Annotated in this window: 126 protein-coding genes and 2 pseudogenes (2 of these 128 cut by a window edge); 83 read left to right on the forward strand and 45 right to left on the reverse strand. The window is 40.4% G+C overall.

Going from position 1 to position 115343, the window contains the following annotated elements:
- The 3 genes in view from nagE to ACIQXR_RS14485 are tightly spaced (at most 53 nt apart) and all read right to left on the reverse strand, a layout consistent with a single transcriptional unit that may run on beyond the window.
- A protein-coding gene (gene nagE / locus ACIQXR_RS14475; protein WP_403080226.1) for an N-acetylglucosamine-specific PTS transporter subunit IIBC crosses the window boundary here: on the reverse strand, positions 1-654 show its 5' portion. The gene continues 795 nt to the left of window position 1, outside the view; 654 of the gene's 1449 nt are visible here — the first part of the coding sequence; its start codon is at positions 652-654; its stop codon lies beyond the left edge, outside the window.
- A gap of 53 nt (positions 655-707) precedes the next feature.
- Positions 708-1547 (reverse strand): PRD domain-containing protein, encoded by an 840-nt coding sequence (locus ACIQXR_RS14480; protein ID WP_403080228.1) that lies wholly within the window; start codon positions 1545-1547, stop codon positions 708-710.
- Positions 1548-1585: 38 nt separating this feature from the next.
- Positions 1586-2083, reverse strand: coding sequence for a PTS sugar transporter subunit IIA (locus tag ACIQXR_RS14485; protein WP_403080229.1), 498 nt, complete (start codon positions 2081-2083; stop codon positions 1586-1588).
- Between the two features lie 769 nt (positions 2084-2852).
- Here ACIQXR_RS14485 and ACIQXR_RS14490 point away from each other — a divergent pair.
- From ACIQXR_RS14490 to ACIQXR_RS14540, 11 genes and pseudogenes are all read left to right on the forward strand, one after another.
- Positions 2853-4271, forward strand: coding sequence for a radical SAM protein (locus ACIQXR_RS14490; RefSeq protein WP_402986937.1), 1419 nt, complete (start codon positions 2853-2855; stop codon positions 4269-4271).
- A complete protein-coding gene (locus tag ACIQXR_RS14495; RefSeq protein WP_402957578.1) occupies positions 4250-5098 on the forward strand; it encodes an LpxL/LpxP family acyltransferase in 849 nt (282 codons plus the stop codon). Before ACIQXR_RS14490 ends, ACIQXR_RS14495 begins: the two co-directional genes overlap by 22 nt.
- A 46-nt stretch (positions 5099-5144) precedes the next feature.
- Positions 5145-6386: an MFS transporter gene (locus ACIQXR_RS14500; RefSeq protein WP_402957580.1), complete on the forward strand. Its 1242-nt coding sequence runs from the start codon at positions 5145-5147 to the stop codon at positions 6384-6386.
- A gap of 220 nt (positions 6387-6606) precedes the next feature.
- Positions 6607-6783, forward strand: coding sequence for a hypothetical protein (locus tag ACIQXR_RS14505; RefSeq protein ID WP_402873492.1), 177 nt, complete (start codon positions 6607-6609; stop codon positions 6781-6783).
- Between the two features lie 72 nt (positions 6784-6855).
- Positions 6856-7359, forward strand: coding sequence for a hypothetical protein (locus ACIQXR_RS14510; RefSeq protein ID WP_403080230.1), 504 nt, complete (start codon positions 6856-6858; stop codon positions 7357-7359).
- A 113-nt stretch (positions 7360-7472) separates the two neighbouring features.
- Complete coding sequence (locus ACIQXR_RS14515; protein ID WP_403080231.1) at positions 7473-7898, forward strand: GNAT family N-acetyltransferase; 426 nt, start codon at positions 7473-7475, stop codon at positions 7896-7898.
- 427 nt (positions 7899-8325) lie between these two features.
- A pseudogene (locus ACIQXR_RS14520) lies at positions 8326-9435 on the forward strand (MFS transporter); the annotation flags it as partial.
- Between the two features lie 137 nt (positions 9436-9572).
- Positions 9573-9914: a metal-sensitive transcriptional regulator gene (locus ACIQXR_RS14525; RefSeq protein ID WP_403080232.1), complete on the forward strand. Its 342-nt coding sequence runs from the start codon at positions 9573-9575 to the stop codon at positions 9912-9914.
- A gap of 12 nt (positions 9915-9926) precedes the next feature.
- On the forward strand, positions 9927-10133 hold the full coding sequence (gene copZ, locus ACIQXR_RS14530) for a copper chaperone CopZ (protein ID WP_402873508.1): 207 nt from the start codon (positions 9927-9929) through the stop codon (positions 10131-10133).
- A 98-nt stretch (positions 10134-10231) separates the two neighbouring features.
- Positions 10232-12667 carry a heavy metal translocating P-type ATPase gene (locus tag ACIQXR_RS14535; RefSeq protein WP_403080234.1) on the forward strand — a complete coding sequence of 812 codons (2436 nt, stop codon included), beginning with the start codon at positions 10232-10234 and terminating at the stop codon, positions 12665-12667.
- A gap of 161 nt (positions 12668-12828) precedes the next feature.
- Positions 12829-13803 carry a C39 family peptidase gene (locus tag ACIQXR_RS14540; protein WP_403080236.1) on the forward strand — a complete coding sequence of 325 codons (975 nt, stop codon included), beginning with the start codon at positions 12829-12831 and terminating at the stop codon, positions 13801-13803.
- 1002 nt (positions 13804-14805) lie between these two features.
- Here ACIQXR_RS14540 and ACIQXR_RS14545 read toward each other — a convergent pair.
- The 3 genes from ACIQXR_RS14545 to ACIQXR_RS14555 form a co-directional block, all read right to left on the reverse strand.
- On the reverse strand, positions 14806-15276 hold the full coding sequence (locus tag ACIQXR_RS14545; RefSeq protein ID WP_403080237.1) for a DMT family transporter: 471 nt from the start codon (positions 15274-15276) through the stop codon (positions 14806-14808).
- Positions 15277-15289: 13 nt separating this feature from the next.
- Positions 15290-15718 carry a DMT family transporter gene (locus tag ACIQXR_RS14550; protein ID WP_403080239.1) on the reverse strand — a complete coding sequence of 143 codons (429 nt, stop codon included), beginning with the start codon at positions 15716-15718 and terminating at the stop codon, positions 15290-15292.
- Between the two features lie 79 nt (positions 15719-15797).
- A complete protein-coding gene (locus ACIQXR_RS14555; RefSeq protein WP_403080241.1) occupies positions 15798-16112 on the reverse strand; it encodes an ArsR/SmtB family transcription factor in 315 nt (104 codons plus the stop codon).
- 312 nt (positions 16113-16424) lie between these two features.
- Here ACIQXR_RS14555 and ACIQXR_RS14560 point away from each other — a divergent pair, with 312 nt between their 5' ends.
- The 9 genes from ACIQXR_RS14560 (at position 16425) to ACIQXR_RS14600 (ending at position 24123) form a co-directional block, all read left to right on the forward strand.
- Positions 16425-18491, forward strand: a complete 2067-nt coding sequence (locus tag ACIQXR_RS14560) for a BglG family transcription antiterminator (RefSeq protein WP_403080243.1) — start codon at positions 16425-16427, stop codon at positions 18489-18491.
- Positions 18488-18754 (forward strand): PTS sugar transporter subunit IIB, encoded by a 267-nt coding sequence (locus ACIQXR_RS14565; RefSeq protein WP_402957611.1) that lies wholly within the window; start codon positions 18488-18490, stop codon positions 18752-18754. The genes ACIQXR_RS14560 and ACIQXR_RS14565 overlap by 4 nt, the downstream gene beginning before the upstream one ends.
- Positions 18755-18782: 28 nt before the next feature.
- On the forward strand, positions 18783-20051 hold the full coding sequence (locus ACIQXR_RS14570) for a PTS ascorbate transporter subunit IIC (RefSeq protein ID WP_403080244.1): 1269 nt from the start codon (positions 18783-18785) through the stop codon (positions 20049-20051).
- A gap of 99 nt (positions 20052-20150) precedes the next feature.
- Complete coding sequence (locus ACIQXR_RS14575) at positions 20151-21011, forward strand: HAD family hydrolase (RefSeq protein ID WP_403080246.1); 861 nt, start codon at positions 20151-20153, stop codon at positions 21009-21011.
- A gap of 194 nt (positions 21012-21205) precedes the next feature.
- Entirely contained in the window at positions 21206-21385 is a 180-nt protein-coding gene (locus tag ACIQXR_RS14580) for a DUF4083 domain-containing protein (protein WP_402873540.1), read from the forward strand.
- A 149-nt stretch (positions 21386-21534) separates the two neighbouring features.
- The gene (locus tag ACIQXR_RS14585) at positions 21535-21780 is read left to right on the forward strand and encodes a hypothetical protein (protein WP_402873921.1); all 246 of its coding nucleotides are present in this window, start codon (positions 21535-21537) and stop codon (positions 21778-21780) included.
- A 171-nt stretch (positions 21781-21951) separates the two neighbouring features.
- A complete protein-coding gene (locus tag ACIQXR_RS14590) occupies positions 21952-22389 on the forward strand; it encodes a GNAT family N-acetyltransferase (protein ID WP_403080247.1) in 438 nt (145 codons plus the stop codon).
- Between the two features lie 63 nt (positions 22390-22452).
- Positions 22453-23277: a class I SAM-dependent methyltransferase gene (locus ACIQXR_RS14595; RefSeq protein WP_403080249.1), complete on the forward strand. Its 825-nt coding sequence runs from the start codon at positions 22453-22455 to the stop codon at positions 23275-23277.
- Positions 23278-23292: 15 nt separating this feature from the next.
- A complete protein-coding gene (locus ACIQXR_RS14600) occupies positions 23293-24123 on the forward strand; it encodes a DUF1835 domain-containing protein (protein WP_403080251.1) in 831 nt (276 codons plus the stop codon).
- Between the two features lie 106 nt (positions 24124-24229).
- Here ACIQXR_RS14600 and ACIQXR_RS14605 read toward each other — a convergent pair whose 3' ends face one another.
- Genes ACIQXR_RS14605 through ACIQXR_RS14620 form a run of 4 tightly spaced genes read right to left on the reverse strand, consistent with a single transcriptional unit; the run spans position 24230 to position 27158 of the window.
- The gene (locus ACIQXR_RS14605; protein WP_403080253.1) at positions 24230-24910 is read right to left on the reverse strand and encodes an N-acetylmannosamine-6-phosphate 2-epimerase; all 681 of its coding nucleotides are present in this window, start codon (positions 24908-24910) and stop codon (positions 24230-24232) included.
- A complete protein-coding gene (locus ACIQXR_RS14610; protein WP_403080256.1) occupies positions 24904-25788 on the reverse strand; it encodes an ROK family protein in 885 nt (294 codons plus the stop codon). Before ACIQXR_RS14610 ends, ACIQXR_RS14605 begins: the two co-directional genes overlap by 7 nt.
- Positions 25789-25798: 10 nt before the next feature.
- On the reverse strand, positions 25799-26470 hold the full coding sequence (locus ACIQXR_RS14615) for a FadR/GntR family transcriptional regulator (RefSeq protein ID WP_402873557.1): 672 nt from the start codon (positions 26468-26470) through the stop codon (positions 25799-25801).
- Complete coding sequence (locus ACIQXR_RS14620) at positions 26457-27158, reverse strand: FadR/GntR family transcriptional regulator (protein ID WP_402873560.1); 702 nt, start codon at positions 27156-27158, stop codon at positions 26457-26459. The genes ACIQXR_RS14615 and ACIQXR_RS14620 overlap by 14 nt, the downstream gene beginning before the upstream one ends.
- A 173-nt stretch (positions 27159-27331) precedes the next feature.
- On the opposite strand from ACIQXR_RS14620, the gene ACIQXR_RS14625 reads away from it, so the two are divergent.
- The 11 genes from ACIQXR_RS14625 to ACIQXR_RS14675 all read left to right on the forward strand — a co-directional run bounded on the left by ACIQXR_RS14625 (position 27332) and on the right by ACIQXR_RS14675 (position 37747).
- The gene (locus ACIQXR_RS14625) at positions 27332-28201 is read left to right on the forward strand and encodes an N-acetylneuraminate lyase (RefSeq protein WP_402873563.1); all 870 of its coding nucleotides are present in this window, start codon (positions 27332-27334) and stop codon (positions 28199-28201) included.
- 168 nt (positions 28202-28369) lie between these two features.
- The gene (locus ACIQXR_RS14630; protein WP_403080258.1) at positions 28370-29908 is read left to right on the forward strand and encodes a sodium:solute symporter family protein; all 1539 of its coding nucleotides are present in this window, start codon (positions 28370-28372) and stop codon (positions 29906-29908) included.
- Between the two features lie 153 nt (positions 29909-30061).
- On the forward strand, positions 30062-31255 hold the full coding sequence (gene nagA / locus ACIQXR_RS14635) for an N-acetylglucosamine-6-phosphate deacetylase (RefSeq protein ID WP_403080321.1): 1194 nt from the start codon (positions 30062-30064) through the stop codon (positions 31253-31255).
- 1 nt (position 31256) lies between these two features.
- Positions 31257-31994 carry a glucosamine-6-phosphate deaminase gene (gene nagB / locus ACIQXR_RS14640; protein ID WP_403080260.1) on the forward strand — a complete coding sequence of 246 codons (738 nt, stop codon included), beginning with the start codon at positions 31257-31259 and terminating at the stop codon, positions 31992-31994.
- 141 nt (positions 31995-32135) lie between these two features.
- The gene (locus ACIQXR_RS14645) at positions 32136-33533 is read left to right on the forward strand and encodes a right-handed parallel beta-helix repeat-containing protein (protein WP_403080262.1); all 1398 of its coding nucleotides are present in this window, start codon (positions 32136-32138) and stop codon (positions 33531-33533) included.
- A 141-nt stretch (positions 33534-33674) separates the two neighbouring features.
- Positions 33675-34448 carry a class D beta-lactamase gene (blaOXA, locus tag ACIQXR_RS14650; RefSeq protein ID WP_403080322.1) on the forward strand — a complete coding sequence of 258 codons (774 nt, stop codon included), beginning with the start codon at positions 33675-33677 and terminating at the stop codon, positions 34446-34448.
- A 423-nt stretch (positions 34449-34871) separates the two neighbouring features.
- Complete coding sequence (locus ACIQXR_RS14655) at positions 34872-35306, forward strand: DUF3997 domain-containing protein (protein WP_403080263.1); 435 nt, start codon at positions 34872-34874, stop codon at positions 35304-35306.
- A gap of 146 nt (positions 35307-35452) precedes the next feature.
- On the forward strand, positions 35453-36238 hold the full coding sequence (locus ACIQXR_RS14660) for an SDR family oxidoreductase (RefSeq protein WP_403080264.1): 786 nt from the start codon (positions 35453-35455) through the stop codon (positions 36236-36238).
- Between the two features lie 111 nt (positions 36239-36349).
- Positions 36350-36826: a hypothetical protein gene (locus ACIQXR_RS14665; RefSeq protein ID WP_403080266.1), complete on the forward strand. Its 477-nt coding sequence runs from the start codon at positions 36350-36352 to the stop codon at positions 36824-36826.
- A gap of 137 nt (positions 36827-36963) precedes the next feature.
- Positions 36964-37317 (forward strand): hypothetical protein, encoded by a 354-nt coding sequence (locus ACIQXR_RS14670; protein ID WP_403080268.1) that lies wholly within the window; start codon positions 36964-36966, stop codon positions 37315-37317.
- 229 nt (positions 37318-37546) lie between these two features.
- On the forward strand, positions 37547-37747 hold the full coding sequence (locus ACIQXR_RS14675; protein ID WP_402957647.1) for a YkvA family protein: 201 nt from the start codon (positions 37547-37549) through the stop codon (positions 37745-37747).
- Positions 37748-37836: 89 nt separating this feature from the next.
- Here the strand turns inward: ACIQXR_RS14675 and ACIQXR_RS14680 are convergent, their stop codons facing one another.
- Positions 37837-42162: a S8 family serine peptidase gene (locus ACIQXR_RS14680; RefSeq protein WP_403080269.1), complete on the reverse strand. Its 4326-nt coding sequence runs from the start codon at positions 42160-42162 to the stop codon at positions 37837-37839.
- 300 nt (positions 42163-42462) lie between these two features.
- Positions 42463-42936, reverse strand: coding sequence for a BclA C-terminal domain-containing protein (locus tag ACIQXR_RS14685; protein WP_402873595.1), 474 nt, complete (start codon positions 42934-42936; stop codon positions 42463-42465).
- 228 nt (positions 42937-43164) lie between these two features.
- Between ACIQXR_RS14685 and ACIQXR_RS14690 the strand changes: the two genes are divergently transcribed.
- Positions 43165-43890 carry a ZIP family metal transporter gene (locus tag ACIQXR_RS14690; RefSeq protein WP_402873598.1) on the forward strand — a complete coding sequence of 242 codons (726 nt, stop codon included), beginning with the start codon at positions 43165-43167 and terminating at the stop codon, positions 43888-43890.
- Between the two features lie 168 nt (positions 43891-44058).
- Here ACIQXR_RS14690 and ACIQXR_RS14695 read toward each other — a convergent pair whose 3' ends face one another.
- Both ACIQXR_RS14695 and ACIQXR_RS14700 read right to left on the reverse strand, forming a co-directional pair.
- Entirely contained in the window at positions 44059-44403 is a 345-nt protein-coding gene (locus tag ACIQXR_RS14695; RefSeq protein WP_402873601.1) for a DUF2178 domain-containing protein, read from the reverse strand.
- Complete coding sequence (locus tag ACIQXR_RS14700) at positions 44393-44656, reverse strand: helix-turn-helix transcriptional regulator (RefSeq protein ID WP_402873604.1); 264 nt, start codon at positions 44654-44656, stop codon at positions 44393-44395. Before ACIQXR_RS14700 ends, ACIQXR_RS14695 begins: the two co-directional genes overlap by 11 nt.
- 229 nt (positions 44657-44885) lie before the next feature.
- Between ACIQXR_RS14700 and ACIQXR_RS14705 the strand changes: the two genes are divergently transcribed.
- A complete protein-coding gene (locus ACIQXR_RS14705; RefSeq protein WP_403080271.1) occupies positions 44886-45299 on the forward strand; it encodes a DUF2500 domain-containing protein in 414 nt (137 codons plus the stop codon).
- A gap of 28 nt (positions 45300-45327) precedes the next feature.
- The gene (locus tag ACIQXR_RS14710) at positions 45328-45531 is read left to right on the forward strand and encodes a zinc ribbon domain-containing protein (RefSeq protein ID WP_402873610.1); all 204 of its coding nucleotides are present in this window, start codon (positions 45328-45330) and stop codon (positions 45529-45531) included.
- 162 nt (positions 45532-45693) lie between these two features.
- Here ACIQXR_RS14710 and ACIQXR_RS14715 read toward each other — a convergent pair whose 3' ends face one another.
- Complete coding sequence (locus tag ACIQXR_RS14715) at positions 45694-46305, reverse strand: TetR/AcrR family transcriptional regulator (protein WP_403080273.1); 612 nt, start codon at positions 46303-46305, stop codon at positions 45694-45696.
- A gap of 488 nt (positions 46306-46793) precedes the next feature.
- Here ACIQXR_RS14715 and ACIQXR_RS14720 point away from each other — a divergent pair, with 488 nt between their 5' ends.
- The 5 genes from ACIQXR_RS14720 to sfnG all read left to right on the forward strand — a co-directional run bounded on the left by ACIQXR_RS14720 (position 46794) and on the right by sfnG (position 52366).
- On the forward strand, positions 46794-48236 hold the full coding sequence (locus ACIQXR_RS14720) for a 4-hydroxyphenylacetate 3-hydroxylase family protein (RefSeq protein ID WP_402873616.1): 1443 nt from the start codon (positions 46794-46796) through the stop codon (positions 48234-48236).
- Positions 48237-48321: 85 nt separating this feature from the next.
- A complete protein-coding gene (locus tag ACIQXR_RS14725) occupies positions 48322-48672 on the forward strand; it encodes a hypothetical protein (protein ID WP_402873619.1) in 351 nt (116 codons plus the stop codon).
- A 31-nt stretch (positions 48673-48703) separates the two neighbouring features.
- Entirely contained in the window at positions 48704-49891 is a 1188-nt protein-coding gene (locus ACIQXR_RS14730; protein WP_402873622.1) for an acyl-CoA dehydrogenase family protein, read from the forward strand.
- A gap of 111 nt (positions 49892-50002) precedes the next feature.
- Positions 50003-51130: an FMNH2-dependent alkanesulfonate monooxygenase gene (ssuD, locus tag ACIQXR_RS14735; RefSeq protein ID WP_403080275.1), complete on the forward strand. Its 1128-nt coding sequence runs from the start codon at positions 50003-50005 to the stop codon at positions 51128-51130.
- A gap of 171 nt (positions 51131-51301) precedes the next feature.
- Entirely contained in the window at positions 51302-52366 is a 1065-nt protein-coding gene (sfnG, locus tag ACIQXR_RS14740) for a dimethylsulfone monooxygenase SfnG (protein ID WP_402873627.1), read from the forward strand.
- 55 nt (positions 52367-52421) lie between these two features.
- Here sfnG and ACIQXR_RS14745 read toward each other — a convergent pair whose 3' ends face one another.
- Both ACIQXR_RS14745 and ACIQXR_RS14750 read right to left on the reverse strand, forming a co-directional pair.
- Complete coding sequence (locus ACIQXR_RS14745; protein ID WP_402873630.1) at positions 52422-52565, reverse strand: hypothetical protein; 144 nt, start codon at positions 52563-52565, stop codon at positions 52422-52424.
- 28 nt (positions 52566-52593) lie between these two features.
- Positions 52594-52971 (reverse strand): FAS1-like dehydratase domain-containing protein, encoded by a 378-nt coding sequence (locus ACIQXR_RS14750; RefSeq protein WP_402873633.1) that lies wholly within the window; start codon positions 52969-52971, stop codon positions 52594-52596.
- Between the two features lie 975 nt (positions 52972-53946).
- Here ACIQXR_RS14750 and ACIQXR_RS14755 point away from each other — a divergent pair.
- A complete protein-coding gene (locus ACIQXR_RS14755) occupies positions 53947-54621 on the forward strand; it encodes a nitroreductase (RefSeq protein WP_402873635.1) in 675 nt (224 codons plus the stop codon).
- A 104-nt stretch (positions 54622-54725) separates the two neighbouring features.
- Here the strand turns inward: ACIQXR_RS14755 and ACIQXR_RS14760 are convergent, their stop codons facing one another.
- A complete protein-coding gene (locus ACIQXR_RS14760) occupies positions 54726-55616 on the reverse strand; it encodes a LysR family transcriptional regulator (protein ID WP_402873640.1) in 891 nt (296 codons plus the stop codon).
- Positions 55617-55751: 135 nt separating this feature from the next.
- On the opposite strand from ACIQXR_RS14760, the gene ACIQXR_RS14765 reads away from it, so the two are divergent.
- The 12 genes and pseudogenes from ACIQXR_RS14765 to ACIQXR_RS14820 all read left to right on the forward strand — a co-directional run bounded on the left by ACIQXR_RS14765 (position 55752) and on the right by ACIQXR_RS14820 (position 66059).
- Entirely contained in the window at positions 55752-56453 is a 702-nt protein-coding gene (locus ACIQXR_RS14765; RefSeq protein WP_402873643.1) for a CoA transferase subunit A, read from the forward strand.
- Between the two features lie 27 nt (positions 56454-56480).
- Complete coding sequence (locus ACIQXR_RS14770; protein WP_402873646.1) at positions 56481-57134, forward strand: 3-oxoacid CoA-transferase subunit B; 654 nt, start codon at positions 56481-56483, stop codon at positions 57132-57134.
- 252 nt (positions 57135-57386) lie between these two features.
- Positions 57387-58370, forward strand: coding sequence for a ring-cleaving dioxygenase (locus tag ACIQXR_RS14775; RefSeq protein ID WP_402873649.1), 984 nt, complete (start codon positions 57387-57389; stop codon positions 58368-58370).
- Between the two features lie 132 nt (positions 58371-58502).
- Positions 58503-59447, forward strand: coding sequence for a ring-cleaving dioxygenase (locus ACIQXR_RS14780; RefSeq protein ID WP_402873652.1), 945 nt, complete (start codon positions 58503-58505; stop codon positions 59445-59447).
- A gap of 21 nt (positions 59448-59468) precedes the next feature.
- Entirely contained in the window at positions 59469-60074 is a 606-nt protein-coding gene (locus ACIQXR_RS14785; RefSeq protein ID WP_402873655.1) for an alpha/beta hydrolase, read from the forward strand.
- Between the two features lie 349 nt (positions 60075-60423).
- A complete protein-coding gene (locus ACIQXR_RS14790; RefSeq protein WP_402873658.1) occupies positions 60424-62055 on the forward strand; it encodes a ribonuclease YeeF family protein in 1632 nt (543 codons plus the stop codon).
- Positions 62052-62570: an SMI1/KNR4 family protein gene (locus ACIQXR_RS14795; protein WP_402873660.1), complete on the forward strand. Its 519-nt coding sequence runs from the start codon at positions 62052-62054 to the stop codon at positions 62568-62570. Before ACIQXR_RS14790 ends, ACIQXR_RS14795 begins: the two co-directional genes overlap by 4 nt.
- Positions 62571-62659: 89 nt before the next feature.
- Positions 62660-63068, forward strand: a pseudogene (locus tag ACIQXR_RS14800) (Imm50 family immunity protein).
- An 83-nt stretch (positions 63069-63151) separates the two neighbouring features.
- On the forward strand, positions 63152-63601 hold the full coding sequence (locus tag ACIQXR_RS14805; RefSeq protein WP_402873928.1) for a toxin-antitoxin system YwqK family antitoxin: 450 nt from the start codon (positions 63152-63154) through the stop codon (positions 63599-63601).
- Between the two features lie 876 nt (positions 63602-64477).
- The gene (locus ACIQXR_RS14810) at positions 64478-65146 is read left to right on the forward strand and encodes a hypothetical protein (RefSeq protein WP_402873663.1); all 669 of its coding nucleotides are present in this window, start codon (positions 64478-64480) and stop codon (positions 65144-65146) included.
- Position 65147: 1 nt separating this feature from the next.
- Positions 65148-65687 carry a DUF2247 family protein gene (locus ACIQXR_RS14815; protein ID WP_402958025.1) on the forward strand — a complete coding sequence of 180 codons (540 nt, stop codon included), beginning with the start codon at positions 65148-65150 and terminating at the stop codon, positions 65685-65687.
- A 117-nt stretch (positions 65688-65804) separates the two neighbouring features.
- A complete protein-coding gene (locus ACIQXR_RS14820) occupies positions 65805-66059 on the forward strand; it encodes a sigma-G-dependent sporulation-specific acid-soluble spore protein CsgA (RefSeq protein ID WP_402873669.1) in 255 nt (84 codons plus the stop codon).
- A gap of 49 nt (positions 66060-66108) precedes the next feature.
- Here the strand turns inward: ACIQXR_RS14820 and ACIQXR_RS14825 are convergent, their stop codons facing one another.
- Positions 66109-66783: a hypothetical protein gene (locus ACIQXR_RS14825; RefSeq protein WP_402873672.1), complete on the reverse strand. Its 675-nt coding sequence runs from the start codon at positions 66781-66783 to the stop codon at positions 66109-66111.
- Positions 66784-66918: 135 nt separating this feature from the next.
- Here ACIQXR_RS14825 and ACIQXR_RS14830 point away from each other — a divergent pair, with 135 nt between their 5' ends.
- The 4 genes from ACIQXR_RS14830 to ACIQXR_RS14845 all read left to right on the forward strand — a co-directional run bounded on the left by ACIQXR_RS14830 (position 66919) and on the right by ACIQXR_RS14845 (position 68777).
- Positions 66919-67422 (forward strand): hypothetical protein, encoded by a 504-nt coding sequence (locus ACIQXR_RS14830; RefSeq protein WP_402873675.1) that lies wholly within the window; start codon positions 66919-66921, stop codon positions 67420-67422.
- A 103-nt stretch (positions 67423-67525) separates the two neighbouring features.
- Complete coding sequence (locus tag ACIQXR_RS14835; protein WP_402873677.1) at positions 67526-68062, forward strand: PadR family transcriptional regulator; 537 nt, start codon at positions 67526-67528, stop codon at positions 68060-68062.
- 241 nt (positions 68063-68303) lie between these two features.
- Positions 68304-68522 carry a DUF1659 domain-containing protein gene (locus ACIQXR_RS14840; RefSeq protein ID WP_402873680.1) on the forward strand — a complete coding sequence of 73 codons (219 nt, stop codon included), beginning with the start codon at positions 68304-68306 and terminating at the stop codon, positions 68520-68522.
- A gap of 36 nt (positions 68523-68558) precedes the next feature.
- Complete coding sequence (locus tag ACIQXR_RS14845; protein ID WP_402873683.1) at positions 68559-68777, forward strand: DUF2922 domain-containing protein; 219 nt, start codon at positions 68559-68561, stop codon at positions 68775-68777.
- A 507-nt stretch (positions 68778-69284) separates the two neighbouring features.
- On the opposite strand, the gene ACIQXR_RS14850 is transcribed toward ACIQXR_RS14845, so the two are convergent.
- The 3 genes from ACIQXR_RS14850 to ACIQXR_RS14860 form a co-directional block, all read right to left on the reverse strand.
- Entirely contained in the window at positions 69285-70832 is a 1548-nt protein-coding gene (locus ACIQXR_RS14850; protein WP_402873686.1) for a polyamine aminopropyltransferase, read from the reverse strand.
- Positions 70833-70911: 79 nt separating this feature from the next.
- The gene (locus ACIQXR_RS14855) at positions 70912-71325 is read right to left on the reverse strand and encodes a DUF350 domain-containing protein (protein ID WP_402873689.1); all 414 of its coding nucleotides are present in this window, start codon (positions 71323-71325) and stop codon (positions 70912-70914) included.
- 17 nt (positions 71326-71342) lie between these two features.
- On the reverse strand, positions 71343-71993 hold the full coding sequence (locus ACIQXR_RS14860; RefSeq protein ID WP_402873692.1) for a DUF4247 domain-containing protein: 651 nt from the start codon (positions 71991-71993) through the stop codon (positions 71343-71345).
- Between the two features lie 206 nt (positions 71994-72199).
- Between ACIQXR_RS14860 and ACIQXR_RS14865 the strand changes: the two genes are divergently transcribed.
- Positions 72200-72706, forward strand: coding sequence for a hypothetical protein (locus tag ACIQXR_RS14865; protein ID WP_402986839.1), 507 nt, complete (start codon positions 72200-72202; stop codon positions 72704-72706).
- A 95-nt stretch (positions 72707-72801) separates the two neighbouring features.
- On the opposite strand, the gene ACIQXR_RS14870 is transcribed toward ACIQXR_RS14865, so the two are convergent.
- Positions 72802-73221: a hypothetical protein gene (locus tag ACIQXR_RS14870; RefSeq protein WP_402873698.1), complete on the reverse strand. Its 420-nt coding sequence runs from the start codon at positions 73219-73221 to the stop codon at positions 72802-72804.
- A 99-nt stretch (positions 73222-73320) separates the two neighbouring features.
- Positions 73321-73713, reverse strand: coding sequence for a thiol-disulfide oxidoreductase DCC family protein (locus ACIQXR_RS14875; protein ID WP_402873700.1), 393 nt, complete (start codon positions 73711-73713; stop codon positions 73321-73323).
- Positions 73714-73922: 209 nt separating this feature from the next.
- On the opposite strand from ACIQXR_RS14875, the gene ACIQXR_RS14880 reads away from it, so the two are divergent.
- The 9 genes from ACIQXR_RS14880 (at position 73923) to ACIQXR_RS14920 (ending at position 79129) form a co-directional block, all read left to right on the forward strand.
- A complete protein-coding gene (locus tag ACIQXR_RS14880; protein WP_402873680.1) occupies positions 73923-74141 on the forward strand; it encodes a DUF1659 domain-containing protein in 219 nt (72 codons plus the stop codon).
- Positions 74142-74177: 36 nt separating this feature from the next.
- The gene (locus tag ACIQXR_RS14885; RefSeq protein WP_402873702.1) at positions 74178-74396 is read left to right on the forward strand and encodes a DUF2922 domain-containing protein; all 219 of its coding nucleotides are present in this window, start codon (positions 74178-74180) and stop codon (positions 74394-74396) included.
- A 209-nt stretch (positions 74397-74605) separates the two neighbouring features.
- Positions 74606-74767 (forward strand): YvrJ family protein, encoded by a 162-nt coding sequence (locus tag ACIQXR_RS14890; RefSeq protein ID WP_402873704.1) that lies wholly within the window; start codon positions 74606-74608, stop codon positions 74765-74767.
- A gap of 146 nt (positions 74768-74913) precedes the next feature.
- A complete protein-coding gene (locus tag ACIQXR_RS14895) occupies positions 74914-75441 on the forward strand; it encodes a GNAT family N-acetyltransferase (protein WP_402873707.1) in 528 nt (175 codons plus the stop codon).
- 472 nt (positions 75442-75913) lie between these two features.
- Positions 75914-77557, forward strand: coding sequence for an AMP-binding protein (locus tag ACIQXR_RS14900; RefSeq protein WP_403080324.1), 1644 nt, complete (start codon positions 75914-75916; stop codon positions 77555-77557).
- A gap of 236 nt (positions 77558-77793) precedes the next feature.
- Positions 77794-78003, forward strand: coding sequence for a DUF4083 family protein (locus tag ACIQXR_RS14905; RefSeq protein ID WP_402873710.1), 210 nt, complete (start codon positions 77794-77796; stop codon positions 78001-78003).
- Between the two features lie 36 nt (positions 78004-78039).
- Positions 78040-78405, forward strand: coding sequence for a hypothetical protein (locus tag ACIQXR_RS14910; RefSeq protein WP_403080278.1), 366 nt, complete (start codon positions 78040-78042; stop codon positions 78403-78405).
- Positions 78406-78417: 12 nt separating this feature from the next.
- A complete protein-coding gene (locus ACIQXR_RS14915) occupies positions 78418-78705 on the forward strand; it encodes a hypothetical protein (protein ID WP_403080280.1) in 288 nt (95 codons plus the stop codon).
- Positions 78706-78940: 235 nt separating this feature from the next.
- Positions 78941-79129 carry an IDEAL domain-containing protein gene (locus ACIQXR_RS14920; protein ID WP_402873721.1) on the forward strand — a complete coding sequence of 63 codons (189 nt, stop codon included), beginning with the start codon at positions 78941-78943 and terminating at the stop codon, positions 79127-79129.
- Between the two features lie 1272 nt (positions 79130-80401).
- Here the strand turns inward: ACIQXR_RS14920 and ACIQXR_RS14925 are convergent.
- The 5 genes from ACIQXR_RS14925 to ACIQXR_RS14945 all read right to left on the reverse strand — a co-directional run bounded on the left by ACIQXR_RS14925 (position 80402) and on the right by ACIQXR_RS14945 (position 85505).
- Complete coding sequence (locus ACIQXR_RS14925; protein ID WP_403080282.1) at positions 80402-81211, reverse strand: hypothetical protein; 810 nt, start codon at positions 81209-81211, stop codon at positions 80402-80404.
- A 1645-nt stretch (positions 81212-82856) separates the two neighbouring features.
- Positions 82857-83192: a hypothetical protein gene (locus ACIQXR_RS14930; protein ID WP_402873727.1), complete on the reverse strand. Its 336-nt coding sequence runs from the start codon at positions 83190-83192 to the stop codon at positions 82857-82859.
- A 97-nt stretch (positions 83193-83289) separates the two neighbouring features.
- A complete protein-coding gene (locus ACIQXR_RS14935; RefSeq protein ID WP_403080283.1) occupies positions 83290-84822 on the reverse strand; it encodes a T7SS effector LXG polymorphic toxin in 1533 nt (510 codons plus the stop codon).
- 15 nt (positions 84823-84837) lie between these two features.
- Positions 84838-85116, reverse strand: a complete 279-nt coding sequence (locus tag ACIQXR_RS14940) for a DUF5344 family protein (protein ID WP_403080285.1) — start codon at positions 85114-85116, stop codon at positions 84838-84840.
- Between the two features lie 5 nt (positions 85117-85121).
- Positions 85122-85505: a YwqH-like family protein gene (locus ACIQXR_RS14945; protein WP_403080287.1), complete on the reverse strand. Its 384-nt coding sequence runs from the start codon at positions 85503-85505 to the stop codon at positions 85122-85124.
- A gap of 315 nt (positions 85506-85820) precedes the next feature.
- On the opposite strand from ACIQXR_RS14945, the gene ACIQXR_RS14950 reads away from it, so the two are divergent.
- A complete protein-coding gene (locus ACIQXR_RS14950) occupies positions 85821-86471 on the forward strand; it encodes a hypothetical protein (protein ID WP_403080289.1) in 651 nt (216 codons plus the stop codon).
- Between the two features lie 51 nt (positions 86472-86522).
- Here ACIQXR_RS14950 and ACIQXR_RS14955 read toward each other — a convergent pair whose 3' ends face one another.
- Both ACIQXR_RS14955 and ACIQXR_RS14960 read right to left on the reverse strand, forming a co-directional pair.
- Positions 86523-86729, reverse strand: coding sequence for a DUF5316 family protein (locus tag ACIQXR_RS14955; protein WP_403080292.1), 207 nt, complete (start codon positions 86727-86729; stop codon positions 86523-86525).
- A 199-nt stretch (positions 86730-86928) separates the two neighbouring features.
- Complete coding sequence (locus ACIQXR_RS14960) at positions 86929-87840, reverse strand: TetR/AcrR family transcriptional regulator (protein WP_403080293.1); 912 nt, start codon at positions 87838-87840, stop codon at positions 86929-86931.
- A gap of 256 nt (positions 87841-88096) precedes the next feature.
- On the opposite strand from ACIQXR_RS14960, the gene ACIQXR_RS14965 reads away from it, so the two are divergent.
- From ACIQXR_RS14965 to ACIQXR_RS14975, 3 genes are all read left to right on the forward strand, one after another.
- Entirely contained in the window at positions 88097-89545 is a 1449-nt protein-coding gene (locus ACIQXR_RS14965) for a DHA2 family efflux MFS transporter permease subunit (RefSeq protein ID WP_402873934.1), read from the forward strand.
- 151 nt (positions 89546-89696) lie between these two features.
- On the forward strand, positions 89697-90008 hold the full coding sequence (locus tag ACIQXR_RS14970) for a putative quinol monooxygenase (protein ID WP_402873747.1): 312 nt from the start codon (positions 89697-89699) through the stop codon (positions 90006-90008).
- A gap of 109 nt (positions 90009-90117) precedes the next feature.
- On the forward strand, positions 90118-90480 hold the full coding sequence (locus ACIQXR_RS14975) for a VOC family protein (RefSeq protein ID WP_402873749.1): 363 nt from the start codon (positions 90118-90120) through the stop codon (positions 90478-90480).
- Between the two features lie 185 nt (positions 90481-90665).
- Here the strand turns inward: ACIQXR_RS14975 and ACIQXR_RS14980 are convergent, their stop codons facing one another.
- From ACIQXR_RS14980 to ACIQXR_RS14990, 3 genes are all read right to left on the reverse strand, one after another.
- Entirely contained in the window at positions 90666-91121 is a 456-nt protein-coding gene (locus ACIQXR_RS14980; RefSeq protein ID WP_402873753.1) for a hypothetical protein, read from the reverse strand.
- Between the two features lie 184 nt (positions 91122-91305).
- Positions 91306-92097 (reverse strand): endonuclease/exonuclease/phosphatase family protein, encoded by a 792-nt coding sequence (locus ACIQXR_RS14985; RefSeq protein WP_402873756.1) that lies wholly within the window; start codon positions 92095-92097, stop codon positions 91306-91308.
- A gap of 201 nt (positions 92098-92298) precedes the next feature.
- Complete coding sequence (locus ACIQXR_RS14990; protein WP_402873759.1) at positions 92299-93126, reverse strand: endonuclease/exonuclease/phosphatase family protein; 828 nt, start codon at positions 93124-93126, stop codon at positions 92299-92301.
- Between the two features lie 144 nt (positions 93127-93270).
- On the opposite strand from ACIQXR_RS14990, the gene ACIQXR_RS14995 reads away from it, so the two are divergent.
- Together ACIQXR_RS14995 and ACIQXR_RS15000 are read left to right on the forward strand one after the other, a co-directional pair.
- Positions 93271-94692 carry a phospholipase D-like domain-containing protein gene (locus tag ACIQXR_RS14995; protein WP_402873762.1) on the forward strand — a complete coding sequence of 474 codons (1422 nt, stop codon included), beginning with the start codon at positions 93271-93273 and terminating at the stop codon, positions 94690-94692.
- A 134-nt stretch (positions 94693-94826) separates the two neighbouring features.
- A complete protein-coding gene (locus ACIQXR_RS15000) occupies positions 94827-96035 on the forward strand; it encodes a CynX/NimT family MFS transporter (protein WP_402873765.1) in 1209 nt (402 codons plus the stop codon).
- Positions 96036-96180: 145 nt separating this feature from the next.
- Here ACIQXR_RS15000 and ACIQXR_RS15005 read toward each other — a convergent pair whose 3' ends face one another.
- Complete coding sequence (locus ACIQXR_RS15005; protein ID WP_403080295.1) at positions 96181-96699, reverse strand: hypothetical protein; 519 nt, start codon at positions 96697-96699, stop codon at positions 96181-96183.
- A gap of 151 nt (positions 96700-96850) precedes the next feature.
- Complete coding sequence (locus ACIQXR_RS15010; protein ID WP_402873771.1) at positions 96851-97483, reverse strand: LysE family translocator; 633 nt, start codon at positions 97481-97483, stop codon at positions 96851-96853.
- Between the two features lie 178 nt (positions 97484-97661).
- Between ACIQXR_RS15010 and ACIQXR_RS15015 the strand changes: the two genes are divergently transcribed.
- Positions 97662-98513, forward strand: a complete 852-nt coding sequence (locus ACIQXR_RS15015; protein WP_402873774.1) for an MBL fold metallo-hydrolase — start codon at positions 97662-97664, stop codon at positions 98511-98513.
- Positions 98514-98566: 53 nt separating this feature from the next.
- Here the strand turns inward: ACIQXR_RS15015 and ACIQXR_RS15020 are convergent, their stop codons facing one another.
- Positions 98567-99727, reverse strand: a complete 1161-nt coding sequence (locus ACIQXR_RS15020; RefSeq protein ID WP_402873777.1) for an MFS transporter — start codon at positions 99725-99727, stop codon at positions 98567-98569.
- 201 nt (positions 99728-99928) lie between these two features.
- On the opposite strand from ACIQXR_RS15020, the gene ACIQXR_RS15025 reads away from it, so the two are divergent.
- Positions 99929-100156, forward strand: a complete 228-nt coding sequence (locus ACIQXR_RS15025) for a hypothetical protein (RefSeq protein WP_403080297.1) — start codon at positions 99929-99931, stop codon at positions 100154-100156.
- A gap of 176 nt (positions 100157-100332) precedes the next feature.
- Positions 100333-101007 (forward strand): phosphatase PAP2 family protein, encoded by a 675-nt coding sequence (locus tag ACIQXR_RS15030; protein WP_402873783.1) that lies wholly within the window; start codon positions 100333-100335, stop codon positions 101005-101007.
- A gap of 69 nt (positions 101008-101076) precedes the next feature.
- On the opposite strand, the gene yppF is transcribed toward ACIQXR_RS15030, so the two are convergent.
- The 5 genes from yppF to ACIQXR_RS15055 form a co-directional block, all read right to left on the reverse strand.
- Positions 101077-101271: a YppF family protein gene (gene yppF, locus ACIQXR_RS15035; RefSeq protein ID WP_402873786.1), complete on the reverse strand. Its 195-nt coding sequence runs from the start codon at positions 101269-101271 to the stop codon at positions 101077-101079.
- A 199-nt stretch (positions 101272-101470) separates the two neighbouring features.
- Positions 101471-101734, reverse strand: coding sequence for a hypothetical protein (locus ACIQXR_RS15040; protein WP_402873788.1), 264 nt, complete (start codon positions 101732-101734; stop codon positions 101471-101473).
- Between the two features lie 132 nt (positions 101735-101866).
- Positions 101867-103255 carry an L-cystine transporter gene (locus ACIQXR_RS15045; RefSeq protein WP_402873791.1) on the reverse strand — a complete coding sequence of 463 codons (1389 nt, stop codon included), beginning with the start codon at positions 103253-103255 and terminating at the stop codon, positions 101867-101869.
- 234 nt (positions 103256-103489) lie between these two features.
- Entirely contained in the window at positions 103490-103930 is a 441-nt protein-coding gene (locus ACIQXR_RS15050; RefSeq protein ID WP_402873793.1) for a DUF6376 family protein, read from the reverse strand.
- A gap of 22 nt (positions 103931-103952) precedes the next feature.
- The gene (locus tag ACIQXR_RS15055) at positions 103953-104567 is read right to left on the reverse strand and encodes a protein kinase domain-containing protein (RefSeq protein ID WP_402873795.1); all 615 of its coding nucleotides are present in this window, start codon (positions 104565-104567) and stop codon (positions 103953-103955) included.
- Between the two features lie 441 nt (positions 104568-105008).
- On the opposite strand from ACIQXR_RS15055, the gene ACIQXR_RS15060 reads away from it, so the two are divergent.
- Entirely contained in the window at positions 105009-106019 is a 1011-nt protein-coding gene (locus tag ACIQXR_RS15060) for a hypothetical protein (protein WP_402873798.1), read from the forward strand.
- Here ACIQXR_RS15060 and ACIQXR_RS15065 read toward each other — a convergent pair.
- Positions 106012-107430, reverse strand: coding sequence for a sigma-54 interaction domain-containing protein (locus ACIQXR_RS15065; RefSeq protein WP_402873799.1), 1419 nt, complete (start codon positions 107428-107430; stop codon positions 106012-106014). The two genes, ACIQXR_RS15060 and ACIQXR_RS15065, sit on opposite strands and share 8 nt — an antisense overlap.
- Positions 107431-107760: 330 nt before the next feature.
- On the opposite strand from ACIQXR_RS15065, the gene ACIQXR_RS15070 reads away from it, so the two are divergent.
- Entirely contained in the window at positions 107761-108954 is a 1194-nt protein-coding gene (locus ACIQXR_RS15070; RefSeq protein ID WP_402873802.1) for an ornithine--oxo-acid transaminase, read from the forward strand.
- 155 nt (positions 108955-109109) lie between these two features.
- A complete protein-coding gene (locus ACIQXR_RS15075; protein WP_402873805.1) occupies positions 109110-110714 on the forward strand; it encodes an amidohydrolase in 1605 nt (534 codons plus the stop codon).
- Between the two features lie 88 nt (positions 110715-110802).
- On the opposite strand, the gene ACIQXR_RS15080 is transcribed toward ACIQXR_RS15075, so the two are convergent.
- Positions 110803-111234 (reverse strand): NUDIX hydrolase, encoded by a 432-nt coding sequence (locus ACIQXR_RS15080; protein ID WP_402873808.1) that lies wholly within the window; start codon positions 111232-111234, stop codon positions 110803-110805.
- Between the two features lie 316 nt (positions 111235-111550).
- Here ACIQXR_RS15080 and ACIQXR_RS15085 point away from each other — a divergent pair, with 316 nt between their 5' ends.
- From ACIQXR_RS15085 to ACIQXR_RS15105, 5 genes are all read left to right on the forward strand, one after another.
- Complete coding sequence (locus ACIQXR_RS15085) at positions 111551-112219, forward strand: DUF975 family protein (protein ID WP_402873810.1); 669 nt, start codon at positions 111551-111553, stop codon at positions 112217-112219.
- A gap of 216 nt (positions 112220-112435) precedes the next feature.
- The gene (locus ACIQXR_RS15090) at positions 112436-113668 is read left to right on the forward strand and encodes a cytochrome P450 (RefSeq protein ID WP_402873937.1); all 1233 of its coding nucleotides are present in this window, start codon (positions 112436-112438) and stop codon (positions 113666-113668) included.
- A gap of 123 nt (positions 113669-113791) precedes the next feature.
- Positions 113792-113959 (forward strand): sporulation protein Cse60, encoded by a 168-nt coding sequence (locus tag ACIQXR_RS15095; RefSeq protein WP_402873812.1) that lies wholly within the window; start codon positions 113792-113794, stop codon positions 113957-113959.
- 27 nt (positions 113960-113986) lie between these two features.
- Complete coding sequence (locus ACIQXR_RS15100; protein WP_402873815.1) at positions 113987-114280, forward strand: transporter suffix domain-containing protein; 294 nt, start codon at positions 113987-113989, stop codon at positions 114278-114280.
- Positions 114192-114893, forward strand: coding sequence for an NUDIX hydrolase (locus ACIQXR_RS15105; protein ID WP_403080299.1), 702 nt, complete (start codon positions 114192-114194; stop codon positions 114891-114893). The genes ACIQXR_RS15100 and ACIQXR_RS15105 overlap by 89 nt, the downstream gene beginning before the upstream one ends.
- Before the next feature lie 160 nt (positions 114894-115053).
- On the opposite strand, the gene ACIQXR_RS15110 is transcribed toward ACIQXR_RS15105, so the two are convergent.
- Positions 115054-115343 carry the 3' portion of a methylated-DNA--[protein]-cysteine S-methyltransferase gene (locus tag ACIQXR_RS15110; RefSeq protein ID WP_402873819.1) on the reverse strand. It continues 223 nt past the right edge of the window, so 290 of the gene's 513 nt are visible here — the last part of the coding sequence; its start codon lies beyond the right edge, outside the window; it ends in the stop codon at positions 115054-115056.

Consider the following 115343-nt stretch of genomic DNA (forward strand, 5'->3'; position numbering starts at 1 on the left):
AAACACGGAGTTTAATGCATGATGCAGTCCTGTTGGAATTAAAAGTCTATTGAAGAATCCATATAATCCTGCACCCACAAAATCTAACTTACTAATCGCTGTACCGAAAGATACCAATCCTGTAAAGATGACTGGCCATGCAAAGAATAATATCACGGAAACCAGCAACATTGAAACCGCTGTCATGATTGGTACTAAACGTTTTCCACTAAAGAAGGATAAGGCAGCTGGCAATTGTACATGACTAAACCGATTGTACATGATCGAAGCTACGATTCCCGAGAGAATCCCAACAAATTGATTTTCTATTTTTTCAAAGGCTGGGTTTACATTATCTGCATCAATGCCTTGTAGCATAGCCACTGAATCTATCGAAAGCAAAGTTGTAACAACTAGGTAGGCGACTAACCCACTCAATGCAGCTGATCCGTCTTTGTGTTTAGACATACCTAGAGCTACTCCGACTGCAAATAAGATTGACATGTTATCAATAATGGAAGATCCAGCTTTAATGAAGAACGCAGCTATCGGATTATCAGCTCCCCAACCGGAAGGATCGATCCAATAACCGATTCCCATCAAAATGGCTGCAGCTGGTAATACTGCTACTGGTAACATCAATGAGCGACCAATTTTCTGTAGATATTTCATCATTTTAAATACCCCCTATCAATTTTTTAAATTGAATAATATGATGCTATCATTCTTTATATTTTCTCTGTTATACTCCAACGCTGCTTTAATCTCTCTATATGGAGAGTGATGTAGCCAAGTTCACATTCCGGAAGTTCCATTTCATAAGTGTTCATTAATACTTGAAATACTTCCTTAGAGCATTGATAGGAAATCGGAAACTTCTTTTTTATCATCTCTAGCATTTCCTCATCCATGGTATGAAGTTCAAAATGCTTTACTCTAGAGATGGAATGACGAAGATGTGTGATTAAACGTTGGTAAGAAATATCATCATGATTGATCGTAATATCCAAGAATTCAGTAATCGTCTGGATAAGGTCACTGATAATGGCTGTTTGTCTTACGGTTTCCTTCATATCTCCATTTTGTGGTTTAGCTGTATGGATATGAAGGGCAATATAGCCAGCTTCATCTATTGGCATTTCAATATGAAACCTCTTTGCAATGTGCTGAATAGCCCACATACCAATTTCAAATTCAGTTTTGTAGAGTACTTTAATTTCTTGAAGGAGCTTGTTCTGTAAATGGATTCCTTCTTGTTCTCTTTCAATCGCAAAGGATAAATGGTCTGTTAGGACAATATGGATATGGTCACTTAATTTCACACCTAACTTTTCTTCTGCATAGGAAATGATTTCTTCCGATATTTCGAAATGCTTTTCAGGGATTCTCAATATAAGCTGCTGGAACTTATCCGTTTCCTCTATAACAAAAAGCTTTTCAACTTCTTGTGTTTTGACAAGATCATTTCTTCGCTTGTTAAAGGCAATGCCTGTACCGATGGCTATTTTCTCGGTTTGCCCGTCTTCAACCACTACCGCGTTATTATTCAGGATTTTTTTTATTTTCACTCGAATATTCCTCCTCAAACATGTGGCATAGGAAATGTTTACGTATTTGTCACCTTAATCACGACCGTTTCACCCATTCTTGCAACTTTATCCAAAGACATTTCATATTTAGTTGTATTCGTTTGACTGTTTGTAATAACCATAATCAACATGTCGCTTTTTGCATGTTCTTTAATATGCTGTAAATGATAGGTCAGTAATAATTGCCCGACCGTTATGGAATCTCCAACGTTTACTTTTACATCAAATCCCTCACCTTTTAAAGCAACTGTTTCAAGACCAACATGAATCAATAGTTCCGTTCCATCATCAGCTAATACGCCAATTGCATGCTTTGTAGGAGCAATTTGTATAACTTTTCCAGACACTGGTGATGACACATTTCCATCAATCGGAACAATAGCTATTCCTTCCCCCATCATTTTTTGACTGAAAACTGGATCGGGTACTTCTTCTATGGAAAGAATCTCTCCATTTATGGGTGCATAAATAAGCTGCGGTGTTTTTGGGGTTTTCTTAAATAATTTTGAAAACATTTTAGATTCTCCTTGTACCTATTTTTAGATGATTTTCTAACATTTTACTTTAAGTGAACACAAAAAAAGGCACGGAAGTAACCAATTAAAAGAATCGAAATTCTCTCAACCGTACCACCCTGCCTGAACGAATCAGTAACATGTGATCAATATGGAATATTACTTATAAAATACCATTATTTATTCAATAACACAATATGTAAAGAAAGTATATTTGAATATTCAAAATAGTTAATGGCTACGGTTATCAAAGAATAATATGAATATCTAAATAGCGCTTTCTAGGGAATTAGGACCTTTCATGTTAGGAAGAGTGTGCCATTTTATTCGACCCACAAACTTAAAAATATAAGCCAGTACCATCAAATTTCCAGGTCGGAGGTTGCCTAAGTCCATATTGCTGGAGACTAAAATATCCTAACTGATTTAACTATACTAGCTCCAAATTGAATAGTTCAAGAGAGAGGTTTATTTGGATCTGTAAATATAAGGAGATTGATTCACTACTTTTCTACCAATATTAATTAGATAAGGAAATAGTGGTTTACAAGTATATATTTTGAATAGTATGATAATTCCAATAAATTGAAAAGGAGGTAATCGATTATGAAGAAGCACGACTCACTTATCGACGGAACTCTACCATCATTTAACAACTGCGGTTGTCAAAAGCCAACTGCACCAACGGGTAAATAACTTTGTAACTAACAAAGGATGATGGGCCTGTCGAAGGCCCGTCATCCCAATTTATTTGAAGGGGTTGGTGAAAATGTATATAGTTTTACATGATGATGTCATTTTAAGAAATGAACATGGTTATTTGGAATCTAATGCACGTTTTTTTTACACCGCTCGAACTAGGCATACAGAATTTATTTCAGCAGCTACCTTTGAACTACTCACCTATCTCACAACCTCTCGAACGATAGATGATGCCTGGAATTATTACCATGAGAAAGCAGTAGCATTGAATGAGTTGCCTGATCGTGTGGAATTTGACGAATTTATAAAGGAATTGATAGATGGGGGGACCCTTTTTTTAACAGATCAATATATTTCCTCTGAACGGCCTCTTAAACATCTCAGTATTTCACCTCCGAAAACTTCCAAATATACACCAATGACATTTCCAACAAAAGTTAACGTTACGAGTACAATGAGATGCAATTTGATGTGTACTCATTGTTTACGAGAATCTTCCCCTTTTTTTGATACCAGTGATAATTTAAATACAGAAGAAATGAAAAAACTATTTACAGACCTAGATAATTTGGGAATCATTGAATTGGCTTTTTCTGGAGGGGAAACCACTACCAGAAAGGATATATGTGAGTTAATTGATCACGCTGGCACGTTACGATGTTTTTTTGAGTTTTTTACAAATGGTCACCGAGTCACTCAAAAAGTTTATGATTCATTACTTAGATTAAAAGATAGAAAGGGAAGAGGGTTACAAATCCACCTATCTTTAGATGGGGATGAAATCTATCACGATAAAATACGTGGAAACGGCCAATTTCACAAAGTCATTAATACTTTAAAAAGATTCTCAAACGATAGTTTCTATGTGATTGTAGAGTCGGTTTTAGTTCCTGAAAGTGTTGAAAATGGAGTCGTAAGAAAAGTGATTGAAACATGTGCGGCCAATGGTGCTAATGGAATTAGTTTTCACCCCGCTTCTGTTTCGGGTCGAGCTGGTGGAAATCCAGAAAACTTTCTATTTACCCTTTCACAACTAGCGTATTTTGAAGAAGAAGTGTTAGAAGTGGCAAAAGAATTTCCAAATATAAAAATTGAATTTCAAGCGTATTATTATCCAGGTAAAAAGAACACAGATAATCTTTTCAGTTTACCTGCTAACGTAGGCCCTCAAGGTATGTTTTTACTAGCAATTGGTGCAGACGGAAGCGTTTATCCATGTACGGAATCTATTGGTGATCGATCTCAAATTATAGGGAATGTAAAGGAGACAGATTTAATTTCCATATGGAATAGTACAAAGTGGGATTTTTATAGAGGTGGATGGGAGATAGAGGAATTAAAAGCATGCCAGGGCTGTATTTTTAATGGTAATTGTAGGATGCAAACTTGCAGATGTTATGCAAAGAGAACTTTATTCGATGCTTACGGTGCTATGCCAGAATGCTATAAGGTAGGTGAAGAAATATGGGAAAAATCAAAAATTTAGGTTTTCAAGACTTAGCGGAAAATATAGATGAATTATTAACACTGAATAAAGAGGATCTTTTAGAATTTTGCTCCCGGCCGGAGGAGTGGAGTACTCCTAACTTGTTATCCTCTTTTGTTTCACAAGATGAAAGAAGAATTTATAACTTTAAGAAATTCCTTGCGGAAAGGCCCATGCATTGGGCAAATTTATTAAGTCTGTTGAGATCAAATGGTCTAGACGCCTCCTTTTTAACAATACCAGATGAATTAGAAGATGCTCTGAAAGCTCCGTGTATTTTAGCCATTCCGCATTTCGGAGTACATATGTTGGTTCCTACAATATTAAGTCAATTAATTGGTGATAGCTCATATATTTTAGCCACTGGAGGATCTGAAGGGCATGAAGTAGGAAAAAGCATAAAAAAAATTTTACCGAATGATAAGGTGAATTTCTTGCCTGTTCCTGATATATGGATACTTCGAAAATTAGTAAAAGGATTTAAAATCGGCAATTACCCTTTAATTTATCCGGAAATCAGTTCTTCGAATGATAAGGAATTATATAAATTGGAGTTATTAGGGGAAAAGGTTCATGTACCCCTGGGAGTTGAACATTTGAGTAGACTATGCAATGCGAATGTTCTGCCAGTTGCCATTCAATGCAATTCAAACAAATATGAATTAGTAATGGGACCTTTATTAACCTATTCCAATAAGGGCAGTATAATTGAACCTTTATTTAAATGGATAGAAGAGTTAGTTTATAATGACCCTACACAATGGTTCGGTTGGAAACTTATAGAAGATATGTTGGTCAAAGAAGAACATACTGTTACCAATCATTAACTTGAAAATCCAGATGATCCAATGACAAATCATAAGGAGAAAAAGAGTGAAGCGAAACATACACCTCATTATTGTGGCTCTTGGCATACAATCTTTACAATCCAGTATTGTCTTCCTCACGTTAGCTTGGTTCTTTATTAACATCACTCATTCGCCCTTGGTGTTTAGTTCATTAATGGCATTTCGTTATATACCCGGGATATTATTGGCAGCGGTAAGCGGCATACTCATTGATCGATTCAATAAAATATCCTTAGGGTTATGGGCTAGCGTTTGGCATTTATTCACGTTATGTGCATTATTCGCGATTGGACTAATGGAAGTAGTACCAAGTGGCTTCGGTTACTGGATTTATTGCCTGGTTCTTCTTTTCATGGGTGTGGCCTCCGCCATATTAACACCGCTTGAAAGAACGTTAATCCCATTGTTAACTCCGCCAGAAGAATTAAAATCGGTCAATAGTGTCATAACGGCCATCACCCAAATCGCAAACTTATTAGGTACGGCAATTGCTGGTGGTCTTTTGGTAATAGGGGGATTTACGGTGGCGATGCTAACGTCGATCATCCTGATTCTTCTATCTGTTGTTTGCTATGTGATTCTTAGGTACAGGGCGGTACTGAAAGATGCCAATAATCAAGATACCAATCGTATACAAACACCAATTAAGGTAACATTCTCGATTTTAAAAAGACAGAAGTGGATCTTTTCGGCTATCACGGCAGCGGTGTTTACGAATATGGCATTCGTTATGATCATGGATGTCTTACTCCCCACTTTATACTCGGAAATTAAGGTGAATGGTTCAGCGGCTTTGGGACTCTGCTTTACAGCCATTGGGATCGGGACTCTCCTGGGAGCAACCATTACGTATAAAATCAAACAAATGAATTTTGAAATGTCGATCGTATTGTATGTTTTATCTGGAGTCGTGGGCACGATTGCCGGTTTTGTAGTGGATTCCACTATCATGAGTATTGTGTTGTTTGGAGTATTCGGACTTTTAGCGGCTCCCGTCACAATAATCTTCCAAACTGAATTGCAGCAGGCTATTCCCCAAAACATCATGGGCAGTGCCATGGGTTTTCTGACAGCTGGAGCGACATTGGCACAACCCATAGGGGTTTTCATTGCTGGTGTATTTCTCTTAAAACTCAATGGAAGTTATGTTCTTGCTATTTCTTGCTCTATATCGATCATAGCTGTTGTGATGGGCTGGTATCGAATCAACAAGCAAAAGAAATTAATAAGCCAAGAAGTCATGATGACAAAACAAACATTAGGGTAGTGAAACGGAGCAATGAGGGAACTCCTCATTGCTTTTTACTATGTGTCGATTCGTGGTAGTTCAGTAGATGGCTAAGAAGATTGGCCAAGAAGGCTACTAAAATATTTACTAATCATACTGACAAACAGAATTCCTTTTATTAACTAATAAAGAAATTCGTCCAAATATATATGGTAAAATTAGTTAGGATCATTTATATAGAGGTAGGAGGATATGGAATATGAGTAATTGGTTATACATTCTTTATGCTGGAATTTTAGGCATAGTATCTTGGTTTACAGGGGAAATAGTAACCTTTGTGATGTTGGGGATTATTCTTATTGCTTTGAATAATATAAATACAACACTTAAAAAGATTTATCTTCAAAATGAAAGAAGTCATAAGGAAATAAGTTGATGTAAAACTCTAACGGGTGGATTTATTATGAAGAATCGAAATTTTACGTTCATCTTTTAGGAGGTCAAGCCTTTGCTTTCTTTCAAAAAAATCTCCGTAGGCCTTCTGTTTATAGGGAGTCTTGCTGCATGTGATAACGAACAAGACATGAAAAATGAAAAGGTGGATGTAGAGCAGAAAATAGAGGTACAAGATTCTACACAAAAAGAGGATATACCCTCGTACGAAGCGCCCAAGTTTCAGATATATGGCGGCTGGATGAACGATGAATCTTATATACTGATTAAAAGTGATGGTTACGATGGGAAGAATAGATCCAAATACATAGTAGAAAAATTCACTAAAACGGGGAAAGATAAGACGATAAAGCATTTCCAGTTAGCAAAATCTACTGAATCAAAACTGACCGGCATACTATTTAACAAGAAATCAAACAAGACATCTTTTCTGACACTCGAATTGAATAAAGATCATACCGAAATAACGGTCACGTTGCCGAATGAAAAACCCGATACCTATAAAAATGCAGATATAGAGCCGGAAGAATTTAATTCAGAGTATGAGTGGGAAGATTGACACCATAAAGAGAGTTGCTTTCGCAGCTCTTTTTTCTTATGAGCTAATGGGGCATGATAGTTCAATGAAGATGATGAATATACTATATAAATTTTTCTTAGGGAGTGAAGTAAGTGGGGATCAGAAGAGCAAATATACAAGATTGGAAGGCAATATCGGATTTGCTAGGCCAGTTGGATTATTTAAATACCGAGACCTTCATTAAAGATAAAATAGAAAGGCTTACCATACATCCTGATGAGGAATTACTGGTTTATGAGGATAATGAAAGAGTCATTGCTTTTATTTCCATGCATTATATACCCCAAATAGCGTTAATAGGGGATTTTGCTAGAATCAGTTATTTTGCAGTAGATTCAACAAATAGGGGTAAGGGAATTGGACAAGAGATTGAAGAGTTTTGTACTGAGTTAGCTAAGAAGCGAAACTGTGACAGACTTGAGGTTCATTGTCATTCAAGAAGAATCGATGCACATCGATTTTATTCCCGCCAAGGCTATTCTGAATCACCAAAATACTTTATTAAGATGATAAAGTAATTCTTTTTTTTCTTCAAACTTCTAAGGGGGCTTTACTCCAAAATAGAGAGTTGCTTTCGCATCTCTTTTTTCTTGTAGAACCTAGATTTTTCAACTTCTAAACAAGACATTTTCATGTTATATTCATACATATATTTCCACTATAGAAATGCAAACACCCCTCTCTTCCTTATTAGATTTCTTAGTATTTGACATTGATATAAATCCAAAGTGAAATGAAGTAGATCTAACCGGTTGCAAAGGAGTGAAACGCATGTAAATACCTCTTTATTCTCTTAGAAAAATGAATAAAGAGGGGTTGTTTGCATTGAAGAATAAATCATTTACTGTGTTGGTGGCAGGACAATCGTTAGCGAATGCTGGGGATGTTTTTTATATTGTTGCGCTGATAACAAGTGTTTAAGCTGTCACCCATTCGTTATTTTATGTTTCGTTGGTTCCTGTCATAAATATGCTTGGTGGGTTTGTAGGAGGTTTATTTGCACCACTGCTCATCGATCGATACCCGTTGAAAAAGCTTTTATTTCATTCCCAGTTCGTTAAAACATGTTTCTTACTTGTGCTAACCCTATATGTATCATCGCTTTTCTCGAAAGACTCAATGGAAGCGGTATATATCCTTATTTTCTTCATCATGTTTTTGGATGGGTTCGCTAATCCAGCGAGTAGTGCCTTGATCCCTCAGCTTGTTCCGGAAGAGTCCTTATTAAAAGCAAATAGCCTCATGTCTTCTATCCAGACATTCATTCAGATGGGAGGATGGGCTGCAGGTGGCATTTTGGCGGCACTTTTGCAGGCTCACGGGCTGTTATTGTTAACGTGCTGTTTGTATGGGCTATCCACTTGCTTGCTGGCATTCGTAAGAGTCAAGGAACAACAACAATCTGAACGTGAAGGGAAGGAAAGCAAAAGGGATTCCCTGTTTGAAGGGTGGAGGTTGATCGCAGGAGATAAGAGGCTGCGTGCTCTACACTTCACTCTGTTTTTTGGTTCGATCGCTAGCCCGGTCTGGGTATCCTCGATCCTTTATCCGTTTATAGATAAACGCCTGGGAGTAGGAACGGAGTGGTGGGGCTATATCAACGCCTCTTTATTATTAGGATTATTTCTGGCGGGCATACTTGCATATAGACGGTCCGCCTTCATTCATAAGAATATCCAGAAGGTGCTGTTGGGTGGAGGGTTCATGGTCTTTCTGCTGACCCTTTTATTTGGAGTGAATGTGAATCCCTTCCTTGCCCTTTTGTTCATTGGTTCTTATGGTCTATTCGAAGAACTACGGATGATTTCCATTCATACGATCATCCAAAGTGTAGTCAAGGAAAGGCTTTTGGCTAAGGTATATGCCGTCCAAAGTTCTCTCATCATGCTAACTTTTGCGATATCCACTCTCGTGATGGGCATGCTGGGCCAGCGATACAGCATCGTCGTTGTATTTATGGTCGCTTCGGTTTGCTTAGGTCTTTCGTTCATTTATCTTTTGACCTGTAGAAAGCAAGTAACGCTCCCTATCGATGGACCTAGCTTTGAAGAATAATGATGCTTGATTGATGAAAAGCCAACTTAGTTCCGTTGGCTTTTTTTCGTAAAATGTCATCCAACTTTACATAGGGTGGAGGGGTATGATATGGTTTTGATATAGGGTATAGGGGTATATGAGTGAGGGGGCGACAAATGGAATTCGACCTAAATAAAGAAACAGCAGATCAAGATACTTGTTGTTCAAGTACAAATGAACGGAAAAGCCATCATACCGAGGCAACAAAGAAAAATCTTGTTACAAGACTGAATCGGGTGGAAGGCCAAATTCGCGGCATAAAAGGGTTAATCGAAAAAGACACATACTGTGACGACGTGATTACTCAGATAGCTGCTGCGCAATCCGCCTTAAATGGTGTGGCCAAGCTGCTTCTTGAAACGCATATGAAAGAATGTGTGGTAGATCGTATTCAAGAAGGGGACTTGGAAGTACTCGATGAAGTCCTTGTGACGATCCAAAGACTAATGAAAAAATAAGGAGTAGATACTATGGAAAATGTAACCTTACAAGTAAGCGGGATGTCTTGCGGACATTGTGTAAAAGCAGTGGAAGGTAGTGTAGGCAAATTAGAAGGTGTCGATCAAGTAAAAGTTCAGCTAGAAGCTGGTCAAGTTACTGTTTCGTATGATAAGGAAAAGGTAACCCTAGATACCATCAAAGAAACCATTGATGATCAAGGCTACGAAGTAGAATGAATTTTGGGTACCATAATGAAAAGATGAAGAGTGCCGCCCTGGTACTCTAATTCTTTCGAAAGAATATACCCCTATTGGGTATAGTGGAGGTGAATGAGATGGCAACCGCATCTAAGGATAAAGCAGCAGCGAAAGAATCAAATCTTCAAATTTCAGGGATGACGTGTGCAGCGTGTGCGAACCGCATTGAAAAAGGGTTGAATAAAATGGACGGGGTCGAGCAAGCCTCCGTCAATTTAGCACTTGAAAAGTCCACGATTACATACGATCCTTCCAAACTGAGTGAAGAAGATTTTGAAAAGAAAATTGAAGCGCTTGGGTATGGTGTCGTGAAGCAAAAAAAGGAATTCGCCATCACGGGCATGACGTGTGCAGCGTGTGCGACGCGGATTGAAAAGGGCCTAAATAAAATGGATGGTGTATCATTTGCCAACGTCAACTTAGCGCTTGAAAAAACGACGGTAGAATTCAATCCATCTGAAGTTACGATTGCGGACATCATTGCAAAGGTAGAAAAGCTTGGGTATGGTGCCCATCAAAAGCAAGACGGAAAAGAACAAGTGGATTACCGTGAAAAGGCCATTAAAGAGCAGAAACTGAAATTCATCATTTCTGCCATTCTTTCCTTGCCTTTACTATGGACAATGTTTGGTCACTTTTCTTTTACATCCTTTCTATATGTACCGGATTTTTTAATGAATCCCTGGGTTCAAATGATCTTTGCAACGCCTGTCCAATTTATCATCGGTAAACAGTTTTATGTAGGTGCTTATAAATCACTTCGTAACGGTAGTGCCAATATGGATGTACTCGTGGTGATGGGGACTTCAGCGGCTTATTTTTACAGTGTATACCAAGCCCTTGTTACAATGGGCGCGCATCATGGTCCGCATCTATATTTTGAAACAAGTGCCGTGTTAATTACCCTTATCCTTTTAGGTAAATTATTCGAGGCAAAAGCAAAAGGCCGGTCATCCGAAGCCATCAAGAAATTAATGGGGCTTCAAGCGAAAACAGCCATGGTCATTCGAGAAGGTGTGGAAAAAGAAATCCCGCTAGAAGAAGTGATGATGGGTGATACCATCCCGGTGAAGCCGGGTGAAAAGATCCCGGTTGATGGAGAGGTAATGGAAGGAACGACGGCTGTCGATGAATCCATGCTGACGGGTGAAAGCCTGCCGGTGGATAAGGCTAGTGGTGATCTGCTATATGGCTCCACCCTCAACAAAAATGGCTTCATTAAAATGAAAACGACAAAAGTTGGCCGGGATACGGCATTAGCCCAAATCATTAAGGTAGTAGAAGATGCGCAAGGTACAAAAGCGCCAATCCAACGATTAGCAGATAAGATTTCAGGTGTGTTCGTACCGATTGTCATCGGGATTGCCATTCTTACGTTCTTAGCCTGGTTGATCCTGGTGAATCCGGGTAATTTCACGGCTGCACTTGAAGTGTTGATTGCCGTCCTTGTGATTGCCTGTCCATGTGCACTAGGATTAGCCACGCCAACTTCCATCATGGCAGGTTCAGGTCGTGCCGCTGAATTCGGCATTTTATTCAAAGGTGGCGAGCATTTAGAACAAACACAAGGCATCGATACGGTGGTTGTGGATAAAACAGGGACCGTCACACATGGTAAACCTGTATTAACGGATGTTCATGCGGCAACGGGTCAGGGTGAGAAGAAGTTCCTATCATTGATTGGGGCTGCCGAAAAGCAATCCGAACATCCCTTGGCAGAAGCAATCGTGCAAGGCATTCAGGATAAAGGCATCGAACTCGGCGATGTCCAGTTCTTTGAAGCGATACCGGGTCATGGGGTACAGGCAACGGTTTCAGGCCAAGGTGTCCTCGTTGGTACGCGGAAACTAATGAAACAATACGGTATCGATATTCAACCAATCCTTCCAACGATGGAGAAACTGGAGGCTGATGGAAAAACAGCGATGTTAGCGGCCATCAATGGACAGTATGCAGGCCTGGTAGCCGTGGCCGATACCATTAAAGAAACTTCCAAAGAAGCTATATCACGCTTACAAGGCATGGGTATCACAGTCATGATGATGACAGGCGATAACGAGCGCACCGCACAGGCGATTGGTAAAGAGGTAGGCGTTGACGCCGTCATAGCCGAAGTGCTCCCTGAAGGGAAAGCGGAAGAAGTGAAGAAGTTGCAGCAACAAGGGAAGAAGGTTGCCATGGTCGGGGATGGTATCAATGACGCACCCGCCCTTGCCATAGCGGATATTGGCATGGCAATAGGAACCGGTACGGATGTTGCCATGGAAGCCGCCGACATTACATTAATTCGGGGGGACTTGAACAGTATAGCGGATGCCATACTCATGAGTCGCAAAACGATGCGCAATATTAAACAGAATCTGTTCTGGGCATTCGCCTACAACGTGATTGGGATTCCGATTGCAGCATTGGGGCTTCTAGCACCGTGGGTCGCTGGCGCTGCTATGGCGTTCAGTTCCGTATCGGTTGTCTTGAACGCATTACGTCTCCAAAGGGTCAAACTAGAAAAGTAAGCTAATTAAATGACGAAAGTAAAAAAGAGCCTTGCTACCATAACGTGTAGCAAGGCTCTTGATTGTGTGAGAATTTAGTTAACTAGTAAACTCCTTGACGATGACAATTCCATCCACTATAATCAAATCCTGTGAAAAAAACAGGAAAAGGGTGGGGACACATGAAAAGAATTCTAACGGCAGCTTTAGCATCCTCCATGCTATTATTATCGGCGTGCTCAGAAGACACGGATTCAAAGGAAACAGAAGTTACGAAGGAAGTAGATACAAAAGTGTCAGCTGAAACGGATGCTACAGCGACCATCAAAGGGAAAGACTACGATGAAACGGGTGGAGCGGATGCCTATGCTTCTAAGGGAGACCATGCGGATTCTCGTTACTATAAAGCACCTGACTTCTATAATATGAAGTCAGATGATCGGTTAATTCTGATTGAAAACTATCAAACAATGCAACAAACGACGGAATGGTCTTGTGGACCTGCCACGGCTTTAATGGTCGCGAATCATTTTGGGTACACGGATCTAACAGAGATGGATATCGCGAAGCAAATGAAGTCGATGACGGACTTAGATGTTAAAGATGCGTTGCCAGGAACCGCGAATAATTTCCCGGAATATGGTTCGAATGTTTCCCAACTCTATGATTTCTTCAAGGACTTAGAAGGCTTTGAAGTCGTCGAATCAAGCTATCGCGAGGAATACAATGACGCAGACTTAATTCAAGCTAGTAAAGAAGTCACTGAGAATAATGTTGGCAACCTGCCAGCAACCTTCACGTGGAACAGCCTGTATGCTTCCGAAAACAGTGAAACGACAGAAGCGTTTGTAGAAGATGCGAAAGATAGCTATTTCGTGAAATGGCTGACGAATCATTTGAAGAACGATCGTCCAATCATGGTGGAATGGGGCGACTGGGATGGCCATTGGCAATCGATTATCGGATATGACAATAACGGCACACCGGGCATTGGCGATGATACACTGATCTTCGCTGACCCGTATGATACATCTGATCACGCGCAAGATGGCTATTACTTCTATCCATTAGAGCGTTGGTTTGGCCAATGGAATGACCGCAACATCGCACCAAAACCATTCCAATTACAACCTTATCTTGTCGTAGACAAGAAATAAGCAGATACGACCCAAGCGGCAAGATCCAGTTCAATGGATGTTGCCGCTTTTTTATTTATTCTATTTGTGAGTTTCCATTAGTCTTAGTGAAAGAAACGATTCATTGTTCTATTTTGGTAACTTCCCTACAAATGTCCATACTATTGTAGTATAATTATTTAGCGTAAAAATAAAATAAGCAATAAAAGGGGATCAAATGTATCAAAAGCTAGTAGACTTTCTTGAAAAATTGCCGAAAAACTTGCAAATTATTTCTGAAAAGATTGAAAGACTATCAAAGATTATTGACGAAGTCGGGATAAAGCTCATTACCTTTTCCTGTGGAATTTTAGGTATAATTATAACATTTCGTTGGTTATTCTAACTCCATCCTATCTTTTGGATACATATACAGCATGCTAAATACATAGAAAATGAGTTGAATGAGTTGGGAAAAAGTAAAAAAAAAGATTTTAGCATTATAAAGCTTATAAGTAGTATCATTTGGTCAATTTTTTGTATCATTGGTGCGATATTTATAGTGATTTTTTTTGTTAAAGAAATTTTCAATGCGGTTTTGTAGATCCACAGGCTGTCGACATAGGCAGCTTTTTTTGTACCAAGTTTAGCAGCAATTTAATGTTTCTAACTAGTAGATAGGATTCAAGGGTGAAGAAACCGTAAATTTTTATGGTTTCTTTTTTATATGTATGGAAGGTTGGATGAACGTCTTTGTATATGGTTTAGTTATCATGTATGGAATAGATAAATTTATTTAACCATCTAGATATTATAAAATAAGGGGTCACATCGCTACGGCAGTCCTTTTTCTTATAACTGGGTAGGCTACTTTCACAAGAATAAAAATAAAGAAAATCATTTGTTTTATTAATAAAAAACAAGTGATCTTCTTCATAGTACAAGTTAAAAACTTTTTTATTAGACGAGTTTTAGACCTATTGCAGCACCTAAACCATGCCTATAAACAATTTGACTGCTATCATTGCATTTACTGTATGACTATCAATAGGCTGTTTTTGATTCTTCTCTCGAGCGTTTATTCCCTTTATAGATAAAATAAAGGGAAATGACCATAAATAGTAATGCGAAGACACGTTTCATATCTAATTCTATGACTAAGCTATTGAACCATCCAAAATGATCAATGATTACACCAATTACAAGTTGACCGGTTATTCCGGCAATATTGGTTGCGATAACCCCAATTCTAGGAACGGCCATGACAGTCAGAAGTAAGTACATGGTGCCTAAAAATGCTGCACTCAACTGCCATTTCGGTGCTTCTAGAAGGCCAAGCACATTTCCCCTCCCAAAAAACATGATGAAAATCGTAAGAAACATGGTTCCAGTGAGAAAGGTCAAAAATGTTGTTTCAATGGTTCCAGCTTTTCGACTAAATGTGCCATTTATAGATGATTGAGCGCTTAATGTGATGCCGCCTAAAAATGTAAATAAAATCATGAATAACCCCATAATTGTGTACCTCCTAGTTGATTAATATAAGTGCAATAATCATTGAAACAACTGCCAGAATCTTTTCTTTATTTATTCTAGTTTTTGTACTGCCTAGCCACCCAAAATGTTCAATGACCATACTCATGACTAACTGTCCGATAATTACAGCTACCATTGTAATGCCAACACCGACGTATGGGACACTTATAACAATGGAGGTTAAATAAACAACACCCAGGACACCACCAAGTAATGACCATTTAGGTGCTTCAAATGTATAGGAAATCCGTCCTTTTCCAAAAAATAGCCACAATAGCCCCATGATAATGGAGCCCATAAAGAAGTTATAAAAGCTTGTTTCTATTTGTCCAATTGATTTTCCCAATTCAGCATAGATAGCCCCTTCAAAGCTAAGTGCTGCTCCAGCCAACAGAGCTAGTATATAAGATATAAAGCGCATTTAGAGTTTCTCCTTTTTAATATATTTGTATATCTAGAAAACTAGATATAAATAGGTGGAAAACAGAAATCAAGATGAATTAGATCTCCGTTCTAAAATAATTGGCTAATTGTTGAATAAATTCTTCATTGCGCCTATAGTATGTCCATTGTCCATGACGAATCGATTCAAGTAGCCCAGCTTTTTGCATCATGTTTAAGTAGCTAGAAACCGTAGATTGAGAAACTTTGGCTTTTTCTTGAATATCCCCAACACATACTCCACCTTTATAACTTACCCCCTTTGGTAGGTGAGCGCCTTGTTTGGGGAAGTGCTTCTCTGGTTCCTTTAACCACTTAAGGATGTGAAGCCTTGTTTCGTTAGATAACGCCTTGAATACATCAATAGGATTCATGGACGTAATTATATATCTAGATTTCTCGATATGTCAACTTGAGGAAATAAAGAGAGTACAGGTAATGAAGCGTACCTTCATTAACGAACAAGTGATATAGCGAAAATAGGAAACGAGCCTCATCCCTAAGGATCGAGGTTTTATTTTTGTTCATGAAATAGGGGCGAGATATGGTACACTGATTCAAAAACCAAGGTGCACATCATTTGTACAATATATTTTTGTGCAGACATGTGGACAACAATCGGACTGAGAAACCATATATATCAAATGAAAAGTAAGGTATCGTGGAATTAGGGAGAGGGAGAGCCGATGTTTTTAGATGAAAGAAGCGCAAACCTAATAAAAATATTACAGCATTCACCCATTTCAAAGATGAAAGATATTGAAGAACAAACCGGTCTGACGAGGAGACAAATTCAATATGCTTTTGGTAAAGTGAATGATTGGCTTCACGATCACGGGTATCCAGCCATTCTCTATCAAAAAGAATTAGGGTATTCCCTTCCTGACAAAGTTCAAGAGGAAGAATTGAACGTAAAACTAACCAAACGAAATTATGTATTTTCTGAGACAGATAGAGAGAAATTGTTCTATCTCATGATTTTGCTTAGTCCTGAAGCGTTATCTGTCTATCATTTTCAATCAATCACGGGGCTATCACGTAATACCGTATTAAAGGACCTGAAGCAGCTCAAGGAGAAAGCGCAAGAAGTCAACCTTAAGATTCAGTACTCCAAGCAAGAGGGTTATGTGATTAAGGGAGAAAGCAGAGTCAAGCGATACATGATTGAACAACTGGTACATGATGTCCTTAATCGTCCAGATAATAATCTGATTATTGAGTGTATTTGGGGAGATCAACAATCAACCATTCAATCCATCCGGCGTCAGCTGGAGCAGATTGAACGTGAATTGGGGATCACCTTTACGGATGAGCGGCTGTATGAATTGACCTATTTATTTCTATGTACAGATCAGCTCATTGGAAAAGGGGAAGAATTGCAAGTCAATCAGAGTTGGTTACCTTTTGTGACAACAGATGAATTTAAAGCGGTTGAGCAAATGACGAAAACCGATGCGTTCCAATCGGTTTGGAGCGAAACGGAAAATTTATATGTAACCCTCCATCTGCTAAGCATGAACCGGACAAAGGATATATCTCCGCTCAAGGAGGATGAAGTGATCGAAACGCTTTTGCAGGAGATTGTAAAAGAGTTCGAAAAATTGGCTTTTGTTCATTTACATGATAAAGACCAGCTATGCCAGCAATTGTACGTTCATTTTAAACCGGCTTATCATCGTCTAAGATACGGGCTTTCATCCATGAATCCGATGACGGAAAAGGTACAAAAGGTCTATCCTGAACTGCACCATCTGACCACTAAATCTTTATGGGTACTAGAGAAAGAGATTGGGCGCCCAGTACCTGAAGAGGAAGTGGCATACTTTACGATTTATTTTGGAGGCTGGTTGCGAAGACAAGGGACTACTTTAGATGACCGCAAAAGAGCCATCGTTGTTTGTCCGAATGGGATTGGCATCAGCAATATTCTCATCTACACATTGAAAGAATTATTTCCGGATATATTGTTTTTGGATGTATTATCTGTTCGAAATGCGTCCGAGTATCCATTAGCATACGATCTCGTTTTTTCAACGGTACATATGAGAACCAAAGTTCCGTTATTTGTCGTACCGCCCATTTTGGAAAGGCAGGACAAACATAAGCTGCGCCTGCAAGTCATGCAGGAATTGTATGGGTATACGACACAAAATGTTGATGGTTCCGCTCTGTTAAAAGTCATTTCAAAATATGCAACCATCCATGAACCTGATCAACTTGAAAAGGCCCTTGAATCCCTGATGTACATAGATACACCCAAGGTAAATAAATATTCCTTAAAGGAGGCGGAGAAACCAGTGTTAGATGAACTACTCAACCTACAAACGATTCAAATCCTGCCGCGTGTTACAGAGTGGAGAGAAGCGATTCGAGTTGCAGCCCAGCCTCTTGTTGATTTAGGAACTGTCGAAGAGAGATATGTGGATGCAATGATTGAAGGAATCGAAACGAATGGTCCCTATGTGGTGATCACGCCTGACGTGGCCATCCCTCATGCACGTCCTGAGCAAGGTGTTCGCTCATTATCCATGAGTCTATTGAAATTGGATGAACCGGTGGAATTTGCACCCGATAAACCCGTTAGGTTGATCATTGTTTTGGCTGCGGTAGATAACGATTCACATTTACGGGCATTAATTCAGCTGACTCAATTACTGAATGAACGAGCTAATATTGAAGCGATTTTAGAGACAACGGATCCATCCATACTTATGGATTACGTACATAAATATTCTAAGGAGGAAACAGAATGAAGAAAATCATGGTAGTGTGCGGGAACGGATTGGGCAGTAGTTTCATTATGGAGATGAATGTGAAAAAGGCTTTAACACAAATGGGGAAAACGGCTGAGGTAGATCATACGGATCTCACATCCGCTAAATCGGTCCAAGCGGATATATTCCTAGGGGCAGCAGATATTGTCGGCCAACTGGATGATGGAACCCGTACGATTGTTACATTGGAAAATATGATGAGCATTCCTGAAATTACATCCAAATTGGAATCACTTGTCTAACTAAAGCTCGGTAAAAGGGGAATAGACTATGTTGGATATCATTATGAACGATATTTTAGGCACACCTTCTATACTCGTGGGGTTATTCGCTCTGATTGGCTTACTGTTACAGAGAAAGTCCAGTGCCGATGTCGTGTCAGGTACGCTGAAAACGGTTATGGGGTTCATTATCATCGGAGCAGGGGCAGCCGTCCTTACAGGTGCCCTTAACATATTTAGTCAAATGTTCGACCAGGCGTTTCATGTAGAAGGTGTCATCCCGAATAACGAAGCCATTGTAGCGGCTGCACAAAGTGATTTTGGAACATCGACGGCCCTGATTATGGTGTTCGGTATGATTGTGAATATTTTATTAGCTCGCTTTACTCCATTAAAATATATCTTTTTAACGGGTCACCATACATTATTCATGGCCTGTCTACTAGCTGTCTCTTTGTCGGTTGGCGGACTCGGCGGATTCCCGCTTATCCTTATCGGCTCCATTTTATTAGGACTATGTATGGTCGTGTTTCCTGCCATTCTGCAGCCTTATGTAAGAAAGATTACCGGAAGTGATGATTTTGCGATCGGTCACTTTGGGACAATCGGATATTTCGTTTCCGCTACGATTGGGAAATGGTTCGGAAACAAGGAAAAGACAACAGAACAAATTAAGGTCCCTAAATCTTTAGGATTTTTACGAGACACATCAGTGGCTGTATCGCTGACAATGACGATTTTCTTTTTGATTGTCGCCCTGTTTGCAGGACAAGATTATATTGAATCAACGCTTTCCTCTGGTTCCAACTTCCTTGTATTTTCGTTTATTCAAGCCATTACATTTGCAGCTGGGGTATATATCATTCTAGCTGGGGTGCGGATGTTGATTGCTGAGATCGTGCCAGCCTTCAAAGGGATTGCAGATAAAATTGCGCCCAATACGAAGCCTGCATTAGATTGTCCAACGATTTTCCCTTTTGCTCCAAACGCAGTGATTATCGGCTTTTTATTTAGTTTTATAGCGGGGATCTTATCGATGTTCCTGCTGCCGGTATTGGGCTTGAAGGTTATTGTTCCGGGACTTGTGCCACATTTTTTCACAGGAGCTGCCGCCGGTGTCTTTGGAAATGCGACGGGTGGTCGTCGTGGAGCTATGCTGGGATCTTTTGCAAATGGACTCATCATTAGTTTCTTACCAGCCATTTTACTGGTATTATTAGGTGACATAGGATTTGAAGGCACGACATTCGGTGACTCAGATTTCGGTGTGGTAGGTCTATTCATACTAAGTATTTTGAAACTGTTAGGATTTTCTTAATCTACTAGATAAATAGATAGATTCGCCAACAGCCTAAATCTCACAGATCATGGGCTGTTGGCATTTTTGTTACGAAATTCGCACGGACGGGGTGGAAACATGGGATACAAAGCAATCGTGCTCGATATGGATGGCACGACTTTGAATGAAGTGAATACGGTGAACGATACGCTGAAAAACTACTTAATCGAACTTAGGAATAGTGGAATGAAGGTATTCATTGCAACGGGAAGAACGGTAAAAGAATTAAGAGATGTGCTGCCAGAGGATTTGATCGTCGACGGGATGGTAACGGCCAATGGTATGTCCGCCTTTATTGGAACGGAGAAGATTTTTGAACATGCACTGCCTTCCGAACTTGTGGATGACATGATTAATAAAGCAGCAGAGAGAAAGATATTTTACGAAGTCCATCCAAATGATGGCGTCAGAATGGCCTTACAAAAAGATAAAGACTATACGGTCGAACATATGACGGGGACAAAGCCGGAGACGGTTGATGAAAACGAATGGTTGTCCAGAAAGGTCGCAGTCGAGAAGAAAATCCACTGGGTCGATCAGCTCGAAGAATTAAGTGTCGCCAAGATATATTTTTTCAGTAAAGAAATGAAGGCCATCAAAGACTGGATCACAGATCTCGAAAAGTTCAAGAAGAAAACGGCCTTTACAACCGCTTCCTCCACACATCACAATGTGGAAGTGACCGTGGACGGTGTATCCAAAGCAACAGCGGTTCAAGTCTTGCTTGATCACTTTAGTCTCTCTCCGGACGATATTCTGGCCGTAGGAGACGGAGAAAATGACCTTCCTCTATTCAAGCTCTCCGGCCACTGTGTCGCTATGAAAAATGCGCTCGAATCGGTAAAGGAACAGGCGGATGAGGTGACGGAGTATTCCTATCGAGAAGATGGCCTGTATCACTTTTTGAAAAAAACATTTCCGATAGCTCAACCAAAGTGAATAATAATAAAGGGCGTACGGATTTTCCGTGCGCCCTTTATTATTATAGAAGGAACGAGAAGGAACGTCCTCGGGAGCAATGGAGGTCATGGAGAAAATATTATACATAGATTAATGAAATGCCCCCATCACTCCTAAGACAACTGCCATCCATCATATGGTATGATTGATAAAAAAGGAAAAGGTGGATTATTTTGAATATTAATGTCGGTGATATACTATTTCAACTCATGATGTTTATCGTACTGTTTGGCATGATTTTTGCCGTTTACTTTTTTGTCCGGACCCTCGTTAGAAAATCTCGCAATTCTAATGCCGTAGAACAAAAACTTGATAAAGTCATCGAGCTGCTTGAAAAGGAAAAAAGAGAGTAAGGTGTGAGCCAACCGTGAATACCATGGATTGAATTGTGGCGCTCTTTATAAATAAGTATCTAATAAAGGAGCTGGTTTCCTTGGAACTAAAAGAAGTGACTTATCAAAAGAAGCATGGGGTCATTAGTATCATTTCAATTGTTTTAGGGATGATTTGTTTTTTTATAGTTTTTATCACGCCTACAAGGATAGCGAACATTGGTAGTTTGATTGGTGATTATCTAACATTTTTCCTTACTGGTTTAGGTATGATCATTTCTATTGTAGGTATCGTAAAGAAAACAGAAAAGAATACGCTCCCGATTATTGGGTTAATTCTGTCATCATCTTTTTTTATTTATTGGGTTATTATTATTATCATGCTGTTCACAGGTCAGATTGAATTTGGGCCATGACCCTAAAAGAGATAGTTCCCGAAACTATCTCTTTTTCTTGTATTCCATCATCTCCAACACAGGTTCGGGTCGAACAGGAGCCTCACTTAGAACAACGTTGTGGTAGAATAATCCATAAATGAACGGTTGAGGTGGTTTTAATCATCCATTTAGCGATAAGGAGAATGTACCTTGGAATTTAAACGACTAGCAAAAAATGACTTAATTAAATGTACGGAAACATTTATTGAAGTATTTAATGATGAGCCTTGGAATGATGAATGGACATGTACAAAGGCTGAAAAATATTTACTGAGTTTTTACCAGACACCTGGATTTTTAGGCATTTTAGCGGTAGAAAACGATGAAATTCTCGGCTTTATTTTTGGTGTAAAAAGAGTATGGTGGAGCGGAGATGAGTTTTTCATTAATGAAATGTGTGTAAAAACACAATATCAAAATAAAGGTATTGGAAGAGCGATGTTAAATCATTTAATAAAGGAGCTTCATGGCAGTCATATAAGTAACATTACACTTCTCACAGATAGAGGGATACCTGCCGAAGAATTTTATAAGAAAAATGGTTTTGAAGAAATAGAAAGAATCATATTCTTGCATAAGAACATTTAAACTAGAGGAAGAATGTACGTAAACTAAATATTAGTAATCTGCTATTTCTTGAAGGAGGCATGTATGGAGAATATAAATGGCAATTCAGAAGAGTACGATGATCCGATTTTATATGATAAGGAAAATGATTCATATAGGCAAGACCTTCCTTATCTATTGAAATGGGCTGCAAAAACCGAAGGGCCCATCATTGATTTAGCTTGTGGGACAGGGCGGGCGACCATTCCTTTAGCGAGGAAAGGCTATGAACTTATCGGTGTGGATGTCCATAAAGGAATGCTAGACGAAGCAAAAAGGAAGTCGTCGGACCTGAATGTACATATTGAATGGATCGAACAGGATGCTAGAATGCTTACCTTGAATGTAAGAAGTCATTTGATCTTTTCAGTCGGGAATTCCTTTCAGCATTTTCTTACAAACGAAGATCAGGACGGATTCTTATCATCTGTAAATAAACATTTAGAGCTTGATGGGCTATTCATCTTTGACACGAGGTTTCCAAGCATGGAGGAATTACTCCAACCTGACACGGAAGAATACTGGAGAACCATTGAAGATAAGGATACGCAAAAAAGGATCGATGTTTATACGAAAAGCACCTATGACTCACTCAGTCAGGTCCAACATTACACAACGATCAGAAAGTATGTAGATCAAAGTGGGGAAATAGTAGATGAACAAAGAACGAACATACGGTTACGATACGTCTTCCCTAAAGAAATGGAACGAATACTAGCGGTTAACGGACTGGAGATCGTCCGTATCTTCGAGGATTGGAATGAAACACCTGTGACGAATGATAGTTATGGGATGGTCTATGTTTGTAAGAAAACAAGGGATATAAAGACTTCTTTATGCGTGGGTGTTTCGAACGGAAGTTTAGGATAACGGAGGGGTTTTCCAGTGAAGCATATCTTATTTAATCAAGCAGCATTCGGTGCATTGAGCCATGCATTAAAAAGAGAAAATGTTGAGATCATCACGTTTCCGGATTACTTTGGTGAAGGCCCCATCCATCGTTTATTAACGGAGAAAGGTTTTTCCAAAAGGATGGAATGGCTACAGGAAGCCTATCGATTTGATGGGAAGATGAGCGAACAGTATGTGGCTTTGTTTTATGATGCACTTGCAAGTCTTCGACAGGTTAAAGAAGGCGAGCAAGTGATTGTTTGGACGTGTGAAAATGCGGCGGAACAATTTGGGTTACGCTTAGTAAGCCATCTATTGTCAGGCAAAAAATGTTCGATTTCCGTGTGCAATACATACTTTCCCATGCTTTATTTCCATGAAGATGAACATACACAATATGATATTCGCCATTCTGGTGAGGTTAGCCCTTCGCAGATGAAGCGAATGCTAAAGCTGAATTTACTAGATCCACTTACTGAAGATGAGCTCGTTCTTTTACAGGCAGAGGCGCTTCAATTAATGGAGGGGCATTCAATAGTTCGTACATGGTTTAGGGGAAGGATTATCGAGGATGACGAGTCCAGGGATGATCAAGAGATTATCCGGTATGCAAAAGACATGCAATCCGAATACGGTATCGATAATTTTTACAACGCTGCTCGCTTGATTGGTCATGTTTTAGGATGGAGTGAGCATGACATCAACGATACATGGATTGATTACCGTTTACGTATGTTGATAAAGAAAGGCGTTTTTGTATATAACGGTCATTTAAGTGAGATGTTTTCCTATCAAGTTCGATTGAACACTAGCCAAGATAAATGATATGTCTTTCGTAATAGAAGATGCTGAATAGTTATCATCGCACACCCAACCCTTTATGCACCAATGGGTTGAATGTGCGATGTCCACTTCAAACAGGTAAAGCCAATCATCCTTGAACTTGATTAACAAAAAGCTGTGTGATGTCTTTTGGACGTGTGATGGCCCCTCCAACGACACTTGCATGGGCGCCCAATTCCATGCACCTTTTATACATGTCGGGTGTCATGACATTTCCTTCCGCAATAACGGGGATGTTCACATGCTGGAGAACCTGTTTCAAGAATTCAAAATCATCATGATAGAGTTTCTTTCCATGTGTTTCTTCGGTGTAGCCATGTAATGTAGTGGAAATACAATCGAATCCGAGTTTTTCCGATTGTATGGCATCCTCTAAAGTAGCGATATCCGCCATGAGTTGAATGCTAGGATTCTTTTCTCTTACATAGTTGACCAGATCGCTTAAAAGAAGATTCTCCGGTCTTGTCCGATGGGTGGCATCCATGGCAATCATCTCGCAGCCACTAGCCAGTAACTCATCGATTTCCTTGCAAGTGGCGGTAATGAACACGGAGCTATCGTCATAGTCGCGTTTAACGATGCCGATAACGGGCAGGTCCACTTCTTTTTTTATCGCGATGATATCCACTTCGGAGTTTGCCCGGATTCCTTTTGCACCGCCTTGTTTAGCGGCCAACGCCATTTTCGACATGATGAATGAGCTATGTAGAGGCTCATTTGGTAAGGCTTGACAAGATACGATTAATCCACCTTTAACTTCGTTTAACATTCTATATTTCCCCCTTTGAAAAATGGATGGACCGCCCCGAATAGGGAGGCATCATTATATAATTGAGCAATTTTTATTTCTGTCTTCAAAAAATCAGTAGGAAGATAAGTGGTGAGCTGCTTTTGTATATGGTTCAGTAAAAAGTCGCCTTGGCGGGATATGCCGCCTCCTATCAGGATACACTTCGGATCGACTAACAGGATGATTTGCGCCAATCCCTTAGCCACTTCCTTACTCCATGCCTCAATCAAGGCTATGTATGGCTCTTCACCGAGTCTTGCTTTCTCAAAGACTTCCTTCGTGGAGACACTTTTACCAAACTCTTTTTCAATCATTCTATTTAAAGCGGTTGTGGATGCTCTCATTTCATAATTCGTTTTTGTTTCTGGATCGTATAATAGATAGCCGACGGAGTTTGCCTGATGATGGGTTCCATCCATGATTCCGTCATGATAATAGGCCCCGCCGATCCCCGTACCTAAGGTAATGCAAAACACATCGTTTTCCCCTTGGGCAGCGCCTTGCCAAAGCTCGCCGATCAAAGCGGCATTCACATCATTTTCTACAGAAACGGGGAAAGGGAATGTACGGGATAAATGGGCTTTGAATGCGGTACCTTTATAGTCCCGGATAGTGGGCCCCGCAAAGATGATTTCCCCTTTTTTCCGGTCGACGATCCCGGCAGTGCTGATGCCCACGCCGTTAATGGCCGTCTCATTGGAAACAGCGGAAATGATGGCCTCCACCTGTTTCAGTATAGCCTGGTCGATATTTTCTTTTGTTTTCACTTGTTGATGCCCATGCAGATGTTTCTGATCGTCCAAGAGGGCATATTTAATAAACGTACCGCCGATATCAATCGATAAATAATCAGCCATGGATATCCTCCTACACTTTCGTTTGTTTAATATGTTGAATGAGAAGTGTTTTTGCCTCATCGGCATTCCCCATCAGTAGCGCTTCGACAATATTCCTGTGTTCCTGGATGAGGCCTTTGAATTCTTCTAGGGAGAGGTGGATATGTTGCACTTGGAAAAAATAACTGGTGATCATATTCGTCATTTGTATAAATAAATCATTATTCGTGGCTTGCAGAAGCTGCTTATGAAATAGGGTATCCGCTTCTTTGAATTCTTCTTGGGTCGTTGCCTTTTCGCTTTCTTCGACCACTTCCTTCAACATGTCCAAATCATCCATACTCTGATTTTTTACAATTTCATCAATGGCACTTGATTCAAATAGAATTCTCAAACCCAATATATCCCGGATATTCCCGCTGTTTATTTGCCATAAAAAGAAGAAGTTATCCAAAAGGTTTTCTATATTGGATTCATTGAGAAAAGCGCCCTGGCCCTGTCTGATGCGTATGACATCCGTATTTTCAAGGTAGCTCAACGCTTCCCTCACTACGGACCTGCTTACGCCAAACATTTCCGTGAACTTGCGCTCTGTTGGGAGTTGATCGCCCGCTTTTAAGTTTTGCGAAATGATATAGTTTTTAATTTCTTGAATGACCGTTTTCTTAAGTGGCTTTTTTTCTTCCATTTTAATGGGTTCCATTTGCTTCCTCCAAAGTAGTAATAAAACGAAAAATGGGTTGGAAATGTTCCTTTAGGACTTTTTGAGCCACTGGCAAATCTTTAATTTTTATAGCATCGATGATGTCTGCATGCTGTTTGAATGAATCAATCAGTGTGTCCTCTTTCTCGATAAAATCCATTCTAACCAGGGAAAAGTACTCACTGATCACTTCACTGAACTTGAAATAGGCTTCATTTTCCGTTGATTTAATTAAGGCTTGATGAAATAAACGGTCGAATTGTTTCGTGTCTTGTTTTTGGATGATCGTCTGATAATACGATTCATTTATGCTGATGAGATGATCAATATCGACATCCACTTGTTTCTCGATGATCAATCGCAATGCCCCTAATTCGATGACTTCCCGAATTTCCATCAATTCTTTCATTTTTACACCGTGCGTGTCGTAATAATGTTTAAGTATCGTATTGATTGAATCGAGTGTAGGCTCAGCTATATAGACACCGCCACCGGGCTTCACGTTCAAGATCCCTACGGTTTGGAGCGAGATTAACGCTTCGCGTATAACCGTCCTGCTTACTTGCAACTGTTCGACCAGTTCTTTTTCTGTTAAAAACTTATCATTCGGTTTCAGATTATTTTCTAAGATATGGCTCTTAATTCTTTCAATCGCGATTGTGACCAATGAGGTCTTATGAATTGCCATGACGCCACCCCTTTATGTATGTCTACCATATTATAGAAATGAAGGAAAGGGATTACTGAAATTTGTTGACATTTTTATGAAAGGCTTTTATGATAAATTTGTAAATAAAAATTGGTCTGACAATATTATATCTTTGTTATCTGAATTTTTCAAACTAATTAGGGGGTTAAGATATGAAGGGGTTATTTTCAGCACTACTGATACCATTTGATGAAAATGGGAAGATTATCGAACAAGGCTTGCGTGAGATCGTTAGACAAAATATTGATGTTCAGAAAGTGGACGGACTATATGTGAATGGCAGCTCAGGTGAAAACTTCATGCTATCTACCGATCAAAAAAAGCGAATTTTCGAAATTGTCAGTGAAGAGAGTAAAGGGGAGGTCAAGCTAATCGCCCAGGTAGGATCGATCAATCTGGACGAAGCCGTTGAACTGGGTCAATTTGCAACAGAGCTTGGCTATGATAGTCTATCAGCCGTCACGCCGTTTTACTATAAGTTCAATTTTGAAGAGATCAAGCATTACTATGAAACCATCATTGATAATACAGGCAATAATATGATCATTTACGCCATTCCATTCTTAACGGGTGTATCGATGAACATGGATCAATTTGAGGAACTCTTTCAAAATGACAAAGTCATCGGCGTGAAATATACGGATGGAGACTTCTACTTATTGGAGCGACTTCGTAAAAGATTCCCAGATAAACTGATCTATTCTGGATTCGATGAAATGCTTATCTATGGAGCCATTTCAGGAGTGGATGGGGCAATCGGGAGTACATATAATATCAATGGAAAGCGATCTAGACAGATTTTGGAGTTGGCGCAAAGTGGCAAGGTAGCGGAGGCGTATGAGATTCAGCACGTCACCAATGACCTTATTGAAAGAGTGCTAGATTTGGGATTATATCAAACGTTGAAAGAAGTACTGAATGTAAAAGGCATCCAAGCAGGTACGGTCAAAAAACCGATGGCTCCATTTGATTCAAGCAAAAGGGAAGAAGTGGAACAACTCGTAAAAGATTTTAACTTATAAGATAGCTCATAGATAGAATGTGTTGGACACTTAACTATCTGATTTTTCTGTAATCACGATGTACCGCAAGGGCGTGCCACTCTTTTTTTAAAAGAAGAGGGGGGCAGGCGCTTTTGTTACCTTTTAAGGAAGCTCTATAAAATGATTTTATGATGAGGGGTGTATTATATGGAGAAGATTAGTTTTGGCGTGGCTAACTGGGCTGTCATGGTGGTCTATCTACTAGCGATGCTAGCAGTGGGGCTTTATTTTACAAAGAAATCTGGTAAGAATACTGATGCGTTCTTTACCGCAGGCGGTAAGATTCCTGCTTGGGCCGCGGGTTTCAGTATCTATGCTACAACGTTAAGTGCGATTACGTATATGTCGACACCAGAACAGGCATTTTTATCTGATTGGACTTATGCAGCAGGTAATCTATCAATACTGGCCATCATACCTGTGTTGATCTATTTTTATATTCCTTTCTTTAGGAAGCTGAATGTCACGACGGCCTATGAATATTTAGAGGAGCGCTTCGGTGTATCTCTTCGCGTGATAGGAAGTTTACTCTTTACACTTTTCCACATTGGCCGTATAGCGATTGTCGTCTACTTGCCAACGCTTGCCATTACACTCGTTTCCGATATCAATCCCTTTATCATAGCGCTTGCGGTTGGAGGTTTATGTATTGTTTATACGTTCCTCGGGGGGATTGAAGGGGTCATTTGGAGCGATGTGATTCAAGGGATCATCCTTCTAGGCGGTGCCATTTTACTTGTGGTCCTTGGAATCTTCTCTATCGATGGCGGACTCTCGACAGTTATCGATGATGCGGTCAACAACAAGAAAGTGGTAACGGCAGACAGTTTCAAGTTCAGTGCCGTCACGGCAGCGATCCCGATTATCTTCTTAGGCTCCATCTTTAATAATCTACATCAATATACAGCCAGTCAAGACGTCGTACAACGTTATCAAACGACTAGTTCAATCAAAGAGACAAATAAGTCTTTGTGGACCAATGGAATCTTGGCTCTTATCACGATCCCTGTCTTTTTTGGATTTGGTACCGTCCTTTATAGTTACTATACGAATGTTGAAGCCCTTCCAGAAGGATTTAATACTTCAGCCATCGTGCCGTATTTCATCGTTTCAAGTTTACCAGCGGGGGTAGCGGGTTTACTGATCGCCGCCATATTTGCCGCTTGCCAATCTACAATCTCCTCTAGTTTAAATAGTATTTCCGCTTGTGTAACAGTCGATTTTAAACAAAGATTTTTAGGTGCAAATGAAAAAAGTGATGTATTATTGGCGAGAATTGTCATTATCGCGTCCGGTGTACTAGGTATGGCAGCCGCTTTATATCTCATTTCAAGCAATCAAGCTGAAACATGGAACTTGTTCTTGGCTATCACAGGATTATTCGGTGTTCCGATTGCCGGTATCTTTGCTCTTGGGATATTCACGAAACGTGCCAATACACCTGGAGTATTGATCGGTCTAATCTTAAGTGCGATTACCTCCTATTTCGTGCAACAAACAGACCTGACGCCCTTCGTCGTTAGTATCGTCTCGTTCATTACTTCCTTTGGATTTGGTTATGTTGTAAGTTTGCTATTCCCGAAATTCAACAAAAACACCACAGGGTTGACCATTTATACGAAAAACGAAGAATATGTGAAGCCTAACCTACACCCAGAACCGCAATCAAAGTCTAAAGCAGGGTAAGAAAGTCTCATATAAGGATAGCCAGTCATGTTGATGATTGGCTATTTACTACATTTCCATTTACCCAAAGCATGACGAAAATAAATAAAGGGTTTTTAACCTTGGATAGTGAACATAAATACATGGATAAGAGAAGGGGATTTTGTGAATAAAATGAAATGCATGATCCTTAAGAATATAACGATTTACAGTGAAAGAAAAAGGATTGAATGTGGGTTTTTAATGGCGAAGGATGGAAAAATCGTTGCCTTTGGTTCTATGGATGATGTAAATGACTTAGAGTTTAAGGGTGAGGTCATTGATTTTCATGCCCTGCCGGATTATAAGGTGATACCGGGAATGATCGACATTCATATTCATGGCGTAAATGGCGCCGATACCATGGACGCAACGCAGGAAGCGTTAAAGCGTATGGCTGCAGCTCTTCCTTGGGAAGGGACGACGAGTTTTTTAGCTACCACCATGACGCAGGAACCCCAAGCCATCGAGAACGCGTTAATGAATGCCGGTCAGTACATCGATGACCATCAGCCACCGGGAATGGCCGAAATCGTTGGCATTCATTTAGAAGGGCCCTTCGTCAATCCAAAGATGGCAGGGGCGCAGCCAGCACAATATATGATCGATCCGGATATACACATCTTTAAAAAGTGGAATGAGTTATCGAATGATCATGTCAAAGTCGTTACGCTTGCACCGGAACAGCCAGGTGGAAGCGAATTAATCCGTTATTTAAAGGAGCATGGAATTGTGGCTTCCATTGGCCATTCAGGTGCAACATATGACGAAGTGGATCAAGCGATTTCGGATGGTGCAACGCAAGTCACGCATCTGTTTAATCAAATGAAAGGCCTACATCACCGTGAACCGGGAGTTGCCGGAGCTGCCCTTTTGCGTGATGAATTGAAAGCGGAAATGATTATGGATGGCATTCATGTCCGTCCAGAAATCATCAAGCTTGCCTATAAACAAAAGTCAAAAGAAGGGCTCCTATTAATTACTGATTCCATGCGGGCGAAGTGCCTGAAAAACGGAACCTACGATTTAGGGGGCCAAGACGTGACGGTGAAAGATGGGAAGGCGGTTCTTGCGGACGGAACACTGGCAGGAAGTATCCTGAAAATGGGGCAAGCGGTTAAGAACCTCTTATCCTATACAAATTGTCCGCTTGAAGATGCCATTGAAATGGCTGCCCTGAACCCAGCCAAACAGCTTCAACTGGATGATAGAAAAGGAAGCATCAAAGTAGGGAAAGATGCAGACTTAGTCATTTTGAACGAGGAAAATGAAGTGGTCATGACCATCTGTAGAGGAGAAATGGCATATAGCATAATGGAGGTTGAATAATATGGAAATCGTTGAAACTCAAAACTACGATGAAATGAGCCAGAAAGCAGCACACCTTATTCTGGACAAAGTAAAACGGACACCTTCTCTTGTATTGGGCCTTGCGACTGGAGGAACGCCGGTCGGGACGTATCAACACTTAGTGAAGGATTATCAGGAAAATCAGACCTCCTATCGCCATGTTCATACCGTGAACCTGGACGAATATGTAGGAGTGGAAAAAGATCATCCCACTAGTTACCATACATATATGAAGGACCATCTCTTTAACCATATCGATATCCCAATCCAACAAACTCATTTGCCGGATACCATGGCACCAGACTTACAAGCAGAATGTCAAAGGTATGAAGAGCTCATTGAAAACCTTGGTGGAATAGACCTTCAGCTATTGGGGATTGGGGTGAATGGCCATATTGGATTCAATGAGCCAGGTACACCTTTTGCCTCCACCACGAATGTAGTGGAGCTTACAGCCTCCACAAGAGAAAAAAATGCCTGCTATTTTGATAATCCCTTCGACGTACCCAAACACGCGGTGACGATGGGAATCTCGACGATCATGAAGAGTAAACAAATCGTACTCCTCGTGTCCGGAAAGCAAAAGGCACATATTTTATACAAACTACTATCTGAACCAACCAATGAGCAAGTCCCAGCTTCCATCCTAAAACAGCATAAAAATGTGATGATTATTGCCGATCGTGAAGCGTTGGCGGAACTCAAGCAGAACTGTTAACGGGGTTGCAATGATCTTGGCGAGTCGTATGATAAGGTTAACCTGTTTTTATTGGTTAACCTTTTTTTGTTGAAGATTCTTTTATCAACATGGGGTTCAGAATATTAGAAGACAAACAAGAAGTTGAGGGGAGGCGGGTTTTTGAACAAGAAAAGAAGAGCCGTACTGTTTCTTTTGTTGGTGTTTTCTATTGGGCTTGTCCTTTATGGACTATCCGGGCAAGCCACTCAGGAAAACAACAAATTGTATGTGTCTTCCGCTGGGGATGACAAAAACGTCGGAAGTAAGAAAGAACCTTTAAGAACCATACAGAAAGCCGTCGATTTAGCAAAACCGGGTACAACTGTCCATGTTCGAAAAGGAGTCTACAATGAACAAGTCGTCATACGGAAATCAGGCAAAGAAAATGCCCCTATCACCATTAAGGCCTACCCAAAAGAAAAGGCGATCATCGATGGGAGGGGCCTAGAGGTTTCATGGGATGACCAGGGTTTAGTATCGATACATAATCAAAGCTACGTTACCATCGATGGATTGGACATCCAAAATTACAAAACCGAACAAGAGGATTTAGTGCCAATCGGAATATCCGTTAGCGGAAGCGGAAACGGTATCCGTATTTTGCGTACTCATATTCATCATATTGAAACACTTCATGAAAACGGGAATGCCCATGGGATTGCTGTTTATGGCACCGAAGCACCGCAAGCGATTGAAGATATCATCCTTTCAGGCAATACACTAGAAGAGATGAAACTCGGTGCCAGTGAAACGTTGGTGATGAATGGTAATATATCAAACTTCCAGGTTACAAATAACATCGTCAGGAGAAATGACAATATCGGAATCGATGTTATTGGGTTTGAAGGTGTGTCTCCTGTTGAAAAATTTGATCAGGCAAGGAACGGTATCATCCGTAACAACACAGTCTATGAAATATCCAGTTACGGAAATCCAGCCTACGGAAACCAATATGCGGCTGGCGGAATCTATGTCGACGGTGGTAAAGATATCGTTATCGAGAAGAATAGGGTTTATAAAAACGATATAGGAATCGAAGCGGCTAGCGAGCATGAGGGCAAAGTTACTAGTTCCATCACCATACAAAACAATTCGATTTATGAAAATAGAAGTGCGGGCATTGCAATAGGTGGGTATGACAGGAAAAGAGGAAGCACCATAAACAGTACAATTACCGGCAACGTCCTGTATAAAAATGATACGGAATTTCAAGAGGGCGGACAGGTATTGCTTCAATATCATACAAACCATAATAGAATCGAAAACAACATCATGGTCGCGGGTGATTCCAATCTCCTTATCAGTAACCCTTTCAAGCAAAACAAAGGGAACATACTAGATAACAATGTCTACTACCTGCATGGGGGAGAGAAAGAAACGCGTTGGATATGGAAAACGGAAGATATCATGGGGTTCTCTGCCTTTAAAAAGAGAAGTCTTCAAGACACGAATAGTATGTTTCAGAAGCCGAAGTTCATGAATGAAAGGAAACGAGATTTCCGGCTCAAGTCCAAATAAATTCGGTTAACGGTATAATAGCATCATTTTGGATTTTCCATATTTTTGTTATATTTAATGTGATAGATTGGCAGGAAATATATTCAGAGGGAGGAAGGGAATATGAATAATAGAAGGAATTTGCTGTTTTTCTTAGCATGCATGAGTGCAGTGGTTCTATTCATTACAAGTGTTCAACATCCAAGTGAAGCGAACGCTGCCAAGGACAACCTGAATCTTAAGAAGCTGGAAGTCGATGAATTCTTTACGAACCATGACGGAACATTCATATTACGTGATCTGAAAAAAGAAAAGACATTCGTCTATAACCAGGAACGTGCGAATCAACGATTTGCACCGCAATCGACTTTTAAAGTGCCAAATTCTTTGATTGGGTTGCAAGTTGGAGCTGTAGAAGATGAATATGACATTAAGTATTGGGATGGTGTTGAGCGGGAGATTGAGGCCTGGAACCAAGATCATACGCTTGGGTCTGCGATGAGAAACTCTGTCGTTTGGTATTATCAAGCGATGGCTCGTGACATTGGAGAGAAGCAAATGGAGGAATGGGTTCGTACCATATCTTATGGCAACCAAGATATTAGTGGAGGCATCGACCAGTTCTGGTTAAGCAGTTCACTCGAAATTTCACCAATAGAACAAGTAGACTTTATGGAGAAACTATATAAAGAGAACCTTCCCTTTGATAAGGATGTCATGAAAACCGTGAAACGCATGATGATCCAGAAGGAAGGGGATGACTTTACCCTTTACGGGAAAACAGGGCAAGGGTCAGGTATAGGCTGGTATGTCGGTTTTATCAAAACAGACAATCATGCGTATAGTTTTGCTACGAATATTGCCGGAACAAGCACAGATGCTAAAGCCATCACAATGGACATTTTAAAGAAGTACCACGTAATGACAATGGAATGAAACCAAGAATTAGAGGATAGGATGTTGAAATAAAGGCATGCATCCTCTTTTTCATACGAAAAACATGTCCGATGTTAAAATAAGCTTCGCATTAGGGCACTGATCCAAGAAGGATTGACACTCTTTTTTAATGGATTGTTGATTAAAGACTTCCAACTATACTTACAAATACATGATTTGTGCTTCTAATAATCTCTTACATTTAAAATCTGATCACTTCGTTTTCAATTTATGCCCAGTATTGTGCGTCCACTGTATAGGCATAACTACTATTCTGTAATAAATATCAAAAGAAGAAACCCAAAATTTAGTCGCGACTCTTGGTTAAATTTCCTGATCATTCAACAACTACACCTGTTCTAACAGATGTAGATATAACGGAGCTGTTTTTAATTTTTGAATCATCGCGGATTGGAGAATGTAATGCAAATTAAGTTATTGAGTTATTTATTATTAAGCTTCCTTTCACTCTTATTCTTAACAGGTTGTCCAGGCCCATCTGACTATGATATGGACCTACCTGGAGGATATTCTGTTATAAGAACATCAGCCGACGAAGTCAAGATTGCACCAAAAGTTAGTGAAGGTAGTTGGGGAACCGACGTCATTCCTGCAAAAGTTACCGAAGTTGCTTGGGATGATAAATATATTATCGCAAAGCAGCTTGGTTTGAAAAATGACGACGACGGCTATCAAATTCCTGATGAAAAGAACGTGAGCTTTTGGATACTGGAAATGACTACAGACGAAGTGACTGGACCTTTAGATGGTAAAAGTTTCACAGAGAAAAAAGCTGAATTTGGAATATCCAATGATATTGTGCTACAAGAAATAGATGACATTAGGGGAGATGGATAGGCGTTCCCTCTTAAAGAAGCTTTTCCGTGTTCCTTCATTTGTTCTGACAATTTTTACAGTGAATATTATCTGAAAAACGAATGACTGAAACCAGGTAGGGAAGAATATCAGTGAGTCTGATTACTTTTTTTAATGGAGGAATGAAGATGAACGATCGTTTTGACGATAAAGTCGTGCTGATTACAGGAGCCGGATCTGGACTGGGACAGGCTTCTGCCCTGCAAGTGGCCAAAGAAGGGGCGAAACTTTCCTTGGTCGATGTGAAAAGTGATTCCTTGGAAACAACGGAAAAGTTGATCCACGAAGCGGTCCCCAAGGCGGAAGTGCACTTGATTACGGCGGACGTTTCAAAGGAAGAGGATGTGAAGAAGTATGTGGATGAAACAGTGGATCGATTCGGCCGCATCGACAGTTTCTTCAATAACGCCGGAATCGAAGGGAAACAGAACCTGACGGAGGATTATGGAATCGATGAGTTCCGTAGAGTGGTGGGTGTGAACCTGAACGGGGTTTTCTTCGGGATGAAGTATGTACTGGAAGTCATGAAAAAGCAGAAATTCGGCACGATCGTCAACACGGCATCTGTCGGCGGAATCCGCGGCGTGGGGAACCAATCAGGCTATGCGGCAAGTAAGCATGGTGTCGTCGGACTGACGCGAAACTCCGGAATCGAGTATGGCCAATACGGCATCAGCATCAAGGCGATTGCTCCGGGTGCAATCATGACGCCGATGGTCGAAGCTTCCTTGAAACAGATGGGTGGCGAGAACTGGGAGGCAGCCGGTAAGGAATTCGTCAGCGTCAACCCGATGAAACGCTTTGGGAAACCGGAAGAGGTCGGGTACTTGGTAGCTTTCCTGCTTTCCGAACAAGCAACCTTCATCAATGCCGCCGTCATCCCAATCGACGGTGGACAGTCGTATAAATATTAAGTAGTAAAAACTGATCTTTTCGCTTAAGCGAAAGGGTCTTTTTTATAGAATTGCTTTCCTTCTATTAATAAGGTATGAATTATTAAAGGGCATTTCAAATGGGGGACGGGCATGGATACGACAATCCTGTATTATAAAAGATATGAAGGAAAAGCAAAGCCTATTGATTATGTTACGTGGGCTTATCAAAAATTAACGGAGGGTTCTTCGGTGAACTCATTAAAAATCCTAGCATCCTTTAGAGAACCTCTTAACCAATTCGAGGTAGAAGATTATTTTCAAATGGTTATAAAAGAATGGGAAATGCCAGTGCCTACGCATGAAGAGTGTGCCAAAGCCTACTTATATCACTTATTAAGACAAATCTTAGGGGAAGATAAACATGTCGCCCATATAGCTTACGAAGTGTATGAAGTGGTTCGCGAACACTTTAATGAGCTGAATGTATGGTATGACATAAGTGAAATGATAGACGAATTTCAGTGTGGGGAAAATAGACTAAGAGAGAACCTAACGTGGGAGCAGTTTCTTTCCATGATCAAGCTTGAAGCAGAGAAACAATTAGAAAATGAATTCTTCCTCCAGTAAAGGGCTATAGACTTACCGAAAGACCATTTTTTGTAGGGAGGATTTCCTTTGTTGGAGGAAACGTAGAAAACTTTTCAATTCTTCCGTCCAAGTGGCATATACATATAAGCGATCTTGTAATGAGAAGGAGGATTGCTTTGGACGGAGTTACGTTATATGATATCTTCTTCATCGTGGCGACAGAAATCATCTTGCTTGCGACAGTGGTGCTTACCTTACTTTGGGTCATCCGGGCACGGAAGGAAAAGGTTCATTTTCTACTTGCATTTATCATTATTGCTTTTCAGCTTGTATGGAATGTCGCATCCAACTATTTCATGATGACCGCGATTTTGATTCCAGGTGTATCGGTGGTTCTGATGCTGACCTGGAGGCTTTTCATCCGGGATGAATACACGAAAAGCCGGTTGTTCAGTGCTGCGCTTCTGCTACAGGGTATCTGGTTTGTTTTGTATATCGTCGTACTGATCGAAAACTGGTTAGGTATTTAGTCATTGGAAGGCCCTTACATGGTGAGGGTCTTTTTATTTAGACTGAATGTCGGATTACTGGCGTTGAATGTTGAATTATTGGCGTGAATGTTGAATTATTAGCTTGAATGGTCGAATTAATCCTATCCGTGGTTGAATTCTACCGATTACAGCTCTGTTTAAGAATCGATTTTACGTGAATTGTGCGCTATACTGGATGTAACTCGTCTTAAAGGAGATGGACCAGCCCGTGTTTAATAGATTAACGAAGAAAACAAAGGTAGCTCTAGTAGCTTCCATCTTATATGTGATTGTACCGACGGATCTCATTCCGGATTTTATAGTAGGTTTCGGACAGGTTGATGACGCAGCTGTACTGCTTTACCTAGGCAAATGCTTATACACAGATTTGTTTACCAAGAAATCTCGTCCTGACGTCATAAAAGGTTAGTAGATTAATAGGTAAACAGTTACTTAATCGTTTTCATAAAAAAAAGCCATGCTCCCAGCCGATAGGCTGGAAGGCATGGCTTTTTCCTTTTACTTTTGAGCGTTAATCCAAAGTTTACCTGTTGCTCTTTGAGTTGTAACATTCCCATAGCTATCTTGGGCTTTTACCTCAACGACGGCACCTGGTGCTTTTACATTCGTCGTGGCAGTGTAGTAGCCGACATAATGTCCTGATGATGTTTCTTTCATTGGTAATTCCGTTGCATTGGCAACGCCTCCTGCATTTGTCAAAGGCATCAAGATGGAGAAGTCTGCGGATAAGCCTGGTTCACTGTCAAATTCGATTTTGACGGATTCCCCATTTTTTAAGACCTTATCCTGATTTGGCACTAAACCAGAGATTTCTGGAGCTGTGAATTTCACATCGATGGAAATGGTTTTCGTGACTGAATTGCCTGCCTTATCAAGAGCGACTACCTTGATTTTATTGATTCCTTCATCAAGTAGAAGGCGATAAGAGAAGGTGTTATCTTTCACTTCGGCCTTCTTCCCGTTCACTTTAACTGAATCCAGGTTTTCATCCGAGATGGTACCCTTCACGGTTACCGTTTCGCGGTTTACTTTGCTGCCATCAGTTGGTGAAGTAATGGCGAGTGTTGGCTTTTTCGTATCCAATATCACCGTTACAGGAGCGGATGCCTCAGTTGTACCTTGGCTAGTCCGCGCTTTTGCAGTCAACGTGTTTTCCCCGTTGTTTAATGTGACAGGGACGGAGAATGTTCCTTCATTCGTAGAATCTGTTGTTGCCACTTTTTCTCCTTTGTTGAAAATATCCACTTTCGTTGTCGGTGCGGATGTACCTTCAACGGTCACTTCTTTTTGATTCGAATAAGAACCATCTTTAGGAGAGGTGATGACAGGTTCTTTTACTTCGTAATCGACCGTTGCCCGAATCATGTAATTTCCTTCTTCAGCTGGGGCTGGTGACCAAGCACCGCTTACACCCTGCCAGCTTCGTCCTGCATTCGGTCCATCTTCATCTGTAGCTAGACCTGGTGCATTCGGATTGGCTTTTGTTTGGGTATAAACCATAAAGAAATCGCCTTCAACCATGATTCCATGTTCGCTAAGATCAACATGTGTCCATTGACCGTTACGTAAGGCTGTTTCGGTGAAAGGACCTGCGATTTTCTTGCCAGGTGATCCGTCTGTTCCTGAAGCATCATATACGGAAACTTGGAACTCAGTCCCACCTGGGGTAGGCCATGTTGTATCCCAGAAGCGTAAAAGAGCGCCGGTTACATTGGCCGTTTTATTCCCTGAAGCCAAGGACATTTTTACAGCCCAGCTGTTGCCTGCCGCATTATAGGCACGAGCGTTTTCAGCTGTTCCATCATCATACTTGATTTCATCTGGGTACCCGATGAACGGTTTTAGTTCGATATTTTTCGTGCTAGTTTCTTCAGAAATCGTCACGGATGCCTCATTGCCGTAATAAGAAGGAGCCATGACTTTTAATGTGTAATTCCCCTCATAAGCAGTTAGTGAGTATTCACCGTCTGCATTTGTTGTTACTGGCTGAATGGCCGCATCCTCTAGAAGGTAAACGGTAGCACCAGAGACGGGTTCACCAGTAACCTTGTTGGTGATGGTACCATTGATTGTTCCTTTAGGGATTTCTTGAAGAGTAAAGTTAGCTGTTGATGTTGCATCTTGTTCGATGTTGACTGGCGCTGTTTGTGAACGATACCCATATGTTTCTGCTTGCATCGTATACGTACCTGTTGCATGTGTAAGTTGGTATGAACCATCTTGTGGGTTTGTATATACAGAACGTCCTGTTTCTAAAACACTTACCTGTGCCTGTAATGGAAGAAGCACTGGTGCAGGTTGTTCTTTTTCAGGTTCTTTTTCTTCTTTTTCGATAACTGGCTTGATTTTGTCAGGATTAACTTGCGGTTTAGCTGATACCGAAGAGTCAGACTTATTGACACCTAATCCTGCTTTTGCTTTTGTCGTTGGTAGAATCGAAGTATTGGCCAATTTAACATCATCGATATACCAGCCCGGTTTTTGGACGGAACTATCTGTTGTGACATTAAAGGCGATATAGATTCGTTCTCCAGCATATTCGCTTAGGTTGACTTCTCCGTCGACCCAATTATTGGACTTATCATTGAAACGGGCAGCTTGGACCCAGTTTGTTTCGTCTGTGGAAATAAATACATGACCGTAATCATAGTTCCTTTCCAGTTCGTACCAGTGCTTGAATTGTAAATAGCTTGTGCCTTCTGGTACATCGACCGGAGGCATGGCTAGGCTCATATTGGCGCTATTTGCATAGTTTCCAGCCAGGTTTGTAGCATAGACCTTCTGACCGGATGCTGCTGATCCAGGACCGCTTGTCGGAATGCCCCATTCCCAGTTATTGTTTGTCCCGTAAGAAGTCCATCCAGTTGGATTTTCTTCAAAATCCTCTGTATAGCCTACGCTGATACCAGGTAATAGTTCAATGGAATAAGCATTGGAAGTCGTGACGGAGCCACCAAAATCGGTTGCCATCCATTTATAAGTGACTGTATTTCCAGTCAAATCAGCACCTGGGATCGTGGCTTCGTACGTTCCAGACTTATAATCGCCATTCTTTCTCTCTGCCTTGACTTCAGCCCAGCTTCCGTCCGCTTTTTTGTAGCTGAGTTTAACGGCAGTGACACTTACATTATCTGATACTTCAGCTTGAAGCTTTAGGTTCATTTTTTTATACGAATTTTCTGGTGCTTCATGGGAAATGACGGCTGCTTCTGTGTCATCACCAGACTTGGTTACTTGACCTTCGATTTTACCCAGTCCGCTTACAACGGAAGAGACCGCGTCAAATGCGTTTACTAGGCCATAACCATATGCATGATTAGGCGTTGTCGGGTAATTGCTGTCTGTCAAAGGTGTCGCCGTTGTCAGTAGAATTTCCTCAAGTTGGTCAACGGTTAAGCTGGCATTTACCTGTCTTAATAGAGCAGCGACTGCTGTGACATGAGGGCCAGCCATCGATGTTCCATTCCAGCCACCTTCATAGCCACCACCAGGAACAGCAGACCGGATGTTAACACCAGGCGCGGAAATATCCGGTTTGATTTCTCCGTATGGAGATGGACCCCGTAAAGAGAAATTTCCGACTACGTTGTTAATGTCTGTTGCGCCAGTGGCAAAAGACTCTGGATAGTTGGCTGGGTTAGCTACTGAACCAGCTCCGCCGGGATTCGTTAATGTCGTATTTCCAGCAGAAAATTCAGGGAAGATTTCAGCTGCTTTCCAAGCTTGTACCATTGGACGGTACCACTCGTCAAGGCCAGCTCCGCCTCCCCAAGAGTTATTGACAACATCCGGTGCTTTCTCAGGATGAGGATTACCTGCCGCATCTTTTGGGGCGATTATCCATTCACCGGCTTCCAATAAATCAATATCTGAACCTCCATTTGCAGAAAACGCCTTAACTGCGATGAATTTAGCGCCTGGAGCCACTCCGATTTGATTGGCACCATTTGGCTCAGAGCCTACCATTGTACCGATTGTGTGAGTTCCATGATCTAAATCATCATATGGTGAAGCTTGTCCGCTCACCGCATCAAACCAGTTGTATTCATTGTTTGCGACATCTGGGTTGGCAGGGTTATATCCGCGGTACTTGGTTTTTAATGACGGATGGTTCCATTGGACGCCTGTATCGATAGAAGCAATAACGGTTCCTGCTCCATCAATGCCCATATCCCATACAGCCGGAGCCCCGATTTTTTCGATATTCCACTCAATGGAAGATGTGTCTGCTTTGGTTTTACTTGATTTTGGGATTGTAACAGCTTTAGAAGCGACGGTCTTGCTTGCCGGTTTAATAAGCTGTCTTGTTTCATTCGGCATGATTTTATCTACTTCCGGAAGAATGGCGATTTGCTCCATTACTTCCTTCGTGGCTGTCACGGCAATCGCGTTAACGATATAAAAAGATTGAATATCTTTTGCATTGCCGGCTTTTTCTTGCTTTTCTAAGTAGTTCTTGATATCGAATTGTGTTTCAAGAGCAGTAGCGCGAAGCTCCGAGACCACACTCGAACGTTTAAGTAACTTTGCATTATTTGCAGATAGTTTTTGTGATTTTGCTGTTTTGGCAGCTTTTGAGGATACGTCCTTGGTGTCTACTTGTTTTTTGAGTTTAACGAGAAAGGTTACCTTTTCATCTTTTTCAAACTGCTTTAGGACCTTGGAGGCCACTTTCTTTTGATTCTTTCCCGCTAACTCATCTTTAGCAGAGGTGTGGAGTTTGTTTGTAGATGCAGCGATGGAGTTTGTTGGAATGATCAGTGATCCAATAAGCATGATGACAAATGCTATTGCTAACCACTTCGTCCTTCGTTTCTTTCGCAAGTCAATTCCCCCTTATTCTATTTTCAAAGAACAGCACCTTTGGCCAATCTAACAGGTACATTGCACCTCCATTCTTTTTAGTTGGCCAGTATGTAGAACACAGATGTTCCCATAATGATAGCAAACGGATGAATGAGAAAAATGTCGTATTATAGGGCGATAAACTCGAATCAGCCAAAATGAATAGTTTGTAGGAACACCAATTATGGGAAAATAAGGATTAATACCTTCTCCTTTTCACGTAAGGGTGGTAAATTATAGAAAAAATATGCTAATTTACGAGTGTCTAAAGAACTTTGCTTATATGGGATATTGAAAAATGGTAAATAAATACTGTTTAGCGCAAGTGGAGAGGTGGGTTTCAATGAAAAACTCCCCATTATAAAAAATGGGGAGTTCATATAAAGTATTAAGCAGTTGCATCCAACTTTTTAAGAATAATAGAAGCGTTCCTGCTGCGCCCCCTGTTCCAGTCGGAAGAGTGATAGACGAATTTGTGACGTTTCGTAGGGTGAGAACATCCCCATCAGCTAAGGTGACCAGAGCCTGGCCGGTAATTTCCTGGCTACCTGAACCGGATCCATAAACGGAACCTGGAACCAATGTGTCATTTACTAATAAACCAAATTGGTTAGGTTCTAAAGTCGATACCGAGAAAGTAACTTCGTAGGTTCCTGGTGTGGTAACGGTTATATCGGTTGAAGGAGCTGTATGCGTAATACCAGGTGTAGTTATTCCAGTTGTATCAAAAGTAACATCCGTTCCGGCAGCCACTGTTTGAGCTGTTGTGTTGTAAATAAATCCGAACTCTGCTAAACCAGTACCACAGTGATTCCAGTAGGTTCAGTAGCACCCATTGGTCCTACAAAGTTATTGGGATGGGTACATGACATGAAATATGTATTTTTTTATAAATGACCCTTAAACTTCTAGATTTTTTGTTCGTTTGGCACAGGGCCATCTTGGGTACTAACTTATAAAAAGAAGAAAAGAGGAAGATCCATGTGGAACGCAGTCTTATGGGGTGGAGTTTCAGGTTCGGCCGTTTTGCTTGGGGCGCTTATGGCTTTATTTGTTCCAATTAAAAAGAAAGCGATCGGTTACATCATGGCATTTGGAACGGGTGTTTTAATCGGGGCAGCCGCCTATGAGCTTTTAGGCGATTCCGTTCGGGATGGGGGAATCGTGGCGACGTCCATAGGTTTCATAGCGGGTGCAGCAGTGTTTACCGGTTTGGATTTTCTTGTTTCCAAAAAGGGTGCATCTAAAAGGAAACGCTCCAATCATGCTTCTACAAAGGAAGCTGGGTTGGCCATCTTTATTGGGACCGTGATGGATGCGATACCGGAGTCGATCATGATCGGTGCCAGCTTGATCAGTGGCGGGGCGGTCAGTTGGTTGCTCGTCATCGCCATTTTTATCAGCAACATTCCAGAAGGACTTTCCAGTACGACGGGGTTAGTGAATAGCCACTATTCGAAGAAGAAAATCATGGCTCTCTGGTTTTCCGTATTGATCATTTCGGCCATGTCGTCACTGGGGGGCTATCTCTTCCTCGATCAAGCATCGGAAGCGATGATGGCAGGAATGGCCGCCTTTGCAGGTGGAGGAATCATTGCCATGGTTGCGTCCACCATGATGCCTGAAGCGTATGAAGACTCAGGTCCAATCACTGGAATCTTCGCTTCAGCGGGGCTGCTCGTTTCACTGGTTCTGGATTCGATGTGAGTGTAATAGAATGCGTTTAATAAAATTGATAAGCGTATCCGTACTATTTTAGTTGTCATCAGCTCATTTAAAACAGCCACCTCCAGAAAGGAAGTGGCTGTTTTGTTATGGAAGAAACGTCCCTGTTCTACGTTCTCTTATTTATGTTCAAGTCCATCTAGCACAATATTAGTTTAAAAAATCCTTTTTATATCGAAAAGCTAGATATATTCCGGAAGCTATGAAAGCAAGAGAATATTTAAATAAGAAGAAAATTTGCCACATATATTCTTTCGGGAAGATGATGTCGCATAAAATGATTCCATATAGCATAATGAGGGCGCCTTTTAAAGATATTTGAATGGTCCTTTCGTCAGCCGCACCCATTTTTTTATAGAATACATAGATGAGGATCACTCCGACTATAAGCAATACAAAGCTGATACCAATAAGCATATTCCAATTGCCAGTTGATTCATCTGTCCAGGTTTTTAAAGGATAAAAGACTGAATTTGATAGTTCTTCAATTTTCATTTTGTTCACTCCCTTTCACATAAATAAAGATATCGTTTACCTCTACGTTAAAGAAATCAGCTATTCGAAAAGCTAAAACAAGAGAAGGTGAGTAATTATTCTTTTCCATCACATAAATGGTTTGTTTGGATACTCCCACAGCGGCAGCCAATTCTTTTTGAGACAATCTTTTTAAAACCCGGTGTTCATATACTTTATTTTCAACATAATCCTCAACTGCTTTCTTCAAAGTCGTCACCTTCCTTTTTACCATAATCTTACAGTACATTATACTTATAGAAAAGTAAAGTAAACTTATACAAAAGATAAATATTATTATGCAATTTGAGATATAAAAAGTAAAAAAGCTTGGGGACCCCAAGCGTTTTTCAATGGAAACTATCATGTTATTTGAGTGTCAAAAAATACATTTATTGGATATTTGTTGAAACTTTCTTTCAGATTATCCGTATAGCTTATTATCAAAACAAGGAGGATATCATATGTACGATGTGGATGTTGGTGGAGGGGATGGACTTTTCACAGCGGCACCAGTATTTATAGGAATTATTTTTGTTATCATTCTCATACTATTCATAGTGAATGTATTCAATGGCCTTAGCCAGTGGAAGGAAAACGAAGAGTCGCCTCGTTTATCTGTTCCGGCACATGTCATAAGTAAACGGACGAATGTCACAAGGCATAATCATTTCCATGATAACGATGTCCATTCGCATTCTTCCTCTACGACCTACTTTATAACATGTGAATTTGACAGTGGTGATCGAACGGAATTTCGTATTTCAGGCAAGGAGTTTGGTTTGCTTGCTGAAGGAGATATCGGTACGTTAACTTTCCAGGGAACAAGATTTATAGATTTTTCTAGGAAAAAGCAAACGGAAGAAAACTTTCATTGAATTCAATTGGATTGGGAGATGAGGAATCATGAGTGAAAAAGGATGTATAAAATGCGGTAGTGATGATGCGGCTAAGAAGGACGTGGCAATGACGGGAACAGGATTGTCGAAGATGTTCGATGTCCAAAATAATCAATTTACGGTTGTGTATTGCAAGAAGTGCGGGTACTCAGAATTTTATAATAGGCAATCGTCCACAGGAAGTAACCTGCTCGATTTATTCTTTGGTTGATCTTTGGAAGAGAAGGGGCTGCCCCAAAAGGCGGGAATGTCGATCACAACATTTCTGCCTTTTTTCTATTGCGTTTTTTCACTGGAAAAAGGGACTTTTGAAAAGGCTACTTGTTAGGTATGTTAAGAGTTCTATCCTATAGTCATTATTTTAAGAAAGTATTTAATTCACTTTTCCCATTGCTCTATAAAGGCTGACAATCGCTAAACGAGTTAATTGTAAGGCCATGTAATGAGGGCTGTAAATCATGTTTTTTTCCACCCATACCTTTGTGATTCCTATGATGGATGAACTACTATAATCAAGCAATATATCTAAGGGGACCAATAATCTTTGTTCCTTACTCATGCTTGAAATGCGAAGGTAAAGGTTCTCCCTAATCACTTTATATAGGTTTTGAAGAAATTCTTCGGATTTTATTTTAGTGAACATGGTGTGGTAGAACTTTTGATTTATAGCTATATTTTCAAAGAATGACTCATAGTAGGGATCAGCCATTTCAAGATTAAACTGGTCATTTCCATGGTTCGGCATGGACTTCACCAAGGATTCTTTTAATTCTGATAATTTTTCTTGGACCGTTTTATCTAGCCAATCATATTTGTCTTGATAATGTGCATAAAACGTAGAACGGCTAATATTGGCTTGATTGGTGATGTCCTTGACAGATATTCGTGAAAATTCCTTTTCGGATAGTAGAGAAATAACAGTTTCATAGATGACTTCACGAGTCCGGATGATTCGACGATCTGTAATCGGTTGATGGCTTTCCATTTTTTCCTCCTAAAGATTGAAAGTAGAACGTAAAGTGATTATCGTTTGTTGACGCCTCTATGCTTTTATTCGTATCAATGTTGTATTAATATAATAGACCATCAATTCATATATAATCAATAGGAATTGTTATATTTGTGATTGGAGCAGGGACCAGAACGGATGGAACATGAAAAATACAATATAAATCATAATGTGGTTTTACTTTACTCAATCGAACATTTCGTTATTCACTGTCCTCTAAACGTCAAAAATGCCTTAATTGTTTGTTGCAACGGAGTGGAGTCTTGCTATAATAAATATCAAATTCCGATTTTATTCATGTGATTTATGGGTGTATGTTAGAACTTGTCTAATTTTATATGTCGACTGGACTACCAGAGACTTTTATGTAAGCTTGAATCCCCTGATTTTAAGCGAACAATAAAGGTGTCTGTTTTTTTGTATGCTTACGGTTTGATTGAATTTGGATGAAAAGAGGTTCGTAAGTGCTGAGCAGAGGAGATCGCTTTATTCAAAGCTTGAATGATGAACGTAGCGTATTACTTGAAGGGGAAAAGTTAACCGATTTGGCCGGGCATCCCGCGTTTAAAGGAACGCTCGAAACCATTACACATCTCTTTAATATGCTCGATGATCCCAACGAGAGAGAGAACGTTGGGTTTAAATTGCCTGGTAGAGAGTCATATGCACATAGCTCATTTTTAGTCCCCTATACACAAGAAGATTTACAAAAACGTAGCCGGGCCTTTCATTATTGGTCTAAAGAGACTCATGGCATGATGAGCAGGTTGTCCGATTATGCACGATCCATGATTACGGGATGGTATGCGGCCAGGAAGCAATTGGGTGTTCTTGATCCCCATTTCGAATCGAAGATCACAGCTTACTATGCAGAGGCAAGGGATCATGATTTGTTCCTAACAACTGCCATTGTCGATCCGCAAATTGATCGCTCGAGTGGTCTGGAGGATGTCAGAGTGGCAGACAGGTTTCTCCATATTGTTAGAGAAACAAGTGATGGAATGATTGTGCGCGGGGCAAAAATGATTGCGACGGGTGCTCCCTATGCCCATGATTTTATCATCTCGTCCTTTTTGAAATTCAAACCGGAACAGGCCAAACACGCACATGTTCTGATTGTTCCAGCGAACTCCCAGGGGCTTCATATTGTTTGTCGAGAATCCTTTGCTGATCTGAGGAAAAGCGACCATATTTTAAGTGCTAGATATGATGAAATGGACTCCGTGCTATTTTTCGATGATGTCTTCATTCCTTGGGAAAGGGTCTTGCTTCATGGCAATTCAGAGAATGTATTAGCACTTCGAGCCAACGAAACGGCTAATTCCCTTGCTTTTCATCAGAATATTGTTCGGTACGTGGCAAAACTGGAATTCGTGACGGGGGTCGCCTTTGCGGTAGCGGAGGCAATAGGTGTGAATGAATATTTGCATGTGCAGGAAAAACTTGGTGAGCTGCTTACCCAGATTGATACCATGAAAGCACTCGTGATTGCCTCAGAAGTTCAGGCAAAGCCGGATGAGGCGGGAGTGCTAGTACCAAACCTATCCTATATCCATACAGCTCGAAACATCGGAACCCGTTTTTACCCGAGGGCCATCGAGATTTTACAACAAATAGGCGGTGGAGGATTTGTTCAGGTTCCCTCCAGGTTCGAAGATTTCTTTGGAGTGATTTCAAACCACATGCAACACTACTTTGAAGGAAAGACGGTCAGTGCAGAGAAAAAAGTACAGTTATTTAAACTGGCCTGGGATCTAATTGGGAGCCCTTTAGGGTCCCGGCATGAACTGTATGAACGATTTTATGCGGGAGATCCGGTTCGTGCTTTTGCCAGTCAGTATAGTGAAGCAGACCACGCTTCCTTCACGGAGCCGATTTGGCGGTTATTATGGGAAACAAGTAAGTAGGGGGAAGTAAGCTAAAGATTGAACCCGTCCATCATAGTCTTGCTAGTGAACGTTCTAAACCAACCATGATTAAGGAGCATTCAGTATGAATGATGAGAAATTAAGGATAATCGAACTTTCTGAACATCCCATACAAAAGAGAAATCTGGAAAAAAGCGAGTATCTTAACCTACCGGATATCGAGTTTTTTCTATTGTGTCAGCAGCAATATAGGGTGAATAAAGGGGTGTATAACACGATAGATAAATGGTTTCATCATGATGGAATCGTTAATATTATTCACCGTCGAATCTATCTTCTAGCCTTTTTGGACTTTGTATCAGAAGAGAATGCGAAAGATGACCGCCATAAATATATACGATTCGGGAATGGCGGATTAACTAAAAAGCTCAACGAATTTATGAAGGAAACGGAAACCAATAAATATATGATTTAAATCTGGTCCATTTGAAGGAGGATCCTCATTCATGAATATAGCTGAAAAAGGAACAGAACTGGATTATCTTGAAATAGCCCAATCATTAGCAAATGAATTCGCAAAAACTGCCGTTCAACGAGATAAACAAGGTGGAACGGCAAAAGTGGAACGTGATTTACTTCGCAAAAGTGGATTACTCCCTCTTAACGTTCCCAAGCATTTGGGGGGACATGGTGAGAACTGGGAAACCATTTTTCGAATAACCCGTGAACTGGCTAAAGTCGATGGCTCGATGGCTCATTTATTCGGTTACCACTTTTTGTGCTTGACGTCGGTTCATTTATACGGAACTGAACAGCAGAAGGAAAAGCTTTATAGAGAAACAGCCGAACATGATTGGTTCTGGGGCAATGCCTTTAATCCACGTGATGAAGGGTTAGTAGTAAGACAAGAAGGGAATTCATTGCGATTGAATGGAAAGAAATCCTTTTGTTCCGGTGCCACAGACTCAGACCGACTGCTTATCTCAGCCAAAAGCCCAGATCATGACCGGCCTGTTATTGCCGTTATTCCGACTAAACGAACAGGTATAGTTGTCGGGGGCGATTGGGATAGCTTCGGTCAACGCCAAACAGACAGCGGAACCGTGATGTTCAATGATGTGCGGCTAGAAAAAGAGGAAGTACTGAGTTTTTACGAACAACATCAGGATGGCTTCTTTCCCACTTTACGAACACATATCGCTCAGACGATTTTAGTTCAGGTTCTCCTTGGAGTGACGGAAGGAGCGTTTGAAGAAGCCAAAAAGTACACCAGAAGCGTTTCTCGCCCTTGGTTGACTTCCGGTGTTGAGCAAGCAACTCTTGACCCCTATACCATTCGTCACTATGGGGATTTCTTCATACAGATAAAAGCTTCTGAAGCATTGGCTCAAAATGCGGTAGTGGCATTACAAGAAGCGTGGGACAATGAGTGGTCACTAACAGAACAGGAGCGAGGTGAGTGTGGGATCATGATTGCAACGGCTAAGGCTTCCGTTGCAAAAACGGCATTAGAGGTGACAAGTCGCATGTTTGAGGTTATGGGAGCAAGGGCCACTTCAGCACAGTATGGATTTGACCGATTTTGGCGTAATGTAAGGACGCACACTTTGCATGATCCGATTGAATACAAAGTTCGGGATCTCGGAAACTGGGCTTTAAATGGTCAGGTACCTGAGATTACCCCCTATTCTTAAATAGTACGTAACAACTGCTTTTTAAAGAATTTACTGAAGCGTCTACCAAAAGAAGAAACAGTAAAACCAGTTAAATAAAACTTGATTTTAGAGAAAGAGGTTGATTAATAAATGGAAATCTTTTGGTTTATCCCTACAAACGGTGACTTTCGTCAATTAAATAATAGTGAAGGCGCTCGTCCTGCCACGTATAACTATTGTAAGCAAATTGCAGAAGCGGTTGATGATCTAGGCTATACAGGGGTGTTAATTCCAACAGGAAAAACTTGCGAAGAAGGATTCATTGTCGCGTCTACACTTGTACCTGTAACAAAAAATCTAAAATACCTTGTGGCTGTACGCCCAGGTTTAATGTCACCTAGCTTTGCAGCACGTATGTCTGCCACATTAGATCGATTTTCTGATGGTCGGTTGTTAATTAATGTGGTAGCGGGGGGCGATCCTGTAGAAATGGCAGGAGAAGGTGTCTTTTTAGATCATGATGAACGGTATGAGCTAACAGATGAGTTTTTAACCATTTGGAGACAATTACTTGCAGAAGAGGAAGAAGTAGAATTCAAAGGAGACCATTTACGAATCGAAGGGGGACAATTACCATACCCTACGGTGCAAAAACCATATCCGCCCCTTTACTTTGGAGGATCTTCGCCCGTTGCCATGGACGTGGCAGCAGAACATATTGATGTCTATTTAACATGGGGAGAGCCACCAGCTCAAGTGGAGAAAAAAATCAATAAAATGCGTGAACTTGCAGCTAGGCAAGGAAGAACATTGAAATTCGGAATAAGACTTCATGTGATTGTTCGACCAACAGAAGAGGAAGCATGGGAAGCAGCGAATAAGCTTATTGAACACGTGGATGACGAAACCATTGCACAAGCACAAAAAGTATTTAAGCGGATGGATTCGGAAGGTCAACGTTTGATGACGAGCCTACATGAAGGAGACCGAGACCGATTAGAAGTAAGCCCTAATCTATGGGCAGGAGTAGGATTAGTGCGAACAGGTGCGGGCACGGCTCTTGTAGGAGATCCGGATACGGTAGCGGCGCGTATGAAGGAATATGCTGATTTAGGCATCGAAACCTTCATTTTATCAGGCTACCCGCATTTAGAAGAAGCCTATACCGTATCGGAATTATTATTCCCTAGGTTGCCAATTGAAAGGAAGGATACTTCTAATCAAAAAACATTCCTTAGTCCATTCGGCGGTGACATCAAGCCGGCTGCTGTTAAATAACTAGCTTTATAAAAGAAAGAACCTCCATTTGATGTTCTTACTAGGTTTATAATATTTACACTACATCACTTTTTAATAGTGCCCACTGGACGACCAGAGGCTCGTATCGATTCCTTTCCTTTGGGATGTTGATAGGGCCTTTTGATTTCTGAATATAAAGGAGGAAAAAGGATGAGTTTACAATTTGCTTATTGGGCTCCAAATGTTAGCGGGGGCTTAGTCGTTTCTCAGATCCCACAAAAAACAGGTTGGTCTTTTGAAGATAATAAACGCTACGCTCAAATTGCTGAAGAAATTGGTTTTGATTATGTGCTACTGCAAACAAGGTTTTTCGCTAGCTATGGGGCTGAAAACCAATTAGAAGCAGCTACTCTTGCTTCAGCTCTTGCCGCTGTGACGAACAAACTGAACATCATTACGGCTGTGTTGCCTGGTTTATGGCACCCAGGTGTAATGGCAAAAATCATCTCGACGATTGACCATATTAGTAACGGGCGTGTGTCTGTCAATATCGTCAGCGGCTGGTTTAAAGGGGAATTCCATGGCTATGGAGAACCATGGTTGGATCATGACGAACGGTATCGTCGTTCTGAAGAATTTATCGAGGTTCTCAAGGAAATGTGGACACAAGAAAAAGCTAATTATCGAGGCGACTTTTACCGATTGAACGACACGCCATTGAAACCAAAACCTATTAACCCTCCGAAAATCTTTCAGGGAGGGAATTCTCGAGCTGCCAAAGAAATGGCAGGACGCGTATCGGACGTCTATTTCATGAATGGCGGGACCCTTGAAAAAATAAAGGAACAAATTGAGGAAGTAAAGGCGCTAAGAAAGGCGAATGGTGAAGGCGACATCCAGTTTGGCGTGAATGGTTTCGTCATTGTCCGCGATACAGAAGAAGAGGCAAAACAAGTGTTGCGGGATATTGTCGAAAATGCGGATCGAGAAGCGGTGGAAGGGTTTAGAAAATCAGTCAAAACCGCAGGGGCAGCTTCTCCCGATGGAAAAGGAATGTGGGCTGAATCCACCTTTGAAGACATTGTCCAATATAATGATGGATTTAAGACAGGACTAATCGGAACAGCTGAACAAGTAGCGGACCGGATTATGGAACTGAAAAAAATCGGTGTGGATATCGTGCTGACAGGATTTCTTCACTATGAAGAAGACTTGAGAGCCTTCGGTGAAAAGGTCATTCCAATGGTCAGAGAAAAAGAATTGGTATTTGCCTGAGAATAGCAAACTTCCACGGGCTAGAAGTCTACTCTTTCATAAATTACAGAGACGCTTATAGGTCGAGTGGTCGAATTAGTGACTGGCGTGGTTGAATAATCAGCTTGCGTGGTTGAATTAATCCGATTCGTGGTCGAATTAATTGGTACAAAATGAATCCATTTCGATCCATTCGAAATGGATTCATTTTATTTACCATTTTACTAAGCCCCTAGTTTAAGAAAGATTCAAAGGATGATACCTGAAAAAGCTCCTTTTAACACTTCTTTTTCATGTTGATTCTTACATGAGAACAAGGCCATAAGGGCTGTTCTATTATTTTCTTGCCTTTCATATTGATCGATTTGAACTTCACACATTATTGTATCCCCCGTAAATACAGGTCGTATAAACTCAAAATTCATGGTGCGAGCCAGTACGTTATGGTCTCCCCCTATTTTTGTCGGTAAGGTAGCTGTTAATAACCCTTGAATGACAAGCCTCCCCTGTTCATCTGGGGTTATGTGATGATTTCCTTCATCCCCCGAAATCTCCGTGAATAATTCAACATCCCTCACTGTAAACGTCCGTTCAAACGTAATGATATCTCCTACTTTTAAAGACATATGAATCTCCCCCGGAAAGTTTTTTTGATAGAATATCTTTTTTTGAATTTCCTTTCTTGTTATATCGTTAAGGAATATATTCGGGGTGAAAAATACAAATCCCTTCTTCCACTGCCTTGCCGTTCATGACCAGTACGATGAAGGTAAGTAAGGAAGGAAATTCGGGGTAGAAATCTAGGGAAATAAGCGTACTAAACGAGTTCTGTAGCGAAATACCATGCTATAATTGACTAAAAAAGGTGATGTGTTTTGAAAGTACTAATTATTTCTGTATATCTAATTCCTACTCTTATCGCACTCTTTTTTGCTGGACCTTTTTCTCCATTAGTAGGACTTGCAATCGGATTTCCAGTCCACATTCTAGTAGTACTTTCAAACATATCCAGAACTCTTGATGAAATAGCCAAGAAGCTTTATGAATAAAAGGAAACTGTCTAATAGGCCTTACGGGCAATAGCTTCAAATCAAGGCTGTTAATGAGCAGTCTTCTTTTTGTTTAGGAAGAGAAGGAAAAAGGTGAAGGGCAAACCGACTTTTTACTACTTTTTAATCATGTTGTTTCTTTTAAATACTGATGCTAAATATACGGATACACATATTTTTTCATTAATGATTATAACAATATCCATATTAATTATTTTAATGAATAGACTGAGAGCATCGGAAAAAGAAGATTTTAAATTTAGACATCTAATGATAGGGATGGTATGTGCACATGGAATCTATTATTTAGAAGAATTCATAATGAATTAGTAGAGGATATACAAGTATTAAGATAATATTTTTACTAATTGTATAAGTAGGAAACCTATTACATATGTATCTATCCATTTCTTTATAGACAGAATGGACTTAAATCATAGCCCATCAAACAGGATGTTTGAGAATAAATGAATTCTCATTTAGTATGAATATACAGTGTTCTCTTGTAATAATTAACGGCTTTGGAAGTTCATACTAAAGGAGAGGTGTTTGTTGGATAATCATTCTTTTCAAGAAGTTATACGCAGTCGAAGATCTATACGTCAATTTCTTTCTACACCTGTTGAAGAAGAAGTTCTTCGTGAAATTCTAGAGGATGCTCAAGCTACCCCATCGAATTGCAATACTCAGCCTTGGGATGTTCATATCGTTTCAGGTGCAAAGAAAGAGGAATTGAAGAAGGCCCTCTTAAATACGAGCGAACAAGGGCAAGCCACGCCCGATTTTACATTTGATTTACATCACTATTATGGACGTTATGCTGAACGACAAATAGAACAGGCCCAAACATTCTATGGGGAATTGCAGATAGCTAGGGAGGATCACGAAGCCCGTCAAAAGGAAGTCATGCGAAATCTATCATTCTTCGATGCACCGCATGTTGCGTTCCTATTCATGCCTTCATTTGGAGATAATGTGCGTGTCGCTTCTGATATTGGCATGTATGCTCAGTCGTTCCTTTTATCACTGACTGCACGCGGGATAGGAAGTGTTCCTCAGACAATCTTGGGCTTTCACGCTGACACGGTTCGCCAAGTACTTGGCATTTCCGATGACATGAAGTTATTGTTTGGCATTTCCTTTGGTTATCCTGATCAAGAAGCAAAAGTAAATAGTTTTCGTGTGGGACGTGACCCCATCGAATCCAATGTAACCTTGCATAACTAGACTAACGAGAAAGGGCGTAATCAACGATTAAGTGGATTACGCCCTTTTTATAGTGAGTAGGAAATTAATCGTTTCTTGAAGAAGGAGAACTTAGCTCCCTTTCCCTACATAACCCCATCCGTTTTCATCTCCAATACCTTCAATAACTCTTTCACTGCAAACGAGTGATAGGACCCTTTCTTTGTAATAATCCCGAGTTTCCAAAGGAGTGTGGCGTTTTCAATCGGGATGATTTTAACATCACTGTTGGTTTGCTTTTCATATATCAATTTGGGTAATAATGCAATGCCCAGCCTGGATGAGACCAATTCGACGATTAAGTCCCATTGTGAACTTTGGTACGAGATGATGGGGCTGAATCCTTTTTCTTCGCATGCTTGTATCACATAGTCGTGCAAAGTGAAGTCCTTCGTAAATAGGATGAACTTTTCTTCTTTTAGTTCAGTCAAGGAGACGGATGATTGATGTGCGAGCGGATGGTCGTCGTGGACAAATAAAACGAATTCATCCTGAATGAACGGGTAGATGTCGAATTTTGCCTCATTCGCTGGCATGACAATGAGGCCAAGGTCAATTCGTCCATCTTCGACAAGCTGACCAATCAACTTGGCGCCAAGTTCAACTAATTCAATTGAGACATTCGGATGTTGTTGGTGAAAACGACGGGCGATTCCCGGAAAGAAAAGGGTACCGATCAGAGGGGGCATCCCGATTTTAATTTCCCCTGTCGCAATGTCTTTGAGGTCATCTAATAGGACGTCCAATTCTGACAAGGCCTGTAGCGCTTTTTGACCTTGCTGATAGACGATCCGTCCAGCATCGGTCAAGCGGAGGTGCCTTGTAGATCGATCGAACAGTTCAACATGAAGCTCCTGTTCAAGCTTTTTGATGGCTTTGCTAAGTGAGGGTTGTGACAAGTAGGAATGGGCGGCAGCTTTTGTAAAACTGTTATGGTTCGCAACCTCGATAAAAGATTGTAAGTCTCGTAGTTCCATGCGTTTTATCTCCTATTTATTCTTTATTTTCATACAATATATTCTATTTATGTATTTTACTTATAGGAGATATAAATGTAAACTTTAAACAATAATACTATTCAGAATATTTATGATACTAAAGGGGGCGAACATATGAAAAAAGGAAAAGTGATGCATTCATTTTTGGAAGCGGTTTCAGATATTGAGGACGGTTCCACTATAATCGTTGGCGGTTTTGGGTTGTCAGGCATCCCGGAGTATGCCATACAGGCGCTAAAGGAACAAGGTACCAAAGATTTGACGGTTGTCAGTAACAATTGTGGCGTCGATGACTGGGGTCTGGGCCTGTTGCTTCAGAATAAGCAGATAAAAAAGATGGTGTCATCTTACGTGGGGGAAAATAAAATATTTGAACAGCAATACTTGAGTAAGGAACTCGAAGTCGAATTAACGCCTCAAGGTACACTGGCGGAGCGAATCCGGGCTGGTGGGGCAGGAATCCCTGGTTTTTATACAGCGACGGGCGTCGGTACACCTATAGAAGAAGGAAAGGAAACGAAGGTGTTCGACGGCAAGAAGTATCTATTGGAAAGAGGAATTGTTGGGGACTTTGCCCTTGTAAAAGCGTGGAAAGCCGATACGCTTGGGAATCTTGTATACCGTAAGACAGCAAGGAATTTTAATCCACTTGCGGCGATGGCCGGGAAAATCACGATTGCGGAGGTAGAAGAAATCGTCGAACCAGGTGAATTGGATCCCGATGAAATTCATACACCAGGCATTTATGTACAGCGGATCTTGCTTGGATCCAATTATCAAAAACGAATCGAACGACGGACGGTTGCACAAGGATAAAATTTAAAGGGAATGGGGTGTCTGATGATGAAGGATACACGTATGGTCATCGTAAAAAGGGCGGTTAGGGAAATTGAAGACGGCATGAATGTCAATCTGGGCATTGGTATGCCGACACTTATTGCCAATGAGATCCCGGATGATTTCAATGTTTTGCTTCAATCGGAGAATGGCTTGCTTGGCATTGGTCCGTATCCACGGGAAGAGGAGATAGATCCGGATTTGATCAATGCGGGGAAAGAAACGGTCACGGCCGTTCCGGGATCGGCCTTTTTTGATAGCGCAGAATCGTTCGCCATGATTCGCGGCGGCCATATCGATCTTGCCATTCTTGGGGGAATGGAAGTGTCCGAGACGGGGGACTTGGCCAACTGGATGATACCAGGGAAAATGGTGAAAGGAATGGGTGGTGCGATGGACCTCGTTAACGGGGCTAAGCGGGTGGTCGTAATTATGGAACATGTGAACAAACATGGAGAGTCGAAAATCAAAAAAACATGTTCGCTGCCATTGACTGGTCAAAAAGTTGTGCATCGTTTAATCACCGATCTAGCCGTGTTTGATTTTACCCCTGAAGGAATGGTGCTAATTGAGACGCAAGGAGATGTTTCCATAGAAGAAGTGAAAGAAAAGACGGAAGCCCATTTTTCTGTGGCGCCTGAATGTTTAGCTAAAAACTAAAAGTGTGGACTTGTGTCTAATCCTAATTTTCTCTTTGCATGTTGAAGGGGAGGGGAAATTAGGATTTAGTGTGTAAGGTAAGAATCTTTCAAGAAGCATTTGCACAAGATATAGATATGTGATATTATTATCTCGAATTAAATATATTTTAATTAAGAACAATGGGTCAATAGATCTCATTTATTTTTTATATAATATCTCGAATTCGAGATAATTTGAAACAGGAAGCACAATGAAAAGGGGAGAAAGTTGATGAATCACATTAAAGGAATTCACCATGTAACAGCCATAACAAGCAGTGCAGAAAAAAACTATGAGTTTTTCACATTCGTATTGGGCATGCGTTTGGTCAAGAAGACGGTAAACCAAGATGATATTCAAACCTATCACTTATTCTTTGCGGATGACAAAGGAAGTGCTGGGACGGATATGACATTCTTCGATTTTCCAGGTATTCCAAAAGGAACGCATGGTACGAATGAGATTTTCAAAACGGGATTCCGAGTACCGACAGATGCCGCTCTCGAATATTGGGTCAAACGTTTTGACAAGCTACAAGTGAAACATACAGGCATTCAAGATCTTTTCGGGAAAAAGTCTTTATCATTCGTTGATTTCGACGATCAACAGTATCAATTTGTATCAGACGAGTTGAATGAGGGAGTGGCTTCAGGCACACCATGGCAAAAAGGACCGATTCCGCTTGAATTTGCGATTACAGGATTGGGACCGATTCATGTACGGGTTGACCAAATTGACTATTTTAAAGAAGTGCTGGAGAAAGTCATGGCATTCCGTGAGATTGCCAAAGAAGGGTCGCTTCTTTTATTTGAAGTTGGTGATGGCGGGAATGGGGCACAAGTCATCGTGGAACATAATACGGTCTTGCCACGTGGACGCCAAGGCTTCGGTACGGTGCACCATGCAGCCTTCCGCGTGGAAGATACAAGTGTATTGAAGGAATGGATCGACCGTATGGAAAGTTTCGGATTCAGTACTTCTGGCTATGTGGACCGTTTCTTCTTTGAATCGCTCTATGCACGTGTCGCACCTGGCATATTGTTTGAATGGGCTACGGACGGTCCAGGATTCATGGGCGATGAGCCATATGAAACGGTGGGTGAAATCTTATCATTGCCGCCATTTTTAGAATCGAAACGGGAACTAATCGAGAAAATGGTCCGCCCGATCGATACGGTCCGCAGTACGATGAAGATTGAGAAAGAGTACTTGTAAGCAGTTCCGTTCACACCATGTGCAGGTAGTACGTGTACATGGTGTGTTTATAAAAAGAAGAATGTTGAGCAAATAGGTTAAATTCTTTTGACCTATGTGCTCAGCATTCATCTAAATAAGGAGGAAACGAAGATGAAAAAACAGACGGCAGGGATTCACCATATAAGCGCCATTGTCGGCCATCCGCAGGAAAACATCGATTTTTATTCAGGTGTACTGGGCTTACGCTTGGTGAAGCAAACGGTAAACTTCGATGACCCTGGCACGTATCATTTATACTTCGGTGACGGAGGGGGAAATCCGGGGACCATCATTACCTTTTTCCCTTGGGCAAATGCTCGTCAGGGGCGGATTGGCGATGGACAAGTGGGTGTGACGTCGTATGTCGTGCCAACAGGAGCGCTTGGTTTTTGGGAGAACCGGTTACAGAAATATGATGTGGAGTTTGAAAAAGTGAAGCGCTTTGGCGAAACGTATTTACAATTTGACGATCCGCATGGCCTTCACCTTGAACTTGTCGCTCGTGAAGCGGGCGAAGAGAATGCTTGGGCAGTGGACGATGTGACAAGGGAAGTGGCGATAAAAGGGTTCGGAGGCGCCACCCTTTATTCATGTGAACCAGGTGAAACGGCCGCTACATTGACGGATGTGTTAGGTCTGGAAATGATGGGTGTAGAAGGCGATTACACACGGTTCAAAGCTCTAGCTGACATCGGCAATATCATCGATTTGAAAATGGTCACAGGCGTTCGGGGCACAATAGGTGCCGGTACGGTGCACCATATCGCATGGCGTGCGAACGACAAAGCCGACCACTTGGAATGGCAAGAGTATGCAATGAATCATGGGCAGCATGTGACCGAAGTGAAGGATCGCAACTATTTCGATGCGATTTATTTCCGTGAATCAGGAAAGATCTTATTCGAAATCGCGACCGACCCGCCAGGATTCGCGATTGACGAAAGTCCTGAAACGATGGGGACGAAACTTATGTTGCCGCCACAATTCGAGCAGCAACGTGAGCATCTCGTTCAATCACTGATTCCCATTCAAGTACCACCCAATAAAGTGAGATGATAAGGAAAGGGAGAATATAGAATGAAACATATCTTTAAGCCAGGAACGAATCCGAATAAACCAGTCTTATTGCTTTTACATGGAACGGGCGGGAATGAAAATGATTTGCTTCCGCTAGCTGACATCGTCGACCCAGAAGCTTCTATACTAAGTGTAAGAGGGAATGTATCGGAAAACGGGATGCCCCGATTCTTTAGACGTTTGGCGGAAGGGATATTTGACGAAGAGGATTTGATTTTCCGTACGAATGAACTGAATAGCTTCCTGGATGAAGCGGCAGCTACCTATGCATTTGATCGTCAAAATATCATCGCAATCGGGTATTCAAATGGAGCGAACATCGCGGCGAGCCTATTATTCCACTTTACGGACGCCTTGAAGGGTGCAATTTTACATCATCCGATGGTGCCAAGACGTGGAATCGCTTTACCTGATTTAACAGGTACGAACGTCTTCATCGCAGCCGGAGTCAATGACCCGATTTGTCCACAGCAAGAATCCATCGACCTTAAAGAATTACTAGAAGCGGCACATGCTTCGGTAGATGTACAATGGGAGAACCATGGACATCAATTAACGATGAATGAAGTGAATGCTGCGAAACAGTGGTATCAAGAAAAATATTAATCAATCAAGAAATCCACCTACGATTTGTATGGTGGATTTTTTGTGTGTTACAACTAGTTTGGCCTATTCATTACCTAACGATAAACTCTATCACTATCGAAAAATTATAGGTAGAGAGGGTATAAAGTCTTAGTGGTATTCGTGAATAGATGAGGATTATATCCTGGTCAATCGGGTAATTAGCATATTTATCCCTATTTATCTCCCTGACTATCTTCCTTATAATTATATAATATGAAAAATATACCAATAATAATGAGGTGTTTCTTTTGGATATAGGACAGGAGAAAGCTCAGATTTATTTTTTGAAAAGCACCATCCCCCTTTCCCTGCAGAGGGATGAGCGATTATGACGATTTTTGAAGCGAAGCCATTGAAATCGGCAGTCGGGTCACGTGCCAAGCAATATGAAGACCTATTGGGGCAAGTGGAGACACTGAAAAAGGAATTCCAGGGAATTGTCGATTTGGATGAAGAACTGGCCGGATCCGGGGCTACAGCCATCAAGAACTTTTATCGGGCACAAGTCATCGTTGCCGATGCCTGGATCGAATTATTCACGACCCAAATCAGCTTTCTGAAAGGCATTCCGGCCATATTGGAAGACGCCGACCTATCCGGTGAGACTGTGGTTGAGGTGCCGTTTTTAGAGGGGGAAGTGACCCACGGTCTCTCCAACGCCAAATCGATGGTGAACCAGCAGTCCACCGATCTCCAAAAGATTTTCCAGAACATTGATGATATCCTTCCACTAAAGGTGTTCGATCAAGAAGATTTCCATGAGAAAATGGAAAAGGCGGAAAAAGAAAAGAACGATACCATCAAGAAAGTGCAGGAAGTAGATAATAAATTAGTAGAAGAATACCAAGTGAGCGAAGCCCAGGAAAGCGTTGCCGTTGGTCTTTTGCAAGCCTTACTTGAAGCCACCAGTCAGGATGGTACCGTTTCCCCGATGAACTTCAACCAAAGTGCCTTTCAAGCGAGTCAAGCTTATCAAGTGAAGGGTGAAGTGGCCGAGAACATGCAAGGATACCGGGACTTCAAGCAGCAAGAAGAGGAAGCGCGGAAACTCGAACAGGAAATGGAAGAACTCGAGAACCGCCCTTGGTATGAAAAAGCCTGGGACACGACAAAAACCTTTACAGGGGAAATCACGGGGTATTATGATTCAGTAAGAGCAACAACGGGAGTCGATCCCGTCACAGGTCGTAAACTTTCCGAAGCCGAACGAATCGCCGCGGGCGCGATGGCCGCCGCCGGATTCATACCCATTGTCGGCTGGGCTGGGCGTGCTGTCAAAGGCGGAAGTGCGATTTATAAAACAGCCAAAACAATGAATGCTGCAGAGCATGCAATGAGCGCCTATAAAACAGCTGATTCAATGAAATGGATGGCTCAAGCCGAAAAAGGAATCTATGGTCTAACCAGTGCGAATGAAGCAAATGCCTATTTAACCGGAAAGGACCTCTTAGGCAATGAATATTCCGGAGGAGAACAAGGTTTCACCCTCGCAGGTATAATTGGCATGGGTAGTGTCATGAAGAATGGTATGAAATTAAATGGACCTAACTCACGTATATTAAATAATGATACGAATACTGGCCCAGTAGAGGTTAAAGCTCCTCCAGGTGCTTCTGCAGAACAAATAGCTCAAGTTAAGGCTTATGTTGAGGGTTCAAATAAGGCTTTACAAGATGGAGCTTTGTCACCTACTGGAAGGATATCAACTAAAGGAAAATTAAGACAGGATGCGTCCAGATCCGCAAGATTAGAAGGGAAGAGAGCCGCGGAGAGTGGGACTCCATATAAAGGTCATGTAGGTCATGTTCCTGACACAACTTGGGGAGGAAAACCTGACCCACATAGTTGGTTAGATCTTGACCCTAAAGTTAATACGAGTCTTGGAGGACAAGCGAAAAAATATCCTATAGGTTATAGACCTACAGAATTTAAGTTTGTTAAGGAGGATTTAGACGAATGAATAATTGGACAGAAAAAATAACGGCAATGGTTATAGTAAAACAGGAAATTATGAAACAAGATGTGAAACAAATTTGGCCACACCATTTTCCGGAGGTGGCGACAACTGAAGAACAGATAGCTAAACTTGAAATGGAAATAGGATTTAAACTCGATTCCATTTATCGGGATTTCCTGAAATATGCAAATGGATGGAAGGGATTTTACCAGACAGTTGATTTATTTGGGACAGAGCAACTAAAGAAATCTAAGGCTATGGATTATGCAAATTCATTATTAAATTCAATAGAAGAAGACGTTATAAAAGAAAGTGGTTTTCTTAGAAATCAGTTGTTACCTATTGCCGCGACCGAATATGATAAGGATTTATTTGTTATAGGTTTACCCCATTCACCATATCCAGGAAAAGTAATTTGGTTTGCTGGGGAAGAGATTGATAGATATGAAAATTTTAATGAATATTTTTTAGCGATGATTGATTATAATCGAGAAGAAATAGTTGCTTTAAAAAGCTAGTTTGTTGCTGATTTTATAAAAATAGCGGTAAATACAATTCGAATGGTTAAAATCAACATTTTATAGTCGTTCAGAAGAGGGTGGAACTTATGATGATGGAAGAGAAATTCATGAATCCTCAAGCATTGACTAGTATATTTGGAAATATACCTGTATTCGAAGGTGCAGAGCTATTAGATATTCAGCTTATAAGAGATGGCCCCATTTTATTTATGACTTTAATGACGTATGACTTTAATGACGAAAGAAGAAGTTAAAACTAAGCCAAAGCGTTGGGACCACTGGGACGTGGTTTATATTCAACTATCATTTTTAACTATTAGTAACTTAGATATAAAAGGGTGGGGCAATGATAATATAATTTCTCGATTTGATCTTTCAGGTAAGATGGAGAATAATTATTTAGAAATAAAAGGGAATAATGGGTTGAGAATAAATACGAATTTGGAATGGGTAAATGTAGAAAAGGTTACTCCTGGCTTAATAGGGTTACCGTAAAAATTCTTAGAAATTAAAAAAAGATAAAATGAAAGTTGTAAATGAACATTGGGCTCCTGAGGTGAGAAAAAATAGGAAATAAGATAGATATTTTAGATAAGAAATATGTACTTGAACATGGAACGGATTTTGATGAGAAACTTTGGTTCACTTCATATAGTGATGAAGTTTTAGATAATCCTGAAGACGAGGGAGGAAAACCTTTTAATGGGCTAGCCTACGAGTTATATGAGAACGGAGAATTGGCTTATTATAGTTATTATAACGAAGGATTTTTAGAAGGTGATTTTGTTAGATTTCACAACAATGGCAAGGTGAAGTCCATAGATTATATGATTAAAGGACAAACTAGGGGGTTAAGGAGAATGTGGTACGAAAGCGGCGAAAAAAAATATGAGGGTGAATATAAATTTGGTGTTTGTTTAAGGTATACCGAATGGGATAAAGAAGGGGAGATAATTAAACAAAAATTTTCACCAACAGAAGAAGAATTAGCCCTTATTGATCGATTCTCCAATATGGGAAAAAACTGAAAAGCACATTGTAGTAGCTTTTCGCAATGAAAATATTATTCTAACGTATATCAACAGAGCTGTAGATTATTTTAAAGGTGCTTGAATAGTAAGCGTTATTATCCTTTAGGTTCACGTGAAATGACAAAGATAAAGTGGTTGGCTTAACTAAACCCGAACAATGACACTCATATAAAAGTGACTCGTTGTTCGGTTTTTTCTATATAAAAAGATCTTTGGAAATCCAATTTATGTATAATGGGAATGATAGATTTTTGAAATTTATAAACAATGTAACGGACTCTAGAGTTGTATAGTATGAGACTCGACACAAGAGCTAGGGTTAAAATATTACTAGTTTTCCGATGATCAAATAAAGGTTGTGGTGACTTTGAATGATGAATTAAAACTTGAAACCTTTAAGTATTTTCTTGAATGCTATTTCAACGCAAGTGTTAACTATGATGAGTTAACTGACCAAATAAAACACTTTAATTCGTTCGAAAATACTAAATATCATCAAAAACTCAGAGATGAGCTAAACTTAATAGAGCAACTAAATAACTGGGAACATGTACAGGAATTCGTTAAAAGATATGGCATGAGGAAAATGAATGAAGAGAGACTAAAATGGTTGATCCACAGTATTTCTGAGGATTTATTATAAAATTAATCGCATTCTTCTGGCAATTTTACTAGTTTAAATTATAAAAAGTTTAAAGCTTTATCTTAAAACTGAGCTGTAGAGGAAAGATTTCTGTAGTGCAAGCGTTTATGTTCATCTGAAGTGATTAATACTCAATTAAGAGAGTTTAATATTCAAATTGTATATCAGTCTTCAGGAAATAAAGAAATCTTTTAGGGGGAACTGGATAAGGAACAAAAAGGGGAATGGCAATGATTTGGAATGACCAATTAAATAAAGAAAATCTATGGAAGGGTTGTATGGTAGCAATGATAGCGCATGCTATTATGGTAGCCCGATATCCTGAATTATCATATGAACATTCCTGGGATGGTTCGAATTATAGCATGATAGATGGTTCAGGGGGGCGGGGGACTCTGACTTTTACTGAAAAGCATATCGTGGCAGCTTTTCGCAATGAAAATATTATTCGAACAGATATCAACAGAGCTGTAGATTATTTTAAAGGTGCTTCCCAAGAAATTATTGAGTTGGCAGAAAATGAGGCTCTTCAATATCTATTGATGGAGGGAGATGATGGGAAAACTATACCTTCTATTACTACCGCATTTTGGGGGGATATTAATAGCGTATCATCGAATGATACGATAGTGAAATTCGTACAAAGTGGTGGTTATCTTATTGAAAATCAGTTATTGGATTACACATCAGCAATAGATGCCTGGCGTGAATATTACAAGATGTCAAAAGATCAAATCAAGTTATTAGAATCTTTATACAAGAGGAAGGTTGAAAGGAAAGAGAGTAATATTGTCTTAACTAGAAATGAAATTAAAGTTCTAGGAACAGATGATATAGAAGGATTAAGAGAGAGCCAAAACTCATTTGAAGAAATAGGGATAATGTTTAAGGGTGATTAGAATGAACTTTTCTGTAGATATTTTCAAGCAAAACAAAATTAATTACGATTGGAGAACATTATATATAGGATTAAAATTAGATGTAATAAAATATAGTGACATAACTGATTATGCAGTCGAATATTTAACTAACTATCCAGACACTAGCAATCAAAACATTATTCAGCTTGCTTGGGGTGGAGATGAATTAGATTACGAGAGCTTATTGGAAACTATATTGAAAGAGTCAGATATCAGTGATTTGGACTTAGACTCCCGACGTTCCCATCTTGAAAAAAGAAAATGGAGATTTGGCATACTTGATTCTTTAAAAATGAGATATCAAGATGATTTTGAGGAGTTATTAAACAAGGTTGCTGAAGTGTATGCCGACTTTGATTATCCAAAAGACATGGAGAGCTTTATTCATTATCTGGCTCCTAAAGACGGATTTAATCCTTCTCAATACTCGAAAGAAGAGAATGAAGTTAGATTAATTAACTTATTTACTGTCTTTCTAAACCAAGAAAAACAATACTTACAAAATGATATTGCCATTTAGGACTTTGACTGATAGAAAAGCACAAGTTAAGCTCAATACCCTCCAAATTCCTGTATAGATTTCCCTGCTCCTGGACAATCTAGTTTAGATTACTAATCCAGGAGAGGAGTGGTTTGGATGGACCGCACGATTGGTTACTTACGTGAGATCTTGTCTAATTATACGGATCAGCACCCGGAGGCACAGCACATTTACGATAAGATTAAACATGGTCAGTTCCATTCGGAGAAGGAGCTCGTTCGTGAGCTTACTGGAAAGGAATCAGAACTTCTTAACCGAATTCTTCCTAAGGAAATGGCGCATGCAAAAGAGGCGATGGATTCCGAACGTTATACGCAATTAAATGAAGTGTATGAACAACTGATTATGTGAGAAAAAAACCTTGTCCATGTTGCTCACCGGACAAGGTTTTCTTATTAGCCTATTCATCCATGCTAGTCAGAGAATCCATATGACTCGCAATCATCGAGATGATGGTACCAGCTTCTTCTTTACTGAACATGAAGTTCGTTTCATCTCTTAAAATAATATCGTCTTCTTCTGTCCAGATCCGATTGACCCGTCTCAGCAGTCCATCACCTGTTTCCTGGACGATTCCGAATTGATAGGTGACCTCTACTTCGTTTTCTTTTATATAAGCCGTCACTTCTGGCGTTTCCCATTCAACATCGATTTCGAATACCTCAGAATCATCGTTTCCTGTTGAAGGATAGGACATGGAGCCTGACACGATTTCCAACCCATTATTGTCGTCATCGAGTTCATAGTCGTATTCGTCGTCGTCCCCTTCTATGTAAGCATGGAAGGTTTCATGGACGGCCTCCACGATATCTTCAATATCAGGTAATAGCACCTTGCTTATTTGCCCAAAATCGATGTCGAAGGATTCCATATAAAATTCTTCACTTTTCGGATCGAAAAACAGGGCGCAAAAATTCTCCTGCTCATCTTCATCTAATTCTGTATAAAATTCGATGCGTGGATGTTTTGCTCCTCGCTCCACGGTCATGCTGCCAATCCGATCGTATTTATCACAAATCGATTGAAGATGGTCCTGCAATTCCCCACATACTCTGTCAAACCATTCTAATGACATTTCATCCACATCCTTTCGCTCCTTATTGTTTACCAAAATACGAAATACACTCTCGTCCAAAATATGTATTTTTAAAGGGGGATAACTCTACCATTACGAATACTATTTGAAATGACCCGATAGGAGGGTGTGCTATTGTCAGCGTTCAAAAAAATCATGATGGGATTCCTTGGTATAAGTCTCCTTGCTGCATGTGAGGACCAACAACCATTCAATGACGATAAGGAAGCGGTACATGCAGAAAAAGAAGTCGGGGATGCCAAAACGGGGAACGATGAACCTTTGTATGAAGCCTATAAATATAATGGAAGACACTTATATGGAGGGTGGATATCAGAAGGAACCTATCTTCTCATTTTAAGGGACCCCATCAGTACCTATACCATGCAAAGGATAACGAGAGATGATTATGAAGAGGTACGACATTTTGAAATAGTCAAACCCATTGACAATACCATGACAGGTGTACTTTATAATGAAGAACATCGGAATCGGACGACTACGTTCACACTAAAACTTAACGACGACCATACGAAACTGACGATTACCATGCCGGATGAGCCTCCTGTTACATACAAACAAACCGTAATGGAGCCAAACGAATTTAATCCTACTTACGAATGGGGATTTGAGGAATAAGCCGTTTCTGACGATCTGAAAAGTGAAAGTCGAAATCCCTACAGAATATATAGCGTAAATTTGTTAAACTATAGACAAGTGACGACTGAAGGGGAGTTTTGACGTGTCGATTCAGATTTATATCTTAGGGAAATTGGCTGAAGAGAATAGTTATCCATATAAGTTGAAAAAGCAATTATCCGAACCAATTCCTATTGATAAATTTACGGGGATAAGCGAAAGTAAATTATATTATCATTTTGATAAGTTAGCGGATATGGGGTTTATCCGTGCTGTGGAAACCATTAAGGAAGAGAACAGGCCAGACAAGCATGTCTATCAAATTACAGATCCGGGACGAGAAGAATTAAACAAGCGGATTTACCAAACGTTTGAAAAGGCCACTGAAATAAATGAAATGTATATTGCCCTTTCCTATATCAAGCACGTGAAGGTAGAGAAAGTGCTCACGATATTAGAGGAGAAAATTGAAAAACAGCGTAAGACTTGGGAAACCTACACAAGCTTCAGCCACGAAATTGATGAAAATGCTGAGAACTATTGGGGAGTTAAGTTTATTCAGGAGCATGCACACAGTCGGGCGCAGCACAACGCCGAATGGCTGGAAGAACTTAGAGCACGCATAAAAGAACGGGCATGACTTCATGAACAGCTCACGCTTTGAAAGCATGATGCTTTAGTTTTGAAAAAATAATCTACCCATGCAAGACATAAAGGTTGAATGGTAAGTAAGTTCTATCAGGATAATCATAGGTGATTTCTAGTGGAGACAGTGTAAATGCTGTCTCCTTTTTTATTGAGATTTTCTAAAATATATTTCCACTGCGATGCTACTTTTCCCGCGAAAAAGTTTATATAGAGTATGAAAGGGGGTGAGCGACATGGCAAACCAAATCAAATTATCGACAACGTTACGATTGGATTTTGAAACGGGCCTCAATGAAAAAGGGGAGATCGTTTTTAAACGTAAGTCCTTTTCTAACATTAAAACGGATGCATTGGTCGATCAATTATCGGCGACAGCCAAGGCCATTGCGAGTGTGCAGAATTATCCGATGGGTGAAGTGAACCGCGTCGATACGAACGCTATCATCGGGTAAGAGATGTAATGTCGGAAAACAAGGGAGGTGACAGGTATGGCTAAAGCATTGGAAATGATCTTCGTAACCGAAGAAGGAAAGTCGTCGACGATTTCTGTGGATAATCCAAAGGAACCGGTGGACGTGAATCAAGTGAAGCAAGCGATGCAACAAATCATCGCGCAAAATGTTTTCATCACCTCATCAGGAGATTTCGTTAGCATCAAGGGAGCACGCGTGGTCGAGCGTAATGTCGAGGATGTCGAAGTGCATTAAAATCAGTAACGGTTGAATTACCTCTTCTGACGGTCGAATTATCCGTCGTAACGGTTGAATTAATGCCCATAATGGTTGAATTAATCGCCACAATGGTCGAATTAGGCTCATTTTTGAAGGGATGGTCCTTCAAAGATGAGCTTTTTGTTCGTACATGCTCTATTTCCTAACACAATCCAAAGTGTAACAGCTTGATTAAGGTTAATAGTGAGATATATCACTGCAATTGAGCCCGACTGCCAACCACTTATGGCGATAGTCCACGTCCTAGCAGTAAAAAGACGGAAGGCATGATCTGCTTTCCGTCTCGCTCATTTTTAATCAGAGCCAGTCTTTAACATAAGCAACTAGCCCAACTACCGCACCTATTCCCATTCCAAAGAAAACAGGAAGAACAAGACTGGATTTATTTACCGACTTAGGCCTATCCAATAAAATACCTCCTCTGTAAATAATTTATAATAGATAGTACGGAAAGAGTGAGGAAAAGTTTCAACTTTCTTGTTGTTAATAATAATCCCAAGCTCTTTCATATAAATCGAGAAGGTCGGGTCTATTTAATGAATTAACGGGGATCTCAAAATGCTTACCCTTGATGGTTATATCTTGATCTTCATCTTTGCCGAAGTAAAAGAGAGATGGAATCATTTCATCCGCAAGATAGGTAGTTTCCACTTTTAGTTCAGCAGTTTCAATATCAAACTTTTCCCTGGAGGCTAATGTAAAACCCCAATTACCAAACGAAGGAATATCTAAATGATAATTATCCACATATAACCCTGTCGATTTCACGGTGTTACTGATCGTCCAGAAAGCCGCTGTAGCAAATACAGGGGAAGTCGATTGAATAGAAGTAAAGCCAGTTGGTGTCAGGTGGTTCCTAACTAAGCTATAGAATTCCCACGTATAGAGTTTATTCAAGGACTCGTTATTCGGATCTGGTAAATCTACAAGGATGACATCATATACGTCATCGGCATTCTTCAAATAACTAAAGGCATCTTCATTAATAATATGAACTTTTTTAGAGTGAAAGGAGTTTTGATTCAACTTCGTCAAAAGTGGGTTCTCTTTGGAAAGGGTCGTCATTTCAGGATCCAAGTCTACCAGGGTAATGTTTTGAATCTCTTTATACTTCAATAATTCCCTTGTCGCCAACCCATCACCACCACCAAGGACCAGTACATTCGTATTCTTGTCGGAAAGCGACATTGGAATATGAACCAGCGCTTCGTGGTATCGATGTTCATCTGATTCAGCGAACTGAAGCTGTCCATTTTGGTATAAACGTAAATCTCCTGTATCTTTCGTCATGATAATCTTCTGGTATTTCGTATTTTTGGAAAAAACGATGGGATCTCTATAAAGTTTCTGCTCCAATGTATGGGCATACTGTTCCCCATATAAAAAACCTAAGCCAATCACGATGGTTAATAAGATCCCCGTCAGTCTGATATGCGTTTGTTGAATCTCTTTTTTAAATGCAAAGCTTATCCAGAGGGCCACGATGATATTGATAAAAGCGATAAAAAATCCGGTCTTGATCAGTCCCAGCATCGGTTTTAGCCAAAAAGCAAAAGCCACGGTCCCCAATAGACTACCAACATAGTCCCATCCCAGTACATTAGCAGTCGATTCCTTTAAGTCGGCATCAATTTCTTCGGATTTCCGAATAAGTAGGGGCACTTCCAATCCTGTAAGATAACCGGTGATAATGATGATGGCAAATAAAAAGACCTTGGATGTCCCATCCCCGAAATTTGCTTGTATGTAAAAAACGGAGAAGATGGAGAAACCACCGATTAAGGCAATCAAATATTCCGTTATCACGAATTTGGACATCAAGTGGCGATGGAATTTACCGCTATGCATGGCCCCAATGCCCATCCCGCTCAAAAACAAGCCAATGGTTAAACAATAGAATAATGTGGAATCCCCGAAAAGATAGCCACCAGCGGCTCCATATAGTACCTGGTACACAATCCCACATATAGAAACAATCCCGGAAGACGTGAAGATTCTTCTTTTTTGAATGTGGCTTGCTCTTTCTGACATACTGTTCTCTCCTTCACAATCTATAATGATCCATCAAAAAAGAACCTGAAAGAACTCAGATTCTTCATGTTAGTCCGTCTTATGAAATGGCACCAGAAATGATAAAGGCGATAGCGAGGGATATAGCGGCTGCAATGATTCCAACCGATACTTTCCCTTTTTCAATCTCTTTTCTCACATTTAATTTCGGTGTAGCGATCTCAAATATAAAATAACCGATCATCATCAAGATAAAGCCGATGATGCCCCATATTGCGGCACCCAGTAAGGAATTATTTGTGTCAACGGCAGTACTCATGATATAGGTGATACCCAAGATTTTCCCCGCAAACTGAATAGCGACCGCACTGTTCCCGTTTCTGATCAGTTCAAAATCATTGTACGGTGTGATTTTTTCGAAAATCCACATACAAACAATGGATACTACACCCAATACCAAAAAGTAATAGATTGTTAGTAACACTTCCTGTACGTCTATAATGTTTTCAAACATTTCTTATATCCCCCTTGTCATTTCCCGGTCCCCGGACCACCACCACGTACAACATCACCATTTCTAATGCTGTCCGGATCTGATGATTTTTTCACATTGCCTGTCCCTCTATAACCGCTACCCGTGTATGAAGATCCGGATTCGTCTCCCTCTTCATCCTCCATCAAAGAATTAGTGGGGATACTAGTGGAGTTATGATTTCTAAACGCGTTAACATAACCCTTATAGCCCAGCCGTTTCTTTAATGTTTTCGAGTCTACTTGATTCCAGCCATACAAAGTGGTAGCCACACTTAAAACGCCGAGTGTTTCCATAAGAGGAAAGTCATAGCTATTTTCGGCAAAATCCTCTTCGACGACTTCAATGATCGTATTAGCTGGGTTTAGTTCATCTTTCATAATATGTATGACTTCATCTGTTGAGTCTTCTGGATAGAGGAGAAACATCTCTTCCTCACTGCTTACTGAAGCATGATCGGGTTCTGTGTCCGTCCGGATCTCACTAGCAACCTCTGAAACACTTTTACTATAAGCCTGATAAACCGTTCCATGATCCCCTAAGTCATTTTCAATCGTATCAATTTCTTGATATTGAGAAGAAATAAAGGAATTTCCACAAGCAGCTAAAAATACGGATAACGAAGTAAGTATGACGGCCATTTTCTTCATGACTTTCCTCCTTGATTGTTGTCTTTAATATAATAGTATATTTTAGTGAAAAATTGTAAAAAATAATAAATGGGAAGATGTAGGGATCGTTTTTTTTTTAGCGTATTGGTTGTAAATTAGTTCCTTTTTATGGTAAATAAAAGAGAGGAATTATAATCAATAGATAATAAAGATACCCGTTGAGAAATGGAATAGGGGGATAAGATGTGCATAGGTGTAAAAGAGTAATGATTGGATGGCTGATGATAGGTAGCCTTGTTGCATGTGAAGAACCAGCCATCCAAGAAGGAAAGTTCCAAGTGCAAGAAACAAAAGAGGGGAAAGACTTAGTGGAAACGAGCGATGTTCCTTCTTATAAGACCCCTAAGTATTTTGGTAGCCAATTGTACAATTATTGGATATCGAATGACACGTACCTTATTATCATGAGGGATGAAATCAGTACGTATACCCTTCAGAGAATCACAAAAAACGAGATTGATCCACTTAGGCATTTTGAAATCGTGAATCCGACTGGTTCCACAATCACGGGTATCCTATATAATGAAGAAAATCGAAATCGCACTACCCTTTTCACTTTGAAATTAAGCGAAGATAAAAGGAAACTAACCATTACGATGCCAAATGAAAAGCCGATTACGTACAAAGAAACGGACCTGGAACCGAATGAATTTAACCCTCGTTTTATTTGGGAAGACATTAAGTTTGAGTAAGTAAGTGTTTTAACGTTTAATAGAATGCGGCTGGCTTGACTTTAGTGCAAAAAGTGCAAGATAAAGTCTGAAATCATTTACTGACAAGAGGCGGCCTAATCACAACTCTTCTCGAAATGTTTCCCTTCACTGGGGCTTTTTCCTTCTGGTGGCGACCAAGAGCCTTGGCACAACTCATTGCTCAAGGAATACGAATACGTCCACCCTTTTTCGTTTTCAAATTCTACATTTACGTGATACGGATTATAGTTTCTCCCAATGTCCCTACTGAATTGCCATCTTTGATTCGGATATTTGTCCTCAAGATAGTGGTTGAGTTGTTCAGTCTTCTTGGATACTTGATAATCAACCCAATAGGGGCGAATAACAAAGAATGCAAGCACGAATACGGTAATGGAAGAGGCCATTAGTAAACTCAATTCCCTGATCTTTTGTGGCAATAATAAGGCAGTGGCATACAGCATAACTACAAAAATAGTAGACCCTATAATTTCTAATAATGTTTGTGGATACAAGGGAAATCACTCCTTCAAGGAACTATTATTTTTGTGGGAAATCATTGAATATATAAAAAAGACGAAAAAGCACCTTTGCTTTTCGTCTTTTTTTTTCATTTATAAGAAACGCTTCCTGATACTTGGTGAAGGCAACATGCAGCTTTCTTCCTTTTTCCCGAACCATTTATAACGATTTTTGGCAATGAAATCATAAGCGGTGTTCCGAATGAAACGTGGGACAATGACCAAGCCATAAAACAGCTTCCAAGCGCCTTTCAAATGGCTACATATCCTTAGTGCTGCAGTCGATTTATAGTAGGCCTTGCCATTCTCAAGCAAGACGATGCTATCGATATTCCCGGGAACCTGATACTTCTTCTGAAACTCTTGTCCAGTTGGACTTTGAAGGGAAGCAAAACGAAACAGCCCCTTCGGATCGCGCTTTATGATGAATTGGACACTCGAATCGCAAAAGTTACATTCACCATCAAATAAGATGACAGGATTCATGAACTTTCCTCCTCAAAAGAGACGTGTAGAGAATGCCTCATCCTTTCTCTACCCACATTACTGTGATGGAAACGTCTTTGGTTTTCGATGTTCTTTCTTTTATTTTACATGATTTATTCCATATTTACGCATTTTATGAAAAAGTTTTACCCGCCATGCTACTTTTCCCGCGAAAAAGTTTATATAGAGTATGAAAGGGGGTGAGCGACATGGCAAACCAAATCAAATTATCGACAACGTTACGATTGGATTTTGAAACGGGCCTCAATGAAAAAGGGGAGATCGTTTTTAAACGTAAGTCCTTTTCTAACATTAAAACGGATGCATTGGTCGATCAATTATCGGCAACAGCCAAGGCCATTGCGAGTGTGCAGAATTATCCGATGGGTGAAGTGAACCGCGTCGATACGAACGCTATCATCGGGTAAGTGATGTGAGGTCGGAAAACGAGGGAGGTGACAGGTATGGCTAAAGCATTGGAAATGATCTTCGTAACAGAAGAAGGAAAGTCGTCGACGATTTCTGTGGATAATCCAAAGGAACCGGTGGATGTGAATCAAGTGAAACAAGCAATGCAGCAAATCATCGCGCAAAATGTTTTCATCACTTCATCAGGAGATTTCGTTAGCATCAAGGGAGCACGCGTGGTCGAGCGTAATGTCGAGGACGTTGAAGTGCTTTAAAATCAGTAACGGTTGAATTATCTCTTCTGACGGTTGAATTATTGGTCGTAACGGTCGAATTAATCGCCACAACGGTCGAATTATTTGCTTAAGTGGTTGAATTCTTGGTGATTCAACTCCATTCAGAGGCAGGCTCATCTTGAAGGACAAGTCCGGAAGCGGTGAGCCTGTCCTTTTTGATTAAAACTACTCAAGGCAGGTGAATAAAAGTGGATCAAATCCTACCGTTTGTCAGCGATATCGGGTTTCCCATCATTGTAACCTTGTACTTGCTTCACCGGATCGAAACAAAGCTGGATACATTGAACGAAACCATTGTCGAGCTGCCAGAACGCTTGCGAGAAGGATTCCAAAGTCAATTCAAAGGATAAAGGGAAACACCGTGGATGATAGCTTCCACGGTGTTTTTATAATTGTTCATTGGAAATGCCATATAAACGAATATCCATCACCAAGAAAAAACGTTACTCATCCTTAATTTTCCATTATACTTAGACAAAAAGGGGTGACGGCTTAAATGGATATATTCATAGAGGAGTTACGAGATTCAGATATGGAAGAGTTGTTAGCATTTGAACTGGAAAACAGAGCTTTTTTTGAAGAAGTGGTCCCGTCTCGTGGAGATGACTATTATATCCCTGCTCATTTCAATGAAAGCCATAACGCGTTACTCGATGAACAAACACGAGGAGTTTCCTTTTTCTATTTAATCAAGGATAACCGCCATTCCATTTTAGGAAGAATAAATGTGGTAGATATCGAAGAAGATCAAAGAATAGGGCATCTTGGTTATCGAGTGGGGCAAATGCACACGAGAAGAGGGATTGCCAATAGGGCTCTGCAATTATTACTAAAGAAAATCGTCAATAAAGATATCAAACAAATCCATGCAAAGACGACCACTACTAATATTCCCTCCCAAAGAGTTTTGGAGAAAAACGGCTTCAAGAAGGTGGCTACCAGTGAAGAAGGCTTCGAAATGAATGGACAGAATCTCCATTTCGTTTATTATACGTTGACTACCATGTTATCCGGTACAAACTGATGTATTCTATAATTATTGTATCAATTTTCCAAATGAATAATTTTGAAGGGGATTTACAATGAATAAGTTTTTGAAAAGTGTTTTTGAGACTATAAACAAACAGGATCAATTTATGAGGGCATCCTTCTATATTATAGGAGGTTTCTTAATTATATTGGTTGGTTACGGATTTGGTCGTTTGGTTGGATTAGTCACCTTTTAAAGGTCAGGATTACTTCTAACACGTTGCAAAAATAAGCATTCGGCGGTCGTGTCCGCCAAATGCTTATTTTTTTACAGAGGGACGATCCTAGATTTTAAGGATAAGATGAAATATAATATTATTAGAATATTCAAAAAAGTAATTCGGTCTACATCACGACACTTCTCTACACCTCATCCGTTTGTTCCTCAACTAGGTCCATTGCAAAAATATGATAACGCTTCCAACCATTTGTGATTCTTTTAATAGGAGGAATGGATCGTGAAATCAATGACTAAGAAAAGCTGGCCAAAAGGTGTTTTGGAAACCTTGCATTACCGCTTAGGGGAAAAGCCGCTTCATGAGTACTTGATGGATAATGCGAAGGAACGTCCGGAGGAAACGGCGTATGTGTACTATGGGAACAATCTGACTTGGAGCCAGCTTCAGGATGACACGGGGAGGCTTGCCCAGTTTCTCAAAGACCAAGGTGTGGGTAAGGGCGACCGGATCGCTTTGTTCATGCAGAACTGTCCGCAATATCTCATTGGACATTACGCCATCCAAATGCTTGGTGCCATAGTGGTACCTTTGAATCCGATGTATAAAGAAGCGGAACTGGAATATTTGATCAATGAGGCGGATATAAAGGCCGCTATTGCCGGCCAGGAGTTATATCCAACTATGGAAGCGGTGAAAGGTAAGGCAAAATCCTTACAATTTATCATCACCACCCATTACGCTGACTTTCTTTCGGAATCTCCCACTTTGCCGTTGCCAGCCGAGTTTTTGGCGGAGAAAGTGACAATGGAACGAACGTTTGATCTTCTTGAAATTCTCTATACGAATGAGGTTCTAAAAGAAGTGGAAGAAGTGAATATATGGGAAGATGTGAGCCTGATGGTCTTCACTTCGGGTACGACGGGGAGGCCGAAAGCGGCGATGCTTACATATGGGAACGCGTTGTTCAAAACGGCAGCGACTGCTCAGAGTTCTTTCATCACGCACAGCGACAAAATGCTGGCAGGCGCTCCATTTTGCCATATTGCCGGGATGGTGATGGGCGTCAATATTCCTATATATAGTGCCTGCAAGTGTGTGGCATTGACAAGGTTTGAGCCAGAGGCGGCAATCAGTGCCATAGAGACGTATAAAGTGAATAAATTATATACGGTCGCCCCTATGAATGTAGCTATCTTGAATACTCATGGTATCGAAGGAAGAGACTTAACTTCACTTGAGTTGAATTTCGCGACTAGTTTTGGCATTCCGGTCGATGAAAAGCTTGCAAAGGCATGGGGGGAATTGACCGATGGTTGCCTTTTGTATGAAGCATCGTATGGGTTAAGTGAAACGCATACATGTGATACATTCATGCCGATTGATAAAATCAAGTTTGGTACTTGTGGCATTCCTACATTTGATACCGAGATCTGCATCGTTGACCTCGAAACAGGAGAAGATTTACGGCCGGGTAAACGAGGGGAAATCGTGTTGAAGAACCCTGGCGTATTCAAAGGATATCTGAATAGGCCAGACGCGACAGCCGAGACATTAAAAAATGGCTGGGTCTATACAGGTGACATTGGAATGCTGGATGAGGAAGGCTATCTGCATTTCCTCGGCCGTACGAAAGAGATGATCAAATCCTCGGGATACAGCATTTTTCCGGAAGATGTGGAAGTGTTGATGAAAGACCATGAAGCGATTTTACAAGTTGCCGCAGTGGGTGTACCAGATGAGATCAGGGGCGAAAGCGTGAAGGCCTTCATCATATTGAAACCGGAGTACAAAGGGGAAATCAGCGAGGAGGAGATCGTCGATTGGTCAAGAAACAGGATGGCGTCCTATAAATATCCCCGCTACGTTGAATTCCGAGATAGCTTGCCAACAACCAGTTCAGGCAAGGTATTACGGAGATTATTAAAAGAATGATAGAAAGCCGATAGCGGCAAGTGGCTATCGGCTTTGTTTTGTAGTGAATGTTGAATTAATGGTGTGAATGTTGAATTATTGCCACGAATGTTGAATTAATGAGGCTGAATGTTGAATTAATGCAAACGAACGTCGAATTAAACTATTCTAGTAAAAGGGCATATTGTTATTAGCATAATGAGGTATGATTCCACTATCATCTTGGTATAAAATGGATAGTGAAGGGAGCTGTTTTAATGAGTAATATTGGGGTACCAGGAATTATTTTGATGATCATCGTATTTGCACTTATCGTTTTATTCTTCGTCTCATTTTCTGCGTTTATCAGTAGGCTGCTTAAGAATTCAGGCAAGAATCATAATCAATCGGATATAGATAGTAGGCTCACTCGGATTGAAGATGAACTCCGGTCCATTAATAAGAAAATGGATCACCGGGATAGTTGATTGAAAGAGGTTGTTATCGAAATAGCGGAGGGCAAAATGAAGTCATTACAAGTAATCACGCTTGTTATTTTTACACCAGTCATTGTGCTGGATTATTTCCCAAATCTATCGCTGGTACGGGTGATTCCAGATGGTATTTTACTATGGCTGATTTTAGTCATATATGTGATCAGTTTTTCATTTAAGAGATTCAGTGATGGGAATCTTAGGGAATGGCTCCAGTGGCAAGTGCTTTCCCTCTTTTATTTACTCTCATTACTAGCTTTGCTGACCATTCTCGGAGGCCAATCGACTGCGGGAATTGCATTTGATAGTCCTTTCCTATGGCTGATTCTATTGATGTCGTGTTTGGATATCTATTCCCGGTGGAAGAAATTGAAACAGGAACAAGCTGCTCATTAGAGGAGGATTAGAATGATAAGTGCATCGACTTGGTTTAATCCTTACGTCTTAGAAGTGCTTATCCTCCCGACTGCTTTTGTAATAGGAACAGGATCAGCGTTGGTTACAAAGAAGTTTATAGTAGGACCCATCATTCATGTAATCATCACAGTGCTTTTCTATTTGTGGAATTTCACTTGTTTTCATGAAGAGGATTATCATTATAATAGGATTGATTTTGAATGGGTACTTATTGACTTAATCTTTGTAGGAATTACAGGCTTGCTATCTTGGGGGTTACTGAAAGTCAGAAGGAAATAGCTCATATCATAAAATCTTACTCTTCCTATTTAATAATAGAAGGGTAGGATTTTTTTATTTTCATGTATAGAAAAGTCCCATCCAGTTAATCATGAGAGTAAGAGAAGGGAGAGGGGAACGGTTCACAAAAGAAGATATCTTACTACTAATGTATATTTTTAAGAAAACATAAAGAATGATACTAATTTTCAAGTTGTCCAATATAATAGAAAAAAGGTGAAGGAGTTGGTTTCGAATGGAGAAGCAATTGCCTATAACACCACTAGAACCTGAGATGATGGAAACGTTGGCAGAAATGGTACTTATCAAGGCCCTCAGTGATTACCGGAAAACTCAAATCGAAAAAGAAATCGATCATTCGTTGGAAACCCGTGATAAGCAGGAATTTATAAGATTAACCAATGAATTGAAGAGTCTCTGTTAGAGTGGCCTTATGAATCAGGCTTTTTAATATCTGTATATAACGAAGGACCAATCTTCTATTGAAATTGGTCCTTTGTTTTTCTTTATTCTAATTGTCCCTGATAGGAAATCTGTTATGCATAGCTAAAATCACATTCTGATAAGCTATAGAAAAATAACCTTCAACATCCCATAAATAGCATAATAAATCATAAGGGAAGCAAGTAACTGGAAAATAAGGGCGATTAGAAACAAAAACTTTCGAACAAACCAACTATATTTGCTAAGCCTTAGATAAATGTAGTAACCGGAACCAACGAGAAGGAACATGAATAAGTTTATAAATTTTTGATAAGGGCTACTAGGTTTTTCATAGATGGTTAAAGCGTAAAAGCTGGTCATCGTTCCTTCTAATAAAAAATACAGAAGCCATAGGTAAGTTGTATTGTTAGATATCCTGCTAATAAATTTCTTATCTCTTCTATAATGCTGTATGCCATTCTCATCTTCTCCCTAACATGAACGGTACTTATAAAAATATAACTTTCAAAACCCCATAAATAACGTAATAAATAATAACAGAAGCAATTGCCTGTAGAAACAGGGCAATCAGGAATAAAAATTTTCGAACAAGCCAACTGTAATTTCTAAGTTTAAGATAAATATGATAGCCTGAGCCAATCGTTATCAACATGAAGAGATTCGTTATTTTTTGAAAAAGATTATTGGGCGGATCATAAATACCTAAAGCATAGAAGTTGGACATGGTATTTTCTAATAAAAAGATGGAGAAGCCATATGCAAGTTGGATTGAAAGTAAATATGCTAATATGTTGCCGAATAACTCTAAATTTCCTGATGACATGTAGGTCCTCTTTCTAAGATTATAAAAATATACCTTTCAAAACCCCATAAATAACGTAATAAATAATAACAGAAGCGATTGCCTGTAAAAACAGGGCAACCAGGAATAACAATTTTCGAACAAGCCAATTGTAATTTCTAAGTGTAAGATAAATATGATAGCCTGAGCCAACGAGAATGAACATGAAAAAATTCACGAACTTTTGATAGCGGTTACTAGGGTTCTCATAAATCGCCAGAGCATAAAAGTTTGTCATTGTACTTTCCAATAAAAAAATGGTGAAGCCATACGAAAGTTGTGTTAAAAGGAAACCGGTTAATAAAATTCTTATACCTTGAATTATGTCGTGCACATAATCTGCCTCTTTTCAAAACGAAAGGCCAATCTCTATTGAAATGGCCCCTCCGCTTTACTAAATCTATTAAATTTTTATATTGATTGTCCCTGATAGGCAGCCAAGTCACCTATGCCAGTTAATGTGGCTTCCCATTCATCATGGTTGGCTAAATGGATATGTACAGGGGTTTTTGGATCTTCCGTATATTCTGCAAGCCATATTCCACGATCAGAAGGTAAAAAGAATAGAATGTTCTCTAAGTACGTTTCCTCTTCAAAACTAGTTATACTAAAATTAGAGATATTAAACAAAGTCCAGTCATAAGTGCGCAGGTCATCAGAGAATAAGTAGAAACTGTCTTCTTCTTGCTGGGTAAACTTGGACTTCTTGCGTACTTTATCAACTTTTTTAGGATTACTTAACCAATCAAATGCTTGCTCGGTCAGAGAGAAAGCTTCCTCACCTTGATATTTGTCAAAGGAGATTCCATAATATTCTCTAATAATCATCTGGATTTCAGAAGAGGGGATAATCGCGAATTCATGAATGATATCTCGATCGATCAAGTGGAAAAGCCATTCATCCTCTTCAAAGTGATGTAGCATTAATACGGACTTTTGAGGGGAATTGGAGCAGCGAATCATTCGTTTTGAGCCAATATACTTTTCGATGAAACGCTGAGTTTCCTGCGTTAATGGTACTTCTTCCCGAGATTCTTGCTCCTCACTCCACATGTTTTTCATCATTAATTGATTTTTCGTCACTTCAAGAATGGCCAACCACTCTTTTTCGGACTTATCCCCAATAGCGGTTTCGGCAATCCCTTTTGCAATCTCATGATGTCCGGCAACACTCACCATCAAGGCTAATTCTTCAGTTGTACAGGTTAACAAATGATTCATTTTGTCACGTCCTTTTAAGAAGTATGGTCATGTATCCGCTTTTTGATAAGTTATAGAAAGATAGCTTTCACTATCCCATATATGATCTTATAAATAATAATGGAAGCAATTCCTTGTATAATAAGAGCGATAAGGAAGAAAAATTTTCGAACAAACCAATTGTATTTACGTAGTCTGAGATAAATATAAAAGCCGGCACCCATCATGGCATACATGCAAAAGTTCACGGTTTTTTGATAAAGGTTACTGGGTTTCTCATAAGTTCCTAAAATATAATAGTACCTGATCATGGCGCTTTCGAATAAGAAGATTACAAAGCTAGATCCCCATTGGATTGAGAGGAGATATAGTAATAAAATTCCTATCCATTCAATTATGCTGTATATCATGGTTCTCCTCTTTCTGAAATATATAAAAGGTATAAAAACCAGTTATTACCTCCTGAATTTAGGAGGTTTACTAAACAAACTTTAAAAGTAAGTGTATAGGGTATCATATGCATCCCATATATAGTGTAATGAAATATATTTATATAAGAACTATTGCCTATAGAATACGAAGAATAATTATATAAATAATAATGGATATCATTGCTTGTAAAGTAAGGGAAGTAAGAAATAAAAATTTTCGTACAAACCAGTTATAATTTCTAAGTTTGAGATAAATATGATAACCGGTACCCACGGTAACAAGCATGAAAAGGTTTGCGAACTTATGGAAGAAATTATTAGGTTTTTCATAGGTTGCTAGAGCATAATAATTCGTCATAGTACTTTCTAATAAAAAGATTAAAAAACCAAACATAAGTTGAATGGAGAGTATGTATCCAATTAAATTGCTAATTATTTCAGAAGTTCCTGGTGACATTTTACCCTCTTTCTAAAACTATAGAAAAATAGCTTTCAACATCCCATAAATGATTTTATAAATAATCACGGAAGCAATTCCTTGTAAAAGAAGGGCTATTAGGAATAGAACTTTACTAACAAACCAATTGTATTTCTTGAGTTTTAGATAAATGTGAAATCCAGTACCAATTAAAGTGAACATGAAAAAATTCACGAACTTTTGATACGGAGTACTAGGTTTCTCGTAAGTTCCCATAGCATAATAGTTGCTCATCGCACTTTCGAAAAAGAAAATAGTACAGCCAAAAGCAAATTGTGTTGAGAGTATACATGTTATAAAAATCCTGATGCCTTGAATTATATCGTCTACCATCATATTCCTCTTTCTAAGTTATAGAAAAATAGCTTTCAACGTCCCATAAATGATTTTATAAATAATTACGGAAGCAATTGCTTGTAATAGAAGAGCTAGTAGGAATAGAACTTTACTAACAAACCAATTATGTTTCCTGAGTTTAAGATAAATGTGAAAACCAGTACCTATAGTAATGAACATGAAAAAATTAACTGATTTTTGATAGATTGTACGAGGTTTTTCATAGACACCTAAAGCGTAAAAATTTGTCATAGTTCCTTCCAATAAAAAAATTAAGAATCCATACATAAGTTGTCCTGAAAGTATACATAATAATAATATTCTTATGCCTTCTATTATGCTGTATATCATGGTTTTCCTCTTTCATGAGTGAATAAAAGGTAAATATAATATTACTTCAAAGACACACAATAGATAGCCGTTATAGAAAAATAGCTTTCAACGTCCCATAAATAATTTTATAAATAACCACGGAAGTAATGCCTTGTAAAATAAGAGCTAATAGGAATAGAAGTTTCCTAACAAACCAGTTATATTTCCTGAGTTTAAGATAAATGTAGTAACCAGAACCAACGAGAAGAAACATAAACCAGTTGACAAATTTCTGATAAGGACTACTAGGTTTATCATAGATGGCTAAAGCGTAAAAACTGGTCATTGTTTCTTCCAATAAAAAAATACAGAATCCATAGGTAAGTTGTATTGTTAGATATCCTGCTAATAAATTTCTTATATTTTCTATCATGTTGTATGCCATTATTCTCCTCTTTTCAAGATGTTTTTATACAAGTTTTGTTAGTGAAGGATTAACTTTTAGATGTAGGATTAATTGTGAAAGTAGAATTTAATGGTATCTAATTAAACCAACTAGAAACTGACTTTTTTATTTCACTTGTTTTTTTATGGGCAAAATCAATAGCTTTCTCTACCGTTTTACCGCCAATATCTTTAATTTGATTACCAAACTTAGAGCTTACAACACCGCCTACTAGGCCTCCTACCGCTCCGCCTACAACGATTCCAACAGGGCCGCCAATACTTCCTATTGTGGCACCTATTTTAGCTCCGCCACCAATTGCTATCATATCTGCAGCAAATCCAGAGGCAACTCTTCCTAATTTTTCTTCAAATGATTTATTAACATTTGCTGGATCTGTTGTTTCACCAAGATTGGATACAAATGATATTGGAATTCCGACCAATGGAATTCTTTTTGCCACAGATGTTAACCCCTTAGCGCCTGCTGCTTTACTCAATAGACCTGTTGTACCATTCGATTTTATTCTTTCAGTTGTTCCCTTAACTAAGTCTTTACCGGTTGATCGTTCGAAGTTTTTCGGGAAACCGGCCAGGTGTTTTAACATATGGGAAGGACTTGTGTAAGAAGCAGCGAATTTCTGTAGTTTCTGCATCACTGGGTTAGTAGGTGTGGATCTGGAAAAGTCCAATAGCCATTTAGAAACCTTTGAACTATGTTTTCCTTTTGATGTCCAAGATGGATCTGCCTTTACGGAAAACTCATAATTACCTTTTAGTTTTTGCCATAGTGTCGGTTTACTACCAAAGTAATGAATACTTAATTTTTTTGACAAAAACATGGTAGATATAGAGGAAGCCGCTTGATATCCTACTAAGACATTATCGCCAAAACTCATTTTTCCGTTAATATAGGCAAAAGGAGAGGTAAGCATTTGTCCAAATGTCATCTTACCTTCTGAAGCTACTTGATTCTCTATCTCTGAAAATGCCGGCTTATCCTTTAATTGATTCACATCATAGTTTTCGATGCTGAAATTCCCGCCACTGAACATACCTTGAATTTCATTAAGGTATTTGTGCATTAACTGTATGTCATCCTCTACAGATGCTAGTTCTTTTGTTTGGCTTGTATCGAACGTACCCAAGTTATCAATCGTTTCCTTTATTCTAGAAGTAGCCCTTTGATAATGGGTGAGAAATGTCTGGTCATTGAGCTTTTCGATGGCAACGATATCACTTACCTCATCCAGGGTAGTGTTGGCTTCATCGACTAAATCAATCGTGACATTATGTGCATTTTTTAAGCCTGTCGTGAGTTCGCCTTCAAGAAAGCTTTGGCGGATAAAACCGCTTGAATCAGACTCCAGTTGAGTAGAAGCCTCTTTAAGAGCCGTCAGGACTACTTCATAGTTTTTAAGAGAAGAGTCATAGAATGAAAGGAAAGGGATATGCCAATCTTGATAAAAGGCGCGTATCGCTGAACCACCTTTTCCTTTTAAGGAATCATCGAGATTGGAAAATTCATGAATAACCTTCTCCAGTTCATTCGCCTGTTTCCTTTGGGCTTTTACTTTGCTTAGTAATCCATCTATTCCACTATGTAAAGATTGAGAATGAAGTGTCCTCATTGTATCCTCCATATTCTAATGTGCGTTTATAGAAGTTGAAAGCTGTTGGTCAACCTGTTCTACCTCTTGTATGGCCGTTCGTACGGATTGGTTATTAGCTTTTAAAATTTCTTTATAGCTTTGGCCAATCTTTTCTAATTGATGGTTTAGTTCCTTGATTTTTTTTACAACGTCTAATTCATTTCCGGCTGCGAAATCTTCTAGTAATTTCGTTTTGAAGGATTCCATTGTACGGTCCATTTTCGAGATGGCTGATTTTACATCTTCACCATTCACTTTTATTTCTTGACTCAAACCATTCAATCCTTTCTTAGCTTTTCTTGTCTTCGTTTTTCTTCTTCTTCTCTAGCAAGTCGTTCGATTTCAGCCGTAATCCTGGTTTCTAATGAAGTAATTACTGATTGAAGGCTCATTATTTTATTTTCGATGGCCGTTATCGCTGCATTCAACTGTGTTTGAGATAAATCTTTATAGACTGATTCTAGGTCTTCACGAACATCCGTAAAATCGGTGGCTAAGGTTCCATGCCATGTTTGGGAAGAGAGCGCTGGTTTCGTTACTACTCTTTCGTTCTGAAGGAATTCTCCTTGTAGACTGTCTAATTCATGCTTGCAGGTTTTTAACTTTTCGACTTGTTGCTTCTTCAGGGTTAATTCGGATTGTAAATCGGTTAGATAGGACAATGTTTTCAGCCCCTTATGCTTATAGGTATGGTGATAATAGTCACGGTATCTATATGGTAACACGTGGAAAATAACTTAATAAATGGGTCGATATTACCTAAAAAAGTGTAAGTGTAGTCAATTATTCCTGCATTAAATTGTTTTTGAATGGTAATGGAACAAGTTGCATTAGTTCATATTCTTAAAGCAGCATGCTAGGGTTTTCAAGATTCCGTTTCTTTTTTAACATTCTTATGGTGAAATAGTAAACTTTTGTTATAATGGAAATTCCTGCTTAATAAATGGGCGGCAAAAACAAAGAGGCGAGGGGAAGTTTTGAAAAAGTTCATGATCGTATTAGTGGGGGCTGTTTTGTTGGGTGGTTGTAACCTGGACAACGATGCCAATTCAGAGGCAGTAGATCGTGCAGGCCATGTCGATAGTACTGACAATACTATAGAAGAAACGGGGAAGGAAGAAGTCCATTCAAGTTATACGGTTGCCGACTATATAAAGTCCGTAGAAGGTAACCTTGAGGCGAATTCGGATGCTTTGATCGAAAGGCTTAAAAAGGTACAAACATACAACTTTTACTCTGAAGTGGAGCTCTTGGATTTTGTGGCTGATCGGAATGATTTTTATTTATCCATTACGATGTTTTCCATGGATAGAGGAGCGAATGAAGTCTTTTATGAGGGGAAGGATTCCAGCATTTTTTCAGGTAGTGTGGGAATTGTAGAAGATGTACCATTTTCTATCGTCTTAGGTAACGAGATAGATGATTTTTGGAGTTTTTACGAGGAGAACGATGAAGAACTGGATACATTAGAGAAACAAGCCATCACAAAGTGGTTTGCGGAGTGTTGGGAAAAAGCGAATGGAGAAGCGATTGAATTGCCTTCTTATTTTTGTTTTCATGATGAGTATGAATCCTTTGATTTGAAGAAAAAAGAACAGATCTCCGATGACGAGAAGTGGGCTGAATGAGCCGAAAAAGAAGGTCACCTATAGCGGCCTTCTTTTTGTTTTGGTTTTCTGCTAGAAGTACCATATCAACCCGGCAATGCCTAATGACAGCAATCCTATCAAACCGCTATATAATGCAATTTTTGTTCTGAACTGCCGATGTTCACTCGTTTCCGAATGGAAATTAGCTCTTTGTTCAGGCCCGGTCGTCCAGGCCCCTATAAATATTCCTGAAAGGCTTATTCCTACCACACCAATAATCATGAATAACTTTAGCAATCGCCCCACCCCTTATTCATCTTAGGTAACTCTACGTTCCAAAAGGAAAATGGTTCCAATTATTTAAGTGAAGGTAGAAGTCCCCGACAAATGGGGTACTAGAAGGGAGGAAGAGGTTCTTTATTCTTCCATAAGGAAACACCTAAGAAATGAAAGTTGTGCGCAATTCCTTCATGACAAGGTGTTTTTTGTTGTCTCCTTAGATTTCTTTTTCTAATAGGCGCAGGCAGGTGTTGACGTTTTCCTCGAATTGTTCCATATCTTGTTTGGACTTGGAGGCATATTGGGTCTTTATAACATGGAGTAAGCTTTCTATTAAAAATACCCGTGGCTTACTGGTTTGCATCAGCTCTTCTTGAATGAAGTCGATTAGTTCATTTGCTTTTGCTTGATCTTCTCGACAAGGGAGCGATCTGTGTGTTGCCTTTTTTAGGGCCAAGGTGGATTTCATTAAGTCATTATGACATTGATGTAAATTATTTTTAGAGGTTGGAAGCCATGTATTGATTAATTCCGGATTAAGTATTTGTTCTTTGCTTTTGGCTACTCCGTCAACTAGATCGACGATCCGGTTCATGCAATAGCGGATGACTTTAATTTCTGGTGTAGCGGTATCTTTGGCATGGAAGCTGAAATAACTCATATGGGCCATCATTCCGTTAAAGAGAATGGCGGTATCCAATAAATAAGGTTTTTTACTTTCCCCAAAGATATCGATAAAACGACCATACATCCAACGTATGCTTAATAATTGGATGCGCTTGATGAATTCTTTCAATTCTTCGTCGTTTGATACACGTACTTCTTCAATTAAGACGAGTAATTTACTTTGTATATTCACCGTCATTTGTATTTCTAGCTGTTTAATGAATATTTCAATATCCGCCAAATCCTGACCAATCAATAGTTCTTCCCGGTCATAGCGGATCTTTTTATAGAAGGAACTGAAAATGGCCATAAATAATTCTCCCTTGGAGGGGAAATAATTATAAAATGTACCTTTGGAAATGCCACTGCCATCTAAAATATCTTGGATGGATGTCGCTTGATAGCCTTTTTCAATAAACAATTTATGAGCTGTATCGATGACATTCTGCTTGCGTTCATTCATATGATCACCCTTAGTCAATTATAATGCCTGTATAAATGTAATCGTATACTATTTTCCATACCAGCACAAACCCAATATTCACGTAAGAAATTTATATTGCAAAATATGGGCGAGGAGTATATTATATATTTTATGCAGAAAGTTAGACTTACCGTATAAGAAAATGAACCAACAGTTTGAATGGAGGAATAGATAAAAAGTGAGTACTACTCAAACGATAGAAAAAAAGGCCCCTTATGGCATTTTAGCCATCTTGATGATCGGGGCATTCATATCCATACTTAATTCAACTCTTTTGAATATTGCACTACCATCCATATCAAAAGATCTTGAAATCGAGACGGCAACCGTCCAATGGTTGGCAACGGGATATATGCTGGTGAATGGTATCATGATTCCTACAACAGCCTTCTTAATTAGAAAATATTCTGTGCGGAAGCTGTTCTTGACAGCGATGTTGCTATTTTCAATCGGGACGATTGTTGCAGGTGTAGCACATGTATTCCCATTGTTATTAGGTGCACGGATGGTTCAGGCGGCTGGTTCAGCGATCATGATGCCATTATTAATGAACGTTCTTTTAACGTCATTCCCTGTTGAAAAGCGTGGATCGGCAATGGGGTTATTCGGTTTAGTCATGATGGCTGCCCCTGCTATCGGACCAACGCTATCCGGATGGATCGTGGAACATTATGACTGGAGAATGCTTTTCCACTTTATTACTCCACTTGCGTTACTAGTTCTTATTCTTGGCTTCTTTAAACTGAAAGACAAGAAAGAAAAAGTAGATATTCGAATAGATATTCTGTCTGTCATTCTATCTAGTTTAGGTTTCGGCGGATTGCTGTACGGCTTCAGCTCAGCGGGTAGCAAGGGCTGGGATAGTCCTTGGGTATACGGAACATTAGCCGTCGGTGCCGTTACACTGGTTCTTTTCATTGTACGCCAGCTTAAAATGGAAACGCCGATGCTTGAATTCAGGATTTTTACCCATCCAATGTTCGCCTTATCAGCGGCCATTTCCATTGTCCTGAATATGGCAATGTTCTCGGCCATGATCTTGATGCCGATGTATATCCAAACGCTTCGTGGCATTTCACCGTTCGATTCGGGACTGTTGATGCTTCCAGGAGCAATCATCATGGCACTCATGTCACCAATTACCGGTAAGCTATTTGATAAGTTCGGAGCACGCGTTCTTGCTGCTGTTGGTTTGCTTATCACCGTTGTTACCACTTATTACTTTAGCGAGTTGACTATGGAAACATCGTATGGAAATATTATGGTTCTGTATTCTGTACGGATGTTCGGGTTGTCCATGGCAATGATGCCTATCATGACAAATGGTTTAAACTCATTGCCGGCCCGTATGAATCCACATGGTACTGCGATGAATAATACACTTAATCAAGTTTCAGGTGCAATCGGAACAGCATTGCTCGTTACGGTCATGTCTAACCGAGCCACTTCGTCTGGCGAAGACCTAATGACTGCTGCCATGAGCAAATTAACAAGTCAGCCTACAGCTGAGATGATGGCTCAAATGCAAGCGCAAGTAGGTATGCAAGCGATGTTAGATGGCATTAACTTCTCTTTCCTTGTATCAACCTTCATCGCTGGATTGGCGCTAATCTTAACATTCTTCATTAAGCGTGCTTGGCCTGCAGAAGATAAGCTAGCTAAAAGGGAAAAACAAACATCATAAGATAATAAAAACGTGATCATGGTCATCTCCTTTTGGGGGAGAGGCTAATGATCATGTTTTTTTATTTTTTTATGGTAAAAATAGGATAATTGCAAATTGATGTAGAAATATCTAACAGGTATCCAAAAAGGAGCTATTAAAGGAGGAGTACATGAGTAAATATGGATTGATTGGAAAGTTCATTGTGAAAGATGGCGAACGTGACGCAATGGTAAATATTTTGTTAGAAGCAGCAGAATCCCTAAAGAGCCTGGACGACTGTGAAATCTATCTCGTCAATATTTCCGAAGAAGAGCCTAACTCTGTTTATGTGTATGAAGTGTGGAACGATGAAGGTGCCCATCAAGCATCCCTCGGTCTTGAAGCGACTCAAACATTAATAAAACGAGCAAAACCAATCATGGCTGGAATGGAGAGGATCGGTACATTACAAACAGAGGGAGGGAAAGGCTTATTGGACTAAATGTGTGAAAGTGAAATTATAGGGTTTCTAAAGGTCCTTCTTTATCCTGTTAGAGGTGTTATCTGATCGTAAATACCAATTGGATAATAAATACTCAAGGAGGGAATCAATGATTTATGAAATGACCATACAAATTCGGGTTACCGATATAGAAGAAGGACGCCAGTGGTATGAGTCCTTCATAAAACGCAAACCTGACTTTATGCCTCATGAAGGTTTTATGGAGTGGGAACTCATTCCAGGGAGTTGGCTACAAGTATCGGAAGGAACACCATCAGAAGGATGTGGTCCGTTACGTATAGGTGTGGTTAGTCTGGAAAAAGAACGGGAAAGAGTCATGCAAGAACTTGGAGTGGAATTTTTTGAGATTCATTCAAGAGCGGAGGTTCCAGTAAAGTGGGGAACGTTTAGTGATCCTTGGGGCAATAGGCTTGGCTTCTTTGAATATGTAAGTAAAACGGAAAAAGCATGAAGTGTGGATATACGTTTTGGGCTTACCATTCGTAATCACAAAAGGGTAAGCAAGGTGTTTTGAAAGCTAAACGGTAAGAATGGGTTGTGTTTCGAAACCTGACTTTTCAAATAAAAGAGGATGGGCATGCTTCTAGATTGTAGAAGAACATGACCCATCCTCTTGCTTTTTTATTCGATTCGACATTAATTCATATCTACATGAGGTGGCGTTTTTTCAATGTTAATTTTGGACAATTTCATTCCTTTATACGATGTGATGCAAGGAACCAAACATAAGACGGCCATTGGGACGCAATAAAGAATGTAGAAGTGTCCTCCTTGTTGTATAAAAGGTAAATAAGCAAGTGCTATGCAAAGCAATGCAGCGAATATGATTAAGAAGATTCCGAAAGACTTATGATAAAATGAATAGACAGCTTCTCTTTCTACGCGCTGTTTGTATAAGGTCTTTGCGACTTTATCAGTGCGGATAAAGAAGTATAAGGACACTAAAAGAAATACAGCCGAGAACGGTAAGGCTAGGGCAAAGTAGGAAACATCAAGAATGCTGAGATAGAAGCTGGTTAAAAAAAACACTTCCGATATACCTAATGCAAAACCATAATTGAAAACGCTTACTTTTGAAGGTTGCTTAATCATGGAAATTCCTCCCTCTTTATATATATATTAAACGATATCCATCTTGTTCACAAGTTAGACACATTTATTTTTTGAAAAATAATCCATTTGGCAGGGGTTTTTGTGGGATACAAAGTTTCCTGGGGAATATAAGTGATGAACAAAAAAGTGGCGGGGTGTAAGTAATACATGAAACTCGCCATCCTTAGTTGGAACGGCGAGTGTGGGTGTTCTTATCCAAAGCCAGGGTGGCGATAATGGGGTAATGGTCAGATCCTGGAGTATAAATCACTTTCGCTTGAGATGTTTTTATCTCCTTTGAAGTGAAAATATAATCAATCCTTTTGGGGATGCCCTCAGCATCATAAGTATAAGCATCGTTTTGTTCGGCGAATGCATCATGAAAATGAGAGGCAAGAGTTTTCAATTCCGTGCTTTGTGGTGTTGTATTCAAGTCACCCATGATGACCTTGTGACCTTTTTTTCTATTTGAAATTTGGATGATTTCGTTCATTTGAATGTGACGCTCGTTAGCAGTTAAAGCTAAGTGTGTATTATAGATGTTGAGTTTATGGCCTTTTATATCGATGACAATTTCCAATAGTCCTCGTTGCTCCGATTCGCCAATTTTCGTAAGAAGGTAATTTTGCGCTTGAATGATTGGATATGTGCTTAATATGGCTGCCCCATATTGTCGGCGGTTTTTTCTTGATTTAAATGGAGGACGATCAATATTGGCCATATAGATATAATGCATGTCGAGACGCTTAGCCAACCAATCGGCTTGATCTTCAAAGCCACTTCGTTCTGACCAATGATTATCCACTTCTTGGAGTCCGATGATATCGGCGCCCTCGGCTTCTACTATACTGGCAATCCGTTCCATATCCAAAACCCCATCCAAACCTACAGCATGGTGGATATTGTAGGACATGACCTTCACGTTTTTCACTTTCTGCTTGGTGAACAACCGTCCAAGTGGAAGACCTTCCCGCAAAACGAACACTCCTTTCCGTTCATTAAACATTTATATTACCTATTAGTATACCTTTTGAAATCATAATATAAAGTGATTCGGGTTATTCAGCTCCTAGACAAGTTGGTGACAAGGGAAGTGGTGTATCATTTTTCCCAAGTGAAAAAGCACAAAAGTTGTAAGACCAACATCATTTATTATAATCTTCGTGCGGAAGGTGCTTTATCTTTTTAATGTAATCTTAGCCGTCAATGGGAGATGGTCAGAAGCTAGGGTGGAGATGACTTTTGGATTTGATATTTTTATGTTTTTTGATGAGAAAATATAATCAATTCTTTTCGGAGTACCATCCGCAGAGTAGTATGTATACGCATCATTTAGATGGGCAAACGCATCACGAAAAGAAGACGAAAGCATCGCTATTTCATTACTTTCTGGTGTTGCATTCAAGTCGCCCACTATGAGCTTGGGCCCTTTGGCTTCAAGGGAGATAGCGATGACCTCATCCACTTGTTTTTGTCTTTGTTCCGGAGCTAAGGCCAAGTGTGCATTATAAACAGTAAGGTGGTTGCCCTTCACTTTGATTGTAGCTTCTAATAACCCACGTTGCTCTGTATTTCTAATCTTCTTAAAGAAATGGTTTTGTGCATGAAGGATTGGATACTTACTTAATATGGCCGTTCCATATTGTCGTCGGTGTTCCCCGTGATTCAAAGGATCACGTTCCAAGTTGGCCATGTATGCATAATGCATATTCAAACGTTTGGCCAACCATTTTGCTTGATCTTCGAAAAGGCTCCGCTCTGACCAATGATTGTCCACTTCCTGTAACCCAATGATTTCGGCATGTTCTCCTTCGATTGTCTTCGCGACCCGGCCTATATCCAGAACCCCATCGATTCCAACAGCATGATGGATGTTGAAGGTTAGAACTTGTATGTCCACTGTCTTTCTCTTACCATGCGGCCGTTCACCAGCCAAGGTATGACGTGCGGGATCCATGGTTACAAGAAAGAGCAATATCGTAATGAAGCCAATTATTTTTCTCAAACTATCACTCCTTTATGAAACGAATATTAATGAAGATATCATTTGACTATTTCATGAACTTTATTAGTCATTCCTCTTTTCGATCCAAGTATAGAGTTAGTCCTTAATACAAATAGTATTAGGAAAGTTAGGGGGAGGGATTTCATGACAAAAAAGATCGTGAAAGGAGCACTGTTTGTATGTCTATTATACGTCCTTTATGCAGTGGCTACGGCGGTTGTTCTGTTCTATTTTCCTTTGGATAAAAAAGGGGAGGCACCCCCTAACGATATAAGTGGTTTTATGGGGCAGGGAGATTCTTCAGATCGAGTGTTGCTCCTGGAAAATGGGTATGAATCGGGACGTGCACGGATGCAAATGATTCAGGAAGCCACTGATACGATTGATATCGCCTATTATTCGATAGCAAAAGGTAAGTCGACTGAGCTGATTCTCGGTGCCCTTATTGATGCGGCGGACCGGGGCGTTAGGGTTCGGGTCCTATTGGATGGGATTAGCCATGGTCTGCGATTTAAAATGAGTGATGTCCGTTTCGCCTTGGCATCACATGAAAATATTGAATTAAGGTATTATGAATCGTTCAAGATATTCAAGCCTTGGACATGGAACAACCGGCTTCACGACAAAATCATGATGGTCGACGGGCGGCTGGGCATCATTGGAGGGCGAAATATCGCCGATAAGTATTTAGCGAAAAAACCACCTAAGAATTTTGTCCATGACCGTGATGTCATCATCTTTCATGCCACGCGAACTGGAGAAAACGTGATCGTTCAGATGAACAAGTATATGAATGAATTATGGAACCACCCATACACGAGCGACCCCTTCTCGGACCTTTCAAAAAGGCAGAGTACTAAAGGAAAAGAGGAAAAAGATAAGCTAACCCATCAATACAAAACCGCCATTAAAGAAAATGAACATTTTGTTACGCCCTCGATGAACTGGATGGCCATCACCACCCCAACGAAACGGGTGAGCTTTTTGCACAATCCGATCGAGCGTTTCAAAAAACAACCTGTTGTCTGGCAAACGCTTATTGATGGAGCGACGGAAGCGGAGAAGTCCGTCCTGATTCAGAGTCCATATGTTGTCCCTACAAAAGAAATGAAGGGATATGTACCAGAAAATATGAATTCGACTGCCAACTGGACCCTACTAACCAATTCCGTGAAATCCACTCCCAATGTTATGGCCTTCTCAGGATACTTGGATTTGAGAGACGACATTATAAAGACTGGGGTAAGACTTTATGAATATGCCGATAAGCATTCCTTACATGCTAAATCGGTGGTCTTTGATCAACGGCTAAGTGCAGTTGGTTCCTTCAACCTTGATTCACGATCATCGGTTTTAAGCACGGACTCGATGGTGATCATAGATAGCGAGGAATTCGCGGTACAGTTGACAGAGGCTATTCATGACAAAATCGATAAAAGCACGTTAGTGGCGGATAAGAAAAAGAAGATAGACACGCCTAAAGATGAGAAAAAGGACAAGTCTTATCGGGCCATTCTATTAAATGCACTCTCGAAGGTGTCCATATTATGGAGAGGATTGGCGTAACTGGTTTCGGAATAGAATATAACCATGAGCATTTTTTTACAAAAGGGAAATTACTCCAACTTATTCTGCAAATATTGTGATATTCTATTGTGATATCATCTAGAAAGTTTGTGGATTGGTAGGAGGATTCTTGAATGGAGATACAAAAAACCGTTGTTCAAAAACAAAAAAAGTCATTATTCTTATTTTTTTTCACCATGGGAATCGTTCTCGTTGCCTTCAATTTACGCCCAGCCATCACTTCAGTGGGACCGTTAGTCGGGGTGATTCAGGCTGATCTTGGAATTGCCCATTGGAGTGCAGGACTTTTGATGAGCGTTCCATTAATTACGTTTGCCATCATGTCGCCTATCGTTCCCAAAATCGCCAATCGCTTAACAAACGAGAAGACATTGTTGGTGGGGTTGTGCGTTTTGCTGATTGGGGTTTGCATTCGGTCGGTTTCGATGTCATTCTTTCTCTTTTTTGGTACCGTTTTCATTGGTATGGGAATCTCCATCGGAAATGTTCTTTTGCCTGTCGTGATAAAAGATAAATTCCCGCAGAAATTCGGTTTGATGACCAGTATCTATTCTACGTCCATGGGGTTGGTTGCTTCTCTGGCATCAGGACTTAGCGTACCATTAGCCAGTGGTTTGAACCTTGGTTGGCAAGGGGCTCTGATTGTCTGGGGAATCCCGGCCGTCTTGGCCATATTGATCTGGGTGTACCTCATCAGATTAGATCAAGGAAAAGGTAATCCCATTAAAAGTGTGAGCTTAAGCGCTACGAAGATCTGGCGCTCACCACTTGCTTGGCAAATCGCGTTATTCATGGGATTTCAATCGTTTTTATTTTATGTCACGATTACATGGTTACCCGAAATCTTGATTAGTCATGGGATAAGCAGGGGGACGGCTGGATGGTTGCTATCATTTACCCAAATCATCGGGTTGCCTTCAAGCTTCTTCATCCCTGTTCTCGCCGCACGACTTAACTCCCAGGTGTGGGTAGCTTTCGCGCTGGGGTTATGCTCGGTTGTCGGATATGCAGGGTTATGGTTTGGATCTTCTTTTCCTATCCTGATCATCAGTATCACGTTAATCGGTATCGCATTGGGAGGGAATTTCCCGTTGGCGCTAAGTTATATAGGCATTCGCGCAAGGAATGCGAAGCGAGCTGCCGAGTTATCGGGAATGGCCCAATCAACAGGCTATCTACTTGCAGCCGTAGGACCGATATTCATTGGATACTTGTTCGATGTGGCTCAAGATTGGACCATTCCGCTTTTTGCACTTATCCTTATCTCTGCATTAGTCATGATATTCGGGATGAGTTCGGGAAGGGCCCGTCATGTGGATTAAACCAAAGTAAAAGGGGCTGTCCCAAAAGGGGTAATTATACCGAAATTGTATAAATGGTAAAAGGCAGAAACGTTGCTTTAACAACATTTCTGCCTCTTTATTTTTGTGAAATTCCCTGGAATAAGGACTTATTAGACAGCCCCTTTTATTTATTTAGTAAATCTTTATTTTTGTTGTATACACTTTTGAATAAAAGATACAAAGGTATCAATATGGCAATATAAACTAGCAAGTACATAGTTGGTACGATGTTAATTTGTTGGTTGATGGTTAAATTAGCTGCATACATTCCAAAAGCTAAGGCAAACAAAATCAAGTAAGCTTTTGATGTGAATTGTAAGGTTTTGACCCTAGATTCCTTCATATTCTTAGAATAATAACGATGAAAAATGATTTGGGCTAATTCTATGTATCCTTTCAAAATAGGTGCGGTTAAAGCGCCAAGTGGCCCTATACATAAGACCATAATTAAATCGAACCCGAAATCTCTTTTGCTTTCGTACTTATTTTGGTTGAGGTATTCTTCTTGTTCTGCAAGCTCGGTAAATGGATGTGGGTCTTCTTTGAAATTTGCGATTGTTTCTTTAATGGCTGTGGTTTCGTCTTTTCCATTTGCGATTTTATTTTCCACCTCGGAATACATATGATCTTTCATTTCAACCATTATTTTTTTCTTTTGTGTGAAGGAACTTCAATGAATTTTTTTTCGATATCATTTAAGAATAAATCGATAATAGTATAGTTATTCGTCATCAGTAATGGTCTCCTTCTCTTTGAAGTAAAAAAAAATTATATATAATGACCAAGACCTAAGGTTAATGCTGGGCCTTTTCCAACGCCAGTTTCATTCCAAAGCCGATTAGCACTGTGCCTGTGATGCCTTCAAAAACCTTTTGAGTCCGCGGTCTTTTCATGAAAGCACTGATCTGGTTAAGCAAGTAGATATAGAAGATGAACCAGAGCGCAGTCAGTCCGGTGTAGGTGGCACCCATCAATAGAAAGGGCAGGAATGTATCCTGTCCAGGGTTCACGAACTGTGGAAGAAATGTTAGAAAGAACACCGCCACTTTCGGATTGAGCAAATTGGTCAGGAACCCCTGTTTAAAACAAGACTTGCTTCCGTATTTATCTTCATCCTTCCTTTCACCGGTTACTGCCACTTTCTTATTCCTCAATCCCCATAATGTCTTGATGCCTAGATAAATCAAGTACACGGCCCCGACATATTTAAAGATGGAAAATAATAAAGCTGATTTGACGATGATTGCTGAAAGTCCTAAGACAGCGGCGGATGTATGAATGAGCAAGGCACAACACGTACCAAGCATCGTTTGGAGGCCACCCGTTTTTCCAATCGAAAAGGTGTTCTTAGTCGCAATCGCCGTATCAGGACCGGGCAATAGGATGAGAAGAATGCACATCATGATAAATAAATAATAGTTTTCCATGTGAGAAACCGCCCATCTTCATTTGATTATTCTGATAATTCATCATTTAATGTACCATAGATCATTCTGGAAGAGGATAGGTAAATGAAATATTACATCGTTCCCTGTATTTGTTTGCTATACTGTAAGCAAACTGATTGAAGAAGATAATCCGACGTTCCAAAGGAGAACTTAATCCATGCAAACTTTAGAACATGTATCCAACCATATCGTTTACCTGACGCGAGTGGAGGTAAACGACCGGCCAATTTTGGTCGCTGTTTCAGGAGCGAAGAAAACGCTCATCATTGATGCGGGGAATTCTGTTTCACATGCGCAACTTTTTCAAGCTGAATTGGCGAAGATCGATTGGAGTGGGGACATGCTTGTTCTTACTCATTCTCATTGGGATCATGTATTCGGATTGGGACATGTGGACATTCCCGTGATTTGCCAGGAACGAACGTACCGAAATGTGAAAGAGATGCAGTCTCTTTCTTGGGACGATCACGCATTAGATCAACGGGTCGAGGAAGGAATCGAGATTCCATTTTGTGCCGATGCCATTAAATTGGAGTTCGGTTCGAAGCGGGATATCTCGATGAAGCTTCCTGATATAGTTTTTGAAAAGTCACTAACGATTGATCTTGGCGATATCACATGCATCGTTGAACACGTAGGTGGAGACCACGCCGCTGATTCTTGCATCGTGTATGTCCCAGAGGAAAAGACCTTAATGCTGGGAGATTGCCTGTATGCCAATCTTTATGCGGATAAATGGAATTATACCGCTGAAGAAGCCTTGAGGCTCGTTGAGAAGATTGAATCCTATGATGCCGAAACGTATATCCTTTCCCATCATGATCAGCCTTGCACGAAACAGGAAATGGAGCAGGAGTTCAAGTTATTCAAAGATTGTGCCAGCCTTGTCGGCAAACATCAGGGGGATCAAGCAGCAATGGAGCGGGAACTGGCGACGAAGCTTAAGCGTGATCTAACCGAAAGTGAAAGGGAAACAGTGACCTTCTTTGTAAATGGCTATAAAGGTTGAAAAAGACACAAAAAAGTCGAATTCCTGTAACAGGAGTCGACTTTTTTTGTGTCTTATTCTGCTTTCACCAGAATCTCTTTCTTCCCATAAATCCGGTAAAGAATCAAGGCGAACACCATTCCGACGAATGAGATGGAAGAAATCGAAAGATAAAGGACTTTTCCTCCAAAAGCACCGTAGATGGCGCCCCCTACATATGAGGCGAGAATTCCCGATACCCCAAAGAACAGCAAGGCCAATATCGTCTGACCAGTGGCACGCCATTCGGCTGGGACGATCCGGTACAAATACTGTATGGCCGCCGAGTAGAAAATCGGGAAGGTTAACAGTTGCAGGATCTGCAAGTAAGCTAACAGGTGCGGGTCGGTTAACCAGGCCGAGACGAAGTACCGAATGAAGAAAAATGCGGCAGCGAATGAGATGATGATGATTTCCTTCCCTTTGCGAAGCCACCAGAAGCTTAAGGCAAACACGACAATTTCACTTCCAGCCGCCAAGAACCAAGTGAGTCCAACGAGAGTGGTACTTCCACCAAGTTCCCGAATGTACACACCAAGGAACGTATCGTTCATCCTGGCCGGAACGGCACATATAAAGACCAGTAAAAGGAATAGCAACGTTTCTTTATTACTGAAAAAGTGCTTGAGCGTTTTCATCGTGACGGGCTTCCCGGAGACGGGCGCATCGGGCATCATCCAGATGATGACAAAACCGATAATGGCAATGCCAGAAAAGAGCCAAGCTAGACTAGTAGCACCGAAATGGGACATGACATAGCCGGTAATCAATGAGATTACGGCATATCCTAAAGCACCGTATGTACGGATGGAGCCATAACTGATTCCATTCGATTCTGCAATCGTGAAATTGAGGCTTTCCGTAAGCGGGTCAATCGGCATAAGGAAAAAGTATAGCAACATGGCAAATAGAATCAGGTGGAGATAGCTTCCCGAATCGTACAAGAAATACCCGAGTATGCTTGAGCAGAGAATCAGCAACAACAGGACTTTGCGAATGGTCTTTGTTTTGTCGCTGATCATTCCCCACAAAGGTTGAGTGATCAAAGTCACAAACCCGCCCGTACCGATGATGAAACCGATTTGACCTGGCGATAGACCTTGATCATCCAGATAGACCGGAAGAAAGGGAATGAAAATGGCAAGTAAACCAAAGTATAAAAAGTTAAAGCTTCTTAGTAGTCGTAATGTTTTCATAAAATGTAATAGTACCCCACATATTCTATAGATTGATGTCCACTCAACTTTTTTATTGTAACATTCCTATAATTAATTGAAATCATAGATTTATTTATTCCTATATTTAGTTCAATGTTGTAAGTATTTTTTACCATTTTATACTTTGTATGGGGACTCATGATATAATTAATGACAGAAAATGAGGCAGGGAGTGGGGTTTTGGACCAAAATGCAAAAGTTGTTCAAGAGTTACAGGAGCTTAAACAAAAGGTTGCATCTCTTGAAGACTTATTAATTACGGAAAGAAAAGAGAAAGCAGGCCCCGGCCGTACTTTTATGGATGCTGTTTTATCGTTATTATTCGGATTATTTGTTGTAGGACCGGTTGTCGTAGTAGTTATCGGGGTTTTAATGATAGTCATGTCATGGTTAGGGAAAGGGTTTTAAGTACCTTTTTTTAGCTTGTCACGTTATAAATTTTTCTTGTATAGGGTTTTGTCCTCCAAGAATAAAGATTTTGACATAATCATAGCTTTTAAATACGATAGATGAATACATGATTCATATGAAAAGATATGGGGTAAATCCTATAATATAAATTCAATAAAAAAACGGAGTAAGCTATGAAAAAAAACATGAAAATCCTTTACCCATTAAGTTATTTATTATTGTTTATCCTTACTAGTTTTATATACTCCATCATCAACCAATTGCCGAGTGATGCGGTCGATGTCACGACGAAAATAGATGAGGGGATTCCCTTTATCAAGGAATTCATCATTCCTTACTTACTTTGGTATCCGTTTATGTATGGATTATTGATTTATTATTGCTTTGTTGACCGAAAGCAATATTTCGTGGCGATAAGCAGTTTGATATCCGGTAAATTGATTTGTTTTGTCGTCTATGTTTTCTGGCAAACGACTGTACCGCGGCCGGACGTTGTCGGGGACGATATCTTTGCAAACCTGGTCCGTTTCATTTATATGCATGACCAGCCTGTCAACTGTCTACCTAGTATCCATGTAATGACGACGTTTATCATGATGATCATCGTATATAACAGAAAAGAAGACTTCAAGCGGGAATATGCATGTGTGACGGTCATGGGTACCCTTATTATCCTCTCCACATTATTCACGAAACAGCATGCCATCCTGGATGCATTGGCAGGGATTCTTGTCGCCTGTGCGGTATATGCTGCTGCCCAGTTTATGTTCAATGGTGGAATGAGCGTTCAGGTTAACCACATTAGAACAGCTCGAATGAAAAAGAGAATGAAAAATAGTGACCTATAAAAAAATAGTAAGGACTGTCTTCATAGTGGGCAGTCCTTTTTGCGATTGTTGCAAGCCTTCGATGGGCAATCATCCTAAATGAAGTTGTTTCTTTGCGCCGCGTCTATATAGTTCCTTGCAGAGGTCTTTGTATTGGAAAATAGATAAATTCCCGCTCACGTATTCTTTTTGAATGTAATCTAATAATTCATCAGCATGAAAAGGCTTTTGGCGTGTTTCTTGAATATAGTGCAAAATTAAAACTTCAATTGTCAGTTCGCTCACCTAACATTTCTATTGGATTTTTTATCTTTAACAATATAACATGGAAAATATAGTAAGATTAGTTTTTAGAAAATTTAAACTACCGACATTTTCATACAATTAAAGACAGAAAGAGTGGTGGGGATTTAAATGGATGAAAAAGGCCTGGTTATTCAACCAAGCGTTTTTAGTACTTCCTTCGTGTATATTGTAGTGTTTTTTAGTTATTGCTCTTCTTAATGGGAGAATCGCCTTTTTCCCATGTCGTAGGGCCTTCATCGCTCGGGACGAATTTATTCCAATATGCCCCTGACGTCTTATCAAAGATGATCATATTATTTTCATTTACAGGGACTAATTCATATCGATCTTCATGACTTGCACCCTTAGAATCTTCTTTAGATGAGGCCATCAGAAATAAACCTAGGATTGTAAAACCCATGATGATGGCCACCCCGATGATTAATGAGGAACTATTTTTCATACTCACCCTCCATGTGTATCCATTATCTAACATTTATTATATAGTCTTTCCACCCTTTAGAGTGGATTTTCTTTTGAATAACTTCATGAAAAACAAAACCCCCATCTCAGTAACGAGATGGGGGAGAAGTGATTACATTTCAGTGTCTAGTTTAACAGATGTTTCGTTGTATTGTTCTTTATCCAGGTCATGCGTGATTTTACTAGTCAGCACACCTGACGTCATGCTTCCGCTAACGTTCAAGGCGGTTCTACCCATGTCGATTAATGGTTCAACCGAAATTAATAGTCCTGCCAAGGCTACCGGTAAGTCCATTGCGGAAAGGACGAGGATGGCTGCGAATGTTGCACCGCCGCCGACACCTGCCACTCCAAAGGAACTGATGGCCACAATAAGGATCAAAGTGGCGATAAAGGATGGAGAAAGCGGATTGATTCCCACTGTCGGTGCAATCATGACGGCAAGCATGGCTGGATAAATACCAGCACACCCATTTTGTCCGATGGATAACCCGAATGATCCGGCAAAGTTGGCAATCCCTTCAGAGACACCTAGTTGCTTTTGCGTTTGAATGTTCATAGGTAGTGCACCTGCACTCGATCTAGCTGTGAAAGCGAATGACAAGACAGGGAATGCTTTTCTTAAATAAGTGATTGGATTCAATCCTGCAATCATCAGCAATAGCAGATGAATCAAGAACATCACGATAAGGGCTACATAAGAAGCTCCCACGAATTTTCCTAATTTAAGGATGGCATCGAGGTCACTCGTTGCGACCGTAGTTGTCATGATCGCCAAGATTCCATAAGGAGTCAAGCGTAAAATTAACGTCACCACTCGCATAATGATACTGTGCAGGGCATCGACGATTTTAGAGAAAAACTCTGCGTGTTCAGGCTGTTTTCTTTTAACCCCTAGATAGGCGATACCAAGAAATGCAGCAAAGATGACCACTGAAATCGTAGAAGTCGAGCGAGCACCCGTTAAATCAAGAAACGGATTGGCTGGAATTAACTCGATGATTTGTTGTGGCATCGACATTTTATCTTCGATGGTACCCGTTTTTTCCGTTATTTCAGCACCACGGCTCGTTTCTGCATCACCTTGTTCAATTTGAACGGCTTCCAAATCGAATACTGTGGCCGATGTAATACCGATGGCTGCTGCAATGGCAGTCGTTCCAAGCAAGATCCCGATGATCAAGACACTGATTTTACCGATATTGCTTGTAAGCTTCAATCTTGTAAATGCTGACAAGATCGAAATGAATACAAGTGGCATAACGATCATCTGTAGGAACTTCACGTAACCCGAACCTACAATGTTAAACCAATCGGTCGATTTCACAATCGCAACCGAACCAGGTTCATAGAAGTACTGCAAAAGAAGACCGAATATGATCCCTAACCCAAGTGCAGTAAAAACTCTTTTAGTAAAGGAAATATGTTTTTTGTTCATATAAAATAGAAGGCCCAACAGGACGATCATTATGGCGATATTCAGAAAAACATAACCAATCATTTTAATCCACTCCAATTCCTATTAATCTACTCTGAATAATAAATACTAGAGTATGATACATCATTTATTACTATTTTACCAGCGATAAATAGTATGATTTAAAGATATTTTTTTTGAAGGGTAGAAATGGAGGGGGCTGGAGGTGAAATTCTTTTTTAGGAGGTCAGCACTTCAAAGGGGCAATCATCCCGAATGTAAAAAAATACTCCTCGGTTAAAAGGAGTATTCAGGTATCTAGTTCCCTAATTTTTCAATTTGGTTGGTCAGGCTTGTGATATTATCAATCGTCTTCATGATTTCCGAATCTTCAAGGACCGCAGGATTCAATGTCCCATCTTCCATATTTTTTAGATATAAATCGATTCCGTCTTGAAGCTGTTGGTTGGAACTGACGATTTTATCGTGAATGCCATCAGCGATTTGGGGCGGTTCGGTTTCATTGAATTCTTCGATTTCCGTTTTCATCGTTTGCAGTTCATTCTCAAGTGTCTTCATTGCCTCCTTGTCGGTGACAGCATCCTTAGAGAGGGCGGGCACTTCATTGGCAAACTCTTTTACGGTACCGACATAGCTTGTTGCGGTATCGGCATAGTCTAATGATGAATTGACTTCCCCTAGAAGCGAGCAGCCGGTTAATAAGATAAGTGATGTACATAGCATAAGTATTTTTTTCATGTTTTTCCTCCTGTATGGTTTATTAAATGGGCAAGAACCTTTTCTTATAGATGGCCGCAATGGAATTGAGAATAAAGGTAGGGATTTTCTTGGGAAAGTAGGGCCTCCTATAGAAAAGGTGGAATACGCGTTTTAAATCATGCCATTGCTTGCAGGATTTTGTCTGTCGGAACCGCGCAAGATCGATAATCTTCACTTTCTTATCGGACGTTATCAAGATGTTCCGTAAATGGATATCGGATGGATTCAAGCCTACCTTTCTGGCCAAGTTCAGGGCATGATCGATTTCCTTCACCTTTTCTTCCGTTACCGGGATGCCCATCGTCAAATGTTCAAAAAGCGTGTGACCCTCGATGTAATCAATCACGAGGTAACGCTCCCCTGCATCGAATAGGGTCGGGTAGTACTCGATATGCTGAACGGCCCGGTAAATATCCGCTTCTATTTTAGCCGTGTGGGTATGAGCCGGGAAAAATACTTTCAAGGCTAGGTCGGTATCTTGGATTCTAAATACATATGCGCTTCGTCCTTTGCCGATTAGCGACAATGAATCATCTGCCTCGATCAATGTATGGTTTTTATCGTTCGCGATTTTCACATTTTGAGCCAACCTATAATATTGTGACAACTCCTTCACACCTCTCCAAAAGATTGATGATACAAAAAAAGACGGTATAACCGATTATCTTGGTTATACCGTCTTAGATACGAAAAAGACCTCACCAAAAAATCGGCAAGGTCTTGCAAACAACTGTAAATTAGTTGCCAATAAAGCCGAGGATGGACATCCTGTACTGACGACTTTACTGTATAGCTACTCCCCTTAACAGAAGAATTCATTTATTTAGTTACATTACAGTAAGTATAGAGGATATCATGCTCATGGGTCAAATTTAAGAATCTGAAAAGAGTCAGTCCCAAATAGGAGATAACAGATTTTTGTCGAATAGAATAGATGTTGGTAATCATGTTGTTTGTAGATAAATATGAAGGGAAACCTATTTTGATTCCAAATCTAAAGAAAAAACATTCCCTCCACCCGTAAGGATAGGCAAACGAATGAAAAAGGGGTTCCATTATGAGATATAACTATGATATGAAGCGGATAGGATGGATGCTCTTTGCCTTTGGGGTATTTGTTTTCGTGCTATTCAAAACCGTAGAGAATTTCCAAGAATATAAAGAGCTGAAGCGTGAGGATGAAAGCGAACCGATGACGGCCGTGGTTTATGAAAAAACGGCGGCACAGGACCTATTGTATGGAAAAACGTATTACATGGTTTTACTCAATGAAAAACTCACAGGTAAGGTTGCTTGGAATTTGGATATTGGACAGAGGGCGTATGTAGAGAAAGAGGAATTTGACAAACTCGAAATCGGAGATACGGTTAGCGGATTCAAAATCGATGGTACTTTTCATAATCAGGAGGATTTAAAGGGGGAGTATTCTTCCTATTATATTGGCCTGGCTTTCGTCAGCATTTATATCTTTGGTTATATCTCGTATTGGTTGAGTAAAGTTAGGTTTGTGGTAACCTTTTTTCAGCGGATGGAGAGAAAAAAACTTTTCAATTCATTCCTAGGTTTCCTTCTATATGGTTTATTTTACGGAGGCATACTAATAGGTCTATTATTCGGTTTCTATTATATGGGGCAAATGGTGATGAACGCATATGATAAATATTCGGACGAGGGTCGAATCGAAACTACGGCTGTTGTGACCGATCATTTTGCCGACCGGAATTTAGGCCGTTATGCAGATAGTGAGTATTTTTTGGCACTCAGCTTTGAGAATCAAGCAAACGAGACCGTGTACCTGACGAAGGAAGTCACAAGCCATGCCTATTATGCATATAAAGATCAGCGGGTCCCGATTTCTTACAGTGAAGAAACTCCATACAAAATATATCTGCAGGAAACGAGCTGGAAAGACGTTTTTCAAATTATGACCACTAATGAGTTGATGATGTATTATATTGTATTGTTTATTACGGTGGCACTGATTTACGTGTTCATATGCTGGAGACGCTTTAAAAAGACAGGTTCCTATTTTCCTGTAAAGAAGGGAGATCCCCCACTTTCTAAGTGAGGGGATTTTTGGCCTGGTACTTTTTCAAGCGATATTGGAGGCTTTGCCGGCTTATATTCAAGGCTTTGGCTGCTTGGGAGATATTCTGGTTATGTTCATGTAACACCTTTTCCAAATAGAACTTTTCTGTATGCGCCATATAATCATCAAGAGGAAGGGTCCCTTGATGAGAGGGAGGGGAAGGCGCTTTGTTTTCCATCTCTGCTTCTTCCCTATTCGCTTTCTTTTTGAAGAGAGTGGGAAGGTGCGAGATTTTTATGTGCTTATCGCCAGGTTCTAGCAAATTCATGGCCCCTTCGATGATATGTTCAAGTTCTCTTACGTTTCCATGCCAGTCATAATCATAGAAAAGTTCGTAGGCTTCTTCGCTGATTCCTTCGATGTCCAATTCGAAAAGCGCATTGAATTTATTAATAAACGATTGGGCGAGCAATGGAATATCCTCTTTCCGTTCCCGAAGCGGCGGTATGAATAAAGACACCACACTTAAGCGGTAATAAAGATCCTTACGTAAATGGCCGTTTGATATGGCATCAATCGGATCTTCATTGATGGTTGCGATGACGCGGACGTCGATATTCTTATCTTTCGTATCACCTACGCGACGAATCTTCCTTTCTTGAAGGGCCCGTAATAATTTTGCCTGCAAATTGGGGTTCAGGGAATTGATCTCATCAAGAAGGATCGTGCCGCCTTCTGCTTGTTCGAACAATCCCGGTCTTTCGACAGAGCCGGTGAAGGCACCTTTCTTCGTTCCGAATAGGATTCCCTCTATTAAACTATCGGGAAGTGCTGCACAGTTCTGGCTGATGAATGGATGTTTGGAGCGACTGCTTCCATTATGGATGCTTTGTGCAAAAAGTTCCTTTCCCGTTCCAGTTTCCCCAACGATGAGGATGGTGGAAGAGGTTCTTGTCGAACGCTTGCTCTTTTCGATGACCTCCAGGAAATTCTCACTGACTCCTAGGATACTGTCAAAGGTATATTGGGTATCGCCCTTGTTTAATATATTATCCTTGATGATTCGTTCCAGGTTGGTAATATCCTTGGCTACTTCGATGGCCCCGATGATATTTTGCCTGGTGTCGAATATCGGATAGGTATTATTGATGGTCGAGATTTCCTGCCCCAGGCTATTGAAGTAAGTCTGTTTCGAGTTTTCGGTTGCATGGCCGGAGTGAAGGGCCCTGACCAGTGTGCTTTCCGTTTCTTCTTTGAACTTAAAGATGTCGTGAATCTTCTCTCCTAATACATCTTTTGAATCCATTCCCTCAATCTCCGCCATCTTTTTGTTATAGATGACCGTCAAGCCGTTCCTATCTATAATATGTATGCCTATATCAATCACATCCACAAGTGAATGGAGAATCGTTTGAAAACCTTCTATTCTCATAATCTGGTTTAAATCCATGAGGCACCTCCAGGTTTTTCCTTTTGTTGAAGCTAATTGTAAAGTAAATCCAATATTGGTGCAATTATTATTTGCACTGCAAGAATGGATGGCGGAAAGGTGCCAAATATTTTTGCGGATTTTATGAAAAAAATGGGTGAAACCCCTTTCCTGAAATATATTTTTTCTTTGAGTTAGGGTGTTTTTGATAGAGGCCTTTATTTTTGGCATGGAACTTGCTAGTTGATAGATAGGGGGACCTGAACTGATTTTTCAATCCTGAAATATGCTACATCTTCATCTACAACGTAAATCATAGCGGAAACGCTTAAATCATAGGGGGGAATTTATATGAAAACTGTGACGGAAAAGGTTATTGAACAAACTGAACAATATGGGGCAAACAATTATCATCCACTTCCCATCGTCATATCAAAGGCAGAAGGAGTATGGGTAGAAGATCCAGAAGGAAACAAGTATATGGATATGCTTAGTGCCTATTCAGCCGTGAACCAAGGTCATCGGCACCCAAAAATCATTCAAGCGCTAAAAGATCAAGCGGATCGTGTAACGTTAACGTCCCGAGCGTTTCATAGTGATCAATTGGGTCCGTGGTACGAAAAGGTGGCCCGTCTTACCCAAAAAGACATGGCCCTTCCGATGAACACGGGGGCTGAAGCAGTTGAAACGGCCATCAAGGCTGTTAGACGCTGGGGCTATGATGTAAAAGGAATCGCTGAAGACCAAGCGGAAATCATCGCTTGTATCGGCAACTTCCATGGCCGGACGATGACAGCCGTTTCTTTATCTTCCGATGATGAATATAGAAGGGGATTCGGGCCGATGTTGCCAGGAATCAAGTTGATTCCCTATGGTGACCTTGAGGCATTGAAAGCGGCCATCACACCGCAAACGGCCGGATTCCTGATTGAACCGATCCAAGGGGAAGCGGGCATCATCATTCCACCAGCCGGTTTCCTGAAAGCGGCATTTGAACTGTGTAAAGAAAATAATGTATTGTTCGTTTCGGACGAAATTCAGTCGGGCCTTGGCCGGTCAGGTAAAACATTCGCCTCCGATTGGGATCATGTTGTTCCTGATATGTACATTTTAGGCAAGGCACTTGGTGGTGGGGTTTTCCCAATCTCTTGCGTGGCGGCCAACCGTGACATCCTAGGCGTCTTCAACCCTGGTTCACATGGTTCTACATTTGGGGGCAATCCATTGGCTTGTGCGGTTTCCATCGCTTCCTTAGAGATTCTTGAAGAAGAGAAACTTGCGGAACGCTCGTTGGAATTAGGCGAATACTTTAAAGAAAGCTTGAAGGAAATCAATAATCCAAAGATTAAAGATATACGGGGAAAAGGCTTATTTATCGGAGTGGAGTTAACGGTGGAGGCAAGACCTTATTGTGAAAAATTAAAAGAGGAAAACTTACTGTGTAAGGAAACGCATGATACCGTGATCCGCTTTGCTCCGCCACTTGTGATTACGAAGGAAGAACTAGATTGGGCTATTGCCCGTATTAAAAAAGTTTTAGCTTAATGTCGCTTACTGATTCTGAGTCATGAAAAAAGGGTATTCCAAAAAAAAGCGTAGGCTTATCCATTTTGGAATGCTCTTTTTCGTCTGCAAGGATAAAGGAACTTTAAATCAAAGCGGTACAAATGAAATGTGTTCATATAGGGGGAGGAGAAAGAATGAATCATGACATCATTTATGTGAACGGAAAAATATTCACAGCCAATCCAACACAACCTTATGCAAGTGCTATGGTCATTCGTGATGGGCGCATACACTGGATTGGGGAAGAAGAAGAAACCAAAGGGATGACTGGAGAGCGCATGAACCTTCAAGGACGACGGGTGTTGCCGGGGCTCATCGATGCACACTTGCATCCATTGTATCTAGCCGGGTCTTCCAAGCAAATTTCCTGTATGCCGCCTGTTGTCGAATCACTGGAAGATTTAATTGATGAAGTTCGTAAGGCAAGCGAATCACAAGATTCCGGGGGTTGGATAGAAGGATGGGGATATGATGAGGGGAAATTAAAAGAGCGTCGTTCGCCTTCACGCTGGGATTTAGATCAAGCCACGACGAAGGTTCCCGTTATCATCACGCGCACATGCACTCACATGGTTGTGGTCAACAGTAAGGCACTGGAACTCGCCGGCATCACCAAAGATACACCAGACCCAGTGGGTGGAAAGATTGATAGAGATCCGTACGGTGAACCGACGGGCGTTTTACGTGAAAACGCAAAAGATTTAGTCCAACAAGTAATGCCCGTACAAACTGTTGAGGAAGAAATAGAAGGACTTGTGGAATTAAGCCCACAATTGCTATCGCATGGAATAACGGCCATTACGGATTTGATGGCAAAGCCTAAACCTGCGGATTATTTAGACATGTATCGTGCTGCTACGGAAAAGGGCATGAAGCAGCGTGCAGTCCTGTATTACATATGGGAAACCATTAAGGACGATCCGTTTTTAGCCAAGAACAAAACGAATAGAGACCAGGACAATTATATTGGAGGAATCAAGTTATTCGCCGATGGAAGCGTTTCTGGCCAAACGGCCTGGGTCAATCCGCCATTTTTAGGGGAAGGCGAGAACTATGGCATCCCGATGACCACTAAAGAGGAGTTGCTACTTGCCGGTCAAGCAGCCGAGGAGAATCGTATCCAATTGGTCATACATGCCATGGGTGAGCAGGCGATCGATTTAATCATCGATACCTTTTGCGGCAAGAAGGGCTGGATGGAAGATGGTCCCTCGATCAGGATTGAGCATGCGGCCATGCCGTCTAAGAAGGCCCTTCAACAGGCAAGTGAAATGGGAATCGCATTCGTCCCACAACCGATCTTTCTCTACGCTGAAATTGAATCGTACCTTACTAACCTTGGGGCGGAGCGTACGAAGCAAACGTATCCAATTCGTTCCATGTTAGATGCGGGTATCATGGTGGCCTTCTCATCTGATGCACCTGCAACGGCGTGGGCAGATCCGGTCAACCCATTTGTCGGGATGATGGCAGCCGTCACACGTAAGGCCTATGATGGAACGGATACAGGGCAGGAACAACGCATAGACATTGAAACGGCCATCATGCTTTATACAAAAGCGGCACAGGAAGTCACGCGCATCCCGGATGTTGGCCAGCTTGCACCGGGCTTTCATGCCGACTTTATTGTCCTAGACCGGGACATTTTGACCATCAAACCGGAAGAAATAGGGGAAGTGCAGGTTGAAGAAACGTATATGGCCGGTAAGAGGGTCTTTCACAAAGAAATAGCAGGGTGATGTTCAAAAGCAAGAGAAGGCGCTTGTACAGTGCTCTATATCTGGGGCTTCCTCTCTGGAAGCCCCTTGTTATTAGGCGAGAGGTATCCTAAAATTCTATATAGAATGGATGGGTGCTTTCATCCAAACAGCATTCAATTCTCTGACTGAAATTCCTGAAAGTCACCATTTCCAAAGCCTGCTCAATGGGATAATACCCCACTTCCAAACTCTCTGGTGACGTTGTTACTGTTCCTCCAACTGGTTTAGCTAAAAACAGTGTATTACAGATGGACTCTTCAACGTTTTGAAAGATCCCACAAAATTTCAAAACCTCTATATCCATACCTGTTTCCTCTTTCGTTTCTCTTATGGCGGCTTCTTTCAAGGACTCGCCTTCTTCAACTTGTCCCCCAGGCATTTCCCAACCTCGCATGGGCCCCTTGATTAATAGAATTTCCCCTTGCTCATTGATTACAATCGTTGCTGCTGAGACGATGTGTTTTGGTGGTGAGAAGATTTTCTGCGTGCCATGTTCCAATCGACTTCCCCATTTCTATTGTTTAGTAGTCTAGCTGTTGCCCGTTCCTCGGACTTCCTGCCTGGTGCTTCCTCCATAATACCACCACATGTAAAAAAATTCCTTTTTAAGCGTAGGACTCAAAAAGAAGGCTTCAAATAAATGAAACGATATACCTATATATACTCTTGGGGATTAAATCTCATCTAAGAACAATTATGGTAGAATAAAATAATAACCCAAATAAAGTAACCTCAGTATGTTTTATGAATTTTATTGGGACATCTTACATATTCATGTAACAGTACTAAGTATTAAGAAGGAGTGTCATTCAACTATGAAAATATCAGAATTAAAAAGAGAAGCAAGGCTTTCATTGAAAGGGAACTGGGGAACGGCATTAGCACTTTCGTTAATCATGTTCTTGGTTAGCATTGTCATACCCACCACATTAGAAATCATGTTAAGTGGAGGGTGGGCAGAATGGTCAAACCAGGAAGTGACGCCGATATGGGCGTCTGCAATGGATATGCTTATATCGATTTTAATAATACCGTTCTCGATAGGTATTTACTGGTTTTATCTTGACCTGGTAAGAATGGAAAGTACATCGTTCGAGAAAACATTTTCGATTTATAAGGATGGGAAAATGTTTTCAAAAGTGATCATTGTATCCATTGTGCAAGGAATATTCGTCTTTTTGTGGTCTTTATTACTACTCATACCCGGGATTATCAAAGCTTTGGCGTATTCCCAAGTGTTTTTCTTATTAAAAGATCATCCGCACTTAACGACGCTTGAAGCGATTACGGAGAGCCGAAGAAGGATGAACGGCCTTAAATGGAAATATTTTCTCATGTGCTTAAGCTTTATAGGGTGGGGAATTCTTTGTTTATTCACGATAGGAATCGGATTCCTCTGGTTGGTTCCTTACGTTGGGACAACGATGGCTGCTTTTTATAACGAATGGATAGCCTCTCAGGATGAAAATGAAATAGTGGAATAATCTTTTAGCCGGTAGCATAATTGCTGCCGGTTTTTTTATGTAAGGAACTTCATAAAATTATAGAATGGGTGGGTAAAAAGTGGTGGGATGGAAGGTTCATGGTTACTCTTGGGTATTTATCTTATAATGGTGTAGCTTACTATTAAAGGTAAATTTAGAAATTACATAGTGGAACATGACGATTCTAGTAGGAATTTTGAAAAGATAGGGGTCGATATCATGACTGAAGTTATTGCCGTAAAAGAAATCCCACAGTTTAAGACACGTACAGAGGAATTCAGCCCGTACGATTGGTGCAAAAAGATGCTAGAAAATGATTCTGTGATCTATCACAAGGGAACGGATACGTGGAATGCTTTTAAATATGACCATGTTAAACTTGTACTCAGCGATTACAAGCATTTTTCGAGCGTACGTAAACGGACCACGATTTCAGTTGGTGCAGATAGTAAAGAAGGGGCCATCCCTGACAAGATTAACTTGATTGGGGTGGATCCACCCTCACACAGAAAACATCGTTCGCTTTTAGCGGCTGCCTTCACGCCCAGGAGCCTACAAAACTGGGAGCCTCGCATTCAAGAGATCGTGAATGAACTGATCGAGGACATAGGGGACTCCGAAATGGATATTGTCCATTCATTGACAAGCCCCCTTCCTATCATTATTATGTCTGACTTGCTGGGGGTGCCTTCTAAAGATCGATTGCTCTTCAAAAAATGGGTCGATATCTTATTCCTTCCTTTTGAAAAGGAAAAAGAGGAAGAAGTTAATAAAAAGAAGCAAATAGCCGCAAAGGAATACTATGAATATATCTATCCTATCGTTTTGGAAAAGCGCTTGAATCCAGCAGATGATATCATTTCCGATTTATTGAAGGCGGAAGTGGATGGAGAAACGTTCACAGATGATGAAGTGGTACGGACGACGATGCTGATATTGGGAGCAGGAGTGGAAACGACCAGCCACTTGCTGGCCAACTCGTTTTATTCGCTTTTGTATGATGACCCTACCGTTTATGAAGAACTGCACCAAAACCCGGAATTGGTACCACAAGCGGTCGAAGAAATGCTGAGGTACCGGTTCAATTTAGTCAAATTGGATCGCACGGTCAAAGAAGATAATAATCTATTGGGCGTGGAACTTAAGAAAGGTGACGTCGTGATCGTTTGGATGAGTGCGGCGAACTTGGATGAAGCCATGTTTGAAGATCCTTTCAAGGTAAACATCCACCGACCTAATAATAAGAAACATTTAACGTTTGGGAATGGCGTGCATTTCTGTTTAGGGGCACCGCTCGCCCGACTTGAAGCCAAAATTGCCCTCACCACATTCGTGAAGAAATACGCCCGCATCGAACCAGTCGAATCTTTCAATTTAGAAGACAGGCTGACCGATGCCGCGACGGGACAAGCCTTGATGTCGTTACCGATGAAGGGGTATAAAGCCTAAGATAAACCGGGACTGTCGAATAGACAGTCCTTTTTCGTATTCTGGCTTTTTCCATGTTTTATGGAACGGAATGACGTTTCAATCGTATATGTAATTAAATCACTTCTATAGGAGGCGGATAGGATGAAAATCAAGACGTTTTATGGCTGGACGGAAAAAGGAATGGATAAAAAAGTGAATGAATTCTTAGCGGCGGTCCCATCCATTAATGTTGTGGATATTAAGTTTGGTAGTCCGGTATTTTTTTTTAGTGCGATGGTCATATATAAGGAAGAGTTTCCATCAACTTAACAAATGGAAGAGAGGAGGCCCACTTTTATGGAGAAAGAAGTTGTCATCGTAAAAAAAGAAAGAAAAAAGAAGTATTATAAAATAGGGATGGTCCTTCTGATGCTATCTCTGCTCACTTGGCTCATTCCGGTTGTGGCGCCATTTACGCCTTTTTCGACAAACATAAAGGCGATGATCATTGGTGGAGCCATCATCACCGCCGAAATCATGTTCTGGGTAGGAGCCATTTTGGTTGGAAAAGAAGTGGCAGCGAGATATAAAAGTTACCTCCATCCAAAGAATTGGAGAAAGAAACGGGAAGGTGAGAATCATCGAAACTGAAATGCTGAAAATATTCAATGAAGACCGAACCCATATCGGTGAAGCAACGAGGGAAGAAGTGCATAGGCTCGGACATTGGCATGAGGTGTTCCATTGCTGGTTCGTCAGTCGGGAAGATGAAGTGGATTATCTCTATCTCCAACATCGCTGTTCTATGAAAAAGGATTATCCGGATTTGTTGGACATCACGGCTGCGGGTCATTTACTGGCTCACGAAACGGTGGAAGATGGTGTAAGAGAAATTAAAGAAGAGTTAGGCATCGCGTTATCTTTTGATGAGTTGGTGTCAGTAGGGGTGATGGAAGACTGTGCGATGATGGAGAATTTCATCGATAAAGAACTGGTCCATCTATTTATATATAAGAGCACGAATCCGCTGAGTGATTTCACCTTGCAAAAGGAAGAAGTGTCGGGAATCGTGAAGGTTAAACTGGAGGATTTCGAAAAGCTATGGTTCGGTCCTATAGAAGAGATACATATTCAGGGATTCGAACTGAATGATCTGGGTCAGCGCGTTACCGTCGATCAATATGTAGGCAGGGATCGATTCGTTCCGCACGAAACTTCCTATTACGAAGGCTTGATCCAGTCGATTAAACGTGAATTAAAATAAGAAAAAAGTCAGGGATTTGATGGTTTTTGTCGAAAAATCGATATATGGAGGTTTTTCGACGAAACAAATCCCCTTTGGGAAGATATCTTTCCATTTTAAGAAGATAAACTCGCTCCTTTGATAGAAAAATATCTCAGCTTATATAAGTCCTAGAGGGTAGTCAGTCCCCGTTTTGCGTCTCTAATTGCAGTAAGAATTCCTTCATTTCCAATCCGCCCCGGTATCCGGTGATTGCCCCATTTTTTCCGATGACCCGATGACATGGAACGGTGATTAGCACGGGGTTGGCCCCGATGGCCGTTCCGACCGCACGAACAGCGGTGGGTCTTTGAATCATCATCGCAATTTCGGAGTAAGAAGTGGTTTTTCCGTATGGAATCTGGTTCAATGCTTCCCAAATGGCTACTTGAAAAGCGGTTCCCCTCACATCCACAGGTAATGAAAAAGTCC

This window comes from Peribacillus sp. NPDC097224, assembly GCF_044761985.1.
GTDB lineage: Bacteria > Bacillota > Bacilli > Bacillales > DSM-1321 > Peribacillus.

Bases quoted from the DNA above. Each gene is read 5' to 3' on its own strand.
- ACIQXR_RS14630 (WP_403080258.1), top strand. From the start codon at position 28,370: ATGGAGAAGATTAGTTTTGGCGTGGCTAACTGGGCTGTCATGGTGGTC.
- ACIQXR_RS14785 (WP_402873655.1), top strand. From the start codon at position 59,469: ATGAAACATATCTTTAAGCCAGGAACGAATCCGAATAAACCAGTCTTA.
- ACIQXR_RS14535 (WP_403080234.1), top strand. From the start codon at position 10,232: ATGGCAACCGCATCTAAGGATAAAGCAGCAGCGAAAGAATCAAATCTT.
- ACIQXR_RS14775 (WP_402873649.1), top strand. From the start codon at position 57,387: ATGAATCACATTAAAGGAATTCACCATGTAACAGCCATAACAAGCAGT.
- ACIQXR_RS15050 (WP_402873793.1), bottom strand. From the start codon at position 103,930: ATGAAAAAAATACTTATGCTATGTACATCACTTATCTTATTAACCGGC.
- ACIQXR_RS14695 (WP_402873601.1), bottom strand. From the start codon at position 44,403: ATGAAAATTGAAGAACTATCAAATTCAGTCTTTTATCCTTTAAAAACC.
- ACIQXR_RS14840 (WP_402873680.1), top strand. From the start codon at position 68,304: ATGGCAAACCAAATCAAATTATCGACAACGTTACGATTGGATTTTGAA.
- ACIQXR_RS14855 (WP_402873689.1), bottom strand. From the start codon at position 71,325: ATGTTTGAAAACATTATAGACGTACAGGAAGTGTTACTAACAATCTAT.
- ACIQXR_RS14595 (WP_403080249.1), top strand. From the start codon at position 22,453: ATGGAGAATATAAATGGCAATTCAGAAGAGTACGATGATCCGATTTTA.
- ACIQXR_RS14780 (WP_402873652.1), top strand. From the start codon at position 58,503: ATGAAAAAACAGACGGCAGGGATTCACCATATAAGCGCCATTGTCGGC.
- ACIQXR_RS14615 (WP_402873557.1), bottom strand. From the start codon at position 26,470: ATGGAACCCATTAAAATGGAAGAAAAAAAGCCACTTAAGAAAACGGTC.
- ACIQXR_RS14970 (WP_402873747.1), top strand. From the start codon at position 89,697: ATGAGTAAATATGGATTGATTGGAAAGTTCATTGTGAAAGATGGCGAA.
- ACIQXR_RS14570 (WP_403080244.1), top strand. From the start codon at position 18,783: ATGTTGGATATCATTATGAACGATATTTTAGGCACACCTTCTATACTC.
- ACIQXR_RS14550 (WP_403080239.1), bottom strand. From the start codon at position 15,718: ATGCGCTTTATATCTTATATACTAGCTCTGTTGGCTGGAGCAGCACTT.
- ACIQXR_RS14895 (WP_402873707.1), top strand. From the start codon at position 74,914: ATGGATATATTCATAGAGGAGTTACGAGATTCAGATATGGAAGAGTTG.
- ACIQXR_RS14765 (WP_402873643.1), top strand. From the start codon at position 55,752: ATGAAAAAAGGAAAAGTGATGCATTCATTTTTGGAAGCGGTTTCAGAT.
- ACIQXR_RS14750 (WP_402873633.1), bottom strand. From the start codon at position 52,971: ATGTCTTTAAAAGTAGGAGATATCATTACGTTTGAACGGACGTTTACA.
- ACIQXR_RS14485 (WP_403080229.1), bottom strand. From the start codon at position 2,083: ATGTTTTCAAAATTATTTAAGAAAACCCCAAAAACACCGCAGCTTATT.
- ACIQXR_RS14980 (WP_402873753.1), bottom strand. From the start codon at position 91,121: ATGATTAAGCAACCTTCAAAAGTAAGCGTTTTCAATTATGGTTTTGCA.
- ACIQXR_RS15010 (WP_402873771.1), bottom strand. From the start codon at position 97,483: ATGGAAAACTATTATTTATTTATCATGATGTGCATTCTTCTCATCCTA.
- nagB (WP_403080260.1), top strand. From the start codon at position 31,257: ATGGAAATCGTTGAAACTCAAAACTACGATGAAATGAGCCAGAAAGCA.
- ACIQXR_RS14545 (WP_403080237.1), bottom strand. From the start codon at position 15,276: ATGGGGTTATTCATGATTTTATTTACATTTTTAGGCGGCATCACATTA.
- ACIQXR_RS15015 (WP_402873774.1), top strand. From the start codon at position 97,662: ATGCAAACTTTAGAACATGTATCCAACCATATCGTTTACCTGACGCGA.
- ACIQXR_RS14920 (WP_402873721.1), top strand. From the start codon at position 78,941: ATGGAGAAGCAATTGCCTATAACACCACTAGAACCTGAGATGATGGAA.
- ACIQXR_RS14605 (WP_403080253.1), bottom strand. From the start codon at position 24,910: ATGTTAAACGAAGTTAAAGGTGGATTAATCGTATCTTGTCAAGCCTTA.
- ACIQXR_RS14625 (WP_402873563.1), top strand. From the start codon at position 27,332: ATGAAGGGGTTATTTTCAGCACTACTGATACCATTTGATGAAAATGGG.
- ACIQXR_RS14505 (WP_402873492.1), top strand. From the start codon at position 6,607: ATGAGTAATTGGTTATACATTCTTTATGCTGGAATTTTAGGCATAGTA.
- ACIQXR_RS14915 (WP_403080280.1), top strand. From the start codon at position 78,418: ATGATAAGTGCATCGACTTGGTTTAATCCTTACGTCTTAGAAGTGCTT.
- ACIQXR_RS14690 (WP_402873598.1), top strand. From the start codon at position 43,165: ATGTGGAACGCAGTCTTATGGGGTGGAGTTTCAGGTTCGGCCGTTTTG.
- ACIQXR_RS14880 (WP_402873680.1), top strand. From the start codon at position 73,923: ATGGCAAACCAAATCAAATTATCGACAACGTTACGATTGGATTTTGAA.
- ACIQXR_RS14995 (WP_402873762.1), top strand. From the start codon at position 93,271: ATGACAAAAAAGATCGTGAAAGGAGCACTGTTTGTATGTCTATTATAC.
- copZ (WP_402873508.1), top strand. From the start codon at position 9,927: ATGGAAAATGTAACCTTACAAGTAAGCGGGATGTCTTGCGGACATTGT.
- ACIQXR_RS14575 (WP_403080246.1), top strand. From the start codon at position 20,151: ATGGGATACAAAGCAATCGTGCTCGATATGGATGGCACGACTTTGAAT.
- ACIQXR_RS14555 (WP_403080241.1), bottom strand. From the start codon at position 16,112: ATGAATCCTATTGATGTATTCAAGGCGTTATCTAACGAAACAAGGCTT.
- ACIQXR_RS15005 (WP_403080295.1), bottom strand. From the start codon at position 96,699: ATGGTTGAAATGAAAGATCATATGTATTCCGAGGTGGAAAATAAAATC.
- ACIQXR_RS14725 (WP_402873619.1), top strand. From the start codon at position 48,322: ATGAATGATGAGAAATTAAGGATAATCGAACTTTCTGAACATCCCATA.
- ACIQXR_RS14655 (WP_403080263.1), top strand. From the start codon at position 34,872: ATGCAAATTAAGTTATTGAGTTATTTATTATTAAGCTTCCTTTCACTC.
- ACIQXR_RS14820 (WP_402873669.1), top strand. From the start codon at position 65,805: ATGGACCGCACGATTGGTTACTTACGTGAGATCTTGTCTAATTATACG.
- ACIQXR_RS15000 (WP_402873765.1), top strand. From the start codon at position 94,827: ATGGAGATACAAAAAACCGTTGTTCAAAAACAAAAAAAGTCATTATTC.
- ACIQXR_RS14850 (WP_402873686.1), bottom strand. From the start codon at position 70,832: ATGTCAGAAAGAGCAAGCCACATTCAAAAAAGAAGAATCTTCACGTCT.
- ACIQXR_RS14710 (WP_402873610.1), top strand. From the start codon at position 45,328: ATGAGTGAAAAAGGATGTATAAAATGCGGTAGTGATGATGCGGCTAAG.
- ACIQXR_RS14620 (WP_402873560.1), bottom strand. From the start codon at position 27,158: ATGGCAATTCATAAGACCTCATTGGTCACAATCGCGATTGAAAGAATT.
- ACIQXR_RS14565 (WP_402957611.1), top strand. From the start codon at position 18,488: ATGAAGAAAATCATGGTAGTGTGCGGGAACGGATTGGGCAGTAGTTTC.
- sfnG (WP_402873627.1), top strand. From the start codon at position 51,302: ATGAGTTTACAATTTGCTTATTGGGCTCCAAATGTTAGCGGGGGCTTA.
- ACIQXR_RS14795 (WP_402873660.1), top strand. From the start codon at position 62,052: ATGAATAATTGGACAGAAAAAATAACGGCAATGGTTATAGTAAAACAG.
- ACIQXR_RS14495 (WP_402957578.1), top strand. From the start codon at position 4,250: ATGGGAAAAATCAAAAATTTAGGTTTTCAAGACTTAGCGGAAAATATA.
- ACIQXR_RS15045 (WP_402873791.1), bottom strand. From the start codon at position 103,255: ATGATTGGTTATGTTTTTCTGAATATCGCCATAATGATCGTCCTGTTG.
- ACIQXR_RS14885 (WP_402873702.1), top strand. From the start codon at position 74,178: ATGGCTAAAGCATTGGAAATGATCTTCGTAACAGAAGAAGGAAAGTCG.
- ACIQXR_RS14975 (WP_402873749.1), top strand. From the start codon at position 90,118: ATGATTTATGAAATGACCATACAAATTCGGGTTACCGATATAGAAGAA.
- ACIQXR_RS14905 (WP_402873710.1), top strand. From the start codon at position 77,794: ATGAGTAATATTGGGGTACCAGGAATTATTTTGATGATCATCGTATTT.
- ACIQXR_RS15040 (WP_402873788.1), bottom strand. From the start codon at position 101,734: ATGAAAAATAGTTCCTCATTAATCATCGGGGTGGCCATCATCATGGGT.
- ACIQXR_RS14745 (WP_402873630.1), bottom strand. From the start codon at position 52,565: ATGGTAAATAAAATGAATCCATTTCGAATGGATCGAAATGGATTCATT.
- ACIQXR_RS14490 (WP_402986937.1), top strand. From the start codon at position 2,853: ATGTATATAGTTTTACATGATGATGTCATTTTAAGAAATGAACATGGT.
- ssuD (WP_403080275.1), top strand. From the start codon at position 50,003: ATGGAAATCTTTTGGTTTATCCCTACAAACGGTGACTTTCGTCAATTA.
- blaOXA (WP_403080322.1), top strand. From the start codon at position 33,675: ATGAGTGCAGTGGTTCTATTCATTACAAGTGTTCAACATCCAAGTGAA.
- ACIQXR_RS14825 (WP_402873672.1), bottom strand. From the start codon at position 66,783: ATGTCATTAGAATGGTTTGACAGAGTATGTGGGGAATTGCAGGACCAT.
- ACIQXR_RS14525 (WP_403080232.1), top strand. From the start codon at position 9,573: ATGGAATTCGACCTAAATAAAGAAACAGCAGATCAAGATACTTGTTGT.
- ACIQXR_RS14900 (WP_403080324.1), top strand. From the start codon at position 75,914: ATGACTAAGAAAAGCTGGCCAAAAGGTGTTTTGGAAACCTTGCATTAC.
- ACIQXR_RS14585 (WP_402873921.1), top strand. From the start codon at position 21,535: ATGATTTGTTTTTTTATAGTTTTTATCACGCCTACAAGGATAGCGAAC.
- ACIQXR_RS14700 (WP_402873604.1), bottom strand. From the start codon at position 44,656: ATGGTAAAAAGGAAGGTGACGACTTTGAAGAAAGCAGTTGAGGATTAT.
- ACIQXR_RS15060 (WP_402873798.1), top strand. From the start codon at position 105,009: ATGAGATATAACTATGATATGAAGCGGATAGGATGGATGCTCTTTGCC.
- ACIQXR_RS14715 (WP_403080273.1), bottom strand. From the start codon at position 46,305: ATGGAAAGCCATCAACCGATTACAGATCGTCGAATCATCCGGACTCGT.
- nagA (WP_403080321.1), top strand. From the start codon at position 30,062: ATGAAATGCATGATCCTTAAGAATATAACGATTTACAGTGAAAGAAAA.
- ACIQXR_RS15085 (WP_402873810.1), top strand. From the start codon at position 111,551: ATGAAAATATCAGAATTAAAAAGAGAAGCAAGGCTTTCATTGAAAGGG.
- ACIQXR_RS14540 (WP_403080236.1), top strand. From the start codon at position 12,829: ATGAAAAGAATTCTAACGGCAGCTTTAGCATCCTCCATGCTATTATTA.
- ACIQXR_RS14770 (WP_402873646.1), top strand. From the start codon at position 56,481: ATGAAGGATACACGTATGGTCATCGTAAAAAGGGCGGTTAGGGAAATT.
- ACIQXR_RS15020 (WP_402873777.1), bottom strand. From the start codon at position 99,727: ATGAAAACATTACGACTACTAAGAAGCTTTAACTTTTTATACTTTGGT.
- ACIQXR_RS14560 (WP_403080243.1), top strand. From the start codon at position 16,425: ATGTTTTTAGATGAAAGAAGCGCAAACCTAATAAAAATATTACAGCAT.
- ACIQXR_RS14730 (WP_402873622.1), top strand. From the start codon at position 48,704: ATGAATATAGCTGAAAAAGGAACAGAACTGGATTATCTTGAAATAGCC.
- ACIQXR_RS14925 (WP_403080282.1), bottom strand. From the start codon at position 81,211: ATGAATCATTTGTTAACCTGTACAACTGAAGAATTAGCCTTGATGGTG.
- ACIQXR_RS14810 (WP_402873663.1), top strand. From the start codon at position 64,478: ATGATTTGGAATGACCAATTAAATAAAGAAAATCTATGGAAGGGTTGT.
- ACIQXR_RS15095 (WP_402873812.1), top strand. From the start codon at position 113,792: ATGAAAATCAAGACGTTTTATGGCTGGACGGAAAAAGGAATGGATAAA.
- ACIQXR_RS14960 (WP_403080293.1), bottom strand. From the start codon at position 87,840: ATGAATGAACGCAAGCAGAATGTCATCGATACAGCTCATAAATTGTTT.
- ACIQXR_RS14845 (WP_402873683.1), top strand. From the start codon at position 68,559: ATGGCTAAAGCATTGGAAATGATCTTCGTAACCGAAGAAGGAAAGTCG.
- ACIQXR_RS14660 (WP_403080264.1), top strand. From the start codon at position 35,453: ATGAACGATCGTTTTGACGATAAAGTCGTGCTGATTACAGGAGCCGGA.
- ACIQXR_RS14910 (WP_403080278.1), top strand. From the start codon at position 78,040: ATGAAGTCATTACAAGTAATCACGCTTGTTATTTTTACACCAGTCATT.
- ACIQXR_RS15100 (WP_402873815.1), top strand. From the start codon at position 113,987: ATGGAGAAAGAAGTTGTCATCGTAAAAAAAGAAAGAAAAAAGAAGTAT.
- ACIQXR_RS14965 (WP_402873934.1), top strand. From the start codon at position 88,097: ATGATCGGGGCATTCATATCCATACTTAATTCAACTCTTTTGAATATT.
- ACIQXR_RS15070 (WP_402873802.1), top strand. From the start codon at position 107,761: ATGAAAACTGTGACGGAAAAGGTTATTGAACAAACTGAACAATATGGG.
- ACIQXR_RS14875 (WP_402873700.1), bottom strand. From the start codon at position 73,713: ATGAATCCTGTCATCTTATTTGATGGTGAATGTAACTTTTGCGATTCG.
- ACIQXR_RS15065 (WP_402873799.1), bottom strand. From the start codon at position 107,430: ATGGATTTAAACCAGATTATGAGAATAGAAGGTTTTCAAACGATTCTC.
- ACIQXR_RS14705 (WP_403080271.1), top strand. From the start codon at position 44,886: ATGTACGATGTGGATGTTGGTGGAGGGGATGGACTTTTCACAGCGGCA.
- ACIQXR_RS14665 (WP_403080266.1), top strand. From the start codon at position 36,350: ATGGATACGACAATCCTGTATTATAAAAGATATGAAGGAAAAGCAAAG.
- ACIQXR_RS14760 (WP_402873640.1), bottom strand. From the start codon at position 55,616: ATGGAACTACGAGACTTACAATCTTTTATCGAGGTTGCGAACCATAAC.
- ACIQXR_RS14860 (WP_402873692.1), bottom strand. From the start codon at position 71,993: ATGAAGAAAATGGCCGTCATACTTACTTCGTTATCCGTATTTTTAGCT.
- ACIQXR_RS15030 (WP_402873783.1), top strand. From the start codon at position 100,333: ATGAAAAAAAACATGAAAATCCTTTACCCATTAAGTTATTTATTATTG.
- ACIQXR_RS15075 (WP_402873805.1), top strand. From the start codon at position 109,110: ATGAATCATGACATCATTTATGTGAACGGAAAAATATTCACAGCCAAT.
- ACIQXR_RS14815 (WP_402958025.1), top strand. From the start codon at position 65,148: ATGAACTTTTCTGTAGATATTTTCAAGCAAAACAAAATTAATTACGAT.
- ACIQXR_RS14930 (WP_402873727.1), bottom strand. From the start codon at position 83,192: ATGGCATACAACATGATAGAAAATATAAGAAATTTATTAGCAGGATAT.
- ACIQXR_RS14935 (WP_403080283.1), bottom strand. From the start codon at position 84,822: ATGAGGACACTTCATTCTCAATCTTTACATAGTGGAATAGATGGATTA.
- ACIQXR_RS14790 (WP_402873658.1), top strand. From the start codon at position 60,424: ATGACGATTTTTGAAGCGAAGCCATTGAAATCGGCAGTCGGGTCACGT.
- ACIQXR_RS14610 (WP_403080256.1), bottom strand. From the start codon at position 25,788: ATGGCTGATTATTTATCGATTGATATCGGCGGTACGTTTATTAAATAT.